The sequence below is a fragment of the Stenotrophomonas sp. STEN030 genome, from assembly GCF_056759995.1.
The window spans coordinates 1-89,874 of the sequence record NZ_JBRREB010000012.1 but is presented as its reverse complement, the minus strand read 5'-3'; the positions used below and the strand labels follow the sequence as shown (position 1 = coordinate 89,874).

Here is an 89,874-nt window from a genome sequence, read left to right as displayed (position 1 = left end):
GGCTCGTCTGTCGGCTGGTACCCGCAGATATCATGTTGACGGTCCCTCCACCCTAGCTCTTACATACCTCGTAGGAGCCGGGAGGAACATACAAGCCATGCTCGGCTGGGGGCATTACCGGTAAAGCCTCTGCCGAGCATGGCTCGGCGCTACGCGTTGCTCCCTCCCTTGCGCCGAAGGCGGAGGGGAGGGGTGGGGAGGGGTAAGCTCTTCGCAGGCTGCAGCGATATCAGCTTCGCGGCTTACGCCGCTCCTACAACAGCAGTATCAAACCGGCCCTGTTACTTCTTGTTCGGGACTTCAAAGCCCAGCTTGTCCACCTGCTGCGGGTGCTGCGGTACGCGCTTGAGCTTGTCGGTGTTGACGTCGTACTTGTCACGCAGGCGCGTTGCCAGCTGGCGGTAGGTGGCGTTGTCCATGTCCGGTTCGCGGGCGAAGATCCATGCCATCTCGCGGCCTGGGTAGCCGATCAGCGCCCACGAATAATCCGGGGCAACCTCAAGAATGCGCGAGCGAGTGGGCACTACACGGTAGAACCAGGTGCGCCAGCGACGGTTGCCACTGTCTTCGTCGACCTTGGCGCGGATTTCGATTTCATCTTCGGGCTCGGCAAAGCCATCGCGGAACTGATACTTGATCGAAACCTTGTTGTCGTCGCGCAGGGTATAGGTGTTGACGCTGGCTACATGGCCGCGCTCGATGAAGTTGGGCACCCGGCCGATCACATACCAGCGGCCCATGAAGCGCTGCAGGTCAATCGGGCCCTCGGCGATTCCCTCCACCGTCGTCGTTGCCGCCGGAGCAGCCTCCTGTGCAAAAGCCGGGCTCAGAGGCAGGGCGAGACTCAACAACATGGCGGACACAAAGACGGGAATCGGTCGCATTACGGGTTTGGCACCTATGAAGGTCAGGGTTGCATGTTCGACGGGCAGCGATACGCCCGTCAATGGCAGGTCGCAGTCTGTGAGATGGCGGCCGCCGAGGATGCACTCCAACACAGCCATGTTGCCGGAGAACGTCATGACCAAGCCGCTCGCATCGTCATCCCGCCGTAACGCGCCCGAAGCGCCCGACCCGCAGGTGTTGCGCTGCGTCAGACAGGTAGCCTTGGCTGGCCTGGCGCTGGTGCTGGTGTGGCCAGCGGCGCGCGGCCACAGTGACTGGATCGGCTGGCTGCCATTGTGGCTGCTGGGCATGCCACTGAGCGCCTGGTGGGCCTTGTACCGCTTTCGCCTACCCGCAGCATGGCGGAATCGCCACACCAAGCCGCGTAAGCGCGGCCCGCAGGCCACCCGTGGTCGTCGCCCGGCCCGGCGCCGCCTGCCACAGGCGGCCTGACCTTCGACACGTGGGGGTGGGCAGGGGGCTGTGTTAGCGTTCGCGGCTTATGACTGCATGGAGCCAACATGTCTCGACTCACTTCTGCCTGCCTTGTGGCGGGTCTGCTTTCTTCCGGCTTGGCCGGGGCCGCCATGGCGGCTGACGACTCCCAGGATAAGTACGCCTGGCTGGAAGACGTCACCGGCGACAAACAGCTGGGCTGGGTGAAGGAGCAGAACGCCAAATCCGAAGGCCGCCTGGCCGTGACCCCGCAGTTCAAGGCGATGGAGGCTGGTATCCGCGAAGTGCTGGATTCGGACGCCAAGATCCCGGGTGTCCAGAAGATCGGCGATTACTACTACAACTTCTGGAAGGACAAGCAGCATGAGCGCGGCGTCTGGCGCCGTACGACGCTGGTCGAGTACCGCAAGGCCGAGCCGTTGTGGGAAACCGTGCTGGACCTGGACGCACTGAACAAGGCCGAGGGTGAGAACTGGGTATGGCACGGCGCCAACTGCCTGCGCCCGGAATACACCCGCTGCCTGATCGCGCTGTCGCGCGGTGGCGCTGACGCCGATGTCACCCGCGAGTTCGACATCTCCACGAAGGATTGGATCAAGGACGGCTTCTTCCGTGCCGAGGCCAAGGGCGGCCTGGGCTGGATCGACCAGAACAACGTGTTCGTCTACACCGACTTCGGCCCGGGCTCGATGACCACCTCTGGCTACCCGCGCGTGGTCAAGCGCTGGCAGCGCGGCACCCCGATCACCGCGGCAACCACGGTGTACGAGGGCAAGCCGGAGGACATGTATATCTCGGCGATGCACGACGATACGCCGGGTTTCGAGCGTAATTTCGTCAGCCGCACTGTTGCTTTCTACAACAATGAGCTGTTCCTGATCGGCGCAGACGGCAAGTTGACCAAGGTGGACGCACCGAACTCGGCCGAAAAGGGTATTCGTCGCGAATGGCTGACCCTGGAGCTGCGTGAGCCGTGGACCGTGGGTGGCAAGACCTATACCGCCGGTTCGCTGCTGGCGACCAAGTTTGATGATTTCATGGCCGGCAAGCGCGAGTTCGACGTACTGTTCGCGCCAACCGATACGACCTCGCTGGCTGGCACCACCTGGACCAAGTCGCACGTGGTGTTGAACGTGCTGGACGACGTCAAGAACCGCCTGAAAGTGCTGACCCACGGCAAGGATGGCTGGGTGAGCAGCGATTTCACCGGCGCACCGGCCTTCGGCACCATTGGTGTTGGCGCGGTGGACGCGGATGAAAGCGACGCGGTGTGGATGACCGTCACCGACTACCTGACCCCGACCACGCTGGCCCTTGCCGAGATCGGTAAGCAGCCGGAAGTGCTGAAGACCATGCCGGCGTTCTTCGACGCCAGCGACAAGGTGATCGAACAGCACTTCGCCACCAGCAAGGATGGCACCCGCGTGCCGTACTTCGTGGTGCACGACAAGGCGATGAAGCTGGACGGTTCCAATCCGACCCTGCTGTACGGCTACGGTGGTTTTGAAATCTCGCTGACCCCGGGCTATTCCGGCGGCATGGGCCGCGCCTGGTTGGACAAGGGCGGCGTGTATGTCGTGGCCAACATCCGTGGCGGTGGTGAGTACGGCCCGCGCTGGCACCAAGCCGCGCTGAAGCAGAATCGTCACAAGGCATATGAGGACATGGCGGCGGTTGCGCAGGATCTGGTCACCCGCAACATCACCTCGGCCAAGCACCTGGGCGTACAGGGCGGCAGCAATGGCGGTCTGCTGACCGGCAACATGCTTACCCAGTACCCGGAGCTGTTCGGTGCGGTGGTGGTGCAGGTTCCGCTGCTGGATATGAAGCGCTACAGCCACCTGTTGGCCGGTGCCTCGTGGATGGCCGAGTACGGCAACCCGGACACGGCCGATTGGGACTACATCAAGACCTTCTCGCCGTATCACCTGTTCGACCCGGCCAAGAGCTACCCGCCGGTGCTGTTCACTACTTCGACCCGCGATGACCGCGTCCACCCGGGCCACGCCCGCAAGATGGCGGCCAAGATGATCGACGCAGGCAAGGATGTGACCTACTACGAGAACATCGAAGGCGGTCATGGTGGTGCGGCGAACAATGCGCAGGCTGCGCATATGTCGGCACTGGCTTACAGCTTCCTGTGGGAACAGCTGAGCAAGAAGTGATGCTTGGTTTGAAGTGAAGTTTTGTTTGAAGTGATGCAAAACAAACGCCACCGAAAGGTGGCGTTTGTTTTTGCTCTGCTCTGCTCTGCTCTGCTTTGCTTTGCTTTGCTCCGCTTTGAGTGCTTCGGCTTAAGCCCCTCTCCCGCTTGCGGGAGAGGGGTTGGGGTGAGGGTAGAGCGGAGTACTGACGGTGAACTGAGGCAGCTCCCTCCAAGGCTCAAAAGCTCAAAGGCTCAACGGCTCAAAGGCTCAAAGGCTCAAAGGCTCAAAGGCCTCCCCCCATCCGCCCTTCGGGCACCTTCCCCCGCAAGCGGGAGAAGGGAACAAGCCAAAGCCAAAGCCAAAGCAGAAGCCAAAGCAGAAGCCAAAGCCAAAGCCAAAGCCAAAGCCAAAGCCAAAGCCAAAGCCAAAGCCCCTCTCACCCCTTGGTTCTGCGCCCCAAACTCTCCAACCCCCGCCCAATCCGCTCCACCGCCTCCTGCAAGCGCCCAACATCCTGCGTATACGCAATCCGCACATGCTGGTTGGCCCGGTAGTTGCCAAAATCCAGGCCAGGCGTAAACGCCACATGCTCGGTCTCCAGGAAATGTGCACAGAACGCCTGCGCATCATCGGTAAACGCACTCACATCGCAATACAGATAGAACGCCCCCTGCGGCTCCACATCAATCCGGAACCCAAGCGCACGCAACGCCGGCAACAGATAATCCCGCCGCTGCCGGAACTGCTCCCGCCGCTGCTCGAAATTCGCAATCGTCTCCGGCTCGAAACACGCAAGCGCCGCATGCTGCGCCATCGACGGTGCGCTGATGTACAGGTTCTGCGCAAGCTTCTCCAGCTCTGGCACCGCACGCGGCGGAGCCACCAGCCAGCCAAGGCGCCAGCCAGTCATGCCGAAGTATTTGGAGAAGCTGTTCAACACGAACGCCTCGTCATCCACTTCCAACACGCTGGGCGCATCAAAGCCATAAGTCAGCCCGTGGTAGATCTCATCCACCACCAGATGCCCACCGCGTTCCTTCAGCGCAGACGACAAGCCAGCCAACTGCCCAGCATCCAAGGTAGTGCCGGTCGGATTGGCAGGCGAGGCCACCAACGCCCCAACACTGCCAGCATTCCAGTTGGCCGCAATCGACTCCGGGGTCAGCTGATAGCCACTTTCCGGCCCCACCGGCACCAGCTGCGCCGCACCTTCCACCAGTCGCAGGAAATGCCGGTTGCAGGGGTAGCCAGGGTCGGCCAGCAGCCAGTGCTTGTCCGGGTCCACCAGCAGGCTGGAGGCCAGCAGCAGTGCGCCCGAGCCGCCCGGGGTAACCAGAATCCGCTCGGGGTCGATATCCAGCCCGTAGCGCTGGCCGTAGAAGCCAGCAATGGCTTGGCGCAGGGCAGGCAGGCCGCGCGCTGCGGTATAGCGGGTATGGCCAGCGGCCAATGCGGCCTGGCCGGCACGTACCACCGGCTCGGCAGTGGTGAAATCGGGCTCGCCGATTTCCAGGTGGATCACGTCATGGCCTTGCTGCTCCAGCGCATTGGCGCGGGCCAGCAGCGACATGACATGGAAGGGCGCGATCTCCTGACTGCGGCGGCTGTATGGGGCGTGTGGGGTGTGGGGCGTGTTCATCGCTGCATGATAGGCGCCGTTGATGGCAGCGGGGCAAGCGCCGGGCGTGGCACACTGTGGCCTGCTGCACTGGATGCACCACCGCTGTTCCGGAGCGAACCTGATGAAACCCCTTCTTTGCCTGTTGGTTGCAAGCCTGATGATCAATACCGCCGCCGCTTCCCAGCCCACCCCGCCTGATGTTGAAAAGCGTCCGCATACGGTGACCGCACCGTTCGGTGCGCAGCGCGAGGATGCGTATTACTGGCTGCGCGACGACGAGCGCAAGGAGCCGGCGATGCTGGCCTACCTCAACGCCGAGAACGCCTATACCGACGCCCTGATGGCGCCGCTCAAGCCGCTGCAGGACAAGCTCTACGCCGAGATCGTCGGCCGCATCAAGCAGGACGACGCCAGCGTGCCCTACCGCGAGCGCGGCTACTGGTATTACACCCGCTACGAGACCGGCAAGGATTACCCCATCCACGCGCGTCGCAAGGGCGATATGCAGGCGCCGGAAGAAGTGCTGCTGGATCTCAATGTGCTGGCCGAAGGCAAGGGTTACTTCGGCATCGACGACATGGACATCAGCCGTGACAACCAGCTGCTGGCCTTCGCCGAAGACGCCGTTGGCCGCCGCCAGTACACCATCCGCATCAAGGACCTGAGCACCGGCAAGATGCTGGACGACGTGATCGAAGGCGTGTCGGCCAATGTGATCTGGGCCGATGACAACCGCACCCTGTTCTACGTCGAGAACGACCCGGAAACCCTGCTCACCGTGCGCGTCAAGAAGCACGTGCTCGGCACCCCGGCCAGCGCCGACGTGCTGGTCTACGAGGAGAAGGACGACAGCTTCTACATGGGCATCGGCCGCACCCGCGACGACCGTTTCATCACCATCGGCGTGGACAGCACCGTGTCCTCCGAGCTGCGTTACACCTCTGCCGCCAATCCCGGCGAGTTCACCGTGCTGGCCAAGCGCGAGCGCGACGTGGAATACGACGCTGACCATTACAACGGCCAGTGGGTGATCCGCACCAATGCCGATGGCGCCACCAACTTCAAGCTGGTCACCGCGCCGGAAGGTGCCACTGACCGCAAGCAGTGGAAGGATTGGGTCAAGCACGATCCGCAGGTGCTGATCGAAGGCTTCGAGCTGTTCGACGGCTATACCGCCATCGCTGAACGCGCCGAAGCGCTGGAACGCGTGCGCCTGCTGTTCGCCGATGGCCGCAGCGAGTTCGTCAAGGCCGATGAGCCGGCCTACTCGATGGGTCTGTCGGTCAACGCAGAGCCCGATACCGAGTGGCTGCGCTACACCTACACCTCGCTCACCACGCCGGCCACCACCTACGAACTCAACGTCAAGACCGGCGAGCGCCGCCTGCTCAAGCAGCAGCCGGTGATCGGCTATGACCCGAGCAAGTATGAAACCGAGCGCGTCTGGGTGACCGCCCGCGATGGCGCGCGCATCCCGGTGTCGCTGGTCTACAAGAAGGGCTTCAAGAAGGACGGCACTGCCGCCCTGTACCAGTACGCCTACGGCAGCTACGGCATGTCGATGGACCCCAACTTCAACCAGAGCGTGATCAGCCTGCTTGATCGTGGCGTGGTCTATGCCATCGCCCACATCCGCGGCGGCCAGGAAATGGGCCGCAGCTGGTATGACGACGGCAAGCTGCTGCACAAGCAGAACACCTTCAATGACTTCGTCGATGTGACCCGCGCGCTGGTCGCACAGGGCTATGCCGCCAAGGACCGCGTTGCAGCCTCGGGCGGCAGCGCCGGTGGCCTGCTGATGGGCGCGGTGGCCAACCAGGCCCCGGGCGATTACCGGGTGATGGTTGCGCAGGTGCCGTTCGTCGACGTGGTCACCACCATGCTCGATGCCAGCATCCCGCTGACCACCAACGAGTACGACGAGTGGGGCAACCCGGAGCAGAAGAAGTACTACGACTACATGCTCAAGTACTCGCCGTACGACAACGTGCAGGCCCAGGCTTACCCGTCGCTGTTTGTAGGTACGGGCCTGTGGGATTCGCAGGTGCAGTACTGGGAGCCGGCCAAGTGGGTGGCCAAGCTGCGTGACGTCAATACCGGCAGCCAGCCCATCGTGTTCCGCACCAACATGGAAGCCGGCCACGGCGGCAAGTCCGGCCGCTTCCAGCGTTACAAGGAACAGGCCGAGTCCTTCGCCTTCGTGCTGGGGCAGCTGGGCCTGGCTGACTGACGCAGCCGGGTCGTAGCGATGCCTGATACACCGCCGCCACGTGATCGTCCCGATCCACGCACACGCCCACCGCGCATGCGCTGGGCGTGGTGGCTGCTGGCCTATGTGAGCCTGGGCGTGGGCATCGTCGGCATCTTCGTGCCGGGGCTGCCCACCACCGTGTTCGTGCTGATTTCGGCCTGGGCGGCCTCGCATGGCTCCGAGCGGCTGCACCGCTGGCTGCTGGATCACCCGCGCTTCGGCCCGGCCATCCGCGACTGGCAGGCGCACGGCGCAGTCAGTCGCAAGGGCAAGTGGATGGCCAGCCTGACCATGCTGGCCTGTGCCCTGATCACCCTGTGGTGCGTGCCGCTGGCCTGGGTGAAATGGACCTCGATCAGCATCATGGCCTGCGTCTGCCTGTGGCTGTGGCTGCACCCCTTGCCCCCCGGCGAACGCTGAACAGGGTGAGATCGCGGTTCGGACTTCATGGTCCAGTGGCTATACTCGGGGGATGAACAAGACGTCCCGTTTCCTGATTCTCATCCCGGCAGCCTTCCTGCTGCTCGGTCTCAGTGCCTGCGGCAACAAGGGCCCCTTGGTAATGCCGCAGAAGCCGGTGCCGATCGAGGAACAGGAAGTCACCCCGGCTGACCAGCCCGCCACTGAAAAGCCCGACCCGGCCGCCGATAAGAAGGCCGACGAAGCCATTGAAGACGGAACCGGTGGTGCTGGCGTAAATGGGTAAGTCAGCAACAGGGCACATGCGCTTCAGCAAAATGCATGGCGCCGGCAATGATTTCGTGGTGTTGGACCTGCGTGATGGCAGCGCGCCGCCGAATGCCGAGCAGGCAGCGCTGCTGGCCGACCGCCATCGCGGTGTCGGCTGCGACCAGATCCTGACCATCGAAGCTCCGCGCAGCGAAGGCGCGGTAGCGTCCTACCGCATCTGGAACTCCGATGGCTCCACCTCGCAGCAGTGCGGCAACGGCGCGCGCTGTGTGGCCGCCTGGCTGGTACGCGACGGTGCCGTGCAGGGCGACGATTTCATCATCGACAGCCCCACCCGCACCCACGCCGTGCAGCGCCTGGCCAATGGCGAATACGCCATTGCCATGGGCAAGCCCGAGTTCGAGCCGGCGCAGATTCCGCTGCTTGGCTTCCCGCGTGCGCGCGAGGAATACATGACCTCGCTGCAGGGCGAGAACGTGCGTTTCGGCGCCGTATCGATGGGCAACCCGCACGCGGTGTTGGAAGTCGGCTCGGTTGATGCCGCACCGGTCGAGCGGGTAGGGCACCTGCTGCAGCAGAACCCCTCGTTCCCGGAATCGGTGAATGTCGGTTTCGCCCAGATGATGGATGCCGGTCACGCACGCCTTCGCGTCTACGAGCGCGGCGTTGGCGAAACCCTGGCCTGCGGCAGCGGCGCTTGCGCGGCGGCGGTAGTGCTGATGCAGCGCGGTCGCCTGCAGCGTGATGCACTGATCTCCTTGCCCGGTGGCGACCTGCGTATCCAATGGCCGGCAGACGATGCCGAGATCGTGATGTCCGGCCCGGCAGCATTCGTATTCGACGGAGAGTGGATGGGATGAACGACACAGTCGAGAAAATCGGTGCCCATGAAGTCGCAGCCTGGCTGCGGCGTCATCCGACCTTCCTCAAGCAGTTCCCCGACCTGGCGCTGACCATGGTGGTGCCGCGCGACGACGGCCCCACCGCCTCGCTCGCCAGCTACCAGTTGGAAGTGCTGCGCGACAAGAACCGCGAGCTGTCACGGCGTCTGGTCGATCTCGGCGCCAACGCGCAAATCAACGAACGGCTGGCCGTGCGTACCCACCAGCTGACCCTGGCGCTGATGCGCCAGACCAGCGCCGCCGACACCCTGCGCGCGATGGCTGCCTCGCTGGAAGAAGATTTCGCTGGCGACCTGGTGCGCATCGTCTCCTTCGACGACGTGCCGGAACTGGCCGAAGCACCGTGGCTGCAGGTCATCGCCAAGGACGACGCCAAGCTGGCCCCGTTCCACGACTGTCTGCAGGACGGCGAGCCCATCTGCGGCCGCCTGCAGCAGGAGAAGAACGACGTGCTGTACGGCGAGCGGGTAAACGAAGTGTCGTCCACCGCATTGTTGCCGCTGCCGGGCGTTGGCCTGATCGCGGTAGGCAGCTACGACCCCAACCGCTTCTATCCCGGCATGGGCACGCTGTTCCTGCGCATGATGGGCGAATCGCTGGTGACGGGTTTGCAGCGCTTCCGCAGCGCTTGAGTGGAGTAACACGGCGATGAGTGCCGTCCAGGCGTTCCTGTCCTATCTGCAGGTCGAGCGCCGCATGTCGGCGCACACGCTGGACGCCTACCAGCGCGACCTCACCGCGCTCACGCAATGGTGCGAAGCGCATGAAGTCGCCGACCCGCAAACCCTGCAAGGCGACCAGCTGCGCGAGTTCATCGCCAGCGAGCATCGCCGCGGGCTGTCGGCAAAAAGCCTGCAACGCCGCCTATCTGCCTGCCGCAGCTTCTACGCCTGGTTGCTGAAGAACAACGTCATCGACAACAGCCCCGCCGCCGGCCTGCGCGCGCCCAAGGCGCCGCGCAAACTGCCGCAGGTGCTGGACGCCGACGAAGCCGTGCAGCTGGTCGAACTACCCACCGACGCACCGCTGGGCCTACGCGACCGCGCGCTGCTCGAACTGTTCTATTCATCAGGCCTACGTCTGAGCGAACTCTGTGCCATGCGCTGGCGCGACCTCGATACCGCAAGTGGTATCGTGCTGGTGCACGGCAAGGGCAACCGCGAACGCACCGTGCCGGTCGGCTCGCATGCAATGAACGCATTGCAGGAGTGGCGCAAGGAAAGCGGCGGCACCGGCGAGAAACCAGTGTTCCCGGGACGCAGCGGCGGCCCCATCAGCCAACGCGCCGTGCAGATCCGCATCAAGCAGCTGGCGCAACGCCAGGGCCTGTTCAAAAACGTGCACCCGCATATGCTGCGGCATAGTTTCGCCAGCCATATTCTGGAATCCTCAGGCGATCTGCGTGGCGTGCAGGAGCTGCTGGGGCATGCTGATATTGCGACCACGCAGATCTATACGCATTTGGATTTCCAGCATCTTGCGAAGGTTTATGATGCTGCGCATCCTAGGGCGAAGCGGAAGAGTTGACGTTGGTCGCTATCTTTCATAGACGGCTGCTTTCGACCCATAGCGGCCATTCGTGCCGCCGCCGATCCTACCGCTGGGTCCGGTTATACGCTGGCTTGTTAGCTGGACCCAAGCGCCCTAAGATCGAGCCGTATTAAGGGGAAAGTCAACCAAATGGTGCTTTGAGGGCAAGTCGTATCGCCGGACCCACGGGGCCGGCTATTAGGTAGCTAGATGGCCTTGGAAACCTTAGGGGTGCGTGGCAAATGCTAGAGAAATTCCTCTATGCCGTTCTCGGAGCGCTGATAGCGGGATTGGGATTTTTAGCGCGGCGCCGCATCGAGCAGAAGCCCATGTTCGAACAGATCGATAAGCAGCAAAAGCTGCTCGATCTGAAGAAGAACTTAGAGGCGTCAGGTACTACCCTTGATGATCTGAAGGTGCTTGAAGACACGATTATGGGAAAGGCCAACTCAGCGAAGACACTGGCCGCCGCCTACCAAGAGCAGGCCGTCCAGATCTACGCCACTGATCACTCGGAACACATGACTCAAGCGGACATGAATCGACATGCTGCAGCGTCGTTTCACAGAGCCGAAGAAAGGCTTGCCGCTCTGGTTGAAGATTTGCGACAGCATCTTTCTGGTGGCCGCCTAGACGCATTCGAGAATTCTCAGCAGATGTGGCTTCGATATCGCGAGGCTAGCGCTGAGTTCCAGTCCAGCCAGTACCACGGCGGGAGCATCCAGCCTCTCATCCACGCCAGCGCGCTAGAGAGCGTTACCATCTCGCGGATCGTCGAGCTCGAGCCTCTGCTTAAGGAAATGCAGACAATATAGAGTTGAACGTCCGCTCCTGGCCGGCTGCAGACATTCGCTGAGTAGGGTGCGTGGTTTATTCATCCGAACTGAGGAGTGCTGGCTTGCTCCTTGTGGCGCGCGTCCGCTGGAAAGTTATCCGAGCTACCGAGACTTAGCTGCGCTGATGCTTGAATCAACCTAGGCGCTAGGCTCACTGGCTGGCGCACCGGCTTCTATCAGGAATGGATTCCGAAAAGCTCGCGTACTGAGCAAAAAACATCGCCCCGCTCTGCTGCATGGCGTAACTTCCGGTCCAAGACCTCCGGCAACGGGATTCGTCTATCAAGCATGGTCCAGAGGTCTAGGCCGTCCATACAGACAATGCTCTTAGCGCGGCCAAAAGCCTGAAGTCCATCAGTGGTAAAGCCGCTGTTGCTGATGAACAGACCTCTCGCCCACACCGCTTTCTCTAAAACCTTACCGTGGAAGTTACGCAGGTCCGATGCGGGCGTCTGCGGGCCTTGCCATTTGGCTTCCAGCAAGTAGAACTCACCGTCGAACTTGAAGCTTCCGTCAATCTGCTCACCTACAAGTCGGAAGGGGCTGTTGGGCTGAAGTCCGTACGCTTGGAACATTCGAATAAGGAACGCCTCGAACGCGTACCCGCGCGGGTGCGGTGCCATATCGTGGAGTGCCATGAGCTCAGACTTCAGAACCTCAACTGGCACGGGCACGTGGGTAGGCCGAGGTGCCACGCCGCGATCAGCTTGATCCGTAGTCTTGCCCTCCAATCGACCAATGATCTCTAGAAGGATACCCTCGGCGTTTGGCACTTGGTCCGCCTGCTTAGATTCTTTATAGAACTCGACACGATATTTGAACAATTCCCGAAGCGCCTTCGCAGCGGTCGACCTATCCACTATCTGCAGGAAGGTGCGAAGGCGCTTTGCTTTTGAGGTGCCGTTTATTTGGAACTGCGGATCATTGAAGTCGATGTTGAGTTCGTCCAGAAAGAACTCAGCAATCGTACGATCAGAGAAATTGAGAACATAGCCCCCTTCCATGGCAAGAACCCGATCAATCGCGCGCATCTCAGAAGACTTAATGTTAGACATTTCTTTCTCGACTATTATCTCGTAGTCCCTCTGAGGAAGCGGACGGGGAGCCCGAGTGTCTCAGGATTTCCAGTGCCAGCCAAGGTCAGTCGGCGACCATAGCGTATCGAGAACTATCTTGGTCGTTCGTATGGCGGCGCAGTGATTCATTAGTTTAGTCATCAGCTGTTGGCCCAGAGCAACCTCTGCCGCCAGCTATAAAAGCGCATGCAAGTCACACGCCTGTCATGCCTGTCTATCCGTCGCAAGGCATGACGGGTAGATCGATGGGTCAGCCCAAAGCCCCCACCACCGCGGCACCGCGCGTTTGGTGGATACCAGGCGCAATCGAGCCTCCTTGAAGTCACCCGACTACGTAACAGAATCGCAGCTACGACCAATATGGTGCGAGCTGGACTGATCACGCTTCCGGTTCTTCTGCTTCGTTTGTCCCAAGGCCCAGCGTCTCTATCATCTCGTCTACAAGATCACTATCAGCATCAACGAAGTGCATGTTGAGCAACTTCACGAAGAAACTGTGAACATCCGTATCAGAGATGATCCAGCTAATTTGCTGATTCGTTGTTGCTGCCTCAAAGAGCTTATCCGCATCAGTCGCCGTAAGCAGGGGCATCATCTTGTCTAAGACGTCGATTGCATGATGCGTCTGAGCGAAGCTTTGGCTGTTGAGAAGCAGTTCAATGGCTTTCTCCTTGGCCTCGTTAACCACAGGGTGTGGCAAAGGATGCGCAGCATTGATTTCGAGGGGGGGGGCGGCTGGAAGGACTGCCACTGGCAGTACGGCCTCTTCTGGCTGGAGCGGCTCCTCGTCGGGCTGCGCTTCGAGCTTCTTGTAATGGTCTAAAAGAGCGCGGATAGAGGAATAGACGTAAACGCTTCGCCCTTCGGCCTTAGCCGCCCACTCTTTGGCGAGGAAGGGCATGGGGCGGATAGCCTTCTCCAAGCTGCTTAGCACTGAAGTAAAGTCGCCATCCTTGGTGACGATGTACAGATCCTCGTTGGGTGCCTTGGCAAGAAGGGTCTCCCAGTTGTAGCGATCTCCGATGTTTCCCGCTTTCCCTGGAGGATTGCCCTTGTGCATCCTGAAAACGGCACGCGCCAATATATCTTCGCAATCGTCATACTTGACTGCTTTGCCGAAGACGGCCTCTACTTGTACGTCTACGTCGAGCTGTTGCAGTACAGCCAAACCTATAACATTAGCAACTAACTTTTTTCGAGCGCTCCCGGCACTTTCAATTGCCTCATGGTACTGCTTGGCCGTCTCTGTTCCCCGCATATGATTCGGTACGCCAGTCGGCAGATTTGCGTTCTTGAACTCGACGATGGCAGCAGATAGCTTGGACTCGCGATTGCGCCAGAACTCATCTTCAACCTGCTGGGGTAGGTGAAGATTGATCTTGTCCGGCCCGAGCAACTCTATAAGCTCTTTAAGCACGGAAGAATTGTCGTCCGGGAACGAATAGAAATTCAGGAATATGTTTGTGTCGATGAAGATGTGGAGAGAGGGCATCGCTTTTTAGTGCCTTATAGTCCATTAAGGCACTTGGGCGCATCAGTGCCGGGGTAATTAGTCATACAAGGGCGAGATTCATCATCGATAGCCATTCGTGGTTGCAGCCCTAGTATGAAAACAAGATCGTACGAAGCAACCCCAAGCGCTATCTTATCAATTGGCGGAATGTCGGTCACCGATAAGAGTGTCAGGTTCACTTCGCTCCCATGACGCCACAACCCGAAGCAGACATACTTCTGGGCGCTGAATCCAACCAGACCCATCCGCTTTCTCCCGGGCACCCATCAACCCATGCTCACGTCTTACTTGCTGTTCTTCTTCGCCGGCCTGGGCGTCTTCAACGGTGCGGCGTTGTCGGTCTATCTGCTATGCCGAAAGCCCGTCAGGCCTGCCCAGCGTTGGCTGGCGGCTTTGGTGCTGATGTTGAGCCTGCGCACCGGCAAGTCCGTGCTGGTCTACTTCTGGCACGACATCTCCAAGCTGGTTCTGCAGGTCGGTTTGACCGCTTGTTTCTTCATCGGCGTCTGCCTGATCGGTTTCGTGCGCGCCTGGCTCGATCCCGATGGCCGGCAAACCCGGAACGATGCGGCAATCGCCTTGGGCTTGCTGGTGCTGGCGGCTGCCTTTGGTATCGCTTGGCCCTATACCGACAACGTCTGGCTGTGGGCTGGGCCGGTGTGGGCCTCCATCCAGGTGATCTGGCTGGTATGTCTGCTGGTGGCAGCGGGGCTGTTCCTGCGCGGCGGCAAGCAAAGTCGCGCTGATGTGGCGCCTGGCGCGTTGAGCCGCAGCCATGTGGTCTCGGTGATCGTGGGCGTGGGCGTGATCTGGTTGGCCTATGCCACCTCCGGCTTGACGTCGTACATCGTCGGCGCGCTGTCGTTCTCCCTGGTGTTGTACCTGAGCATCAGCGTTGCGCTTGCCCGGCGTAAGCCTGCTCCGGCGGCCGAGCCTTACCGCGACCGCAAGATCGCGCCCAGCGAAGCCGAGGCGACGCTGCGCGCCTTGCATACGCTGATGGCCGACGAAGGTCTGTACAAGGACGCGGGTCTGACCCTGGCCAAGCTGGCCAAGCGGCTCAACATACCCACGGCTCGGCTGTCGCAGCTGCTCAACGACAATCTCAAGACCGCCTTCAAGCCCTACCTGGCGCAGGTCAGGATCGAGGCGGCCAAGCAGTTGCTGCGCGCGCAGGCGTCGGCATCGATGGACGATGTGGCGGAGGCGTCCGGCTTCCTGTCCACCTCCACCTTCTACAGCAGCTTCAAGAAGGCGGAAGGGACCACGCCTGCGGCGTGGCGGCAGGCCCAGTCGCGCGTGGTGGCTGGCTCTTGAAACGTGTTTGGTGAGTCCGTAAACACGCTTCAGTAGATTGATTCGTAAAGGAATTCCGCAGACTTCGGGGCACCCATCCTGCGGAGTCTCCTTCATGTCAGTAACGCGTTCCAAGCCGGCCACTGCCGGCGTGATTTCGCTGCCAGCACGTCTTATCCGATGGTTCGCCTTGGCCAGCTTGGCGCTGTGGTTCGGCGGGCTTGCACATGCCGATCCGGTGTCGGACCAGCGTGAGATCTCCGCGGTCATCCAGGACTATCTGCGCGGCAGTTCGTACAACCAGCGCGATCGGCTCAGTCGCGCCTTCCATCCCGATGCGCGGCTATACCTGAGCCAGGGCACGGACGGCATGCGCGAGGTGGGCATCGCCGAATACACCAGCTGGTTCGGCAAGGAGCCGGGGCTGTTCAACGGCCGTGTCGGTCGCCTGCTCGGCATCGAGGTCGAAGGCAACATCGCCACCGCCAAGGCGGAGATTCTGATCAGCAAGGATCAGGCGCGCTTCGTCGACCTGTTCCTGCTGAAGAAGCTGGAAGGGCGCTGGCTGATCATCAGCAAGACCGCCACCCGCGAAACCGCACCCGCGCATGGCCGCCAGGTGCTGCTGGCGGTATCCAACGTGGACACCATGCCTGGCACCCGCCTGAGCGCCGGCAACAGCTTCTTGGAGCTGATCCACGCCTATGCCGGCTTCCGTGAGGCCGGCTACGGCGTGCAGTTCGTCAGCCCCGAAGGCGGCGCCGTGCCGCTGGCCTACATCGACACCCGCAACCCAGAGCACAAGGCCGGCATCTATGACGCAGACATGATGTGGGCGCTGGCCAACACGCGCCGGCCCGACGAGGTAACTGCCAGCGACTACGCCGCGCTGATGTATATCGGCGGCAGTGCCGCGATGTATGGCGTTGCCGAGCACCCTGGCATGCAGTGGTTGGCGGTGCGCATCTATGAGCAGCGGGGCGGCATCGTCTCGGCGGTCTGCCACGGCAGCGCCGGGCTGGTGAACCTGACCCTGTCCGATGGCACCGCGCTGGTCAGCGGGAAGCGTGTCACCGGCTATCCAGACGCCTACGAGGACATGAGCGCGGCGTACTACAAGACCTTCCCGTTCTCGATCGAGCAGCGCCTGCGTGGAAGCAAAGGTCAGTTCAGCCATGGCGCGCGCGGTGCATCGCATGTGGAGGTTGATGGCCGGCTCATCACCGGTATGAACTGGGAGTCCACGCGTGGCGTGGTGGCTGCGATCATCCAGCGCTTGGAGGCTGATAGTGCAGCACTACAAAATGCAGCCCAAGCAGGTGGTTGAGTAACAGCAGCGAAGCCAAGCTGCCCGCTGCTGGATGGCGGCGGGCATGATCGACGACCATTCCGGATGAAGTTGGTTCCAGCCCATCACTTGCTGCACTTCCGGTTTCCATGGCCTGCTTGCGGGTCTTGTGGTGAATGCGAGACGTCTGAACTAGGATTGCGCTTCAAGTCGAACAAGGCAGTTGACTATGCATCGCTTGGCCTTTTTGCTTTCTGCTGTGTTCTTCAGTGGCTGTGCCCAGGCGGATACGGCTTGGCGGGGCACCAGCACCCAGTCGCTGGTCAGCGGCTCCGGCGATATTTCGAAAGCCGGTGGCGCGGCAGTTGCCTTGTCCGCCGAGTCGACAGGGGAAAAACAGTTCGTCGGCGCCATTACCACGATTGACGCAGCGGCCTTTCAGGGACGGGAAGTAGTTCTCACCGGCACGCTTCTGGTCAAAAGCGGCACCGGCAACGCTGCGCTCTGGGTCCGTGCGGACGGCCCCGAAGAGCCGTTGGCCTTCGCAAGCACGGGTGACCAGCCTGTGCGCCTCAATGAGGGTTCCCAGCCGAGAGAGGCCCGGCTCTACATTCCGTCTGGGGCGACCAGTCTCAAGCTTGGGGTGACACTTGGAAGTGCAGGGCGTGTAGATGTGGAGCACCTCACGCTCAAAGCCGAGAGTGCAGCCCAGAGCAGCGTGTCTGCTTATGACATGCTCGATAACGCCATTTCCATCATCCGCGCGAACGCGCTGAACGCAAACCGTGTGGATTGGGCCGCCGAGCGGAAGTCACTTCTTACCCCTGACTTGAAGAAGCTTCCTGCACAGGAGGCGTACAGCAGGATCCAGACGGTTTTGACTGCGCTTGCAGACCAGCATAGCTCCGTGCAGGCGCCCAGTGCCGTTTCGACCTATCGCGCAGGTGCAGTCGCGACGCAGGCCGTAGAAGCCAAGCCAATGCAGGACATCGGCTATCTGTTGGTGCCGGGTCTGCGCGGCTCTGATCCCAAGGCCGGGAATATATTCAGCGCCCAACTTTGTGAGCACATCGCAGGCTTGGCGAAGACTGCAAGCAAGGGCTGGATCCTCGACCTTCGCGATAACACCGGGGGCAATATGTGGCCGATGATCAAGGGGCTGAGGCCATTGTTGGGTGACCCCGATCTTGGTGCATTCCGGGACCGCAATGGTGTGGCAACGGCGTGGCGCGCCGAGCCATCCAAGGCGTGCGACGTCGATCTTTCCCACAGCCGCGTCGCGGTGCTTCTGGGTCCCAGGACGGCAAGCTCAGGCGAGGCGGTGGCGGTTGCGTTCCAAGGCCGCCCTGGTACCAGCTTCTTCGGGCAGCCGACGGCGGGACTCTCGACGGCCAACCAGTCGTTTGCGCTTCCTGACGGCGGCGCTCTTGCATTGACTACGGCGGTATTTCTCGACCGTACGGGAGTTGCGTATCTGCAAGGTATACAGCCGGAAAATCCCGTGCCCCGCGAACAAGATGTAGTTGCAGCAGCGGCAGCATGGTTGCGCTCGCAGCCTTGATGGTGTGCTGCCGGCCGGAGCACGAAACCGGGGTCAGAGTCGAATTGTTTGAACTCGGTTTCCGATGCTCCCCTCGCAGGGCCATGGCCTGACGTCGTGAGCAAGCAGAAACCCCGAGCCTTCAGTTGACAGCTGGAGGTGACGCCGTGCTGCTCATTGGCGCATAGAGGCCGTCATAGCCGGGTATCACTCCAACTGCTGGCAGGTAACCCCTCTTGTCGCCAACGTGCCGATTGCCCGCGATCGAGGTGACACCGCATTCCGGCACACAGACCCAGGCTGTGCCGGCCGGCCCGCGCACATAGAGGCTGTGTGGGTTCAGGTCGGACAGCAGGTATCCGGCTGGCTCGTAGTCGGGTGCCGACTGTCTGCCTTTCTCGCGACTGGCATGGACGTTCCCCAGCAGCGCAATCACTGCGGGCACGGCGTTGTGTGCTGCCCTGATGCGCGCGGCCATGCCGGCGTCTCGCGATCCTGGCATGCCATCGTCGATGGCCAGCACGCTGATTCGTGCGCCTTCCGCACGCAGTGTTCGCAGCCGGTGCAACAGTTTCAGCATGGCCGCGCTGGATCGCCCATCCTGGGGCTGGCGCGTCCAGAATTGGCTGGCTAGAAGTACCGCCTGATCTGCATCGGAGCCTTCGCTCATCAGGAACTGATCGAGCCTTTTCTGCTCTTCTATTGGAACCTCCAGAGCCACTACCACGGGATTTCCGGGCTTTGCGCTGGCGCATGCCAAGTCGCCAATCAGTGCTGGTGCCTCGTTGGTGCCATGGACTTCACCCACCAGCAGCAGGCCTGCAGAGGGCATGTTCAGAGGCCAGCTGCACGCGGCGTCCTTGTTAGCGATGGCGACGTCATAAGCGATCCCAGTAAAGACAAAGAGCAGCAGCGAGAGGAGTGACTTCATGTCATGGCCTTTTGCATTGGAGTACCTGCGATCAGCTCGTCACTGTACATGCAAGCCGCCAATGACCGCCCTTGTTCGAAAGCAAGAAATGCGGTGTTGTCGGCAGTTGAATCAGGCTCGCTGAGTTGCCGCGTTAACGGCGGCTGTCAACGCCCAATGCTTGCGCCGGCCTTCTTTCGTGAGCGAGGTGAATTGCTGACAGCGGTACTGACAGGTTTCACGAGAAAGTTCTCAAAAATGCGGTGCGAAGGTCATATCAGTTCTGGGCTATGGCTAAATCGTTCCGCGTTCGCGACGACTGGAGCATCGCGTGCATCTCACCCCAGCTATGAGTCAGTCGATATGGATATCCGACACTCGGCAATGCTCGCCTCATTGGCGTCCTTGTCGCACCACAATCGCTTGGTTCAACTGCAAGGCCCGCATGACAGCCTGGTGGTGGAACGGTTTGAAGGACAGGAGAGCGTCTGCGGCGAACACCGCCTGCAGATTGATTGCCTCTCCACCGATGCCTTTCTGGATATCGGTCCTTGGCTGGAGCAGCCGCTGACCCTGCAACTGCGTACAGCCGATGGGTCGCTGCGGCAATGGCATGGCCTGTGTACCGAAGTTGCGGAGCTGGGCAGCGATGGCGGATTGGCTCGTTACCGGCTTGTGCTTGAGCCCTGGACCGCCTTGCTACGTCTGCGCCGCAACGCGGTGATCTTCCAGGACGTTGATGTGCGTAGTGTCTGCGAGCGGATATTTGCCGACTACCCGCAAGCGTCCTATCGCTTTGACATTGAAGCGGCGTTGCCACAGCGGCCCATTATCACCCAGTACCGCGAGGCGGATTGGGAATTCGTCACCCGTCTGCTTGCCGAGGCAGGCTTGGCTTGGCGCATCGAGCAGACGCAAGGCGGCGAGGGCGCGCACACGCTGGTGGTGTTCGGGCCGCAGGCGGAACTTCCTGACATAGGTTCGGTGCGCTTTCATCGTATTGCCGCAAGCGAATCCGCCGATGGCATCAGCGCATTTTCCGAACATCAACAGCTGGTGGCCAACAGCAGCACGGTTGCTAGCTGGCACAGCGAGAAGGTCAAAGCCGTCTCAGCGCAGGCCACTGCCACAACCGGCGATCTGCCTGCGCTTGAGGTCCATGTGCAGCCACGCGCTGGCCGCTTCGCCGAATCGAGCTGGGCGCAAAGTGAAGCGCAGGCACGGCTGGACGCGTTGCGGGTGTCGCAGGTGCTGTACAGCGGTAGCGGCAGTGAGCGCCGATTGGCAGCTGGCAGTCGCTTCAGCCTTGTCCAGCATCCACAGCATGAAGCGCAGGCCTTCCAGCTGCTGGTGGTGCACCACGCGGCCGTCAACAATCTGGAAAGCGGTATTGCCGAGCTGCTGGGTCACAGTGAGCTGGAGCGCGGCAGCTACCGCAACCAGTTCCTCGCCACAGATGCTTCGGTTGCGGTGCGAGCACTGCCGCAAGACAAGCCCAGCCTGCACGGCCCACAGACCGCACGGGTGGTTGGCGTTGCCGACGCTGCGCTCAGCCCCAATCGCGACCATCAGGTGCGCATCCAGTTCAACTGGCAGCGCGGCAGTGCGCCAAATCCGGGCGGCCTGAGTGACACCGGCAGCAGCCAGCCCGGGCACGCGCCCGGCGACCAGACCAGCGGCAGCTGGGTGCCGGTTGTCGAATGGGTAGCCGGACCAAACTGGGGCACTGCATTTCTGCCGCGCATCGGCAGCGAAGTGCTGGTGGAATTCCTGCACGGCGATATCGACCAGCCACGCATCACCGGCCAGCTGTACAACGGTGAAGTCGAACCGCCGTTTGGCGGCGGTATTGATGCGCAGGCGCAGCACCCCGGCGTGCTCAGCGGCCTGCACACCGAAGCACACGACGGCAGCGGCACCCAGCATTGGGTGATCGATGACACGCCGGGCCAGCTGCGCACGCGTCTGCACAGCTCATTGGCGGATAGCCGTCTGGAGCTTGGCTATCTGATCCAGCACCAGAACAAAGCACGCGGCGCCCTGCGTGGCGAAGGCTTCGAGCTGGCAACGCAGGGCTGGAGCAATGTGCATGCCGGCGAAGGCTTGCTGCTGTCAGCCAGCGCCCAGCAACACGCCGCATCCACGGTGATGGACAACGCCGAAGTCGTCGCCCAACTCAAAGGCGCCGAGCGCAGCCTGCAGCAGATGCAGCAGACGTTGCAGCAACAGGAAGTTCCCGGACTATCCGCATGGCAGAGCACCGGCATGCTGCGCGAACTGGCCGACCCGCGCGCCGACGGAAGATTTGCAGGCGAGGTCAACAGGCAGTCGCAGTTCAAACCCAGCGATGGCCGCAACCCCGGCGATGAGCCTGTTGAGCGCTTCGCCAGGCCAATGCTGCTGGTCGAAGCCCCCAATCACATCGCATGGACCACGCCAGCGAGCGCAATTGCCTACGCCGGTCAGAACCTGCAACTCACCGTGCAACAAGACCTGCACACCAGCAGCGGCGAAACCATCGCCACCGTCTCCGGCGGACAGGTTTCACTGTTCGCGCAAAGCGGCCCGGTGCGCGTGATTGCCGCCAATGGCCCGGTCAGCCTGCAGGCGCACGACGGCGGGCTGGAGCTGCTATCCGATCAGGCAATCACCATCACTGCCACCGATGCTCGCATTGATGTGCTCGCGCAGAGCAAGGTGGTGCTGCAGGCAGGGAGCAGTGCGATCACTTTGGAAGGTGGCGATATCACCTTCAGTTGCCCGGGGGAGTTCACGGTCAAGGCTGGGGATCATCCCTTTATGGGGGGAGAGAACGCAGAGCCGTTCATTCCCTCACTACCAAACGGCGCGGCGAAGGTAGCGCGCTGGATTGGTCTTCATCTTCAAGATGCCGAGACCCTGCAAGCCATGGAAGGTACCCCATATGAGATCCACTTCAAGGGTGGGTCCGTGATCAATGGGAAGCTCAATGAAGAGGGGCAAGCCCACCATGAGCCGATTCCTGCACGGGATGTTGAGAAGATTGTCTACGAACCGCGCGAGCCCAGTGCAGAAGATACTTGGCCTGCGCTGGAGCTGATCGGGAACATCGGGCAAGGAGCGGATCATGGGTGATCCGCAGCAAGATCGCCCCAATGAAGCCGCACCTGTAAGTGTGCAGCAACTGCGCGAAGCGCTCGGGTTCATTACCGAGCAGTACAACAACGTTGTAGACGGCGGGAAAAATGTCTTTGTGTGGCTGTGGGAGGCGCTGCAGGGAGACTTCAATCAGCAGCGCAGTACCGGCCAAGTCGTATTTGATACGGTTGTATCGATGATTCCTGGTGTTGATCAGGTTTGCGATGTGCGCGACATAATCGCCAACTGCAAGCAGATCGACGAAGACAAAAGCAACACATGGGCCTGGGTTGGCCTCGTGCTTACCTTGATTGGCTTGTTCCCAACGCTGGGATCGCTGGTCAAGGGCGTGCTGAAGATATTTTTCTTGTTCGTACGTCGATTTGGCCTGAATCACGTTACCCGTGCTGTTGACGAGGCGATGAGCTGGGTTATCACATTGTTGCGCAGAAGGGAGGTCGCCCAGTACTGGAAGCATCTGCGCTGGGACCGCGTATTTCATGAACTGGCGCGTCAGGTGCGCATCGTTCGCGGGTTGGTGACCTCGGCCAATTTGCTGAAGGCTTTTGACCGCGGCATCTTGTTGATGCGCAATCTGCTTGGAAAGGTTGAGGACATTCCGATCATAGGAACCAGCGCCAAGACAACGATGGCGCTCGTTGGGCGTGTGCGTGAGGAGATCAATAGCTACATTGGCGCTGCGTTGCGGCCTGTTCACGAGATCATGGAAACGATCATCCGACGTTTGGAGATCGAAGACATCCTGCAGCGTGGCGGCATCCTCGATGCGCGCAATGTGCATTTTACAGGGACGTTGCCGGAAGCCCATGCTGTCACGCTCATGCAGCGGACGAGTCCGCCGCCGGCTTGGTTGAGCAAGGGGAAGCCGACTAAGTTCGAGGCGTTGGATCCGGTACAAGAATCGGCTCGCGTTAAGAGGGCCGTTGCCAATGGTTACCCGAGCTTATCGGACCTTCAGATTCAGAGCTTCGCAAAAGGTATGAAGGCACAGCTATTGGAGGGGCCGTTGAAGCTTTATCGCGTTGTTTCCCCTTCAAACAGCGGTGCAGGATCGGACTGGATGACCGAAGATGTATTCATGGCTATACAGGCGTCTGCTTCCCCACGTACCAGTTGGAGAAAGAATCTGGCTGTTTGGCCCGATTGGAATCCGAATGGTCAATTCGTCGTTTATGAATTGAAAGCTGGGCAGAAGCTAAAGGTATGGCAGGGTCCTGCGTCTGCGCAGACAAAGGATGACAATCTACTGCCGGGACACTATCTGGAAGGTGGTTACGAACAGATAAAATTCGATGCTAGCGTTCCCTATCACTCAGACGGATCCTTCCCGAGAGGAACGGACAACAAGCCTGTGAACAGCCATGCCGACACCATGAAGTTCTATGACGTAGATCAGATCACGGGTGAGCTGACGCCGAACAGTATCCTGACATATAGCAACTGGAGCGCGTTGTCAGCTGCCGACAAGGTTAAGCATGTCAGTGTCCGCGAAGCTATAACCAATCCAAGGATATCGGGCCCATTCGACACGGGCTGGGGATCATTGGATTTTGGTTCGCAATCCAATCAGGTGAAGTTGGGTCTTCCAAATATTCCGGGCCAGAAGACGAAGCAATAGCTTATGGAAAATTCTCAAGTTTCTCTCAATCAGTGGCACAAGCGACAGGCTACCCTGCTGTATCACTTCACCTCCATGAAGTACCTGCAGGGTTTGCTGCCTCGAATTGACAAATTGATTGCTATGGCGAACGGCTTTCTCGACGATCGCGCATCCTTGGATGTGTTGGGTATGGCAGTTGGCGGTTGGCAGCCGCTGCATACAGCGGCACATTTCTCGACACATGCGTTCCCAGCCTTGGTTGATTTCAGGGAGGGCGCTTTGAGAAGCATTGCCATGCGATCGAGTCAACGCTACGGGACTTTGGGCGAGATGCAATGTGGTCGCATGCTCGATGAGTACGGAAACCACATGCTCTGGTCCACACCTGATCAAGAACGTGTTTTACGCGATTACGCAGAGTCAACATTTAGATATGCGGCGAAAGTCAGCTCAGTTGCGGGGCCGCTCAGAAGCCCCAACGATTTTTGGTTCTGGCTCATATGGAACGAAAGTCATGTGGATCGCCACAAGATTCCCCGCTTCCGTGTTCGCACGGACATCGTTGCGACGAGCGATCAGGTACCGCCATGCACCGGGGTGTATGTTGCCAAGGACGACCCTTATGCAGCTTTGCAGTTCGCTTGGACAGGCGGCTATGGTGAGCTTTATGAAGCTCGCACGCTTAACGAGTTTGGGCGCAAACTGGCTGCGAAAGTTGGTCGGGGCGGCCTATGGGGGGATGAGGCCGGATTGCATGAAGCGCTTGGTGAGAATCAATCGATAAACCCAGAGGAGTGGTCTAGCGTTACCCCGTTGCCCCCTGGTGTTGCCGCCTCATTGCTCGCATCTGAAGCTTTTGAGAAGCGAAGTTGCGAATGGTATTTCGTAGAGATGATCGAAGGCGAGTTTGAAGAGATAGATGGAACGTACTCCGGCTCCTCGAACGTTGATCTTCGCCCGGAGCGGGTGCCTGCCGGGAGGGCGGTGCCCGTCAGCGGGTGGTGGTATACGCCTGCGCAAGGCTCGCGTCGCTATTTCAAACAGGGAGAGGTGTTTCCTGAAATCGCGGGCAGCGATTGGGGAAGCACCTTCTGGCTGTGGGCCAGTGACCAGGCCGCTCCACGGATCGGCTGATGGCCACTCGTGGCTTCGGGGCAACAGTGGAAGCTGCAGCCCTTAGCTGCTGCCTCTGCACTTTGGGTATTGGCTGCATCCAAGGAAGCCCTCGCCGGTGCGCCTGTTGGTCCGTTGTACGAGCGCACTTCCACAACGTGGGCAGGTTTGGCGTTGCGGGGAGGTGTCGGCTGGCGGCTGCGTCCATGTCGGTTCGCTACGTTGATCTGGCTGACGCCGTGGTGCATCCATCTGCCGCGCGGCCTGGATCATCTCCAGCAGCTGCTCTCCACGGATCAGTTCAATGGGCTTTCCTCTGGCGAATGCCTCCGCGTCCGAGGTATAGCTGCCGATGCAGACGATCTTCACTGCCTGCGCTTGATGGTGGGCGAGGAGCCCGGCCATCTCGCGCACCACGCTGACGCCTACCTGTTGGCGCTTCCACTGTTTGCATTGCACCAGCGTGCGTCGGCCGTCCTTGCGTAGGATGAGATCGATGCCACCATCGGGGCCACCCAGCCCGGTTTCTTCCACCGCATAGCCCTGGCGGCGGAATGCTTCGCCTACGAGTTGCTCGAAATGGCGCCAGCCGCCGGCCGCAAGGCTTTCGAGCGTGGTGCGGGTGTCCAGGAAGCGGCGGCGCTTGTGGGCATTGAGGTAGGAGGTCAGGGCGGCGATCCAGCAGATGCCGAGCAGCATCCATGCCAGCGGCGCGAAGACAGGACTGGATTGTTGGGCAAAGGCTTGCGCCAGCATGCCGCCTTGAAGGGACAGGAACCACTGGATGCCGTAGCGCACCAGGATGAAGCCGATGATCCCAGCGAGGAAGCCTACTGGCCACGGCATGGTTGCCAATGCGCCGATTGCGGATTGTTTTGTTCTGCGTCCCATGCGAACCCCCCGTTCCAGAGTGCAACGTAGCGCTTGAGCAGGGTGTTGTCAGCATCTTCGGGTTTTGGGGAGAAAACCGGGGTCAGAGTCGAGTTCTTGCATCCGGCATCAAGCGGAAAATATCGATCTGCGTCCTTTTCAGCGGTGTTCTGGCGGTGGCTGTGCAGCCTTGATAGCGTTGTCTTCAGCACAGGCAGCTGAAGACAACTGCGCGCATTCGAATTCCGTTCTCAAGGTCGTTGCGTCCTAGGGTGTAGGCTCGCGCCACACCGCCGCCTAAGCTCTGCATATCGCGGCCTAACTCAGGTGCCAGGCACCGAAGGGCATTCATGACAGTCAAGCGCATGGACAACGTAGGTATCGTTGTTGAAGACTTGGACGCAGCCATCGATTTCTTCAGCGAACTGGGGCTCGAACTTGAAGGTCGAATGCCCATCGAAGGTGAGTGGGCTGGGCGCGTCACCGGCCTGCGTGATCAGCGCGTCGAGATCGCCATGATGCGTACTCCTGATGGTCACAGCCGAATCGAGCTATCGCGCTTCGACGCTCCCGCCATTGCCTCGGACCACCGCACAGCGCCTGTGAACTCCTTGGGCTACCTGCGCGTCATGTTTGCGGTTGAGGACATCGAGAGCACGCTTGCTCGACTCAAGAAACTCGGGGCTTCCGTGGTTGACGGAGTGGTCAACTACGAGGATACCTATCGGCTGTGCTACCTCCGTGGCGTGGAAGGAATCCTCATCGGGTTGGCGCAGGAACTTGGGCAACAGAGTCCGCAGTAAGCGTCGATGTGCTGGCAGGCCGAACTTCGAGGTTGGGCTGGTTCGGCAAGGCGGTTTGAGTCCGGGCCAGCAGCAGCCCGAAGTCAGTCGTCAGAGGGTTGCATGGAGATGGTCGTGCGCCTCGCTTGACTGGTGCTGGGTCCGCTGTGACCATCCGCGTATTCATCATGATCAACAGGGTTGCACGATGTCTGGCTTGCTTGGCGGGTTGATTGAGGGTGTTGTGGATTTCGTCACGGATATCTGGCTGCTTCGCAGGCAACGCTCAGGCAGGAATCTGCCAAGAAAATCCCTTGGGAGAGATGCCGCAGATATAGCATTGTTCAACGTATGGGCCATGCTCCTGTCATTCCTGGCCTTTGCCTGTTTTGCTGCGATGTTCTTCGTGGTCAAGCTGCCGCTATGGATCAGCTTGCTACCGGTGGCAGCAGCTGTTGCATACCTCGTCTATCGCTGGTTCGCGTTGGTGCGAGCGGAGTAGCCGCTGGTGCAGATAACGGGTTGCTGAAATGAAGCGTCCGATCATGGCGAGCATCGGACTGCTGGGGCTGCGATGTTGCAGACCTTCGGTCATCGAGATGCAGCATGGCGTCCTTTCTACTGGAAGGGTTGAATCCCGAGCCTTTCACTGAACTATTTCAATTCGATGATGCGGAGCTCGCCGCACGGCAGATTGCGCGTGTCATCGCGACGGCCGTGTCGGGTTTCCATGCCGGGTGAGCCTTGCAGATGCCCAGGTGGGCGAAGAGCTGCTGTTGCTGTCGTATCAGCATCAGCCGGCTGCTTCGCCGTATAGGGCCAGCGGACCGGTCTTCGTTCGCCGCGGTGTGGCGCGTGCGGAGTTGCTGGTCGATGAGGTTACGCCGCAGGTACAGCGTCGCTTGATGTCTTTGCGAGCCTACGGCGCCGGAGATCGGATCATATTTGTCGAGGTCTGCGATGGGCTCAACGTTGCCGAGTGGTTGCAGCAGGGATTTGATGACGCTGCTGTGGCCTATGTGCATCTGCACTTTGCCCGCTATGGCTGTTTCTGCTGTCGGGCGGATCGGGTTTGAAGGGGATGCCGAGCATGGCTCGGCACTACCTGCTTCGCCCCCTTCCTTTCGCGTAGCGAAGGGGAGGGCTGGGGAGGGGTAAGCTCTTTGCCGGGCGATGCAGCCGCGAAATAATCCGGATCTTTCAATGCTTCGCCCGCATCCGAGTCAACGACTCAACCATCCCATCATTGCGCACCATGCACAGGAAGCGTCCATCGGGGTAATCGATGATTAGCTCGGTAACGTCGTCGTTGACTGGAACTCGAACCACCACCGCACCCTGTGCGTTCGCCCGTATATTGCAAGCGCCAAGCAATTCGCTTCCAGCGGCGGCGCTTGCGGCGTGTTGCGCTGGATGTCCGTTGCCAGCGTTGCTGAAAACCGCGCGGCAACCATCCTTGACCCAGACCGAATGGTGATAAAGCCCCCAGTTCTGGTTCTGCACGCATTCGGTATGACTGAGTTGACGGACCAGGCGAACATCACCGTGGGTGTCCATATCGCATTCGGCTTGCGCCTTGCCTGTTGATTCACAGGTAACTTCATGCGGCAAGGCTTTGTCGCGGGCCGGTGCGGCTTCGGCTGGCGCTGAATTGAGGCTGCAGATTCCATTGCGGCGGCCAGCGCCGGTATAGGAAACCTGCGTGCCGCCATCGGCCGAGCGGGAGATGGACAAGGTCACGCCACTGCTGGGATCGCGGGCTTCGTAGTAGCTGTCGTTGAAGCGCTTGAGCGTGGTTTCCTTGCCGTTGACGTAGACGGGGCCACCATCGTCAGCGTGGATTTCCAGGCCACCCGGGCAGCTGCCGTTGAATAACGGGATGGATGCGTTGGCGGGGGTTGCGAGTGACAGCCAGGCAAGAGGGATTGCCGCGATCAACAGGAGGGGTGATCTGCTCATGACTGTGTCCTTGGGCTGATTCTGCGCAGCCTAGCAGCTGTCAGATGGTGCGGGTGGAGTGGTTGGCCCAGACGGGCGTTGGGGTGACCTTGTGCGGTAGGGCGGCGCCAGGCGCTGCTGCAGCGTTACCGGTGAAGCCTCTGCCGAGCATGGCTCGGCACTACGGCTGGGTTTGCTGGGAAGGCCTCTGCCGAGCATGGATCGGCACTACATGGGTTTGCTTGATTTTGGTCAGTGCGGCGGTTGTTCGTGCGGCGCATGTTGGCCGTTCAAGCGTGGAGGGCATCGTTGTGGCCAAACCTTTTCCGTTGAATCCCAAGCATCCCGAGCGGATCTGTTGGGGTTGTGACAAGTACTGCGCTACCGATGCGTTGGCCTGTGGCAATGGTTCCGGGCGCACGCAGCACCCGGCGGAGTTGCAGGGTGAGGATTGGTATCTGGCTTGGGGGATAGCGCCGGAGCCGGGTAAACCGGGGCGGGCAGCGCTGAAGCCGTTGTAGGAGCGGCGTGAGCCGCGAAGCTGGGAATCAATCAGGTTGCCGGCTTGTTTGTCACTTCAGTGGTGTCGGCTTCGCGGCTCACGCCGCTCCTATAAGGTGATCGGTGGGATTGTTGGGAAGGCTTCTGCCGTGCATGGCTCGGCATTACATGTTGGCTTTTTCTGAATGGCGGCTGTCGGTTGCGGGGGGAGGCTTGATCGCGGTGCTGACCGGCCCCATTACCGGTGAACAGTATTCCGGAGGCCGTATGGACCCCAGTCAGAACCCGAACGTGTTTCATGCCACCACCATCTGCTGCGTACGTCGCGGCGAGCATGTGGCGATTGCTGGCGATGGTCAGGTCACCCTGGGTCATACGGTGATGAAGGGCAATGCGCGCAAGGTGCGCCGGCTTGGCCGCGATGGTGACGTGCTGGCCGGCTTTGCTGGTGCGGCGGCAGATGCCTTTACCCTGTTCGAATTGTTTGAAGCCAAACTTGAGAAGCACGGCCAGTTGACCCGCGCGGCAGTGGAGCTGGCCAAGGATTGGCGTACCGATCGCCGCTACGGCAAGCTCGAAGCGCTGTTGGCTGTGGCTGATAAAGAGACTTCGCTGATCATCAGCGGTACCGGTGATGTGATCGAGCCGGAAGACGGCATCATCGCGATTGGTTCTGGCGGTTCCTACGCGCTCAGCGCGGCGCGGGCGCTGCTCAAGCACACCGATCTGGATGCACGTGGCGTGGCCACCGAGGCGATCAACATCGCCGGCGGTATCTGCATCTACACCAATACCAACGTCGTGGTGGAAGAGCTCTGAGCTCTCCGGCCACCAATCGCGAGTACCCCATGAGCCACAAGATCGAAGTTTCCTCCGCCACCATGACCCCGCGCGAAATCGTGCAGGAGCTGGACCGTCACATCGTTGGCCAGCACGACGCCAAGCGTGCGGTCGCCATTGCGCTGCGTAACCGCTGGCGCCGCATGCAGCTGCCCACCGAGCTGCGCAACGAGGTGATGCCCAAGAACATCCTGATGATCGGCCCGACCGGCGTCGGCAAGACCGAGATCGCCCGCCGCTTGGCCACGCTGGCAAACGCACCGTTCGTCAAGGTTGAAGCTACCCGCTTCACCGAGGTTGGCTACGTCGGCAAGGACGTGGAGCAGATCATCCGCGACCTGGCCGATACCGCGGTGAAGTTGTACCGCGAGCAGGCCAAGGTGCGCGTGCGCACCCAGGCGGAAGAGAAGGCTGAAGACCGCATCCTCGATGCGCTGCTGCCGCGTCGCAGCGTCGGCATCGGCTTCGATCCGGAAGCGGCACGTAACGAACCGTCGGCTGCCGATAACGAAACCCGCATCAAGTTCCGCCGCATGCTGCGCGCTGGCGAGCTGGACGAGCGCGAGATCGAGCTGGATGTTGCTGCCAACGTCAGCATGGACATCATGACCCCGCCGGGCATGGAGGAAATGGGCCAGCAGCTGAAGTCGATGTTCGCCAATCTGGGCAGCGCCAAGTCGAACAAGCGCACGCTGAGCATCAAGGCCGCTCGCCCGCTGCTGATCGAGGAAGAGGCCGGCAAGCTGGTCAACGAAGACGATATCCGCACGGCTGCGGTTGAGGCCTGCGAGCAGCATGGCATTGTCTTCATCGACGAGATCGACAAGGTGGCCAAGCGCAGCGATGCCGGTTCCTCCGGTGGCGATGTGTCACGCGAAGGCGTGCAGCGTGATCTGCTGCCGCTGGTGGAAGGTTCCAATGTGTCGACCAAGTACGGCACCGTGAAGACCGACCACATCCTGTTCATTGCTTCCGGTGCGTTCCATCTGGCCAAGCCGAGCGATCTGATTCCCGAGCTGCAGGGTCGTTTCCCGATCCGCGTGGAGCTGGGTGCGCTGAGCAAGAATGATTTCGTGCGGATTCTGACCGAGCCGAAGGCTGCGTTGACCAAGCAGTACGAAGCGCTGTTGGCGACGGAAGGCGTCAAGGTCAACTTCACTGCCGAGGCGGTGGACCGTTTGGCGGAGATTGCCTTCCAGGTCAACGAGCGTCAGGAGAATATTGGTGCGCGTAGGTTACACACCGTGTTGGAGCGCTTGCTGGATACCTTGAGCTATGAGGCGCCGGACCGTGATGGCGACAGCATTGCGATCGACCCTGCGTATGTGGACAAGCACCTGGGTGAGTTGGTGAAGGACCCGGATCTGAGTCGCTATATCTTGTGATTGTTGGTTTGGGTTGGTGAGAGGCGGCGGCACTTTGGTGTCGCCGTTTTTTTTTGTGTGCGGGCGAAGGCGAAGGCGATGGCTTTGGCTGTTGGCATTGCGAGTAAGGCCCCTGCCGAGCATGGCTCGGCACTACGAAAGGCAGGCGGCGCTGCGGCTTTAGCCCTCCCTTTGCCGCAGGCAAGGGGAGGGTTGGGAGGGGTGCTCTGCTTCTGCGTTTGCGTTCGCTTGCTTCGCGGCTTACGCCGCTCCTACAAGACTGTTGCGGCTCTGCAAGGTTGTTCGGCAAAGCCCCTGCCGAGCATGGCTCGGCGCTACAGGGCTTGCTTAGTCTTCGTCTGGCGCTGGCAGTGGCGAAGGATCTGAGCCGGGCTCGAATACACCTGGATTTACGTAGTGCGCCATCAATGCGTCCAGCATCTCGCGGCTGTCACGCTCCAGGTCGAACTGGGTGGGCTCCAGCATGGCGCTGTACAGCACGCCGGTCAGACCTGCGTGCAGGATGCGTGCGCTGGTGGCGGTGTTCACGCCATCGCGCAGCTGGCCCAGGTCACGCGCGCGCTCCAGGGCGCGGCGGAAAATCGCCATCTCTTCTTCGACGCTGTCGTGCTGCAGTTGCTGCATCGCCACGCTTTCGGTGGACAGGTCGTTGCGCAGCATGATTTCCATCATCTCGCGCAATCGTGGATCGTTGGCCAGTTCGCTCAGGGACACCAGCATGGCCGAGCGCAGGTCCAGGATCGGCGTGTTGCGCAGGGGCGAGTAGGTCTGGCGCAGGCGCTTGATGAACGGCACGCGCTCGCGGTTGATCATCGCTTCCAGCACTTCGGTCTTGTTCTTGAAGTGCCAGTACACCGCGCCACGGGAGACGCCCGCGCGCTCGCCTATCGCCGCCAGCGAGCTGCCGGCGACGCCGTGTTCATGGAAATAGGCCAGCGCGGCATCCAGGATGCTTTCGCGGGTGACTGCTGCCTCTTCTTTGGTCTTTCTGGCCATTGCTCTGTGCAAATGCTGGATGAAACCGACCTGAATTGTACCCGTTTACAAACATCCGTGTATGTATGTATATTTCCGCAGCTTGCTTTGCAGGATGGCCGTGATGTGTGTGGTGGTGGCGGTTGCCACGGCTGTACCCGTAACGTATGCGGTACGGAAGGATATGCCTCGGCATACCTCATGTTCCGCCCGATCCTCGAGCGCCACTTTTCCCCATTGAGCTCCTCTCCCATGCCTGCTATCAGTCGCTACCGTCTCGTCGCGCTTTCCCTCGCACTATCCGTCGCGCTCGTTGCCTGCAAGGGCGGCGGGGAGCAGCCGCAGCAGGGTGGGCCGGGTCAGGTCACCGTGGTCACGCTGAAGCCGGAAACGGTCACCTTGACCCGCGAACTGGCCGGCCGTGCCAATGGCTACCAGGTCGCCGAAGTGCGCCCGCAGGTCAGCGGCATTGTCGCCAAGCGCCTGTTCACCGAAGGCAGCGTGGTCAAGGCTGGTGATCCGCTGTATCAGCTGGATGACGCCGCTTACCGTGCGCAGGCCAACAGCGCACGCGCGCAGCTGGCACGTGCCGAAGCCAGCGCCAACGCCGCGCGTCTGGCCGCGCGCCGCAGCAGCGAGCTGGTCAAGTCGCGGGTGATCAGCGTGCAGGACGACGAGAATGCGCAGGCCTCCTGGAAGCAGGCCGAGGCCGACGTGCTTGCCGCCCGTGCTTCGCTGGATGCGGCCAATGTGACGCTGGGCTATGCCCGCATCACCGCGCCGATCAGCGGCCAGATCGGCAAGTCCTCGGTTACCCAGGGCGCGCTGGTCAGCGCCGGTCAGGCTGAGCCGCTGGCCACCATCAACCAGCTCGACCCGATCTATATCGACGTCACCCAGTCCTCGGCCGAGCTGTTGCAGCTGCGCCGCGAACTGGCCGCTGGTCGCCTTGAAGGCGCCTCGGAACTGCCGGTCGATATCGTGCTGGAAGACGGCAGCACCTTTGGCCACAAGGGCAAGCTTGAGTTCTCCGAAGTCAGCGTCGACCCAGCTACCGGTAGCTACCTGATGCGCGTGCGTGTGGACAACCCGGATCAGGTACTGATGCCGGGCATGTTCGTGCGTGCGGTGCTGGGCAGTGGTGTGCGCCCGAACGCGCTGCTGGTGCCGATGCAGGGCATCGCACGTGATCCCAAGGGCGATACCTCCGCGATGGTGGTCGATGCCGAAGGCAAGGTTGCCGTTCGCCCGGTCAAGGTCAGCCGCACCATTGGTGACAAGTGGCTGGTCGAGGATGGTCTGAAGGCAGGCGACAAGGTCATTGTCGAAGGTCTGCAGAAGATCGGCCCGGGGATGCCGGTGCAGGCCACCGAGAAGGGTGCCGAAGCCGCCAAGCCAGCCGCCGCGCCTGCCGCGGCGCCGGCTGACAAGCAGTAAGCGGAGAACTACATGGCACGCTTCTTTATCGACAGGCCCATCTTTGCGTGGGTCATCGCCATCATCATCATGCTTGCCGGCGCGCTGGCAATGCTCAAGCTGCCGATCTCGATGTATCCCGAGGTCGCGCCGCCTGCGGTGTCCATTTCCGCCAGCTACCCGGGCGCTTCGGCCAAGGTGGTCGAGGACTCGGTGACGCAGATCATCGAGCAGAACATGAAGGGCCTGGATGGCCTGATGTACTTCTCCTCCAACAGCTCCTCCAACGGCCAGGCCAGCATCACCCTGACCTTCGAGAGCGGCACCAACTCCGACATCGCCCAGGTGCAGGTGCAGAACAAGCTGCAGCTGGCGATGCCGCTGTTGCCGCAGGAAGTGCAGCGCCAGGGCATCAACGTCGCCAAGTCGAGTTCGGGCTTCCTCAACGTGCTGGGCTTCGTCTCCGAAGACGGCAGCATGGATGAGAACGACATCTCCGACTACGTGGGTTCCAACATTGTTGATCCGCTGAGCCGCGTACCGGGCGTGGGTTCGATCCAGGTGTTCGGTGGCAAGTACGCCATGCGCATCTGGCTGGACCCGACCAAGCTGCAGACCTACAAGGTATCGGTTGATGAGGTCACCGCTGCGGTCAAGGCACAGAACGCGCAGGTCGCCGTGGGCCAGCTGGGCGGTGCACCGGCCATCAAGGGCCAGCAGCTCAATGCCACCATCAATGCCCAGGACCGTCTGCAGACGCCGGAACAGTTCCGCAACATCGTCGTGCGTACCGAGAGTGACGGCTCCACCCTGAAGCTGGGCGACGTTGCCCGCGTCGAGTTGGGCGCGGAAACCTACGACTTCGTTACCCGTTACAACGGCAAGCCGGCCTCCGGCCTGGCCATCACCCTGGCTACCGGTGCCAACGCGCTGGAAACCGCCGAGGGCGTGAGCAAGACCCTGGACGAGCTGAAGGCGAACTTCCCGGCCGGCATGAAGGCGGTGATCCCGTACGACACCACCCCGTTCGTGCGCGTGTCGATCAAGGGCGTGGTCAAGACGCTGCTTGAGGCCATCGTGCTGGTGTTCGTGGTGATGTACCTGTTCCTGCAGAACTTCCGCGCCACCCTGATCCCGACCATCGCCGTGCCGGTGGTGTTGCTGGGTACCTTCGGCATCCTCGCGGTGCTGGGTTTCTCCATCAACATGCTGACCATGTTCGCGATGGTGTTGGCGATCGGCCTATTGGTCGATGACGCCATCGTGGTGGTGGAGAACGTCGAGCGCATCATGTCCGAGGAAGGACTGTCGCCGCTGGAAGCCACCCGCAAGTCGATGAGCCAGATCACCGGCGCGCTGGTCGGCATCGGCCTGGTGCTGTCGGCGGTGTTCGTGCCGATGGCCTTCATGAGCGGCTCCACCGGCGTCATCTACCGGCAGTTCTCGGCGACCATTGTTTCGGCGATGGCCTTGTCGGTGCTGGTCGCCATCGTGCTGACCCCGGCGCTGTGCGCCACCATGCTCAAGCCGCTGAAGAAGGGCGAGCACCACGTTGCCCACAAGGGTATCTCGGGCCGCTTCTTCAACTGGTTCAACAACGGCTTCGACCGCACCAGCGGCACCTACCAGCGTGGCGTGCGCGGCATCCTCAATCGTCCGGGCCGCTTCATGGCGGTGTTCCTGGCGTTGGCGGTAGTGATGGGCCTGTTGTTCGTCCGCCTGCCCAGCTCGTTCCTGCCCAATGAAGACCAGGGCATCCTGATGGCGCTGGTCAATGCACCGGTTGGCGCTACCCAGGAACGTACCCTGGACTCGATCTACAAGCTGGAAGACCACTTCCTGAAGAACGAGAAGGACGCGGTTGAGTCGGTGTTCTCGGTGCAGGGCTTCAGCTTCTCGGGCATGGGCCAGAACTCGGGCATGGCCTTCGTCAAGCTCAAGGACTGGAGTGAGCGCACCCCTGATCAAGGTGTTGGCCCGATCACCGGGCGCGCGATGGCCGCCCTTGGCCAGATCAAGGATGCCTTCATCTTCGCCTTCCCGCCGCCGGCCATGCCGGAGCTGGGTATCGCCTCGGGTTACACCTTCTTCCTGAAGGACAACTCCGGGCAGGGTCATGATGCGCTGGTCAATGCGCGTAACCAGTTGTTGGGCATGGCCGGCGAAAGCAAGCTGCTGGCCAACGTGCGCCCGAACGGCCTGGACGACACCCCGCAGCTGCGTCTGGACATCGACGTGGCCAAGGCCGGTGCGCATGGTCTGTCGCTGGACACCATCAACAGCACGCTGGCCACCGCCTGGGGTTCGAGTTACGTCGATGACTTCATCGACCGTGGCCGCGTCAAGCGCGTCTACGTGCAGGCCGATGATGCCTTCCGCATGAACCCGGAAGACTTCAACCTGTGGACGGTGAAGAACACCTCCGGCGAGATGGTGCCGTTCTCGGCCTTCGCCAGCCAGCGTTGGGACTACGGCTCGCCGCGTCTGGAGCGCTACAACGGCGTCTCCGCACTGGAAATCCAGGGCGAAGCCGCACCGGGCGTAGCCTCGGGTGATGCAATGCTGGAAGTGGAGAAGCTGGCCAAGCAGTTGCCGGCAGGTTTCAGCATCGAGTGGACCGCCGTGTCGTACCAGGAGCGCGAGGCCGGTTCGCAGACGCCGCTGCTGTACACGCTGTCGCTGCTGATCGTGTTCCTGTGCCTGGCTGCGCTGTATGAAAGCTGGAGCGTGCCGACCGCGGTGCTGATGGTTGCCCCGCTGGGTATTCTCGGTGCGGTGCTGGCCAACACCATGCGCGGCATGGAGCGCGACGTGTACTTCCAGGTGGCGATGTTGACCACCGTGGGTTTGACCTCGAAGAACGCGATCCTGATCGTCGAGTTCGCCAAGGAGCATCTGGAGAAGGGTTCGGGCGTGATCGAAGCGACGATGCATGCGGTCCGTGACCGTCTGCGTCCGATCATCATGACCTCGCTGGCCTTCGGCTTGGGCGTGTTGCCGCTGGCAATCGCTTCCGGTGCGGGTTCGGGTGCACAGCGCGCCATTGGTACCGGCGTGTTGGGCGGCATGGTGGTGGGCACCTTGCTCGGCCTGTTCTTCATCCCGCTGTTCTTCGTGGTGGTGCAGCGCTTGTTCAACCGCAAGCAGCTGGCCAAGAACGGTGACCTGCCGCAGCAGTAAGCGGGCAGGGTAGTTGCAAACAAAAGGCGCCGAAAGGCGCCTTTTGTTTTTGTTTTTGTTTTTTGTTTTTGTGGGAGCGGCGTAAGCCGCGAAGCTGGCGATTTATCAGGTGACCCATATCCAGGTGACTTCAGCGATGCGAGCTTCGCGGCTTACGCCGCTCCCACAGTGCTGATGGGCTACCGGTGAAGTCTCTGCCGAGCATGGCTCGGCACTACAGGAAACAGGGCAAAAAAAACCGGGCTGGGCCCGGTTTTCTTATGCTTCGTTGTCCGCCAGCTCCAGTAACTGAGCCTTCTCAACCGCGCCCAGACCTTGGGCAAATACCGCCAAGCGGTTGCATAGCTCGGCCTGGTGTTCCGGATGTGCCGCTACCAGTTCACGTTGAACCTGTTGGTAGGCATCCCAGAACGGGGCCGAGCAGCGATGTCGTGCGTACTGCTGTCGCAATTGCTCCCCAGCACGCTGGAGGGATTGGCGACTGCTGTGTTGGATGGGCGTTGTATACATCGCTTCACCTCGATGGCAGTGCCCCTGTACCCCGAGCATACCGCTGTTTATCTTACGAGCTGGCTACAACGTCTAATTTCCCTATGAGATTAATGGGGGTTTGTTCAGATTACGTCACGTTATTCGCCGATATCTTCATTCCAGACGTCCGGGTTCTCCGCGATGTAGCGGCCCATCATCTCGATGCAGCTGGCGTCATTCAGGTCGATGACATTCACGCCGTTCTCGCGTAGCCAGTCGATTCCACCCGGGAAGCTGACCGATTCACCCACCACCACGGTGCCGATGTTGAACTGGCGTACCAGGCCGCTGCAGTACCAGCACGGGGCCAGGGTGGTGACCATGATGGTGTTGCGGTAGCCGCGCTGGCGGCCGGCCTTGCGGAAGGCGTCGGTTTCGCCGTGGATGGACGGGTCGCCTTCCTGGATGCGGCGGTTGTGGCCGCAGCCGAGCAGGCGGCCATCGTTGTGGTACAGCGCCGCGCCAATCGGGATGCCGCCTTCGGCCAGGCCTTGGCGGGCCTCGGCGATGGCGGTTTCAAGCAGGGCGCGGTAGTCCGGGGTGGTGATCATGCAAGGTCCTTGTGGTGCTGTGGCGATCATCATAGCGGCCGGATTCAGCCTGCTGGCGCCGCAATCGGGCTGTCGGTGCGATAATCGGAGGCATGAGCGAATCCCCCTACAAGACCGGCACCACCCACTTCGGCTTCCGCGATGTACCGGCCAAGGACAAGCAGAAGCTTGTCGGCCAGGTGTTCACTTCCGTGGCCGACAACTACGACGTGATGAACGACCTGATGAGCTTGGGTATTCATCGGCTGTGGAAGCGCTACTTCGTAGCCACCGCGCAGGTGAAGCCGGGTGACCGCGTACTGGATCTGGCCGGCGGTACCGGCGATATCGCGGTGCTGCTGAAAGAGCGCATCGGCGCCGAAGGCAGCGTGGTGTTGGGTGATATCAACGCCGGCATGCTGTCGGTGGGTCGCGACCGTCTGACCAACCGTGGCCAGGTTTCGGGTTTCGAGTGGGTGCAGCTCAATGCAGAGGCACTGCCGTTCCCGGACCAGAGCTTTGATCTGGTGACCATTTCCTTCGGTCTGCGCAACGTGACCGACAAGGAAGCAGCGCTGCGCGAGATGTACCGCGTGCTGAAGGTGGGTGGTCAGGCGCGCGTGCTGGAGTTCTCGGAAGTGACCGTGGACTGGTTCAAGCCGATCTACGATTTCCACTCGTTCAAGGTGCTGCCGAAGCTGGGCAAGCTGTTTGCGCGCGGTGATGCCGACAGCTATCAGTATCTGGCCGAGAGCATCCGCAAGCACCCGCCGCAGGAGGAGCTGAAGGCGATGATGAGCGAGGCCGGGTTTGGCCGCTGCCATTACAAGAACCTGAGCGCTGGGATTGTTTCGATTCACTCGGGTTACAAACTCTGAGGCTTGCTTGCTGGATGTGTTGAGGAAAAGGCGGCCATTGGCCGCCTTTTTTGTATCTGGGGAGGTAGTGCTGTTTTTTTCCTTTGCCTTTGTCCGTGCCGGTAAGGCCCCTGCCGAGCATGGCTCGGCACTACATGGGTCGATCGGGCTTGCTTTTGCCTTAGCCTTTCTCCCGCTTGCGGGAGGAGGGGCGCTCTTGCTTTGCTCCCGGTCGGGGCGATGAACCAATGTGAAGAGCGATCCCCGCCTGCACCGGGATGGCGACTTCACGCATCCGGGCAGCTTCCGCAAAGCCTGCGGGGAGTCGCTTGCCGCACTGCCGCATCCGCCACGGCCTTTCGGGTTTAAAATCAGCGGTTGTTCCCTGAACCGGTTCCAGATCAATGCGTTCTTCGTTCCTGATGCTGCCCCTGGCCGTGGCGCTCGTCGCCGGCTGTGCCAAAGAACCCGCAGCCCCCACCGTCGACCCTGTCGCCCAGAAGCCCGCCGCCGCCGTGAATACCGTCAGCCGCAGCCACGATGAAAGCTCCTACGCTGAACCCGAAAAGGTCGTCATCAAGGACGTGGCGCTGGATCTGAAGGTCGATTTCGACGCCAAGCAGATCGGTGGCACCGCCACCTACACGCTGGAGTGGAAGGACAAGGCTGCCAAGCAGCTGCTGCTCGACACCCGCGAGTTGAGCGTGGAGAAGGTCGAGGCCCTCGCCGCCGACGGCGCTGCCACCCCGCTGCAGTTCGTGCTGGCACCGGCCGACAAGGTATTCGGCAGCAAGCTGAGCATCGAAACCCCGGCCCAGCCGACCTCGGTGCGCATCACCTACCACACCGCGCCGACCGCCTCCGGTCTGCAGTGGCTGGAGCCGTCCATGACCGAGGGCAAGAAGCTGCCCTTCATGTTCAGCCAGTCGCAGGCGATCCATGCCCGTTCCTGGGTGCCGTTGCAGGACACCCCGAGCGTCCGCTTCACCTATAGCGCGCATGTCACCAGCCGCCCGGACGTGATGGTGCTGATGAGCGCCGACAACGATCCCAAGGCTGCACGCGATGGCGATTACGCCTTCAAGATGCCGCAGCCGATTCCGTCCTACCTGCTGGCCATCGCTGCCGGTGACCTGGTGTTCGAGCCGATCTCCGAGCGCTCCGGCGTGTGGGCCGAGCCGACCATGGTCAACAAGGCCGTCAAGGAATTCGAAGACACCGAGAAAATGATCGGTGCCGCCGAGAACCTGTACGGCGAATACCGTTGGGGCCGTTACGACATGCTGGTGCTGCCGCCGTCGTTCCCGTTCGGTGGCATGGAAAACCCGCGCCTGACCTTCGCTACCCCGACCGTCATCGTTGGCGACAAGTCGCTGGTGTCGCTGGTCGCGCACGAACTGGCGCATAGCTGGTCCGGCAACCTGGTGACCAACGCCAGCTGGAAGGACATCTGGCTCAACGAAGGTTTCACCACCTACGTGCAGGGCCGCATCACCGAGGCGCTGTATGGCGCCGAGATGGCAGAGATGGAGCGCGAGATCGACCAGACCGATCTGCTCAACGAAGTGAAGGACATGAGCCCGGCCGACCAGGCGCTGGCACTGCCGCCGCTCAACGAGCGTGACCCGGACGATGCGCTGAGCCAGGTGGCTTACGTCAAGGGCGCGTGGTTCCTGCAGTTCCTGGAGCAGCGTTTTGGTCGTGCGGTGTTTGATCCGTTCCTGCGTGGCTGGTTCGACGACCATGCCTTCCAGAGCGCCAACACCGACCAGTTCGTCGAGTACATGAAGAAGAACCTGCTGCCGAAGAACCCGACGGCGGTAACCGATGCCGAGTTGAAGGCATGGCTGGAAGAGCCGGGCATCCCGACGTTCGCCACCAAGGCCCGCTCGCGTAACTTCGCCGTGGTCGACACCGCCCGCATTGCCTTCCTGGGTAGCGACTCGCTGCCGAACAACCAGGTAACCCGCGAGTGGAACACCCAGGAATGGGTGCGCTTCATCGATGGCATGGGCGAGAAGCTGCCGGTCGAAAAGCTGGCGCAGCTGGACAAGGGTTACCATTTCACCGGTACCCCGAACGGCGAAATCGCGATGCGTTGGTACCCGCTGGCAATCCGCAGCGGCTACACCGAAGCACAGGCTGCTGCTGGCGAGTTCATCCAGAAGGTCGGCCGCCGCAAGCTGGTGCTGCCGATCTACGCTGAACTGTTGAAGACGCCGGAAGGTCTGGCCTTCGCCAAGGAAGTATTCGCCAAGGCCAAGCCGGGCTACCACCCAATCACCACCGCCTCGGTGGAGGCGATGATCGCCAAGGCTGAAGCTGCACCGAAGCAGTAATCGGCGCAGTTGGACCCAATGCAAACGGCGAGCTTCGGCTCGCCGTTTGTTTTTGCGTGGTCCCATATCTGCAGGTCTTTGCAGCCAGGGTAGGCGCAGCGCACCCTGCGCCCTTCGCGCGGAGCTTTTTTGTAGAGCCGAGCCATGCTCGGCTGGGCGTTACCGGTAAGGTCTCTGCCGAGCATGGCTCGGCACTACATTGGGGCGGCGTTTTTGGGGCGGCGGTGTTGAGCAGGTTGTACGACGATGCCGGGCGCGTCGGTTTCCTGCACCGTAGCCGCAATCAGACTTCGACCGCAGCCCTCAATTGCTGCTCTTTGCCGCCGCAAGCGGCAGGTCCTTCAATACCGACTTGTCGATCTTCGCCGCCACACCAACACTGCGACCTGCAAGATTGACCACGTTGTACTGCACCGCCACGCCCAACACCTGCGTAGCCTGCGACATATCCAGCCCATAGGACTGGCGCAGCCACTGCAGCATTCCCGACGTCGCCAGCCGCAGTGCATCATCACTGGAACCGGCCTGCCCCAGGGTCATGATTTGAGTAGGCGATTCCACGCGCGGCGTGGCGATGGAGTGCTTCTTGATCAGTTCAACTTTCAGCACCACATCCAGTGATGTCTCCAGCGCCCATTGGCTGGTTTCACCATCACCCTGCAGGGCATGGCCATCACCGACATACAGCAATGCGCCGGGCTGCTGCACCTCCAGGTAAACCGTATTGCCCTGGACCACGGCGTTGAAATCCATGTTGCCGCCGAAGTCGCTGGTGTCGCCGGTCGAGAAGGGCGGGTAACCAAAGCCGGGTGCAACGGCGAGGCCGCCGAGCATCGGCTTGACCGGGATTTCAAAATTCTTCAATGCGCCGCTGGCGCCCTGTGGCCGCGCCATGCCGCGCGCACGATCCAGTTCCCAGCGCACCGGCTTGCCCAGCGTCGCGGTTTCGGTGGCGATGCGCGGTGTCTTCAAACGGCCTACGATGCCGTCGAGGCTGTCAGCGTAGTCGCGGTTGAGTTTGAGCGAGCTGATGGTGATCGCCAGCGTATCGCCGGGCTCGGCACCGGCGACAAAGAACGGCCCGACCTGTGGATTGCCGAACAAGGCGCGGGTGATGCCGTGCTCGTCGACACCACCGGAATCCAGGGTCTTGGTCTGCACCGAATCGCCGGGCCAGATCACCAGCGCAGGGGCGCGGTCGGCGCTGAAGGTGTTGGAGTAGTCGCTTGGGGTGAAGTCGTGCAGGCGCGGTGCGTTGTCCGGCCGTACCGGCACCCGCCATGCGCTGAAATCATGCGCTGCACGCGCGCTGCGATTGTTGGTGTCTGGCTCGTCGCTGCGGCCCTGCATGCGGCTGCCATCGATGCGGCCGTCGTAGTGATAGACCTGACCGTCACTGCTGGTTGCGGTGAACTTAAGCTGCTTGCCGTTCAAGCTGCCAGTAATCGGGTCACCGCCCAATGTTCCGCTGACCCGCGTGCCTTGCACGTCCAGATTCAAGGTCTGCTGGGCGCTGTTGCCCCATAGATCGGTGGCCAGGATCCATTGATCGGCGGCGAGGGCATGGAGCGGGAGTACGGACAACAACAGCGAAGACCATTTCAGTGAAGTGCGCACGTTGCGTGTGTCTGCGAAGGGCCCGGTGGGCGTGTTCACTGAGTGTACGAACAGCCAGGTCAGCGCCGCAGTGTCAAAGGTAACTACACCTGTAGTCATTCCGGCCGTTCGTACGACCGAGCGATGATTCCTGCGGCAGGCCGCAGGCTACCGGAGCGGGCGCGCGCTGCGCTCAGGGCGTGGCGCGCACCGCCAGGAACATATCCACGCAGTCGTGCATCACCCGTTGCTGTGCAACAGCGTCCAGTGGCGCGGCACCCATTGCGATCTGCGGCCAGAACGCGAACGCCTTGACCATGCCCTGCAGCTGGTGGGCGGCGTCAGCCGGGGCGATGTCCTCGCGCAGGCGGCCATCGGCCTGTGCCGCGCGGATCCAGGTGGTCAATCCCTCTTCCTTTTCGGCCAGCTTGTCCATCATCGCTCGCGCCCGTTCCGGTGCATGCACCAGTTCGGCCATGGCCACCCGCGACAGGTCGATGAAGCTGGCGTCGCTGAGCAGGCGCAGCTTCTGCGCGACGAAGGCCAGCAACTGCTCGCGCAGTGGCCGTGCCGGATCGTAGGCGAGGGCGTCCAGCGATTGGCTGGCTTCCCACAGCTGCCAGAGGATGGCGGTGAACAGCTCGTCCTTGCTGGCGAAGTGGTTGTAGACGGTGCGCTTGGACACCTCGGCGGTGGCGGCGATGCGGTCCATGCTGGTGCCGGCAAAGCCCAGTTCGCGGAACTCGGCCACCGCCGCACGCAGGATGGCCTCGCGTTTGCGGTCGGTCAGGCGGAGTGGGCGCTTGGAGTCGGTCATTCATCCATTTTACACCGTTCAGTTTACTTTCCTTGAAATGGAAGTAGACTCGACAGTGTACTTTTAACGGCAAGCCCAGCCATGAAGCGTCGCCTGCCTCGTTTCCTCATCCTCATTACGGTGTTGATCGCCATGTCCATTGGCCTGCTGACCTGCGGTGCGCATCCTGCCGCCTCCTACGACCAGTCGCCGCAATACGGCGAGGGGCGTTTCCACAATGTGGCCAAGCAGGTTCCGCTTGGCTTCGTGCGCGGGGCCAAGGTGTGGTGGCGGTTCCTGTTCGACAAGCCGGCCGATGCGACTCCGCAGGTGGCGATCCCGGTGCATGTCTTGACCCGGCAGGCGCTGCTGGACGCGCCCGACGACAGCCTGTGGCGGCTAGGCCACTCGACCATGCTGATGAAGCTGGATGGTCACTTCTGGCTGACCGATCCGGTGTTCTCCGAGCGCGTGTCGCCGTTCTCGTTCATGGGGCCCAAGCGCTTCCATGCGCCGCCGCTGTCGATCGACGAGTTGCCCGAGATTACCGGCGTCATCATTTCGCACGACCACTACGATCACCTCGATCACGACGCGGTGTTGGCGCTTGCACCGAAGGTGCGGCACTTCGTCACCGCGCTGGGCGTGGGTGATCGCCTGCTGGCCTGGGGTGTGCCGAAGGAGAAGATCACCCAGCTCGACTGGTGGCAGGAAACGCGGGTGGAAGGGCTGAAGATCGCCGCCACGCCTGCGCAGCATTTCTCCGGTCGCGGGCTGTCTGATGGCAATCGCACCTTGTGGGCGTCGTGGGTGATCGATACCGGTCGCACGCGGATCTTCTTCAGTGGCGACAGTGGTTATTTCGATGGCTTTGCGAAGATCGGTGAGCGCTACGGCCCGTTCGATCTGGCGATGGTCGAGACCGGTGCCTACGACGCCGATTGGCCGGGCGTGCACATGCAACCGGAGCAGAGCCTGCAGGCGCATCTGGATGTACGCGGCAAGGTGATGATGCCGATCCATAACGGCACGTTTGATCTGGCCTTGCATCCCTGGACCGAGCCGTTCGAGCGGATCACGACGTTGGCGGCGGAGCAGGGGGTTGTGTTGACTGCGCCGCAGATGGGCGAGCGTCTGGATATCCGTGCACCTGCGCCTGCCACGCCTTGGTGGCGGGTTGGCGAGGGGTGATGGTTGCCGTTGATGCCGTCATTCCCGCGTAGGCGGGAATGACGGCATAAGGCGTAACGCCAAAGCCAAAGCCAAAGCCAAAGCCAACGTCAAAGCCAAAGCCAAAGCCAAAGCCAAAGCCAAAGCGACTCCCGATTCCCCGACATGCTCTAAAGTGAACCCCATCGCGCGCCCATTCCGCGCCACGTTCACCGGAGCTGATTGATGAAACCCCTGATCCTTGGCGCTCTCTGCGTCTTCGCTCTGGCCGCCTGCAGCAACCCGGAGGCCGAGCGCCAGCAACAAGAAGCTGCAGCTGCACAGGAGCGCGCCAAGCGCGAAGCCGACGCCGAAGGTATCGGCAAGCTCTATGACACTGCAGTTACCGCCGCCGATTGGGAAAAAGCGCGCATCCACGGCGCCGCCTTGCTCGATCAGTTCCCCGATTCGGAAACCGCCAAGCGTATCGAGCCGGGCTTTGCCGAGGTTCGGGAGAAGGCCGTTGTCGCCAGCGAGCTGCGCCGCATGCAGGCCTTGTGGAGCTACAACCAGGTGCCGGTCAAGGGCGGTACCCAGCGCTCGGCAGCGATCCTCAGCAAGGACCGCGTGGAAGTGGACAGCACTGGCCCCAAGCAGGTGAACCTGGTGTTCCGCGATCACCCGGAGTGGAAGCGTCACGCCTATCTGGTGCTGCAGTCCAGCGACTTCGCCAAGGTTTGCTACCGCGCTTGCCAGGTCAAGGTCAGCGTCGATGGGGCGCCGGCACGGAACATGGCCGCGTATCGCCCGGATACCGATGAGGCCATCGCCATGTTCATCGATGACAACCGCGGTCTATGGCGGCAGACACGCAAGGCCAAGGTCATCGAGATCGAGTTCCCGGTGCTGGCTGGTGGCACCCGCAAGGCGGTGTTCGAGGTCGGTGGCTTGGACGGCAGCCAGATGCCGAACTGGGATTGATGTCGGTGCTCGTTGATGTGGCGGGGCGTTGCGACGTCGCCGCCAGCCGTCATTGGGTGTTCGACATGGACGGTACCCTGACCGAGCCTGTGCATGACTTTGAATTGATCCGGCGCGAGCTGCGGATTCCAACCGGTGTGGACATTCTTGAGCATCTGGACAGCCTGCCGGCACAGCAGGCGGCGGACAGCCACGCTTGGTTGATGCAGCACGAGCGTGAATTGGCCGAGGCGTCGATAGCGGCCCCGGGTGCGGTGGCCTTGATCCGCGCGCTGCATGCCGATGGTTGCCGGCTGGGCATCCTTACCCGCAATGCGCGTGAGCTGGCTGAAGTGACGCTGGCGGCGATTGGTGTGGCGGAGTGTTTTGCCGCCGAGGAAATCATCGGCCGCTGGGAAGTGGAGCCCAAGCCGTCACCGGCTGGATTGCAGTTCTTTGCCGAGCGCTGGCAGGTGTTGCCGGCGCAGATGCGGATGGTGGGTGATCATTACTACGACCTGGCCACCGCGAAGGCCGCTGGCGTGCCGGGGATTCTGATCAATGTGCCGGATGACCCGTGGCCGGGCATGGCGCAATGGCAGCTGCGTGATTGCGCGCAGTTGCTACAGCGCTGGGAGTCCGCGGAATCCCGGTAGAACCGAGCCATGCTCGGCTGGGGCGTTACCCGTAAAGCTTCTTGTGGGAGCGGCGTAAGCCGCGAAGCTGGCAATGCTGGGTAGCAGGCGTGGTCTGCAATCTGACGGTATGTGAGCTTCGCGGCTTACGCCGCTCCCACAAATGCCATGCGGCCTACGTATGGCCGGTAAGGCCTCTGCCGAGCATGGCTCGGCACTACGGTGGCGGGGGCAAAAAAACGGCGCCGAAGCGCCGTTTTTCTTAGAGGCCGTAGCCGAATTGCTGCTTGAACTGGTCGTTGAACTCGGCGAAGTCGAAGCGCTGGTTCTGCGTGCCTGGGTGTTCCACCTTCAGCGCGCCCATCAGGTTGCTCATGCGGCCGACGGTCAGCCAATCCATGCCCTTCTCGATGCCAAAGATCAGGCCGGCGCGGAAGGCGTCGCCACAACCGGTAGGGTCGACCACGCGACGCTCGTGCGCCGGCGGGATGTCGAAGGTCTTTTCCGGGGTGTGGATGATCGCGCCGCGCGGGCCCTGGGTGGTGATGTAGGCCTTAGTCCGGGCGACGATGTCGGTCTCGCTCCAGCCGGTGCGCTGCTGCAGCAGGTTGGACTCGTAATCGTTGACCACGACGTAGTCGGCCTGCTCGATGAACTCGCGCAGTTCCGGGCCGTTGAACAGCGGCAGCGCCTGGCCCGGATCGAAGATGAAGGGAATGCCGCATTCGACGAACTCGGCGGCGTTCTGGATCATGCCTTCACGGCCGTCCGGTGCAACGATGCCGAAGGTGACGCCCGGCACGTCGCGCACGTGGTTGTCGTGCGAACGCATCATCGCGCCCGGGTGGAAGGCGGTGATCTGGTTGTTGTCGTGGTCGGTGGTGATGAAGCACTGCGGGGTGAACATGTCTTCCAGCACCCGCACCTGGCTCAGGTCGATGCCCATGCGCTCGAAGTGCTCGCGGTACGGACCGAAGTCCTGGCCCACGGTACCCATCGGGATCGGGCTGCCGCCCAGCAGCTTCAGGTTGTAGGCGATGTTGCCGGCGCAGCCACCCAGCTCGCGACGCATGCGCGGCACCAGGAACGACACATTCAGGATGTGCACCTTGTCCGGCAGGATGTGGTTCTTGAACTGGTCCGGGAACACCATGATGGTGTCAAAGGCAAGGGAACCACAGATCAAAGCGGACATTGCGAACAGGCCTATACGTAAAAGGAAAAAGCCGCCGCGCACGCGCAGTCGACCCGGCGCGACTGCGCGCCAAAGTGCGTAAGGTTACCGGCTGCGGCGGTCCACGGCCACAAGCAAGGATGTACCGCAGCTGCCCGGAGTGGTCGAAAGCCCAGAATTCCCTAGGATTTTCCTTGCTCGGGCGGGGGTGGGTTGATAGGCTAACTGCCCTCATTTTCTGCCCATTTTTTCGCCAACCGGCGTGGGCGCGACACCCCTCAGGATCACTTCCCAGATGTTCAAGAAGCTGCGTGGCATGTTCTCCAATGACCTGTCCATTGACCTGGGCACGGCCAACACCCTTATCTATGTGCGCGGCCAGGGCATTGTGCTGAACGAGCCGTCGGTCGTGGCCGTGCGTCAGGACCGTGCCATCGGTGGCACCCGCTCGGTGGCTGCCGTCGGCGCCGAAGCCAAGCAGATGCTCGGCCGTACCCCGGGCCATATCACCACCATCCGCCCGATGAAGGACGGCGTCATCGCCGACTTCACCTACACCGAGGCGATGCTCAAGCACTTCATCAAGAAGGTGCACAAGTCGCGCGTGCTGCGCCCGAGCCCGCGCGTGCTGGTCTGCGTGCCGGCCGGTTCCACCCAGGTCGAGCGCCGCGCCATCAAGGAATCGGCCGAGGAAGCCGGTGCGCGTGATGTGTTCCTGATCGAAGAGCCGATGGCGGCTGCGATCGGTGCCGGCATGCCGGTCACCGAGGCGCGTGGTTCGATGGTCATCGATATCGGCGGCGGCACCACCGAAGTCGCGGTCATCTCGCTGAACGGCATTGTCTATTCGGCCTCGGTGCGTATCGGCGGCGACCGTTTCGACGAGTCCATCACCAATTACGTGCGCCGCAACCACGGCATGCTGATCGGTGAAGCCACCGCCGAGCGCATCAAGGTGGAGCTGGGCTGCGCCTACCCGCAGGCGGAAGTGATCGAGATGGAAATCTCCGGCCGTAACCTCGCCGAGGGCGTGCCGAAGATGATCAAGATCAGCTCCAACGAGGTGCTCGAAGCCCTGCACGAGCCGCTGTCGGGCATCGTCTCGGCAGTCAAGCTGGCCCTGGAACAGACCCCGCCGGAACTGTGCGCCGACGTCGCCGAGCGCGGCATCGTGCTGACCGGTGGTGGCGCCCTGTTGCGTGACCTGGACCGCCTGATCTCCGAAGAAACCGGCCTGCACGTACAGGTGGCCGACGATCCGTTGACCTGCGTGGCCCGCGGTGGCGGTCGTGCGCTGGAACTGGTGGACATGCACGGCAACGAGTTCTTTGCGCCGGAGTGATCCGCAGGGAATGGGGGCTGGGGAATCGGGAATTGGGGGCAGGGTGTCCTGCAGCTCGTTCCACTCTCCAGCATCCGCTTCCCCGAACCAACGGCGTGACAGCAGTCGCGCCGTTTCCATACCCGATTCTTCATTCCCAATTCCCAGCCTTCTGTCGTGCCCCCTTACGCCGGTCCTCCCGTAGCCTCCCGTCAAGGGGATGCCAGCAGCACGCTGCGTCTGCTGGCGTACCTGGCCTTGGCCATCACCTTGATCGTGCTCGACGACCAGGGCGGCTGGATGTCGCGTCTGCGCGCCCAGGCCAATGTGCTGGTGCAGCCGATCTGGGCCTTGGCCGGTGTGCCGGGCCGGGTAGGAGCATCGGTCAAGGACAACGCCGCCAGCCATAACCAGCTGGTCAGCGAAAACCGCGAGCTGCGCAACCAGCTGCTGGTCGCCAACGCACGCTTGACCCGCCTGCAGACCGCGGCGCTGGACAACGCGCAGCTGCGCGAACTGCTCAACGTGGCCGAGCGAAATGGCCTGGACGTGCAGCTGGCGCCCATCCTCGATATCGACCTGGACCCGGTCAAGCAGCGTCTGGTACTGGATTCAGGCAGCCGCGCTGGCGTGCATGTGGGCCAGGCGGTCATCGATGCCGGTGGTTTGATGGGCCAGGTGATCGCGGTAACGCCTGCGCATTCAACCGTGCTGTTGCTGACCGATCCTGACCATGCGGTGCCGGTGGCGGTGGCGCGCAATGGCGTGCGGCTGATTGTCTACGGCCGTGGCGACCGTTTGGAACTGCGTGATATTCCGCTCAGCGCGGGCGTGGAAGTGGGCGATGAGATCGTCACCTCCGGTCTGGGCGGGCGCTTCCCGGCCGGCTTCCCGGTCGGCAAGATCCTGAAGTTGCGCCCAGACGACACCCACGCCTTCCTGGTCGGCGAGCTGGAGCCGGCAGCCAAGCTGGACCGTGGCCGCAACGTGTTATTGCTGCGCTCGGTGCCGCCGCTGCCGCAGTTGCCGGACAGCAGTGCAATCGAATCGGTGTCGGAAGCCGCTGCGGCGGGCGGTCCATCCACCGCCCCGGTAAACCGCATGGGCGTGGCCGCCGCCGTTGTTCCTGCCACCGGCAACGCCAGCAACCCTCCGGCTGCGGCGGCCACCCCGGCCAGCACGCCAGCGACCGAGCCGGCAGCTGCGGGCCAGGCGCCCGTCCCGGCGACAACGCCAGCCAACGAATCCGCAAGCCCGGCAACACCAGTGACCACCGATAACCCGACCCCGCCGCAGGTGCGCCCATGAGTCGTCTGCGCACCAAGGGTTGGGTGATGCCGGTCAGTTTCGTGCTGGCCTTGCTGCTGGCGCTGATTCCGCTGCCCGAGCTGCTGTTGCCGGCGCGCCCGTATTGGCTGGCGCTGGTACTGGCTTACTGGGTGATTGAAACCCCGGACAAGGTTGGGCTGGGTTTCGCCTTCAGCATCGGCCTGCTGGCCGACGTGATGTTTGGCGGCATTCTGGGCGAGCAGGCACTGCGGCTGGTGGTGATGGCCTTCATCCTGCAGCGCTTCCGTGCGCGCATCCGCTTCTTCCCGCTGTCGCAGCAGGCTTTGGCGATGGGCGGGCTGCTGTTCAATGACCGCGTGATCGATGCTGCCATCCACCTGCTGGTGGGTGAGCCGATGCTGCCGTGGAGCTACTGGGTGGCGCCGTTGCTGGGCATGGGCTTGTGGTTGCCGCTGTATGTGCTGCTGGATGCGGTGCGGCTGGGCAAGCGCGGGCGCTGACGATGGCGTCGCGCCGCCAGCACAAGAACACGCACGCAGAGGCCGAGCAGTTCCGGCGCCGTGCCGCGATCGGCTTCCTTGGTGTGCTGCTGACCCTGGGTTTCCTCGCCGGCTGGTATTTCAAGCTGCAGGTGCTGGACCACGACATCTACGCCACCCGTTCCGAGGCCAACCGTATCAAGGCGCGGCCGGTGGTGCCGGGACGCGGGCTGATCTACGACCGTAACGGCCGCCTGCTGGCCGAGAACGTGCCGGCTTTCCGTCTGGACGTTACCGCCGACAAGGTCACGGACATGGACGCCACCCTGGCCGGGCTGCAGAAGATCTTCTCGCTCAGCGAAGAAGACATCGAGCGCTTCAAGCAATCGCGCAAGGCACGCCGCGGCTTCATGCCGGTGACGCTGAAGCTGCGGGTCAGCGACGACGAGATGGCACGCTTCGCGGTGGACCGCTGGCGCTACCCGGGCGTCGAGCTCGAGCCCTATCTGACCCGGCGCTATCCCTACGGCGATCTGTTCGGCCACATCATCGGCTACGTTGGCCGGGTCGATGACAAGGATCTGGAGGAGCTGGGCGAGGGCAATGCAGCGCTGACCCACATCGGCAAGTCCGGGTTGGAGCGTTTCTACGAAACCCAGCTGCGCGGCAAGATCGGCTACGAGCAGGTCGAGACCAATGTGCAGGGCCGTGCGATCCGCACGGTTGGGCGGGTGCCGGCGCAGTCGGGCACCGATCTGCGCCTATCGATCGATGCCGACCTGCAACGCGCCATGGTGGCGGCGTTCGGCGAGCAGGAAGGTTCGGCGGTGGCGATTGATCCGCGCACCGGCGAGATCCTGGCCATGGTCAGCCTGCCGTCGTTCGATCCCAATCTGTTCGTCAACGGCATCTCCCACGCCGACTTCAAGGCACTCAACGAGAACCCGTCGCGGCCGCAGTTCAACCGGCTGGTGCTGGGTGGCGTGGCGCCGGGCTCGACGGTGAAGCCCTTCCTTGGCCTGGCTGGCTTGGACAGCGGCCTGCGCCGGCCCGAAGACAAGATCCTGTCGCGCGGCATGTTCTACCTGCCCGGCGTCAGCCGTGGCTGGGGTGACGCCAACCGTGGTGGCCATGGCTGGACCGACCTGCGCAAATCGATCACCCAGTCGGTCAATACCTATTACTACCAGCTCGGTATCGACATGGGCATCGAGCGCTATGACGACTACATGGGCAACCGCTACGGCTTTGGCCAGCCCACCGGCATCGATCTGGCAGGCGAGATCGGCGGTATCCTGCCGTCACCCGCAGCCAAGCTCAAAGCCAACAAGGAACGCTGGTATCCCGGTGACACGGTCAATGCCAGTATCGGCCAGGGCTTGTGGAAAGTAACGCCGCTGCAGCTGGTGCGCGGTGTTGGTGGCCTGGCCACCGGCCAGCTGCGCACGCCGCACCTGGTGATGGAGCAACGCGCCGGCTTCGACCACGACTGGGCGCCGACGCAGCTGCAGGCAAGCAGGCCGATCAGCCCCAATCCGGCCAACGTGCAGGCGGTGCGCGAGGGCATGATGGGCACCATGCAGCCCGGCGGCAGTGGCTGGCGGTCCGCCGCCGGTGCGCAATACCGCATGGCTGGCAAGACCGGTACCGCGCAGGTCATCAGCCGCAAGGGCACGGCCGCGTTGAATCCGCGCAGCCTGCCGATGCACCTGCGCCACCGCGCGCTGTTCGTGGGTTTTGCGCCTGCCGAGGAGCCCGTGATCGCAATTGCCATCGCGGTGGAAGGCGGCGGCTACGGTGGTTCTGCTGCCGCGCCGATCGCACGCAAGGTGTTTGATGCCTGGTTGCTCGGGGTGATGCCCGAAGGCCTGCAACCGCTGGATGCCGAGCGCGGCACGGTGGCGGTGGGCGTGACGACGTTTGATACCGAAGATGCCAGCTGGCGTGCCCGCGGCGAGCAGGTTGCGCCGCAGTTCGCCGATCTGCCGATCATGGTCGGCGCTCCCGCACCGCAGCCAGGTGTGCCGCCGCAGCCTGCGCCCGATGCGCTGCCGGGCGTTGCGCCGGCAGTTGCGCGTCCAGCTGTGCCGGCGGCAACGACTGCGGAGGTGCGCCGATGAGGGATTTCCTGCGCTGGGCGTTGGAGATGGGTCAGCGCCTGACCCGTGGCCTGGACTGGCCGCTGCTGTTTGCCTTGCTCGCCTTGATGGTCATTGGCCTGTCAGTGCTGGACAGCGCCGGCGGCAGTGGCCTGGTGATGGCCCAGGGTGCACGTTTCGCGGTGGGCCTGGTGGCGATGTGGGCGATCTCGCGCGTGTCGATCCTGCGCATCCGCGCGTGGACGCCGATGATCTACGCCTTGTCGATGCTGCCGCTGCTGGCGGTGTTCGTGCTGGGCACCGGCAAGTACGGGCGGCAATGGTTGAACCTGGGCTTGTTCTATCTGCAGCCGGCCGAATTGTTGAAAGTCAGTCTGCCGATGATGGTGGCCTGGTACCTCAATCGCATGCCCTTGCCGCCACGTATTCCGGTGGTGCTGGTGGCAGCGGTGATCATTGGTGTGCCGACCGGTCTGGTGATGTTGCAGCCGGACTTCGGTACCGGTGTGCTGATCGCCGCCAGCGGTGCCTTCGTGTTGTTGCTGGCTGGCCTGCCCTGGTGGTGGGTGGGCGTGGGCGTGGGCGGTGTTGCCGCCGCTGCGCCGGTAGCCTGGTTCTGGCTGCTGCGGCCGTACCAGAAGGACCGCATCATGATGTTCCTCGACCCGGAGAGTGATGCGCTGGGTGCGGGCTGGAACATCATCCAGTCCAAGATCGCCATTGGTTCCGGTGGGTTGACCGGCAAGGGCTGGGGGCTGGGCTCGCAGTCGCACCTGAACTTCATTCCCGAACAGACCACCGACTTTGCGTTCTCGGTGCTCAGCGAGGAGTACGGCTGGATCGGCGTGGCAATCGTGCTTGCCTTGTACCTGTTCGTGATCGGCCGTTGCCTGTGGATCGCGGTGGATTCGCGCGATACCTATTCGCGGCTGCTAGCGGGCGCGACCGGTTTGGCGTTCTTTGTCTACATTCTGGTCAACGGCGGCATGATCTCCGGTTTGCTGCCGGTGGTAGGCGTGCCGATGCCGCTGATCAGTTATGGCGGCACCTCGGCGGTGTCGTTGTTGGCCGGCTTCGGGTTGGTGATGGCGGTGCGTGCGCATCGACCAGTGCACGGCGGCTAGCGCAACGCTGTTGCGCGGATCATCTATTTATCCGCGCCAACATTGCGAGTTTTGATCCAGATCAAACACCTGGCTTTACTAAACCTTCACACTACGCCCCGTCACCGGCGCGTAGTCCGCGCTGTGACTGCCGGCTCGCCGTATGGGGCAGCTGGCAGGTTGGCATCTGGCGGGATGACGGGGGGAGCCGTCGTCCCGGGTCCTCCGGACGCTGACGCGAGTGTCGGTCATCTCAGCGGGATGGGGAGATGACCGACATTCCTTTTTTGCCTGGCCCAGGTGGTCACGATCCTTGCCGAGCCAGATTGCCAGTCCAAGGTAGGCGCCAACACGACGCCTATTCATCGGATGGTGTGAATCCGAAGGGGCTGGGGTGCTGGCGGATGAAGCGTATTTTTCGCTTCAATCTTGTTGTGTTTCATGGTGTTATTGCGGGAAATTCATCTTTGACCTGCTAATCTCGCCCGATGATTAGACGCGCCCTGGTTTGCTGCCTCACCCTCGGCATGGTTGCCTGCGCAACCCAGCCGAAGTCTCCTACACCTCTGCCGGCCCCGGCGGAAACTCCGGTCAAGCCGAGCACAGGCCCGGCCGAAGCCGTACCCGAGGCCAAGGCCGCGTTGCCGCCGGTCGACCTGACTCCCGTTCCGTTCGAAACCGCCCGCGCCAATTTCGTGCGCGATACGGCGGCCAAGTACCGCATCGACCCGGCCTATATCGAAAGCACGCTGGCCCAAGCGCAGATCCGCGAGCCGATCATCGCCGCGATGTCGCGACCGGCCGAGCGGGTCAAACCGTGGAACGAATATCGTCCGATGTTCATCACCCAGGCGCGTATCGACGGTGGCCGTGCCTTCCTGGCGCAGCACCGCGATGAGCTGATGCGCGTGCAGGAACGCACCGGCGTGCCGGCCGAAGTGATCGTGTCGATCATTGGTGTGGAAACCAGCTACGGCCGCAATGCCGGCAACCACCGCGTGCTGGATGCGCTGTACACGCTGGCCTTCAAATACCCGCGCACCGGCGACCCGGCCAAGCTCGAGCGCGAAGTGCGCCGCGAGCTGTTCTTCCGTGACGAACTGGCCAAGCTGTTTGAACTGAGCGCGCTGGAAAAGCTCGACATCACCACGCTCAAGGGCAGCTATGCCGGGGCGATGGGCATGGGCCAGTTCATGCCGTCCAGCTATCTGGACTTCGCGGTGGACGGCAATGGCGACGGCCGCCGTGACCTGTTCAACAGCTACGACGATGTGTTCTCGTCCATTGCCAATTACTTCGTCAAGAAGGGTGGCTGGATCCGTGGCGGCACCGTTGCGGTACCGGCGACGCTGCAGGCCGGCTTCGAGGAGTTCAATCCCACCGATTGGACCCCGACCTATACCGTCAGCGAGCTGGCCGCGCGCGGCTACCAGCCGGTCACACCCGTGCGTGCGGTCAACGCCAAGGCCACCCCGGTGACGCTGGAAGGCAGCGACGGCAAGCAGTACTGGCTGGGCTTCCAGAACTACTACGCAATCACCCGTTACAACATCTCCAAAATGTACGCGATGGCCGTGTTCCAGCTGTCCCAGGCCATCGCCGGCAAGGAGCTTCCCCCGGCATGAACATCAAGTGGCTGGTCCCTGCGTTGATCGTGCTCGGGCTGGCCGCCTGCAGCAGCGCCCCCAAGAAGTCGTCATCCAGCACAGCGGGCGCAAGCTCTGCATCGCGTCCGGCGACGGTGGTGCACGGGCGTGGCAGCGCACGCGGTGAGTGCCCTAAGGGCTCGCCTTATGCCAAGGCGCAGGAAGACCTGTCCACCCGCGGTAATTACACCGCTGGCGGTCTGTACAAGCCCGGTGTAAGCGACACCACCCCGAGCTACATACCCAACGTGAACTGCATTCCCGAGCCGCTGGTGACCAACGAGGCGCGCTCGGCGGTCGGCAACAGGTCGCCGTATACGGTGCTGGGCAAGCAATACCAGATCATGGACCGGGTCGATAACTACGTGGAGCAGGGCACCGCCTCGTATTACGGGCAGAAATTCCACGGGCGGCTCACCTCCAACCGTGAGGTGTACGACATGTACGCCTTCACCGCCGCGCACAAGACCTTGCCGCTGCCGAGCTTCGCGCGGGTGACCAACCTGGACAACGGCGAATCGGTGATCGTGCGGGTCAACGATCGTGGCCCCTTCCACGAAGGTCGCGTCATCGATCTCAGCTATGCCGCCGCAGTGCGGCTGGGCATCACCCAGCGCGGCACCGGCCGGGTCGAAGTGCACGGCCTGACCCCCGGCAGCGAGAACCTTCAGGCCTCCGACGACAGCCGTCGTGCCCGCCGCGAGCGTGCAGCCGCTACTGTCGCCAGCGCAGCACGCACCGCGCGCGTGGCCCCCAGTCGCATGGATCAGCTGGTCGAAAAGCTGCCCGCTCCGCCGGTGGTGCCGGCGCGCCCGGTGGCTGGCAATGCCGACCATTTTGAGGCCTGGATGAAGGACAACGGCGTGCGCGTCGCTACCGGTCGCCCGGCAACCACCAGTGCTGCCAGCACCGTGGCGGCGCCGGTAAGTGTCCAGGCACTGCCTGCTGCCTCGGAGCTGCTACAGTTCACCCCGCCTACGGCCTCGGCTGCGGCCGCAGCGGCGAGGGCTGCTGCGGGGCCGCCACCGAAGACCGTGCCGGCCGACCCTGCTGCACGCGCGTTGGGCTCGATCCTGCTGCAGGTCGCCAGCTTCTCCAGTCGCGACAACGCCGCGCGGGCCTTGGGTCAGCTGGCTTCTGCGGGTATTGTCGGTGCCAGCCTCAGTGACATCGTCAGTGGCGGCCGTACCCTGTGGCGCCTGCGCGTGCCGGCCAGCGACAACAGCAGTGCCACGGAACTTGCCGGGCGTATTGCCGGTCTTGGATTTGGCCTGCCGCAAGTGGTCCGCGATTAACCCCAGCACACCGGGGTGCCGCCAGCTGGCTGGTGTCGCCCTACAATGACTCCCCGCATTTTTCTTCCTCGTCCATCAGGAACCGCTGTCCGATGAAATTCCGTTTTGCCGCCGCTGCACTGGCCACCACGCTCGTCGTGGGTCTGGCCTCCGCCCAGACGCCCACCCCGACGCCGACGCCCGCGCCGGCCGCAGCTGCCGCTCCGGCGCAGGTGGCCACGCCGCCGGCCCCGGTTCCGACCACCGCTACGGCGTGGGTATTGATGGACTACGCCACCGGCCAGGTACTGGCGGGTGAAAACATCCATTCGCCGCTGCCGCCGGCCAGCATCACCAAGGTGATGACGTCCTACGTGCTGGCTGCGGAAATGAAGACCGGCAAGATCAAGCCTGACGACCAGGTGATGATGAGCGAGCGCGCCTGGCGCGAAGGCGGCGCAGGCACCGACGGCAGCTATAGCGGTTTCCCGGTCAACCAGACCGCGCGTCTGGAAGACATGGAAAAGGGCATGGCGATCCAGTCCGGCAACGATGCGGCCATCGCCCTGGCCGAGCATGCGGCTGGCAGCCAGGAAGCCTTCGCGGCGCTGATGAACAGCTACGCGGCCAAGATCGGCATGAAGGACTCGCATTTCGTCAACGCACACGGTTTGAACGCCGAGGGCCACCAGTCCAGCGCCTACGATCTGGCACTGCTGGGCCGCGCCTTCGTGCGTGATTACCCGGAGACCTATGCCTACAACAAGATCAAGGAATTCACGGTAGGCAAGATCACCCAGCCGAACCGCAACCTGTTGTTGTGGCGTGACCAGAGCGTGGACGGCATCAAGACCGGCCACACCTCGGCTGCCGGTTACTGCCTGCTGAGCTCGGCCCAGCGCGGTGATCAGCGTCTGGTGGCGGTGTTGATGGGCGGTGCATCGGAGAAGCAACGCGCTGATGACAGCTTGGCGTTGTTGAACTGGGGTTTCCGTTTCTTCGAAACCCATCGCATGTATGAGCCGGGCAAGGCCGTGACCACGCAGCATGTGTGGAAGGGCGCGGCCGATGAGGTGCAGTTGGGCGTGGCGCAACCGATGTTGGTGAGCGTGCCGCGCGGCCGTTACAACGATCTGAAGCCGTCGATGGACGTGCCGAAGGAGTTGGTGGCTCCGATCGCTGCAGGCCAGCAGATTGGTACGGTCAAGGTGTCGCTGGATGGCAAGGTGGTTGCCGAGGCGCCGTTGGTGGCTGTGCAGGCGGTGGAAGAGGGTGGTTTCTTCAAGCGTCTGTGGGATGCCTTCATGATGTGGTGGAAGTCCGAGTAAGGGCTTTCACAGGCTGAAAAGCCGAGCGGCGTTGCGGTGTTCTGTCGACTGGAATTCAGGTCGATGGGACGCAGCAACGCCGCTTTTGTTTTGTCTGCAGAGTGGCGCAGCTCCGCTCAGCCCGTTTCTTTGCCAAGCCCCGCTGAGCGTCCTTTCTTTGCCAAGTGCAGCTCTGCTCCCTCCCTTTGCCGCAGGCAAGGGGAGGGTTGGGGAGGGGTAGCTTTTGCCGTTGCCGTTGCCGTTGCCGTTGCAGTAGCTGTTGCTGTTGCTTTGGACTTTGACTTACCGGGCCCCTTCCGCAGCGACGGAGCCAGTGGGAAGAACCCGAAGGGCGACGTGCATGGATGCACGTCGTTTTTCGCCACGACAGGGATGTCGTGTCGAAAAATCCCGCTGGCGGAGTGGACCCGCGTCGCGTAGCGGCGTGGGCGCGTAGGCAGGGTGTGCTTTCTTTGGGCCACCTTTCTTTGCACAAGCAAAGAAAGGTGCGCTCGCGCGCCGAAGGCGGGCGAAAGCTCTGCTCTAGCTCTAGCTCTAGCTTTGGCTTTGGCTTTGGCTGTGGCAACGGCAACGGCCAAAGCTTTCACTCCCCTTCGGGGAGCGAGTTACTTTTCTTTGCTTGTGCAAAGAAAAGATAACCAAAAGAAAGCACACCCTGCCTCCGCGCCCACGTCGCGACGCGACGCGGGTCCACTCCGCTGGCAGGATTTTTCGACGAGACATCCTTGTCTCGTCGAAAAACGACGCACATCCATGTGCGCCGCCCCGTTCGGGGTCTTGTCTGCCAGCTCCGTCGCTGCGGAAGGGGCCCGGTAAGTCAAAAGCTGAAGAGCCGAAGCCAAAGCCAAAGCCGGAGCCAAAGCCGGAGCCAAAGCTGCGGAGCAGAAGCGCCCTCACCCCAACCCCTCTCCCGCACGCGGGAGAGGGGCTCGGAATGCGTCGGCTGCTAGTGCACTAGCCCCTCTCCCGCTTGCGGGAGAGGGACTCGGGTGAGGGCGCTTTTTGCTTTGTCGCTTTTACAGCGCGAGTGGCTGCAATTGTTCACCGCTGCAGTTAAAGCGTGCGGCTGATGGTGAAGCTGCCAAATACAGGTGTCTCTTTCTGACCGTCAAATTCGCGGGTGCGGTGGTAGCGGGCCAGGGCGAATTTCCACTTGCCGCGCATTACCGCAACGCCATAACCGATGTCTCCCACAAACGGTCGCTTGTCCACACTGTGACTATTGCGGAAGGTATTGCCATCCAAGGTGATGTCGCGCACTACCCAACGCGCGTCACTGGTGAAAAACAGATGACTGGACCAGCCTTCGGCGCGGCCGCGACGGGTGGGCGCGGTGTTCTCGCCGGCAGGGCGCATCGGTGAGCTGCCGAAGTCATCAGGCAGCTTCCAGCCGAAACGTACTTCGCCACCAACGTTGGCATACGTAGCCAGGTTGCCGAGGGCGCCACCCCAATGGCTGATCGCGTCCCAGCCCCAACCGCCCGCGTTGCCGTCAGCCGGCCAGCGTTGCATACGCTCATGCAGAAGCTTGAACACCGGCTCGTCATGCAGCTGGTTGTCCCAACCCATGAACTTCTCGTCGCCAAGAACACTGTGCACAGCGTCCTGCACCTGCTTTCCCTGCGCGGATGGGCCAATCATTCCCAGCGCCAACTGGGTGGTGCGAAGGTGGTTGCCGTTGCGTGCGTTGTAGCCGAAGTTGACCATCAACACCGCTGCATACGGACGGTCACCTTCGATCAGGTCGCTACGGGTGTTGTCGGTCGGTGTGTACAAGCCCTGGCCGAAACTGAAGATCATGTTCTGCTGCTGGAACTCACCCGGATGCAACTGCTCCAGATGGCGGTTCATCCAGCGCGCAAGGCGCGGCAGGCAGGGGTCGTCGGTGTAGTCCTGCAGGTTTGGCGACACCAGCGTGAACATCGCACCATTGGTGTATCCCTGATCCTGCTGTGCACCGCCGAGCAAGTCATTGTCGACGCGGAAGTTGATCGCAGGCGGGTGATCGCTCAAGGCACTTTGTGCGCATTGTTGCGCTGCCAAGGCGGGGGTGATTGCAAGACTGCCTGCCATCAGCAATAGCAGTCGGGTGCCTCTTTTCATGTACGGACTCCTCGCCGGCAGAGTGACATGCAGCTTAGTGATCCGTTGTGGGTCGGCATATCGCTATCGAGCGGACAGATTGTTGTGGGTGTGACGGTGGATTTCCGCGCGTGGATGCGCGCACCAGACGAGGCGGCTGGTCTTGGCTGGAGGACGCTTCGTATGCATGCGCGCAGCGCGGTTCAATTGCGCAGGCCATTGTCGTTGCTTTCCTTGCTCGGCTTTCGTCGGTCTGGCGGGATGGAGGTTCTCCCAGGTGAGACAGTCATCGTGTGGATGACGCGTTGTTGCTGAGCGCTCGGCGCAGTGGCGCAGTTCGCGAGTGCAGGCAGACCGCATCGTGGTTGTCATTCATGCCGCCAGCCCAGTCTTCAGTTGATACCCCTCGCCGCTTCCCGCGTACCTCCGGGTTCAGCGGTTCAGACGGCAGTGTCCGCTCTGGGCTGAATGGGGGATTGGTGCGCAATCTCTGTGCTGGAGGCTGCTCTGATGGCAGCTGATGCGGGATGGCCTCCGCATTGGAAAGTAGAGTGGAGCGGAGGTGGTTGATGGCGTCTGGCCGTCTTTTTGCGTGGAGATGAGGCGATACAGATGCAGTTTCGGTGCATATAAAGGGAGCTGCCTCACAAAAACGTCATGCATCCTGACGTCGGTCTGGGTTAGCATTCCGGCGGACCGGACCGTGCTCGTCTGCTACGTGACATCAGGGACAGAGTCTCACCGCAAGGTCTCTAAGCCAAAGGAACGCACCTCGTAAGGTGCAGGTTAATGGGGAAGTATCAGATGCGTAACGTTTTTTCGCCGCTCACCGCAGCGGTCATCACTCTGGGCATCGCCGCGGCTGTCAGCAGCCAGCCGGCCCAGGCAGCATTCAAGACCAAGGGCACCCAGGCGCAGGAACAGCGCCAACAGGCTGCCGCACAGATTCCAACCTGCCAGCGCCCGATCGGCACCTTGTCGGTGATCGAGCCGGAAGACTCCACCCATTGGTGGACCGGTCAGCAGTTGCCGGCGCCGTCGCGACTGATCAAGGCCTTCGTCAACCGCTCGCGCTGTTTCACCCTGGTGGACCGTGGTGCCGGTATGGCCGCCGGTCAGTTCGAGCGTGAACTGGCAGCCAGTGGCGATCTGCGTGGTCGCTCCAACGTCGGCAAGGGCCAGATCAAGGCCGCCGACTACGTGATGATTCCGGACCTTATCTCGCAGAACAGCAACGCCGGTGGCAGTGGCATCGGTGGCCTGCTGGGTGGCCTGATCGGTGGCCGTGCCGGTGCGGTGGTGGGTGGTTTGAACTTCACCAGCAAGACCGCCGACGTGGTGCTGACCGTAACCGACGTGCGTTCGTCGGAGCAGGTCGCCATCTCTGAAGGCTCGGCCCGCAAGAGCGACATGGGCTTTGGTGCCAGCGGCGGCCTGTTTGGCGGCAGCGGCCTGGGCGCGGCTGGCGTTGGCGGTTATGCCAATACCGAAATCGGCCAGGTGATCACCATGGCCTACCTGCAGGCCTATACCGACATCATCGCCCAGCTGGGTGGTTTGCCGGACAACGCTTCTGCCGCCAACGCGCAGCAGGCGGTGACGGTGACCCGCGCTGGCCGTCTGCTGGCCAACGCCCGCGGTACCGGCGCGCCGGTACGCACCCTGGAAGCCGGGATGATGCTGTACCCGACCGGCACCAAGGAAGGCGTGATGTGGGAAGTCGAGGATGAGCTGGGCAACCGCGGTTGGGTGTCGTCCACCCTGCTGCAGCTGTCCAAGTAAGCCTGGGTTTACCCCGCAGAAAGGCCGCGCAAGCGGCCTTTCTGGTTTCTAGGGTGTAGTGCCGAGCCATGCTCGGCAGGGGGCCTTCCCGGCGGCCAATGTAGGAGCGGCGTCAGCCGCGAAGCTGGCCATCTGCATCAATGGCAATGCCGGCAACCTGAACATCCATGAGCTTCGCGGCTGACGCCGCTCCTACAGCGAGCGTTGCCGGTAATGCCCCCTGCCGAGCATGGATCGGTACTACAGGTGGATTTTGCTGGTAAGGCCTCTGCCGAGCATGGCTCGGCACTACAGGTGGGTTTTGCCGGTAAGGCCCCTGCCGAGCATGGCTCGGCACTACAGGTGGCTGGCATGGAAGGCTGTAATCCGGGTATGGCCTTGGGTTTGTGGGCGTTCGCCCCGATAATGGCGGCATGGAAATCAAGTCCGACAACCCTGAACACGGCTTCCAGTTCCCCGGTACCTTTGAGCTCAGCGCCATGGGCGCAGCCAATATCGGTCTGGAAGCTGAACTGCCCAAGTTGCTGCAAAGCGCCGGTATCGAGGTACTGGAAGAGCGCATCAGCTGGAAAGAGTCCTCCAACGGCAAGTACGTCTCAGTGCGCATCGCCTTCAAGGCGGAGAGCCGCGAGCAGTACGACGCCGCCCACGCAGTGATGCGTGACCATCCGGAAGTGAAGTGGACGCTGTAACCGCCTGCGCGGTGGAGGCGCCGCGCAAGGCGCTGCGTCCGGCAGTGCTGCGCGACCTCGGCCGGCAGGGCTATGAGCCTGTCTGGCACGCGATGCAGCAGTTCACCGATACCCGTACCGACGACTCCGCCGACGAGCTGTGGGTGGTCGAGCATGACCCGGTGTTCACCCTGGGCCAGGCCGGCAAGCCCGAGCACGTGCTGGCGGCCGGCGATATCCCGGTGCTGCATGTGGACCGCGGCGGCCAGGTGACCTATCACGGGCCGGGCCAGATCGTGGTCTACCCGCTGCTGGACCTGCGCCGGCTCGGTATTGGTGTGCGCGATTACGTATGCCGCATCGAGCAGGCCATCATCGACACCTTGGACGAATGGAACATCGGTGCCGAACGCATGGACGGTGCGCCCGGTGTCTACGTGGGTGGCGCCAAGATCGCCGCACTCGGCATCCGAGTGCGCCGTGGCTGCAGTTTCCACGGGCTGGCGTTCAATGTGTCGCTGGATCTTGAACCCTTCCACCGCATCAACCCCTGCGGCTACGCCGGGATGCAGGTGACCTCGGTGCTAGACTTGGGCGGTCCTTCGGGCATCGAAGCGGTCAAGTCGGTGCTGCTGTCCCATCTGGCCCAGCAGTTCGGCCTGGCCTTGCAGCCGACACCCGAACTGCCCGATCTGACTACGCGGCTCTGAGACCGCTGATAACGCCATGACTGAAACCACCACGCGCTCCATTCCCCTGCAGGTCGTGCAGGGCGACATTCCGTCCGCGCCATTGCAGGCCGGTGTCAAACAGCTTGGCGGTGACAAGATCAACCGCTCGCCGGTGCAGTTCGCCGACGCGCCGGTGCTGCGCAAGCCTTCGTGGATCCGCGTGCGCATTCCTTCGGGCAATGCCGTGGCCAACCTCAAGGCCAAGCTGCGCGAGAACCGTCTGGTGACGGTGTGCGAAGAAGCCAGCTGCCCGAACATCCACGAATGCTTCGGCCATGGCACCGCCACCTTCATGATCCTGGGTGAAGTCTGTACCCGTCGCTGCTCGTTCTGCGACGTGGCCCACGGCCGGCCCAAGCCGCCGGACGCCAACGAGCCGGCCAGCCTCGGCCAGACCGTGGCCGATATGGGCCTGAAGTACGTGGTGGTGACCAGCGTCGACCGCGATGACCTGCGCGACGGCGGTGCCCAGCACTTCGTCGATTGCATCACTGCCATCCGCGAAAAGTCGCCCAAGACCCGCATCGAAGTGCTGACCCCGGACTTCCGTGGCAAGGGCCGCATGGAGCGCGCGCTGGAAATCCTCGCGCAGAACCCGCCGGACGTGTTCAACCACAACATCGAAACCGTGCCGGACCTGTACCGCAACGTACGCCCGGGCGCGGACTACCAGTGGTCGCTGACCCTGTTGAAGAACTTCAAGGCACAGCATCCGAACGTGCCGACCAAGTCCGGCATCATGCTCGGCCTGGGCGAAACCTTCGAGCAGGTGCAGGCCACCCTGCGCGACCTGCGCGCGCACGACGTGGAAATGGTGACCATCGGCCAGTACCTGCAGCCGACCGCCCACCACCACCCGGTGCTGCGTTACTGGACGCCGGAGGAATACAAGGCGTTCGAGGAGTACGGCTACGAACTGGGCTTCACCCACGTTGCCTCCGGCCCGATGGTGCGTTCGTCCTACCACGCCGACCAGCAGGCGGCCGGTGCCGGCGTCGCTGTCTGAACCAGACCCCCGCATCCCGCTGCGGCGCATTGCCGCAGCCGGGATCGCGTCGATTCGAGTGGCGCCACGGCAGCGATTCACAAACTGCTACGGGACGGCAGCTACTCTGCAGCTGAGCAAGGTGACAAGTGCCGAAACTTTCGGCACTGTCGGCATGTCGTACTTGTCCGCAGTCTCCCCACAACATTCGGTGCCACGAGTACTTTGATGAACTACCGAGTTCCCGTTTTCCTGCTGGCCCTCGCGCTGACCGCTCCCGCCGCTTTGTCGGCGCGTGCTGATTCGGCCTTGCCCTCGGCAGCGACAATCGATCAGGCCACCACCTCCAAGCTGGTCTACGGCTTGTTGTCGGACAGCCGTTACGCCTACCGCCCACGTCAGCTGGACGCGGCGACCTCGCAGGACGTGTTCAAGCGTTACCTGGAGTCGCTGGACAGCGGCAAGCAGTTCTTCACCAAGGAGGACGTGGATCGCTTTGCTCCGCTCGCGGCGCAGACCGGTGAAGCCATTCGTTCCGGCGAGCTGGACCCTGCCTACCAGGTGTTCTCGGTGTACCGCCAGCGGGTAGGTGAGCGCGTGGCCTATGCCCGTCGCCTGCTCCGGCAGGAGCCGGATTTCACCGTTGAAGAACGTTTCAACTACGACCGCAAGGACGTGCCTTGGGCGACCAATGCCGAACTGGATGATCTGTGGCGCAAGTCGGTCAAGAACGACTGGCTGCGGCTGAAGCTGGCCGGCAAGCCGGCCGCTGACATCCGCAAGACCTTGGACAAGCGTTACGACACCCTGCTCAAAACCATCAACGAGCTCAAGGGCGATGACGTGTTTTCGTTCTACATGAACGCCTACACTAGCGCCGTTGACCCGCATACCGATTACTTCACTCCGCGCACGGCCGAGAACTTCAACCAGGCCATGTCGCTGTCGCTGGAGGGCATTGGTGCCCAACTGCAGCGCCAGGACGACATGGTGGTGATCCGTGAAGTGGTGCCGGGTGGCCCGGTGGCGATGGACGGCACGCTCAAAGCCGGTGACCGCATCGTCGGCGTTGGCCAGGGCCGCTCCGGCCCGGTTGAAGACGTGATCGGCTGGCGCATCGATGATGTGGTCGGCAAGATCCGCGGCGCCAAGGACACCCAGGTGCGTCTGGAATACATCCCGGCCGCCGAAGGTGTGGACGGCAAGCACCGCATGCTGACCCTGACCCGGCAGAAGATCCGTCTGTCCGAGCAGGCTGCCAAGGGCGAGACCATCACCATTCCGGCTGCCGCTGGCGAAGCACAGCGCCGCATCGGCGTGGTCAAGCTGCCGACTTTCTACCAGGACTTTGAAGGCCGTCGCCGCAATGCCGCCGACTATGCCTCCGCTACCCGCGACGTGGCCAAGCTGCTGGCTGGCTTCAAGGCCGACAAGCTCGACGGCGTGGTGCTGGATCTGCGCAACAACGGCGGCGGTTCGCTGGACGAAGCCATTGAGCTGACCGGCCTGTTCATCGAGCAGGGCCCGGTGGTGCAGGTGCGTGAGTCCGGTGGCCGCGTCACCGTCAACAGCGACCGCAACCCGGCAGTTGCCTGGGACGGCCCGCTGGCGGTGCTGATCAACCGTGGTTCGGCCTCGGCCTCGGAGATTTTCGCCGGCGCCATCCAGGACTACGGTCGTGGCCTGGTGATCGGTGAAACCACCTTCGGTAAGGGCACCGTGCAGAATGTGGTTCCGCTGGACCGTTGGCCGGCCAGCGAGAAGGAACGCTTTGGCCAGGTCAAGCTGACCATCGCCCAGTTCTTCCGCGTCAGCGGTTCCAGCACCCAGCACAAGGGTGTGGTGCCGGACCTGGCCTTCCCGGCCAGCGTCGATGCCAGCGAGTTCGGTGAGAGCACCTACGACAATGCACTGCCGTGGACCCGCATCGCCGCCGTGCCGCACACCCAGTACGGCAACTTCGCGCCGATCGTGCCGCGTCTGGAAACCCTGCATGCCACGCGTATCCGTGCTGACCGCGAGTTCCAGTGGTGGGAAGAAGACGTGCAGCAGTTCCGCACCGAGGCCGCCAAGAAGTACGTCTCGCTCAATGAGGCCGAGCGTCGTGCCGAGCGCGACAAGCAGGAAGCACAGCGCAAGCAGCGCCAGCAGATCCGCAAGGAGCTGGGCCTGCCGCTGGATCCGCTTGCCGAGGACAGTACCGACGACGGCCTGACCGGCAACGAGCGCGACATCGTCAAGGATGCCGCCCGCGAGAAGGCTGCCGAGAAGCGTCCGGACCCGCTGTTGAAGGAATCGGCCTCGATCCTCGCCGATGCCTTGAATGTGCTGGAAAAGGACCGTCCGCTGTCGGCACAGGTGTTGCCGCAGTCCACTGGTCCGGGCCGCTGGGCCGACTGAAGGAATAGAGCGCTGCGCACAGCCGAGCTGAGCGCAGCGACAACAGCTTCTGCAGGCTTTAAACGCCGTCAACGTAGCCCTACGTTGACGGCGTTATGCTGTGGGTCTTCGCTGACTGTGGAGTTGCCCATGCGCCGACATCTGCTGCCTGCGCTGGCCGCTGTGAGTCTGTCGCTCACCGCTTGCGGCGGCAAGGCCGTCAACAGTACCTTGCTGCGCGAATCCTTCGATTCTGGCGATACCTATACGCGCAGCATCGATGCCGAACCGGCACAGGCCTGCGAGGCCGCCCGCCGTGCCTTGCTTGGCCAGGGCTATGCGATCACCCGCGCCGATGCCAGCAATGTGGAAGGCAACAAGAACTTCCAGCCCAAGGACGAGGTGCACGAGCAACTGGTGTTGCGGGTGTCCTGCGCCGCGCAGGGCGTAGGCAAGGCACAGGTATTTGTAAGTGCGGTGCAGGACCGCTATGCCTTGAAGAAGTCGCCGACCTCGGCCAGCGTTGGCGTCGGTGCCCTGGGCTCGGTATCGCTGCCGTTTGGCAGCAATGATGACTCGCTGGTGCGGGTCGCCAGCAGCACCGTGCAGGACGCGCAGTTCTACCGCAATTTCTTTGGACGCCTGCAGTACTACGTGGATCAGGCAACGGTAGTGGTTCCGGCGGAACCGGCGCGATGAGGTTTGGCTTGCGCGCCGTCCATCGGTGCCTTGCCGAGCCTGCGCGACTTCCACAGCAGCCTGCGCGGAACACGCAGTTTGTCATCGAACAGGTGCACACCACGATTTTTCAGCGCTGGTTGCAGGCTCTTCCGTGGGCCTGCCCGGCAGCATCTTTACTACCGTAGGAGGAGCTTCAACATGGAATTGGGAATGATCGGCTTGGGCCGCATGGGCGCCAACATGGCGCAACGTCTGCAGCGTGCGGGGATTGCTGTCACTGGCTTTGACCCGGGCGAGCAGGCGCGGGCGCAGGTAGCCGGGCACGGTATCGCCACGGTGGATGCGTTGCAGGCGCTGGTGCAGGCCTTGCCGGCGCCGCGCGCGCTGTGGTTGATGGTGCCGTCCAAGGTGGTCGACGCCACCCTCGACAGTCTGCTGCCGCTGCTGTCCGCAGGTGATGTGGTGATCGACGGCGGCAACTCCTGGTACAAGGAATCGCAGCAGCGCGCCGCACGTTGTACTGCAGCCGGGGTCGCGTTTGTCGATTGCGGCACCAGTGGCGGTGTGTGGGGGCTGCAGGAAGGTTATTGCCTGATGATCGGCGGTGAAACCCAGGTGGTCGCACGCTTGTCGCCGCTGTTCATGGCGCTGGCGCCAGCAGCGGACCGCGGCTGGGCCCATGTTGGTCCGGTGGGTGCGGGGCACTTCAGCAAGATGGTCCACAACGGCATCGAGTACGGAATGATGCAGGCCTATGCCGAGGGCTTCGCGCTGATGGAGAAGAAGGCCGAGTTCGGGCTGGATGTGGGCAAGGTGGCCGAAGTCTGGCGGCATGGCAGCGTGGTGCGTTCGTGGTTGCTGGACCTCAGTGCTGACGCGCTGCAGAAAAACCCTGCGCTGGATGGCATCGCTCCCTACGTTGAGGACTCCGGCGAGGGCCGTTGGACCGTGGCCGAGGCCATCGAACTGGATGTGCCTGCACCGGTGATCACTTTGTCACTGCTGGAGCGGCTGCGCTCGAGGCAGGCAAATTCGTTCAGCGACCGCATGCTGGCGGCGATGCGCAACGAGTTCGGCGGGCATGCGATCAAGCCCGCTGGCGAGACCGGCTGAGTCTTTTGGCCTTCGTTCACAGGTCCTGTTAATAGGGAGTGCACGGGTACACGTATTCGTGCAATCCTTGGCCGACAGTCAGCGATGCTGTCGTGCTGGTCACGCCGCCATCGATTGACTCCGGATCGACACTGTCGATGAACTCCGGGCCGTCGCGACCCGCGCCGGTCCGTCAGCACGCAGGGGAAGCGATGGAGGCACGATTGACCGACGATGACTGGAGCCGCTGGCGCCTGTTCGGGCTGGGGCTGGCTGCGTTGTTGATCATCGTGGTGCCTGCCTTGACCCTGCAACGGCTGACCGCCGACAGCGTCAACGCGGCCAATTGGGTTGCCCATACCCAGGCTGTGGGTGCGCGTCTGTACAACCTGCAGGCCGATATCCGCGACGTGGAGTCGGCGGCGCTGACCCTGTCCAAAGGCATCGATTCAACGGCACTGCAGGAGCGCCTGCATACCGCCGACCGCATTGGCGTCAATCTCAGCGAGCTGGCGCAGCTGGTCCGCGACAGCCCTGAGCAGCTGGTGCGTATCGGCAAGATGGAGTCGATGCTGGAGCGGCGCATGGCCTTGGCCAAGGAGATTGCCGCCAGTAGCGACTCACCCCGGCAGCGTGAGCTGATCGAGGAAATGACTTTCCAATACCCGATCCGGCAACTGGTGCAGGAACTGCAGCAGCACGAGGATGCGTTGTTGGTCGAGCGTGCCGCGCTGGCACAGCGCCAGCAGCGGCTGGCATCGATGGTGACTTGGACTGCGTTGGCGGTGCAGCTGTTGTTGCTGGGTCTGGTGCTGTGGCTGCTGCAGCGGCAGATTGGCCGTCGCGCCGATATCGAGCGGCGCCTCAGCAAGGCCAGCGCCCGTGCCAATGCCGTGCTGCAGACGGTGCGCGAGCCCATCGTGCTGCTCGACCACAAGCTGCGCGTGGTGCTGCACAACACTGCATTCACTGAACTGTACGGCGTTGATGATGCCGATATCAGCCTGCGCCAGTTGCAGGATATCGGTGACGGTGCCTGGGAGGACCCGCTGGTGCGCCAACGCTTGGCCGATGTATTACTGCGCGGGCGCGAGTTGTGGGATTTTGAACACCAGCAACGCAGCGTGGATGGCATGCATCGCACCATGCTGATCAACGCCCGGCGCATGGCTTTGCCGGATGCCGAAGATGATGTGGTGTTGATGACGATCAGCGATGTCACCGTGCAGCGCGCCGTGCAACAACACGTGGAGGAGCTCAATCACCAGCTTGAGGGCAAGGTCGAGCAGATGGCCGACGTCAACCGTGAGCTGGAAGCCTTCAGCTATTCGGTCTCGCACGATCTGCGTGCGCCGCTGCGGCACGTGGCTGGCTTCTCCGACAAGTTGAAGCGGCACCTGGGCGAGGAGATCGACGGCAAGACCCAGCATTACCTCGATGTGATCAGCGGCTCGGCGCAGCTGATGGCGGCCTTGATCGATGATCTGCTGGTCTACTCGCGGCTGGGACGTGGCGCCATGCGCCTGCAGCGGGTGGACATGCAGTCGTTGGTGGCCGATACCCGCGCCCTGCTGGATTCCAATCTGAAAAACGAAGCTGGCGCCGACGGCAAGCCGCGCGAAGTGGAATGGAAGATCGGCAGGCTGCCGGTGTTGATCGGTGACGAGAACATGCTGCGCCAAGTCTGGCTGAATCTGCTCGGCAACGCGGTCAAGTACACAGCGGCGCGCGACAAGGCGGTAATCGAGGTCAGCGCCAAGCAACTGCCGGACGGCAGCCACCAGTTCAGCGTCAGCGACAACGGCGCTGGTTTCGACATGCAATACGCCAGCAAGTTGTTCGGTGTGTTCCAGCGCCTGCACAAGGCCTCGGAGTATCCCGGCACCGGTATTGGTCTGGCCAGCGTACGCCGCGTGCTGACCCGCCACGGCGGCCGCATCTGGGCCGACGCCCAGGTGGATCAAGGCGCCACTTTCAGTTTCGTTCTTCCCCAGGCAACCGAAGCATCCAACAAGGACACCGTGGAATGAGTCCCCTGCGCACCATCCTGATTGCCGAAGACAGCGGAGCCGATGCCGAAATGGCGATCGACGCGCTGCGTGATGCCTCCCTGGCCAACCCCATCGTGCATGTCGAAGACGGGGTTGAAGCAATGGACTTCCTGCTCAGGCGCGGCGCCTTCGCGCAGCGCGAGGAAGGCTTGCCGGCCGTGCTGCTGCTGGATATCAAGATGCCGCGCATGGATGGCCTGGAAGTGCTGCGGCTGATCCGCGCCGATGAGGATCTCAAACGCCTGCCGGTGGTGATTCTGTCTTCTTCGCGCGAAGAAAGCGATCTGGCCCGCAGCTGGGATCTTGGCGTCAACGCCTATGTGGTCAAGCCGGTGGACATCGACCAGTTCTTCCAGGCAGTGCGGACGATCGGGACCTTTTGGGCCTTGATCAACCAGGCACCGGAGCACGAGTAAATACAGATGCCGAACCAGGGAGCGCCATTGGGGCCGTTGCGAATCCTGCTGGTGGAGGATTCGCCCGAAGATGCCGAGCTGGTCGTCGACCAGTTGCTCGAGGCCGGTCTGCAGATCGAGTTCGAGCGTGTCGACAACGAGCCGGCGATGCGCGACGCCTTGGCCGAGGGCGTACCGGATGTTGTGCTGTCAGACCTGAGCATGCCGGGTTTCTCCGGCTACCAGGCGCTGCAGATCCTGCGTGAGTTGCACCCCAGGGTTCCCTTCATTTTCGTCTCCGGCACCATGGGTGAAGAGACCGCGGTGGAAGCGCTGCAGCAAGGCGCCAACGACTACATCATCAAACACCAGCCGGCCCGGTTGCCGTCGGCGGTGGCACGACTGGTGCGCGAGACCCGCAGCGAGCGCGAGCGGCTGCGGGTGGAAGATGAGCTGATGCGCGCGCAGCGACTGGAGAGCCTGGCCCTGCTCGCCGCCGGGCTCAGCCATGACCTGCGCAATATCCTGCAGCCGCTGCTGATCATTCCCGACCTGATCCGTGACCGTAGCGATGATCCCAAGATCGTCCGCTTGGCCGATGTCATCGCCGAATGCGGACGTCGTGGTCATGAGATGGTCGAGTCGATGCTGTCCTTCGTGCGCGGCTCACGCCAACCCAGCGAGCGGATCGTGTTGCAGCGCCTGTTCCAGGCAGTAGGCATGCTGCTCAAGAGCAGCCTGCCGCGCAATGCCGAGCTGCATCTGGAGGTCTCCGATGATCGAATGGCGATCGAGGCGAACTACACCGAGCTGCAGCAGGTACTGCTGAATCTTGCGCTCAATGCCATCCAGGCGATGCCCGATGGTGGCAGCTTGAGTCTGGTCGCCGAGCGTGTCGCTGGCGAAGAGGGCATGGTGCGCATCCGCGTCAGCGATGACGGCATTGGCATGGATGCAGCCACGGTGCAGCGCTTGTTCACCCCATTTTTCACCACCAAGGCAGACGGCACCGGCCTGGGTCTGGTGTCCTGCCACCGCATCGTCGAAAGCATAGGCGGGCAGATCCAGGTGCAGAGCGAGCTGGGCGCGGGCACCACCTTCGAGCTGCTGTTGCCGATGTGCGAAAGCGCCGGCAGTGAAGATGCCGAGCCGCTGGAGAGAACCCGCGTCGGCCATGGTGAGCGCCTGCTGGTGGTTGATGACGAGGCCACGCGTTTGTCGCTGTTGGGCAATGCGCTGTCCAGCCAGGGCTATCGCATGCGCCTGGCCAGCGATGGCGCGGTAGCGATGCGGCATCTGCAGGAGGCAGGGCTGCCGGATGTGGTGCTGGTAGACAGCGGCATTCCGCTGCTTTCGGCCGGTCAGTTGTTGGCGGAGATGCAGGCAATGGGCTACCGCGGCCCGGCGATCGTGCTGGAAGACGCCAACGCGCCGGCCTTCGCCGATGGTGAGGCGCCGTCGGGTATCAGCGTGCACGTGCTGCCCAAGCCGCTGGAGATGCAGCGGGTATTCCGGGCGGTAGCCGACGCGCTGGGCGTGGGCTGATACAACCCGGTTGGCATATGCGGGCTGGCGATAGCTGGCCTATCATGTGCGCCCCTCCTACGATGCGGTGCTCAAGCTCGTCCATCGTGGCGCGGGCGGGCCCGCAGGCAAACCAACTCATGACCACCGTGCTCCTCAGCCTGGGCAGCAACCTGCAACCGCAGCATTACCTGCAAGCGGCCGTTGCCGTATTGCGCGAACGTTTTGGCACGATCAGTGTCTCCCCGGCGTACCGCACCCCGGCAGTGGGTTTTGAAGGCCCGGATTTCCTCAACAACGCGGTGATGCTGGATACCGAGCTGCCGCTGGGCGAGTTGGACGATTGGCTGCACGCGGTGGAAGACGCGCATGGTCGCGACCGTTCCGGCCCGCGTTTCAGCGACCGTACCCTGGATATCGACGTGGTGTATTACGGCGACCTGGTGGTCGAAGGCCCGGGTCATCTGCGCATCCCGCGCCCGGAATTGAAGCACGCCTTCGTGCTCAAGCCGCTGGCCGACATCGCCCCGGATTTCATCGACCCGGTACGCGGCCTGAGCCTGCAGCAGATGTGGCAGCAGCACCCGCAGTACGGGCAGGCGTTCGATACGGTGGAGTTGTAAGGCGGCACGGGTAGTGCCGAGCCATGCTCGGCATTGACCTTACCGGTAGAGCGCTTGCCGAGCATGGCTCGGCACTACAGGTGTTGCGCCCCTTTTTGCTCTTGAGCCCCTCTCCCGCATGCGGGAGAGGGGTTGGGGTGAGGGCAGCTGTTCGCTGCTAAAGCCCCTGCCGAGCGTGGCTCGGCACTACAGGTGCGCGGCACTAGGTCAGCAGGCGGCCGCCGTCCAGACGCAGGGTCTGGCCGGTGATGTAGCCGGCATCGTCCAGCAGCCAACGTACCGCCGAGGCGATCTCGTGCGGGGTGCCGAGGCGGTCGAGCGGGGTGCGCTCCATCAGCTTCTGCTTGGCCGCTTCGCTCTTGCCCTGCTCGGGCCAGAGGATGGCGCCGGGGGCAATGGCGTTCACACGTACGTGCGGGGCCATCTCCAGCGCCAGGGAACGGGTCACCATCTCCAGCGCGGCCTTGGCCGAGCTGTAGGCCGGGTGCTCGCGCAGCGGCTGGGTGGCGTGCAGGTCGGTCAGGTTGACGATGGCGCCGCGCTGCTTGATCAGATGCGGTGCGGCGGCCTGCGCCAGGAAGAACGGTGCGCGCGTATTCACTGCGAACAATTCATCCCATTGCTCCGGCTGTACCTGCCCGAACGGGGTAGGGAAGAAATTGGAGGCGTTGTTGACCAGCGCGTCCAGTCGGCCGAACTGGCCGACGGTCTGTTCCACCAGGTCGGGCAGGGCGGCGACGTCGCGCAGATCTGCCTCCAGCGCCAATACGCTGCCCGCGCGCTCGCTCTCCAGATCGAAGGCCAGTGACTGCAGCTCCTCGCTGGATTGGTGCGCATGCAGGGCGATGCGGTAGCCATGGGCATGCAGGTGACGGGCAATGCCGGCGCCAATGCGGCGCGCGCTGCCGGTGACCAGGGCCACCCGTTGGGATTCTGTCATCTGGGATTTCCTTACTCAGCTATCCTGTGCATTGTCCTCGCAAACCGCCGCATCATGCATTCCGACCTGCCAACCCCCGATTCAGACGCGCTTGCCCACAGCGAGCAGCTGGCCGCGCACCTGCGTGCGGACATCCTTGCCCAAGGCGGTGCGGTGCCGTTCTCACGCTTCATGGAGTTGGCACTGTATGCGCCGGGCTGGGGCTATTACAGCGCCGGTGCCAGCAAGTTTGGTGCGGCCGGTGATTTCGTCACCTCGCCGGAGATCGGCTCGCTGTTTGCTGCCACCACCGCCAATGCGGTGGCGCCGGTGCTGAATCAGCTGGGCCCGCAGGCGCGCATGCTGGAACTGGGCGGCGGCAGCGGTGCATTCGCCGAGATCATGCTCAAGCGCCTGCTGGAGCTGGATGCGCTGCCCGAGCGCTACGCCATCCTCGAGCCCAGCGCCGACCTGCGCGAGCGCCAGCGCGAACGTCTTGAGCGCGCGCTGATTCCGCCGGTGTTCGCGCTGGTCGAGTGGTTGGACCGTCCCTTCGATGACGATTGGGACGGCGTGCTGTTCGCCAATGAGGTGATCGATGCGTTGCCGACGCCGCGTTTCCTCGCCGACGAAGGCGAGATTTACGAAGAGACCGTGGAGCTCGACGGCGAAGGCCGTTTCGTGCGCGGTGCACAACCAGCCGACCAGCTGATGCTGGGCGCGGTGCGGCATGTGGAACGTTATCTGGAACGTCCGTTCGCGCACGGTTACCGTTCCGAAGTGCTGCCGCAGCTGCCGTACTGGATCCAGGCCGTGGCCGGCGGCATGCAGCGTGGTGCGATGCTGTTCGTTGACTACGGTTATTCGCGCAGCGAGTTCTACCAGTACGATCGCACTGATGGCACGATGCGCGCGTTCTACCGTCATCGTGTGCACAACGACGTGTTCCTGTGGCCGGGTCTACAGGACATCACTGCCTCGGTGGATTTCACCGCGCTGGCTGAAGCCGGTACCAATGCCGGTTTCGACCTGGCCGGTTACAGCAACCAGGCCAACTTCCTGCTCGGCAACGGCATTACCGATCTGCTGCTGCAGGCCGAAGAACGTACCGATGAAGTTGGACAGCTGCGCCTGCGCGATCAGCTCAAGCGGCTGACTTTGCCGACCGAAATGGGCGAGCGCTTCCAGGTGATGGGCTTCAGTCGCGACGTCGACATGTCGGCTGCCTTCCTGCTTGGTGACCTGACGTGGCGGCTGTAAGCACCACGCTGAAACCGTTGCGTCGTGCAGGATTCTGGTTGGGCCTGTGGTGTGCGGCGGTATTGGCGGTGATCGTGGTGTGCCTGATCCCGCCTCCAGAATTGAACCTGCCGCAGAACAGCGACAAGGTCGAGCATCTGTTGGCCTACTTCATCCTGTCTGCCAGTGCAGTGCAGCTGTTCGGCAGCCGCCGCGCGCTGTGTTGGGTGGCGGCAGGTTTGGTGGCGATGGGCGTGGGTATCGAGTGGGCACAGGGTGCGCTGACTGCCACGCGCATGGCCGATCCGATGGACGCCCTGGCCAATGCCAGCGGTGTACTGATCGGCATGCTGACTGTGCTGACGCCGCTGCGGGATTTACTGCTCAGGCTGCAAGGGCGCTGAGTCGATAGTGCCTCGTCCGCGTTGTTCGGCAAGCTGCTCTGGTTGCGGCTGCAACTTAATTCTTTAGGTAAATCAGCAATTTCCGCTGTTTTGGCACTTACGCAGGCGGCCCGTGGCTGCTACGTTGCGCCATCACAGGCACCGTCGAGGTGCCGGTGATTTTGCAAAGTCGGTGCGGTGCGGGACGTGGGTGGAGAGGACTCACGTACCGCACCGCGCCTTCCCGGCGATTTCTCCCCGGGCCTTACTGCTTCGGCTGCAGCTGCACCTGATCCAGCACCCACATCTGCGGACGGGTATCGCCGCTGAAGGTCATGCATAGATCGGTGATCTGCCCGGCCCCGGCTTGCAGCGGAGCCTCCAGTTCAATGAAGCCATCCTTGCCCGGTTGCTGCGGCAGCGGCACCGTGGCCAGCACGCGGCCCTCGCAGCCGGCACGCACTTCAAATTCGCCGTACTGGCTTACCGGCTTGCGGAAGCCGCGCTTGGCTTCCTCCGGGCGCAGCAGGCCGAAGTTGTAGGGAATGCGACCAGCGCGCACCTTCACCGAGCCGATGTCCTGCAGCTGCGCGTCTTCCCACAACCAGCACGGGTTGAAGATGGTGACGTCGAAGTTGTCACGCTCGCCGTGCAGCGGGTTGTCGTCGACCAGGCGCAGCAACAGGCGGCCGCCCTGCGGGCATTGCGCCAGGGTCTTGTCGGTGCGGGTCAGCAGCGACTGCGCATCGAAGTTCCATTGGCTGGGCTTGTCGGCCACCGGCTTGCCGTTGAAGAAGGTCAGCGCGGTCAGCACGGTCGGCACCGGCAAGGTCAGTGCGCCGGGATAGGCCGCTGACTGCGCGGTCGGCGTGCTGCCATCGGTGGTGTAGCGGATGTCGCGGTAGCTGAGTGGGTTGGACAACTCCACCGTCACCTTGCCGGCGGCGCGGTCATCCTGGCGCTTCATCGCCACCGACAAGGCGGTCTGGCCGTAGCCAATGCCCTGCGCCTTGTAGCGCTGCAGCTGTGCTGGCAGGCGCGCGAGGAAGTCGTCGTAGCTCTTGTTCTGCAGCGGCGTCCAGGCGATCTCGGACAGCGCAGCCAGACGCGGGAACACATTGTGCTTGAGGTCCTTGCCGTTGCGGGTGTGCTCGGTCCACATATTGGCCTGCACGCCGATCACGTGCTTGCGCTGCGCCGGGGTCAGCTCGGCCGGCACCGGATCAAACGCGTACACGCGCTGCATCGAGGTGAACTTGGGGCGGCCTGTCGGTTCTTCCGGCAGATTGGTCTGCAGGAAATCCAGGTACAAGGTGTTACCCGGCGTCATCACCACGTCGTGGCCATGCGTGGCCGCTTCGATGCCGCCTTCGATACCACGCCACGACATCACCGTGGCCTGCGGCGGCAAGCCGCCTTCGATGATTTCGTCCCAACCGATCAGCTTGCGGTCGTGGTCTTCAAGATACTTTTCCAGCCGCTTGAGCATATGCGACTGCAGTGCTTCCTCGTCCTTCAGGCCCAGCTCGCGGATATAGGCCTGCACCTGCGGCGAATCCTGCCACTGGTACTTCACCGCCTCGTCGCCACCGATATGGATGTACTGGCCGGGGAACATTTCCAGCACTTCGGCCAGGATGTTTTCCAGGAACTGCAGGGTTTCCTCGCGCGGGTTGAACAGATAGGGGTTCACACCCCAGTTGGCCGACGGTTTGGTCGGGCCATCGACAACGCCGTGCTCCGGATAGGCGGCAACTGCGGCCTGCGCATGACCAGGTACGTCGATCTCGGGCACAACCGTAATGTGGCGTGCGGCGGCATAGGCCACCACATCGCGGATCTGATCCTGGGTGTAGAAGCCGCAATACAGATGCGGCTTGCCGTCAGCACCAACGCCGGCTTCGCCAGCGGCAGCACGGCAGCTGCCCACTTCGGTCAGCTTCGGGTAGCGCTTGATTTCCATGCGCCAGCCCTGGTCATCGGTGAGATGCCAGTGGAAGGTATTGAGCTTGTGCGTGGCCATCGCATCGAGGATCAGCTTGATGTCGTCGATGCTTTGGAAGTGTCGCGCCGAGTCGAGCATGAAGCCGCGCCAGCTGAAGCGCGGTGCATCTTCGACCTGCATCGCCGCCAGGCTGATGCTGTTCGCAGGCGCACCAGCAAGCAGCTGCCACAGTGACATCGCGCCATAGAACAGGCCGCGTGCATCCCCGGCTTCGACCAGCACGCCATCGTTGTTGATGCGCAGCGTGTAGCCCTCCGGTGAAGCTGCATTGGAGGCAGGCTTGTTGATGCGGAACTGGATTGCGCCCTTGGCTTGGCCAGTGCTGCTGGGCGTGAGCCGCAGCGGTGTGGTGCGCGCCAGCAGCTGGGTGAACTGTGTGGCGACTTCGCTGGCGCCGTCGGCAGCGATCACGCGGGTGGAGGCATCGACGCTGAAGCGGCCGTTGCCTGGCAGCACCGATACCGGGCGCGGAATGATGCTGGCACCTGTGACTTCCACCGGTAGTTGCGACGCAGCCGGCGCGGTATTGGTGGCGGCTAGTGCTTGACCGCTGGTGGCGGCGAGCGCAAGCAGCAGTGCGGCGTGCAGTGCATGGGTGGAGAGTCGGTGTCCGGTCATCGTGAATCCTCTTTGAAATGTCGGCTGGCATGCAGCCGCACGGTGTTGCGTTTGCGGTTGAAGTTACGGTTGCTGCGATCCACGGGGGGAGGAAGGCAAAGCGAAACTGGCCTGCAGTGCGGCAGGTGATGGCAGGGAAGAAGTGATCGTGTGCGCTGGGATCATCGCATCCAGCGCGAAACCCATCAGCACACCTTCGATGTCGGCTGCAGCGAGCGTCGTACCATCCGTGGCGACGCTGCCTGCGATACCCCATTGGAAACCATGGCCGGCCGGCATCGGATAGCGCGCCAACAGACGCCCATCTCGGCGATCAATCAGCCCGATGCCGGCGCTGTGCTCGAGGAAATACGGTTTGCCCGCGGCCATGCCGACAATCAGGAAATCGCCGGTCGGCAGTGGTGTGCCCCAACTCCATCCACCTACGTCGGTGCGCCAGCGAACGTGGCCGTTACGGGTATCGATCGCGCTGATCTTGCGCAGATCGGAAGAGCCGATGTACAGCGTGTCGCCGTCGAAGGCGGGCTCCGATTCGATCCACGATGTCCAGAACTGGGTGCGCCAAAGTGGGCTTCCATTGCCGGCATGCATCGCGTGCAGCACACCACTGCGGTCGTTGGCGAATACGCGGCCGGCATGCACCATCGGCGCCGCGCCGGGCCGCGAGCTCATGCGGTACTGCCACGCAGGCTTGCCATCGTGCAGCGCCAGCGCCTGTACGATGCCGGCTTCGGTGACGACGAATAGCTGCCCACCATCGCTGGCTGGACTGTGCTGAATGCGATCACGCAGCTGGGTCTTCCAGCGCATTGCACCAGTGCCGGCATCCAGTGCCTGCACGCTGCCGTCGGCGCCGCCGACATACAGCTGGCCATCTATCAGCAAAGGGCGCGGCGCCTGCCACTCCCAGGCGGCAAGTTGTGGTTGTGGCGGTTCGCGACTGGTTTGGCTGCCCTGGATGGAAGAGCGCCATTGCTCGTGCCCGGTTCTGCGGTCGAGGCGATGCAGGTAGCCGCCGTCGCTGGTTACGAAAACCGCATCGGCGGTGAGCAGGGCACTGGCATACACCGGGTAGCCGGTGGTGGTGGTCCACAGTACCGCGCCATCGTCGAGCTTTACCGCCGAGACCGCGCCTGCGGTTGTACCGATATAGGCGATGCCGTCGCGGGTCACTGGCGAAGCGAATATCTGCCCGCCCAGGCGCGTGCTCCAGCGCGGCGCCGGCAATGTTTTCAAATCCGTGGGGGGCGACGTTGCGGCGGGCAGCTGGTCGCGGGTGCTGCGGCGCAGGCTGACCTGCTCGCCGTCAGCGAACAGGCTGCCGGAGAGGCGGTCGCCGTGTTGCCGCAGTGTCATGTGCATGGCGCGCTGCGCCAGCACGTTGTTGTCGAAATCCGCCTTGCCATGCAGTGGCAGGCTCTGCAGATGAGCCATCGGCAGGTCGATCCGCATGTCGTAGCGACCATTGGCATCGGCCTTGAGTTCCAGCCCGATCGCAACTTTCTCGCGCGCGCTGCCGATCTCACCGAGCCAATAGCCAGAGAGGTCGGTTACCTGGGCGTGGGCAAGGTTACTGATTGCAAACAAGCAGGCAAGCAGCAGGAGTGACCAGCCGTGGTGCTGGCGCTGTACAGGAGCACTGCTGCGAAGGGATGTGCGTGTCATGGTGGCCCGGCAAGGGTCGTAGGACGTTCAGTACGAAGGATGGGTGCGGGCCCGGTGAACCGGGCCCGCGGTACGGCATCAGCGGCAACGCGGCTTAGAAATCAAAGCGCAGCGAGGCCATGTAGCGACGGCCGGTGGTGTACAGGCCATTGGTGAGCAGCTTGCTGCCGAAGTAGCTGTGATAGTTCTCGTTGAGCAGGTTCATGGCATTGATCTGGATCGCCAGGTTCTCGTTGACACGATAGCCGACGGACGCATCCAGCGAGCCGTAGTCATCGGTCCATACCTGGGTATTGGCCGCGGCCATGCGGGTGAAGTACTTGTCGCGCCAGCCGTAGGTGACCCGTGCGCTCCAATTGCCCTGTTCGAAGTAGGGGCTGATGTTGAACTGGTGCTCGGAGTTGAACGGCAGCGGGCGACCATCATCGGCTTCGCCATCGGAGAAGGTGTAGTTGGCGACGATGCCGAAGCCAGCGCCCAAGCCCTGCTGCCATGCCAGCGAGTAACCGCGGACCTTGGCATTGCCGGCGTTCTGCGGACGGGTTACGTCATACAGATCGTCACGGTTCTGGTTGATGTTGTAGTGGCTCTCTTTCTGCGACTGATTGAGGATGTAATCCTTGACGTCACGGTAGAACAGCGACGCGGCAAGGATCGCGTTCTCCGACAGGTACCACTCGGCGGAGAAGTCGAAGTTGGTGGACTGGTAAGGATCCAGGTCGGGGTTGCCGCCGGCGCCGGACAGGTTCAGGTCGGTCAGCCAGATGTAGCTGGACATGTCCGCATAGTTCGGACGGGCGATGACCTTGGCCGAAGAGAAGCGCAGCACCACATCATCGTTGAGGTCGTAGATCAGGTTGAGGTTGGGCAGTACGTTGTTGTACTTCTTGCCAGCAACGACGGTCTCCCATTGCGGGCAGGGATTCACGTTGTTGGCGCAGGTGTAGCCCTCGTTGGTGGTTTCGGTGCGCACGTAGCGAACACCGATGTTGCCGCGCAGGCGATCAAAGCTGAAATCAGCCTGGGCGTAGAGCGCCTTGCTGTCTTCCTCGATCGACCAGGTGTTGCGGGCGAACTCGCCGGAGTTGAACGGTGACAGTGCCGGCATCGATGCGCCAGGGGCCAGCCACTTGCCGCTCATGATCCACTCGTACAGCTTGGCGGGGTCGACGGTGAAACGATCGCCGAGCGCGCCGCCGTTGCCGAGCCCGGAAAGGTAATCGCCCGGCATCGGGCGCGGGCCGAACTCGCCGGCACTGTTGGTGGCGGCAGTGTTGAGGCCGAAACCGCGCTGTACCTGGCCGACGAAGTGATCGCGCTGCTTGTAGCCGACACGCAGCAGGTAGACCGGCGAGTCGAGCTTCAGGCCGAAGTCGATCTGCCCATACTTTTCCTTGTCCACGGTCGGCTTCTCGACCACGTTGCCGGCCCAGCCTTCGAAGCGGAACAGCGACGGATCGGTGAACGGATTGCCGTTCGGGAAGCTGACTTCAAATGGATTGGTGTCGGAGTTCTGGACCTTCCATTCATAGTCGGTGTGGGCAAGGAACTCGCTGTAGAACTGGCGCGGGCCAGCATCGGCGCGGGTGCTGCCGAGCTGCGTGCTGAGCGACCAGCGCTCGTCGTTCCATGCAGCCTTCAGGTCGTAGGTACGCGACTTGGTCTCGGCCCAGCGGCTCTGCAGGTCGAAGATCGACAGCGCGTTCTTCATCTTGCCGCCAGTGACGATGCCATCCTTGATGGTGATGTCGGTCAGCCTGCCGCCGCTGTGGAAGTTGTTGCCCTGGTTGATGAACATCGGGTGGGTTTGATGGTCATAGCTGGCATCGATGGCGAAGGCGTTGAACTCGATGTCGAGCTTTTCAACCGGCTTGGCCTGCAGGCTCAGGGTATAGGTGTCGCGCTTGCGGTCCTGCTCGAAGAACGCCGCGCCGGCGGAGTTGACGCCGATCGCGTTCGGGTTGGCGCGGATTGCGTCGGCGCAGGCGCCAGCACAATTGCCGTTGGCGATGGACGCATTGAACGCGCTGGCGGTGATGACGTTGAATGCCTCGTAGCCTTCGCGGCGGATGTTTTCCTCGTCACGCTGTGCCGAGAACACCACGCCGAAGTTCTCGGCCTGGTTCTTCCAACCCAGCAGCAGTGCGGCGTTCGGGTCGTTGGAGCTGGCTACTTCGTTGCGGGTCATGCCGACCTGGCCGGAGATGGTCAGTGACTTCTCCATGTCCAGGGGCTTGCGCGTGCTGATCATCACGGTGCCGCCGATCGAGCCTTCGTCCAGGCGCGCTTCGGGTGACTTGAATACCTCGATCTTGCCGACCAGCTGCGGTGCCAGCAGCGAGTAGTTGAAGGTACGGGTCGGGAAGTCGGACATGTTCCAGTCGCCCGAGGCGATGGTCTGGCCGTTGAGCAGGGTGCGGTTGAGCGAAGGATCGGTGCCGAGGATGCTGACGCGCTCGCCCTGACCGAAGGCGCGGTCGATGGCGACGCCGGGGATTATGGTCATCGCTTCGGCGACGTTGGTGGCCGGGAACTTACCCACGTCTTCGGCGGTGATGACGTCGACGATGGCGTCGGCATTGCGCTTGGTCTCCAGCGACTGCTGCAGGCTGGCGCGGATGCCGGTGACAACGACACGGTCAAGCTCGGTTGCTTCTTTCTGCGCGTCCTGGGCGGCAGCGGAGAAGCTGATTGCCAGACAACTGATGATGGCGGCGGTGAGTGGCGACTTGCGGTGGTTCAAAGGTCTCTCTCCCTTTGCTGATGGATGGCCGGCAAATGCGTGCCGGTCAGTGATTGCCGTAGCCCGGCGGGCGTGCGGATAGTTGATCGCGGTCACCGAGCTGGCCGACCGCGTGGAACCTGGCGTCAGTCAGTGGCGGTAATGGAGATGAAGTCGCGCGCGGCCGCCCTGCGATACAGGCCGACGACGTGGAAAAAGCGAAGGTGTAGCTGGCGATGCTTGTCCACGTCATGCCTCGATGCGTTGGGTGGAGCGCGGGACTACCGGTGTTCAGCCAGGACTGGAGTTTGCTCGGCTTTTTGGTGTTTTGCAAAAATAATTTTCATGAAAAAAATAAGGCCAAAGAGATCTTTTTCAGGCATTTATTGCTTGTTTTGCGCGGTAATTGCGTTGAAATTGTTTTTTATTTCAAGTCCTCTTGAGAGATATTGAAGATATTATTTTCATCTATGAAAATTATATTCAGCTTCAATTCATTGGTAATTTGGGTTCCGCTTCGCCGCCGTCGGGCTGTTGCGGGCACAAAAAAAGCGGGCCTGGAAAACCCAGGCCCGCTGGAGGAGAAAGAACAGCGGAAACGGTAGTGCGTTGGTGCTGGCTTAGAAGGCGAAGCGCAGCGAAGCGTTGTAACGACGGCCGCTCAGGTAGGCGCCGCGCAGTAGCTGCTCGGTGCCGGAGTACGAGTGGTACTCCTCATCGAGCAGGTTCATGCCTTCCAGGGCAACGGTCAGGTTGTCGGTGATCTTGTAGGAGATGGAGGCATCGACCGATGTGTAGTCCATGGTCCACAGGTCACGACCACCGCTGACGTTGGTGAAGTACTTGTCGCGCCAGTTGTAGGTGATGCGGGCTGCCAACTTGTCGTTTTCGAAGAACGGGGCAATGTTGAACTGGTTCTTCGAGTTGTACGGCAGCGGACGGCCATTGGTGGCCTCGCCATTGGAGTACGTGTAGTTGGCGACGATGCCGAAGCCCATGCCGAAGTTCTGCTGCCACGCCAGGGACGCGCCCTTGATCTTGGCGTCGCCGGCATTCTGCGGACGATCAACCCGATAGATGGTTTCCTTGCCCTGGTTGATGTTCCAGTGCGATTCCTCGCGGGTTGCCATCAGGATGTAGTCGGAAATGTCGCGGTAGAACAGCGAGCCGGCCAGGATTGCGTTCTGCGAGAAATACCACTCGGCCGAGAAGTCCAGGTTGGTGGACAGGTAGGGCTTCAGGTCCGGGTTGCCGCCGCCGCCGGTCTGCTGCTGATCGGACAGCCACAGGTAGCTGGACACGTCGGCGTAGCTCGGACGGGCCATGGTCTTGGCCGCGGAGAAGCGCAGCACCAGCTCGTCGGTGGCGTCGTAGACCAGGTTCAGGTTGGGCAGTGCGTTGTTGTACTTGCTCGGCTTGACCCGCCACTCGTACTTGTCTGCAGTGCAATCCTTCGGGTTGTTGACGGTGCAGATCCACGCGCCGCTGCCCACTTCGGTCTGTACATAGCGCATGCCGATGTTGCCGCGCAGGCGGTCGAAGCTGAAGTCGGCCTGCACGTAGGCGGCCTTGATGTCTTCTTCGATGGTCCAGGTGTTGCGGGCGAACTCCGCATTGCCCAGCGTGGTCGGGACCGGCGCAGTCTGCCACGGTGCCAGCCACTTGTTGCTGGAGATGTAGTCGGCCAATGCCCAGCCATCGATGGTGAAGCGGTCGGCGAGGTCGCCATAGCCGCCGAAGCCGCTCAGATAGTTGCCCGGCAGCGGACGCGGGTTGAACATCGAGGCGGTGGCATCGCCATAGCCTTGGATCGATGCCAGCGTCACGCCGCGCTGGATCTGGCCGGTTTCATGCGAACGCTGCTTGTAGCCCGCGCGGATCAGGTAGACCGGCGAATCCAGCTTCAGGCCGAAGTCCAGCTGGCCGTAGGTTTCCTTGTCCAGGGTCGGCTTTTCCACCAGGTTGCCGCCCCAGCCCGATGCCCAGTTGCCTTGGGCTGGCGGGTTGGTGTGCCACGGATCGGCATAGCCGCCATCCATGCGGAAGGCTTCCGGATCGGTGAACGGGTTCTTGCCGTGGAAGGTGACGCTGCCCGGCTTGTTCGGGCCATTTTCGATCGACCAGGTGTAGTCGGCGTTGGCCAGGAAGCTGCCATAGACCTGCTTCGGGCCACCTTCGGCCTTGGTGCGGCCGATATGGGTGGAGGCGAACCAGCGCTCATCGTTCCAGTCGGCCTTGATGTCGTAGGTTTCCGACTCGACCTTGGCCCGGCGGTTCTGCAGATCGAACGCCACGCGGCCGTTCTTGTGCGTACCACTGGTAATCAAGCCGTCCTTGATGGTGACATCGGTCATCGTCATCAGGCCGCCATAGGTATTGCCCGGCCAGACGAACATGGACTGCGCCATGTGGTCGAAGTTCGCGTCGACCTTCAAGGCGTTGAACTCGATGTTCAGCTGCTCGACCGGCTTGAATTGCAGCGATGCCGAATAGGTGTTGCGCTTGCGCTTCTGTTCAAAGAAGTGCGCGCTCATCGAGCTCGGGCCCACTGCGTTCGGGTTGGCGTTCAAGGCGTCGGCACAGGCGCCCTGGCAGGTGCCGGGCTTCTGCGGCTGCTGGCCATTGGGCAGCGGCGGAACCGACCAGTCGACACCGGTGTTGTTGACCGAGCCCGCTGCGCCATCGACGCCATCGCGGTAGTTCTTGGCGGTGACGGTGCCGTAGGACTCGATGCCGTCACGGCGGATGCTTTCGTTGCTGGCCTGTGCCGAGAGGATGAAGCCGAAGTTTTCGGCCTGGTTCTTCCAGCCGAAGGCAGCAGAGGCGCTGGGGTCGGTCTTGTCGACGCGATCGTTGCGGCCGTAGCTGACGCGACCGCTGACGCTGACCTTCTCCGGCATGTCCAGGGGCTTGCGCGTGGAGATGTTGACGGTGCCGCCGATCGAGCCTTCATCCAGGCGTGCTTCCGGCGACTTGAATACTTCGACCTTACCGACCAGTTCCGGCGCCAACAGTGAGTAGTTGAAGGTGCGGGTCGGGAAGTCGGACATGTTCCAGTCGCCCGAAGCGATGGACTGGCCGTTGAGCAGGGTGCGGTTCAAGGCCGGGTCGGTGCCGAGGATCGACACCTTCTCGCCCTGGCCATACGCGCGGTCGATGGTGACGCCCGGGATCAGGGTCATCGCTTCGGCGACGTTGGTGGCCGGGAACTTGCCCACGTCCTCGGCGGTGATCACGTCGACGATGGCATCGGCGTTGCGCTTGGTTTCCAGCGACTGCTGCAGGCTGGCGCGGATGCCGGTGACGACAACGCGGTCAAGCTCGGTAGCTTCCTTGCTGGCTTCCTGCGCGTGCGCGGAAAAGCTCAGACAGGTGACGATGGCGGCGGATAGTACGGACTTGCGGTACCTCATGATGTCTCTCCTCATCATTGATGGATGCCGGCGAACTGGCCGGAAGTTGTGTCGCTGGAAGCGGCGCATGGGCTGGCTGCCGCATGCGCCTGCGTTACTGCCGAGTGCGGTGCGCTGGGATCGATTTCCCTGCGTCCCAGATACCAACTGGCGGCGCCGATGACGCCCAGTTGCCCGTGCTCTACCAACTTCACGGGGATGCGTTGCAGCGCTTCGCGCATCGGTCCCTTGTTGAGGAATCGCTCGGCGAAGCTGCTGTTGATGAGGAACTGGCTGATCTTGGGCAGGATGCCGCCAGCCAGGTAGATGCCGCCTTGGGCGCCGTACAGCAGCGCCATGTCGCCGATGGTCGAGCCGAGAATCGCGCAGAACAGCTGCAGCGTTTGTTGGGCAACCGGATCGCTGCCATCGCAGGCAGCAGCGCTGATTGCGTCGGGGGTGGCGTGCACGGGCGCGGTATCGCACACGGCGCACAGTGCGTTGTACAGGTTGAGCAGGCCCGGGCCAGACAAGGCGTGCTCGATGGCGACATGGTTGCGCCCGCGCAGCATCTGCTGCAGCACGGCGACTTCCAGTGCGGTGCTGGCGCTCAGCGAGGCTTGTCCGGCTTCAGTGGCCAGCACCATCGAGCGGCTGCCATTGGGAATCCACAGTGCCGCGCCCAGGCCGGTGCCGGGGCCCACGATCAGTACCGGTCCCTCGGCGGCGACGGCAGGGCCGCTCAGCAGTAGTGCGTCGCTGGCATCGATATGTGCGGCGGCATGGGCGACGGCTTCGAAATCATTGACCAGATGCACCGCGGCGAAGCCGAGGTCATCGCGGATGCGGTTGCACGACAGCGGCCACGGCAGGTTGGCTGAGATCACCGTGCCATCGGGCAGGGCGTAACCGGCACTGGCGATGGCGCATTCGCGCACGGTGGCGCGGTCAACCGGGAACTGGGCAAGGATGCTGCTCAGGTCCGGGTAGTCGGCGCAGCGGTACTGGCGGTAGGCCAGCAGCTGCATCGGTGCGCTGGGGTTGCTGCCTGGCTGCACCAGGCCTACGCGGACGTGGGTGCCACCCACATCGGCGGCCAGCAGCGGCGCGGCAGATGTAGGAGTGGTCAGCTTGGCTGTTGGATTCCGGCTGGCAACCACGCACGTCCCCTGGAAGTTGGCGCGACACCTGTTGGCGTTGCGGCATGCGGAGTGTCCGTGCTTCGTGACAACGATGTCAAGGCGCAGTGCAAAAAATTTTCAGAGCTCGGGCTCAGTCGGTAGTGCTTATATATCAATGATTTCAGTGACTATTTTTGTTTCATGTGAAATCCATGAGCGATTTTGCGTTTGGCCCCACGGGGCTGATGAAGTCCTGTGAAATTTTTTGGCACGCCCAGACCCACTGTAGGAGCGGCGTAAGCCGCGAAGCCGGAGGCAACGAAATGGAGGGCTTTTCTGTATCCCGATCGGTTACGGGCATCGGTGAGTTGATGTACAGGGCTTCTGCCGGCTGTTGGATCCGTTGCTTCGCGGCTTACACCGCTCCTACAGCCCCGCACAAATTCGGGAATTTCCGACGGGCTGACGGCAGACAGCACAAGGCCACCGCATGCGGTGGCCTTGTGCTTACAACAAACCGCTGTGTGGATTACTTGGCCGGTTCGAGCTTGATCCAGTCCAGCGTCCACATGTTCGGGCGGGTGTCGCCGGTGAAGCGTACGCACAGGTCGCCGCGTGTTGCCGGTGCGGTGATGCTGGCGTCCAGTTCGAGGAAGCCGTCGGCATTCGGCTCGGCCGGCAACGGCACCGAGGCCAGCGGCTTGCCTTCGCAGTTGGCGAGGATTTCCAGTTCGCCATGGGCAGTACGTGCCGGCGCGAACTTGCGCGACGGCTCGTCGTGGGCCAGCTGGAAGTTGTACGGAATACGACCGGCACGCACCTTGATGCGGGTCACGTCCGACAGATCAACATCGCTCCACAACCAGCACGGGTTGAAGATGTTGACGTTGAACACTTCGCGCTCGCCCTCGGCCGGGCCGTCGTCTTCCAGCCGCAGCAGCAACTTGCCACCATTCGGGCACAGGCCGAGCTGGGTGTCTTCGCGGACCAGCAGCGAGGCGGCATCCAGCTTGAAGGTATTGGCTGCTGCCAGCGGCTTGCCGTTGAAGAACGCAGCGGCCTGTACCTGCACCGGCACCTTCAACTGCAGCGGCTGCGCGTACAGTGGCGAGCTGGCGGTGACTGCGCTGCCATCCAGCGTGTAATGCAGCGGGTAGCCGAGCGGATTGTTCAAGCTCACCTGCACCGCGCCAGTACGGTGTTCGCCCTTGTCCAGCATGTCGACCTGGAACGGCGTCTTCGCATAGGCGATGTTCATCGCCTGATAGCGTTGCAGCTGCTGCGGCAGGCGCTGCAGGAAATTGCCGAAGTTGCGCTTTTCCTGCGGGCTCCAACCGGTTTCGGCGACCGCGGCCAGGCGCGGGAACAGGTTGTGCTCCAGGTTCTGGTCGTTGCGGGTGTGCTCGTTGAACATATTGGCCTGCAGGCCAAGGATGTGTGCGCGCTTGTCGGCAGCAAGTTCGGCCGGCACCGGCTCGAACTCGTAGGCTTTCTGCAGGGTGATGGTGGTCGGACGGCCCGCCGGCTCGTTCGGTGATTCGGTCTGCAGGTAATCCATGTACATGTGGGTGACCGGCGACATCACCACATCGTGGCCTTCGCTGGCAGCCTTGAGCCCGCCTTCGGTACCACGCCAGGACATTACCGTTGCTTCCGGCGGCAGGCCGCCTTCGAGGATTTCATCCCAGCCGATCAGGCGGCGGTCGTGCTGCTCCAGGAACTTCTCCAGACGCTTGATGATATGGCTCTGCATCTCCATTTCATCCTTGGCGCCGAGCTCACGCATGCGTTCCTGCACGCGCTTGGAAGCGATCCACTGATCCTTGACGGCCTCGTCGCCACCGACGTGCACGTACTTGGACGGGAACATTTCAATCACTTCTTCCAGCACGTTTTCCAGGAACTGGAAGGTGCTTTCCTCGGTGTTGAACAGGTTCGGGAAAACGCCCCACTGGTTGTCGATGACCAGCTTCTGGTCGGTGGTGCCCAGCTCCGGATAGGCAACGATGGCGGCGGTGGCATGGCCGGGAACGTCGATTTCCGGGATTACCTGGATGTGGCGTTCGGCGGCGTAGGCGATGATTTCGCGGATCTGCTCCTGCGTGTAGTAACCGCAGTACTGGCGCGGTTCGCCGGTAGCGGCGTTGCGGCCGGCATCACCCAGCGGCACACGGCAGCTGCCAACTTCGGTGAGCTTGGGGTAGCGCTTGATCTCCATGCGCCAGCCCTGGTCATCGGTCAGATGCCAGTGGAAGGTATTGAGCTTGTGCTGCGCCATCGCATCGAGCAGCTTCTTGATCTCGTCCATGCTCTGGAAGTGGCGCGCCGAGTCGAGCATGAAGCCACGCCACGGGAAGCGCGGGGTGTCAGCGATGGTGGCGGCGGCGACGTGGCCGGGCGTGTTGCCGGTCAGCAGCTGGGCGGCGGTGACCGCGCCATAGAACAGGCCGACATCATCACCGGCGCTGACATCAATGCCGGTGTTGGAGACTTTCAGTGCGTAGCCTTCAGCCGTGTTGGTTGCCGAAGGATCGAGGCGGAAGCGGATCTGCGCGCTGCCAGCATTGTCGGCAATGGCCAGGGTCGGGCCGCCGTTCTGCTTGAGCAGGGTCACGAATTGCGCGGCGGCGCGGCGTGCTGCTTCGTCGTTGCCGCCGACGCGGGCGGAACTCTTCAACACGAAGTCCTTGCCGCCGTCAGCCTGGTAGCTGGCGGGCAGGGGGACAAGCGAAGGGGCGGAGGTGGTGTCAGCAGCCTGCACCTGCAGGGCGGACATGCCCAGCAATACGCAGCTGCTGAGCCACGGCGCGCGGCTGCGCTTGTGGAAGGACTTCGTCATGGGCGGAGCTCCTGTCTGTGCTTGGGCGGCAGTGTGTAGTGCCGCATCGATCTTGTGTAGTGCCGAGCCATGCTCGGCAACGCTGTTGCCCCTGTAGTGGGGGGGCCCACCAGACCGAGCCGCGGAAAGGGTAGGGCCCACCACCCCACACCTGACCGCCCCCCCCAAACAAAGGCCGCACCCCACACC

General features: G+C 62.5%; 71 protein-coding genes. 49 read left to right on the top strand and 22 right to left on the bottom strand.

The window, feature by feature from the left end; genetic code table 11:
* Window positions 1–281 precede the first annotated feature (281 nt).
* Window positions 282–884: a lipocalin family protein gene (locus ACVOLR_RS06395; protein ID WP_481535697.1), complete on the bottom strand. Its 603-nt coding sequence runs from the start codon at window positions 882–884 to the stop codon at window positions 282–284.
* Window positions 885–1,020: 136 nt separating this feature from the next.
* Between ACVOLR_RS06395 and ACVOLR_RS06390 the strand changes: the two genes are divergently transcribed.
* Both ACVOLR_RS06390 and ACVOLR_RS06385 read left to right on the top strand, forming a co-directional pair.
* Complete coding sequence (locus ACVOLR_RS06390; RefSeq protein WP_481535695.1) at window positions 1,021–1,338, top strand: hypothetical protein; 318 nt, start codon at window positions 1,021–1,023, stop codon at window positions 1,336–1,338.
* A 68-nt stretch (window positions 1,339–1,406) separates the two neighbouring features.
* On the top strand, window positions 1,407–3,506 hold the full coding sequence (locus ACVOLR_RS06385) for a prolyl oligopeptidase family serine peptidase (RefSeq protein WP_481535694.1): 2,100 nt from the start codon (window positions 1,407–1,409) through the stop codon (window positions 3,504–3,506).
* 418 nt (window positions 3,507–3,924) lie between these two features.
* On the opposite strand, the gene ACVOLR_RS06380 is transcribed toward ACVOLR_RS06385, so the two are convergent.
* Window positions 3,925–5,127 (bottom strand): pyridoxal phosphate-dependent aminotransferase, encoded by a 1,203-nt coding sequence (locus ACVOLR_RS06380; protein WP_481535693.1) that lies wholly within the window; start codon window positions 5,125–5,127, stop codon window positions 3,925–3,927.
* A gap of 103 nt (window positions 5,128–5,230) precedes the next feature.
* Between ACVOLR_RS06380 and ACVOLR_RS06375 the strand changes: the two genes are divergently transcribed.
* The 7 genes from ACVOLR_RS06375 (at window position 5,231) to ACVOLR_RS06345 (ending at window position 11,297) form a co-directional block, all read left to right on the top strand.
* On the top strand, window positions 5,231–7,339 hold the full coding sequence (locus ACVOLR_RS06375) for a S9 family peptidase (protein WP_481535692.1): 2,109 nt from the start codon (window positions 5,231–5,233) through the stop codon (window positions 7,337–7,339).
* 18 nt (window positions 7,340–7,357) lie between these two features.
* On the top strand, window positions 7,358–7,780 hold the full coding sequence (locus tag ACVOLR_RS06370; protein ID WP_481535691.1) for a YbaN family protein: 423 nt from the start codon (window positions 7,358–7,360) through the stop codon (window positions 7,778–7,780).
* Between the two features lie 52 nt (window positions 7,781–7,832).
* Entirely contained in the window at window positions 7,833–8,066 is a 234-nt protein-coding gene (lptM, locus tag ACVOLR_RS06365) for an LPS translocon maturation chaperone LptM (protein ID WP_282269555.1), read from the top strand.
* On the top strand, window positions 8,059–8,910 hold the full coding sequence (dapF, locus tag ACVOLR_RS06360) for a diaminopimelate epimerase (protein WP_481535690.1): 852 nt from the start codon (window positions 8,059–8,061) through the stop codon (window positions 8,908–8,910). Before lptM ends, dapF begins: the two co-directional genes overlap by 8 nt.
* Complete coding sequence (locus ACVOLR_RS06355; RefSeq protein ID WP_481535689.1) at window positions 8,907–9,584, top strand: DUF484 family protein; 678 nt, start codon at window positions 8,907–8,909, stop codon at window positions 9,582–9,584. Before dapF ends, ACVOLR_RS06355 begins: the two co-directional genes overlap by 4 nt.
* A 16-nt stretch (window positions 9,585–9,600) precedes the next feature.
* A complete protein-coding gene (gene xerC, locus ACVOLR_RS06350) occupies window positions 9,601–10,479 on the top strand; it encodes a tyrosine recombinase XerC (RefSeq protein WP_481535688.1) in 879 nt (292 codons plus the stop codon).
* 245 nt (window positions 10,480–10,724) lie between these two features.
* Window positions 10,725–11,297 carry a lysozyme inhibitor LprI family protein gene (locus ACVOLR_RS06345; protein WP_481535687.1) on the top strand — a complete coding sequence of 191 codons (573 nt, stop codon included), beginning with the start codon at window positions 10,725–10,727 and terminating at the stop codon, window positions 11,295–11,297.
* Between the two features lie 197 nt (window positions 11,298–11,494).
* On the opposite strand, the gene ACVOLR_RS06340 is transcribed toward ACVOLR_RS06345, so the two are convergent.
* Complete coding sequence (locus ACVOLR_RS06340; protein ID WP_481535686.1) at window positions 11,495–12,373, bottom strand: restriction endonuclease; 879 nt, start codon at window positions 12,371–12,373, stop codon at window positions 11,495–11,497.
* Between the two features lie 400 nt (window positions 12,374–12,773).
* On the bottom strand, window positions 12,774–13,886 hold the full coding sequence (locus ACVOLR_RS06335) for a PIN domain-containing protein (RefSeq protein WP_481535685.1): 1,113 nt from the start codon (window positions 13,884–13,886) through the stop codon (window positions 12,774–12,776).
* A gap of 294 nt (window positions 13,887–14,180) precedes the next feature.
* On the opposite strand from ACVOLR_RS06335, the gene ACVOLR_RS06330 reads away from it, so the two are divergent.
* From ACVOLR_RS06330 to ACVOLR_RS06320, 3 genes are all read left to right on the top strand, one after another.
* Window positions 14,181–15,224, top strand: coding sequence for a helix-turn-helix domain-containing protein (locus ACVOLR_RS06330; protein WP_481535684.1), 1,044 nt, complete (start codon window positions 14,181–14,183; stop codon window positions 15,222–15,224).
* Between the two features lie 94 nt (window positions 15,225–15,318).
* The gene (locus tag ACVOLR_RS06325) at window positions 15,319–16,530 is read left to right on the top strand and encodes a nuclear transport factor 2 family protein (protein WP_481535683.1); all 1,212 of its coding nucleotides are present in this window, start codon (window positions 15,319–15,321) and stop codon (window positions 16,528–16,530) included.
* Window positions 16,531–16,720: 190 nt separating this feature from the next.
* A complete protein-coding gene (locus ACVOLR_RS06320; protein ID WP_481535682.1) occupies window positions 16,721–18,052 on the top strand; it encodes a S41 family peptidase in 1,332 nt (443 codons plus the stop codon).
* 121 nt (window positions 18,053–18,173) lie between these two features.
* On the opposite strand, the gene ACVOLR_RS06315 is transcribed toward ACVOLR_RS06320, so the two are convergent.
* Window positions 18,174–18,962 (bottom strand): hypothetical protein, encoded by a 789-nt coding sequence (locus ACVOLR_RS06315; RefSeq protein WP_481535681.1) that lies wholly within the window; start codon window positions 18,960–18,962, stop codon window positions 18,174–18,176.
* A gap of 342 nt (window positions 18,963–19,304) precedes the next feature.
* On the opposite strand from ACVOLR_RS06315, the gene ACVOLR_RS06310 reads away from it, so the two are divergent.
* From ACVOLR_RS06310 to ACVOLR_RS06300, 3 genes are read left to right on the top strand one after another with little or no spacing between them, the layout of a single operon-like run.
* The gene (locus ACVOLR_RS06310; RefSeq protein ID WP_481535680.1) at window positions 19,305–22,055 is read left to right on the top strand and encodes a type VI secretion system Vgr family protein; all 2,751 of its coding nucleotides are present in this window, start codon (window positions 19,305–19,307) and stop codon (window positions 22,053–22,055) included.
* Entirely contained in the window at window positions 22,048–23,697 is a 1,650-nt protein-coding gene (locus ACVOLR_RS06305) for a hypothetical protein (RefSeq protein ID WP_481535679.1), read from the top strand. The genes ACVOLR_RS06310 and ACVOLR_RS06305 overlap by 8 nt, the downstream gene beginning before the upstream one ends.
* 3 nt (window positions 23,698–23,700) lie before the next feature.
* Window positions 23,701–24,813, top strand: a complete 1,113-nt coding sequence (locus tag ACVOLR_RS06300; protein ID WP_481535678.1) for a hypothetical protein — start codon at window positions 23,701–23,703, stop codon at window positions 24,811–24,813.
* A 42-nt stretch (window positions 24,814–24,855) separates the two neighbouring features.
* On the opposite strand, the gene ACVOLR_RS06295 is transcribed toward ACVOLR_RS06300, so the two are convergent.
* Window positions 24,856–25,683 (bottom strand): restriction endonuclease, encoded by an 828-nt coding sequence (locus tag ACVOLR_RS06295; protein ID WP_481535677.1) that lies wholly within the window; start codon window positions 25,681–25,683, stop codon window positions 24,856–24,858.
* Between the two features lie 329 nt (window positions 25,684–26,012).
* Between ACVOLR_RS06295 and ACVOLR_RS06290 the strand changes: the two genes are divergently transcribed.
* The 3 genes from ACVOLR_RS06290 (at window position 26,013) to ACVOLR_RS06280 (ending at window position 27,520) form a co-directional block, all read left to right on the top strand.
* Window positions 26,013–26,465 (top strand): VOC family protein, encoded by a 453-nt coding sequence (locus ACVOLR_RS06290; RefSeq protein ID WP_481535676.1) that lies wholly within the window; start codon window positions 26,013–26,015, stop codon window positions 26,463–26,465.
* A 187-nt stretch (window positions 26,466–26,652) separates the two neighbouring features.
* Window positions 26,653–26,946, top strand: coding sequence for a hypothetical protein (locus tag ACVOLR_RS06285; RefSeq protein WP_481535675.1), 294 nt, complete (start codon window positions 26,653–26,655; stop codon window positions 26,944–26,946).
* 235 nt (window positions 26,947–27,181) lie between these two features.
* Entirely contained in the window at window positions 27,182–27,520 is a 339-nt protein-coding gene (locus ACVOLR_RS06280; RefSeq protein ID WP_481535674.1) for a DUF1203 domain-containing protein, read from the top strand.
* Between the two features lie 124 nt (window positions 27,521–27,644).
* On the opposite strand, the gene ACVOLR_RS06275 is transcribed toward ACVOLR_RS06280, so the two are convergent.
* Window positions 27,645–28,403, bottom strand: coding sequence for a DUF3011 domain-containing protein (locus ACVOLR_RS06275; protein ID WP_481535673.1), 759 nt, complete (start codon window positions 28,401–28,403; stop codon window positions 27,645–27,647).
* A 44-nt stretch (window positions 28,404–28,447) separates the two neighbouring features.
* Here ACVOLR_RS06275 and ACVOLR_RS06270 point away from each other — a divergent pair, with 44 nt between their 5' ends.
* The 3 genes from ACVOLR_RS06270 (at window position 28,448) to hslU (ending at window position 31,108) form a co-directional block, all read left to right on the top strand.
* On the top strand, window positions 28,448–28,903 hold the full coding sequence (locus ACVOLR_RS06270) for a DUF3079 domain-containing protein (RefSeq protein WP_481535672.1): 456 nt from the start codon (window positions 28,448–28,450) through the stop codon (window positions 28,901–28,903).
* Window positions 28,904–29,150: 247 nt separating this feature from the next.
* Window positions 29,151–29,702: an ATP-dependent protease subunit HslV gene (hslV, locus tag ACVOLR_RS06265; RefSeq protein ID WP_481535671.1), complete on the top strand. Its 552-nt coding sequence runs from the start codon at window positions 29,151–29,153 to the stop codon at window positions 29,700–29,702.
* Between the two features lie 29 nt (window positions 29,703–29,731).
* Window positions 29,732–31,108, top strand: coding sequence for an ATP-dependent protease ATPase subunit HslU (gene hslU, locus ACVOLR_RS06260; protein ID WP_481535670.1), 1,377 nt, complete (start codon window positions 29,732–29,734; stop codon window positions 31,106–31,108).
* Window positions 31,109–31,435: 327 nt separating this feature from the next.
* Here hslU and ACVOLR_RS06255 read toward each other — a convergent pair whose 3' ends face one another.
* Window positions 31,436–32,104 (bottom strand): TetR family transcriptional regulator, encoded by a 669-nt coding sequence (locus tag ACVOLR_RS06255; RefSeq protein ID WP_481535669.1) that lies wholly within the window; start codon window positions 32,102–32,104, stop codon window positions 31,436–31,438.
* A 231-nt stretch (window positions 32,105–32,335) separates the two neighbouring features.
* On the opposite strand from ACVOLR_RS06255, the gene ACVOLR_RS06250 reads away from it, so the two are divergent.
* Together ACVOLR_RS06250 and smeE are read left to right on the top strand one after the other, a co-directional pair.
* Complete coding sequence (locus ACVOLR_RS06250) at window positions 32,336–33,520, top strand: efflux RND transporter periplasmic adaptor subunit (RefSeq protein ID WP_481535668.1); 1,185 nt, start codon at window positions 32,336–32,338, stop codon at window positions 33,518–33,520.
* A 12-nt stretch (window positions 33,521–33,532) separates the two neighbouring features.
* Window positions 33,533–36,679: a multidrug efflux RND transporter permease subunit SmeE gene (gene smeE / locus ACVOLR_RS06245; RefSeq protein ID WP_481535667.1), complete on the top strand. Its 3,147-nt coding sequence runs from the start codon at window positions 33,533–33,535 to the stop codon at window positions 36,677–36,679.
* A gap of 258 nt (window positions 36,680–36,937) precedes the next feature.
* Here smeE and ACVOLR_RS06240 read toward each other — a convergent pair whose 3' ends face one another.
* Complete coding sequence (locus ACVOLR_RS06240; RefSeq protein ID WP_481516798.1) at window positions 36,938–37,189, bottom strand: hypothetical protein; 252 nt, start codon at window positions 37,187–37,189, stop codon at window positions 36,938–36,940.
* 119 nt (window positions 37,190–37,308) lie between these two features.
* Window positions 37,309–37,761 (bottom strand): nucleoside deaminase, encoded by a 453-nt coding sequence (locus ACVOLR_RS06235; RefSeq protein WP_303747502.1) that lies wholly within the window; start codon window positions 37,759–37,761, stop codon window positions 37,309–37,311.
* Between the two features lie 92 nt (window positions 37,762–37,853).
* Between ACVOLR_RS06235 and ubiE the strand changes: the two genes are divergently transcribed.
* Both ubiE and ACVOLR_RS06225 read left to right on the top strand, forming a co-directional pair.
* A complete protein-coding gene (gene ubiE, locus ACVOLR_RS06230; protein ID WP_481532532.1) occupies window positions 37,854–38,618 on the top strand; it encodes a bifunctional demethylmenaquinone methyltransferase/2-methoxy-6-polyprenyl-1,4-benzoquinol methylase UbiE in 765 nt (254 codons plus the stop codon).
* 383 nt (window positions 38,619–39,001) lie between these two features.
* Window positions 39,002–40,936 (top strand): M1 family metallopeptidase, encoded by a 1,935-nt coding sequence (locus ACVOLR_RS06225; protein WP_481535666.1) that lies wholly within the window; start codon window positions 39,002–39,004, stop codon window positions 40,934–40,936.
* A 303-nt stretch (window positions 40,937–41,239) separates the two neighbouring features.
* Here the strand turns inward: ACVOLR_RS06225 and ACVOLR_RS06220 are convergent, their stop codons facing one another.
* Together ACVOLR_RS06220 and ACVOLR_RS06215 are read right to left on the bottom strand one after the other, a co-directional pair.
* Complete coding sequence (locus ACVOLR_RS06220) at window positions 41,240–42,553, bottom strand: acetamidase/formamidase family protein (protein ID WP_481535665.1); 1,314 nt, start codon at window positions 42,551–42,553, stop codon at window positions 41,240–41,242.
* A 172-nt stretch (window positions 42,554–42,725) separates the two neighbouring features.
* Window positions 42,726–43,349, bottom strand: coding sequence for a TetR/AcrR family transcriptional regulator (locus tag ACVOLR_RS06215; RefSeq protein WP_481535664.1), 624 nt, complete (start codon window positions 43,347–43,349; stop codon window positions 42,726–42,728).
* Window positions 43,350–43,430: 81 nt separating this feature from the next.
* On the opposite strand from ACVOLR_RS06215, the gene ACVOLR_RS06210 reads away from it, so the two are divergent.
* The 3 genes from ACVOLR_RS06210 (at window position 43,431) to ACVOLR_RS06200 (ending at window position 46,093) form a co-directional block, all read left to right on the top strand.
* Window positions 43,431–44,519: an MBL fold metallo-hydrolase gene (locus ACVOLR_RS06210; RefSeq protein ID WP_481535663.1), complete on the top strand. Its 1,089-nt coding sequence runs from the start codon at window positions 43,431–43,433 to the stop codon at window positions 44,517–44,519.
* A 204-nt stretch (window positions 44,520–44,723) separates the two neighbouring features.
* Window positions 44,724–45,458 (top strand): hypothetical protein, encoded by a 735-nt coding sequence (locus ACVOLR_RS06205; protein ID WP_481535662.1) that lies wholly within the window; start codon window positions 44,724–44,726, stop codon window positions 45,456–45,458.
* Window positions 45,458–46,093: an HAD family hydrolase gene (locus ACVOLR_RS06200; protein ID WP_481535661.1), complete on the top strand. Its 636-nt coding sequence runs from the start codon at window positions 45,458–45,460 to the stop codon at window positions 46,091–46,093. The genes ACVOLR_RS06205 and ACVOLR_RS06200 overlap by 1 nt, the downstream gene beginning before the upstream one ends.
* Window positions 46,094–46,334: 241 nt before the next feature.
* On the opposite strand, the gene ACVOLR_RS06195 is transcribed toward ACVOLR_RS06200, so the two are convergent.
* Window positions 46,335–47,267, bottom strand: a complete 933-nt coding sequence (locus tag ACVOLR_RS06195) for a carbohydrate kinase family protein (RefSeq protein ID WP_481510531.1) — start codon at window positions 47,265–47,267, stop codon at window positions 46,335–46,337.
* 274 nt (window positions 47,268–47,541) lie between these two features.
* On the opposite strand from ACVOLR_RS06195, the gene ACVOLR_RS06190 reads away from it, so the two are divergent.
* The 8 genes from ACVOLR_RS06190 (at window position 47,542) to ACVOLR_RS06155 (ending at window position 57,786) form a co-directional block, all read left to right on the top strand.
* On the top strand, window positions 47,542–48,588 hold the full coding sequence (locus ACVOLR_RS06190; RefSeq protein WP_005419402.1) for a rod shape-determining protein: 1,047 nt from the start codon (window positions 47,542–47,544) through the stop codon (window positions 48,586–48,588).
* A gap of 156 nt (window positions 48,589–48,744) precedes the next feature.
* Window positions 48,745–49,875 (top strand): rod shape-determining protein MreC, encoded by a 1,131-nt coding sequence (mreC, locus tag ACVOLR_RS06185; RefSeq protein ID WP_481535660.1) that lies wholly within the window; start codon window positions 48,745–48,747, stop codon window positions 49,873–49,875.
* Window positions 49,872–50,357, top strand: a complete 486-nt coding sequence (mreD, locus tag ACVOLR_RS06180) for a rod shape-determining protein MreD (protein WP_481535659.1) — start codon at window positions 49,872–49,874, stop codon at window positions 50,355–50,357. The genes mreC and mreD overlap by 4 nt, the downstream gene beginning before the upstream one ends.
* A 2-nt stretch (window positions 50,358–50,359) precedes the next feature.
* Window positions 50,360–52,456, top strand: coding sequence for a penicillin-binding protein 2 (mrdA, locus tag ACVOLR_RS06175; RefSeq protein ID WP_481535658.1), 2,097 nt, complete (start codon window positions 50,360–50,362; stop codon window positions 52,454–52,456).
* Window positions 52,453–53,559 (top strand): rod shape-determining protein RodA, encoded by a 1,107-nt coding sequence (gene rodA, locus ACVOLR_RS06170; RefSeq protein WP_481516789.1) that lies wholly within the window; start codon window positions 52,453–52,455, stop codon window positions 53,557–53,559. The genes mrdA and rodA overlap by 4 nt, the downstream gene beginning before the upstream one ends.
* A gap of 467 nt (window positions 53,560–54,026) precedes the next feature.
* Window positions 54,027–55,163: a lytic murein transglycosylase B gene (gene mltB / locus ACVOLR_RS06165; protein WP_481535657.1), complete on the top strand. Its 1,137-nt coding sequence runs from the start codon at window positions 54,027–54,029 to the stop codon at window positions 55,161–55,163.
* Window positions 55,164–55,528: 365 nt separating this feature from the next.
* Window positions 55,529–56,479, top strand: coding sequence for a septal ring lytic transglycosylase RlpA family protein (locus ACVOLR_RS06160; RefSeq protein ID WP_481535696.1), 951 nt, complete (start codon window positions 55,529–55,531; stop codon window positions 56,477–56,479).
* Between the two features lie 92 nt (window positions 56,480–56,571).
* The gene (locus ACVOLR_RS06155; protein ID WP_481535656.1) at window positions 56,572–57,786 is read left to right on the top strand and encodes a D-alanyl-D-alanine carboxypeptidase family protein; all 1,215 of its coding nucleotides are present in this window, start codon (window positions 56,572–56,574) and stop codon (window positions 57,784–57,786) included.
* Window positions 57,787–58,839: 1,053 nt separating this feature from the next.
* Here ACVOLR_RS06155 and ACVOLR_RS06150 read toward each other — a convergent pair.
* Window positions 58,840–59,889 carry a lipid A deacylase LpxR family protein gene (locus ACVOLR_RS06150; RefSeq protein WP_481535655.1) on the bottom strand — a complete coding sequence of 350 codons (1,050 nt, stop codon included), beginning with the start codon at window positions 59,887–59,889 and terminating at the stop codon, window positions 58,840–58,842.
* Between the two features lie 783 nt (window positions 59,890–60,672).
* Here ACVOLR_RS06150 and ACVOLR_RS06145 point away from each other — a divergent pair.
* From ACVOLR_RS06145 to folK, 11 genes are all read left to right on the top strand, one after another.
* On the top strand, window positions 60,673–61,650 hold the full coding sequence (locus ACVOLR_RS06145; protein WP_481535654.1) for a CsgG/HfaB family protein: 978 nt from the start codon (window positions 60,673–60,675) through the stop codon (window positions 61,648–61,650).
* Between the two features lie 413 nt (window positions 61,651–62,063).
* A complete protein-coding gene (locus ACVOLR_RS06140; protein WP_481513797.1) occupies window positions 62,064–62,342 on the top strand; it encodes a DUF493 family protein in 279 nt (92 codons plus the stop codon).
* On the top strand, window positions 62,330–63,031 hold the full coding sequence (lipB, locus tag ACVOLR_RS06135; protein ID WP_481535653.1) for a lipoyl(octanoyl) transferase LipB: 702 nt from the start codon (window positions 62,330–62,332) through the stop codon (window positions 63,029–63,031). The genes ACVOLR_RS06140 and lipB overlap by 13 nt, the downstream gene beginning before the upstream one ends.
* Before the next feature lie 16 nt (window positions 63,032–63,047).
* On the top strand, window positions 63,048–64,058 hold the full coding sequence (lipA, locus tag ACVOLR_RS06130) for a lipoyl synthase (protein ID WP_481535652.1): 1,011 nt from the start codon (window positions 63,048–63,050) through the stop codon (window positions 64,056–64,058).
* A gap of 207 nt (window positions 64,059–64,265) precedes the next feature.
* Window positions 64,266–66,437, top strand: coding sequence for a carboxy terminal-processing peptidase (locus ACVOLR_RS06125; RefSeq protein WP_481535651.1), 2,172 nt, complete (start codon window positions 64,266–64,268; stop codon window positions 66,435–66,437).
* Window positions 66,438–66,566: 129 nt separating this feature from the next.
* The gene (locus ACVOLR_RS06120) at window positions 66,567–67,115 is read left to right on the top strand and encodes a DUF2242 domain-containing protein (protein WP_481535650.1); all 549 of its coding nucleotides are present in this window, start codon (window positions 66,567–66,569) and stop codon (window positions 67,113–67,115) included.
* A gap of 3 nt (window positions 67,116–67,118) precedes the next feature.
* Entirely contained in the window at window positions 67,119–68,210 is a 1,092-nt protein-coding gene (gnd, locus tag ACVOLR_RS06115; RefSeq protein ID WP_481535649.1) for a phosphogluconate dehydrogenase (NAD(+)-dependent, decarboxylating), read from the top strand.
* A gap of 191 nt (window positions 68,211–68,401) precedes the next feature.
* Window positions 68,402–70,219, top strand: coding sequence for a sensor histidine kinase (locus ACVOLR_RS06110; RefSeq protein WP_481535648.1), 1,818 nt, complete (start codon window positions 68,402–68,404; stop codon window positions 70,217–70,219).
* A complete protein-coding gene (locus ACVOLR_RS06105) occupies window positions 70,216–70,656 on the top strand; it encodes a response regulator (RefSeq protein WP_481508709.1) in 441 nt (146 codons plus the stop codon). Before ACVOLR_RS06110 ends, ACVOLR_RS06105 begins: the two co-directional genes overlap by 4 nt.
* A 6-nt stretch (window positions 70,657–70,662) precedes the next feature.
* On the top strand, window positions 70,663–72,180 hold the full coding sequence (locus ACVOLR_RS06100; protein ID WP_481535647.1) for an ATP-binding response regulator: 1,518 nt from the start codon (window positions 70,663–70,665) through the stop codon (window positions 72,178–72,180).
* 119 nt (window positions 72,181–72,299) lie between these two features.
* Entirely contained in the window at window positions 72,300–72,782 is a 483-nt protein-coding gene (gene folK, locus ACVOLR_RS06095; RefSeq protein ID WP_481535646.1) for a 2-amino-4-hydroxy-6-hydroxymethyldihydropteridine diphosphokinase, read from the top strand.
* A gap of 202 nt (window positions 72,783–72,984) precedes the next feature.
* Here folK and ACVOLR_RS06090 read toward each other — a convergent pair whose 3' ends face one another.
* Complete coding sequence (locus ACVOLR_RS06090) at window positions 72,985–73,722, bottom strand: pteridine reductase (protein ID WP_481535645.1); 738 nt, start codon at window positions 73,720–73,722, stop codon at window positions 72,985–72,987.
* Between the two features lie 54 nt (window positions 73,723–73,776).
* On the opposite strand from ACVOLR_RS06090, the gene ACVOLR_RS06085 reads away from it, so the two are divergent.
* Together ACVOLR_RS06085 and ACVOLR_RS06080 are read left to right on the top strand one after the other, a co-directional pair.
* Window positions 73,777–74,961 (top strand): class I SAM-dependent methyltransferase, encoded by a 1,185-nt coding sequence (locus ACVOLR_RS06085; RefSeq protein WP_481535644.1) that lies wholly within the window; start codon window positions 73,777–73,779, stop codon window positions 74,959–74,961.
* A complete protein-coding gene (locus ACVOLR_RS06080) occupies window positions 74,949–75,344 on the top strand; it encodes a VanZ family protein (protein WP_481535643.1) in 396 nt (131 codons plus the stop codon). Before ACVOLR_RS06085 ends, ACVOLR_RS06080 begins: the two co-directional genes overlap by 13 nt.
* Window positions 75,345–75,588: 244 nt before the next feature.
* Here ACVOLR_RS06080 and ACVOLR_RS06075 read toward each other — a convergent pair whose 3' ends face one another.
* The 7 genes from ACVOLR_RS06075 to ACVOLR_RS06045 form a co-directional block, all read right to left on the bottom strand.
* Window positions 75,589–77,946 (bottom strand): beta-N-acetylhexosaminidase, encoded by a 2,358-nt coding sequence (locus ACVOLR_RS06075; protein ID WP_481535642.1) that lies wholly within the window; start codon window positions 77,944–77,946, stop codon window positions 75,589–75,591.
* Window positions 77,947–78,009: 63 nt separating this feature from the next.
* A complete protein-coding gene (locus ACVOLR_RS06070) occupies window positions 78,010–79,611 on the bottom strand; it encodes an outer membrane protein assembly factor BamB family protein (RefSeq protein ID WP_481535641.1) in 1,602 nt (533 codons plus the stop codon).
* A gap of 94 nt (window positions 79,612–79,705) precedes the next feature.
* Complete coding sequence (locus ACVOLR_RS06065; RefSeq protein ID WP_481535640.1) at window positions 79,706–82,354, bottom strand: TonB-dependent receptor; 2,649 nt, start codon at window positions 82,352–82,354, stop codon at window positions 79,706–79,708.
* A 46-nt stretch (window positions 82,355–82,400) separates the two neighbouring features.
* Window positions 82,401–82,586: a hypothetical protein gene (locus ACVOLR_RS06060; RefSeq protein ID WP_481535639.1), complete on the bottom strand. Its 186-nt coding sequence runs from the start codon at window positions 82,584–82,586 to the stop codon at window positions 82,401–82,403.
* Between the two features lie 367 nt (window positions 82,587–82,953).
* On the bottom strand, window positions 82,954–85,746 hold the full coding sequence (locus ACVOLR_RS06055) for a TonB-dependent receptor (RefSeq protein ID WP_481535638.1): 2,793 nt from the start codon (window positions 85,744–85,746) through the stop codon (window positions 82,954–82,956).
* A gap of 14 nt (window positions 85,747–85,760) precedes the next feature.
* On the bottom strand, window positions 85,761–86,885 hold the full coding sequence (locus ACVOLR_RS06050) for a glucokinase family protein (RefSeq protein WP_481535637.1): 1,125 nt from the start codon (window positions 86,883–86,885) through the stop codon (window positions 85,761–85,763).
* A gap of 490 nt (window positions 86,886–87,375) precedes the next feature.
* Window positions 87,376–89,685 (bottom strand): beta-N-acetylhexosaminidase, encoded by a 2,310-nt coding sequence (locus ACVOLR_RS06045; RefSeq protein ID WP_481535636.1) that lies wholly within the window; start codon window positions 89,683–89,685, stop codon window positions 87,376–87,378.
* Window positions 89,686–89,874: the final 189 nt, after the last annotated feature.

Excerpts from the sequence above, each read along its gene's own strand:
- ACVOLR_RS06395 (WP_481535697.1), bottom strand. The coding sequence starts at position 884 with ATGCGACCGATTCCCGTCTTTGTGTCCGCCATGTTGTTGAGTCTCGCC.
- ACVOLR_RS06390 (WP_481535695.1), top strand. The coding sequence starts at position 1,021 with ATGACCAAGCCGCTCGCATCGTCATCCCGCCGTAACGCGCCCGAAGCG.
- ACVOLR_RS06385 (WP_481535694.1), top strand. The coding sequence starts at position 1,407 with ATGTCTCGACTCACTTCTGCCTGCCTTGTGGCGGGTCTGCTTTCTTCC.
- ACVOLR_RS06380 (WP_481535693.1), bottom strand. The coding sequence starts at position 5,127 with ATGAACACGCCCCACACCCCACACGCCCCATACAGCCGCCGCAGTCAG.
- ACVOLR_RS06375 (WP_481535692.1), top strand. The coding sequence starts at position 5,231 with ATGAAACCCCTTCTTTGCCTGTTGGTTGCAAGCCTGATGATCAATACC.
- ACVOLR_RS06370 (WP_481535691.1), top strand. The coding sequence starts at position 7,358 with ATGCCTGATACACCGCCGCCACGTGATCGTCCCGATCCACGCACACGC.
- lptM (WP_282269555.1), top strand. The coding sequence starts at position 7,833 with ATGAACAAGACGTCCCGTTTCCTGATTCTCATCCCGGCAGCCTTCCTG.
- dapF (WP_481535690.1), top strand. The coding sequence starts at position 8,059 with ATGGGTAAGTCAGCAACAGGGCACATGCGCTTCAGCAAAATGCATGGC.
- ACVOLR_RS06355 (WP_481535689.1), top strand. The coding sequence starts at position 8,907 with ATGAACGACACAGTCGAGAAAATCGGTGCCCATGAAGTCGCAGCCTGG.
- xerC (WP_481535688.1), top strand. The coding sequence starts at position 9,601 with ATGAGTGCCGTCCAGGCGTTCCTGTCCTATCTGCAGGTCGAGCGCCGC.
- ACVOLR_RS06345 (WP_481535687.1), top strand. The coding sequence starts at position 10,725 with ATGCTAGAGAAATTCCTCTATGCCGTTCTCGGAGCGCTGATAGCGGGA.
- ACVOLR_RS06340 (WP_481535686.1), bottom strand. The coding sequence starts at position 12,373 with ATGTCTAACATTAAGTCTTCTGAGATGCGCGCGATTGATCGGGTTCTT.
- ACVOLR_RS06335 (WP_481535685.1), bottom strand. The coding sequence starts at position 13,886 with ATGCCCTCTCTCCACATCTTCATCGACACAAACATATTCCTGAATTTC.
- ACVOLR_RS06330 (WP_481535684.1), top strand. The coding sequence starts at position 14,181 with ATGCTCACGTCTTACTTGCTGTTCTTCTTCGCCGGCCTGGGCGTCTTC.
- ACVOLR_RS06325 (WP_481535683.1), top strand. The coding sequence starts at position 15,319 with ATGTCAGTAACGCGTTCCAAGCCGGCCACTGCCGGCGTGATTTCGCTG.
- ACVOLR_RS06320 (WP_481535682.1), top strand. The coding sequence starts at position 16,721 with ATGCATCGCTTGGCCTTTTTGCTTTCTGCTGTGTTCTTCAGTGGCTGT.
- ACVOLR_RS06315 (WP_481535681.1), bottom strand. The coding sequence starts at position 18,962 with ATGAAGTCACTCCTCTCGCTGCTGCTCTTTGTCTTTACTGGGATCGCT.
- ACVOLR_RS06310 (WP_481535680.1), top strand. The coding sequence starts at position 19,305 with ATGGATATCCGACACTCGGCAATGCTCGCCTCATTGGCGTCCTTGTCG.
- ACVOLR_RS06305 (WP_481535679.1), top strand. The coding sequence starts at position 22,048 with ATGGGTGATCCGCAGCAAGATCGCCCCAATGAAGCCGCACCTGTAAGT.
- ACVOLR_RS06300 (WP_481535678.1), top strand. The coding sequence starts at position 23,701 with ATGGAAAATTCTCAAGTTTCTCTCAATCAGTGGCACAAGCGACAGGCT.
- ACVOLR_RS06295 (WP_481535677.1), bottom strand. The coding sequence starts at position 25,683 with ATGGGACGCAGAACAAAACAATCCGCAATCGGCGCATTGGCAACCATG.
- ACVOLR_RS06290 (WP_481535676.1), top strand. The coding sequence starts at position 26,013 with ATGACAGTCAAGCGCATGGACAACGTAGGTATCGTTGTTGAAGACTTG.
- ACVOLR_RS06285 (WP_481535675.1), top strand. The coding sequence starts at position 26,653 with ATGTCTGGCTTGCTTGGCGGGTTGATTGAGGGTGTTGTGGATTTCGTC.
- ACVOLR_RS06275 (WP_481535673.1), bottom strand. The coding sequence starts at position 28,403 with ATGAGCAGATCACCCCTCCTGTTGATCGCGGCAATCCCTCTTGCCTGG.
- ACVOLR_RS06270 (WP_481535672.1), top strand. The coding sequence starts at position 28,448 with ATGGTGCGGGTGGAGTGGTTGGCCCAGACGGGCGTTGGGGTGACCTTG.
- hslV (WP_481535671.1), top strand. The coding sequence starts at position 29,151 with ATGGACCCCAGTCAGAACCCGAACGTGTTTCATGCCACCACCATCTGC.
- hslU (WP_481535670.1), top strand. The coding sequence starts at position 29,732 with ATGAGCCACAAGATCGAAGTTTCCTCCGCCACCATGACCCCGCGCGAA.
- ACVOLR_RS06255 (WP_481535669.1), bottom strand. The coding sequence starts at position 32,104 with ATGGCCAGAAAGACCAAAGAAGAGGCAGCAGTCACCCGCGAAAGCATC.
- ACVOLR_RS06250 (WP_481535668.1), top strand. The coding sequence starts at position 32,336 with ATGCCTGCTATCAGTCGCTACCGTCTCGTCGCGCTTTCCCTCGCACTA.
- smeE (WP_481535667.1), top strand. The coding sequence starts at position 33,533 with ATGGCACGCTTCTTTATCGACAGGCCCATCTTTGCGTGGGTCATCGCC.
- ACVOLR_RS06240 (WP_481516798.1), bottom strand. The coding sequence starts at position 37,189 with ATGTATACAACGCCCATCCAACACAGCAGTCGCCAATCCCTCCAGCGT.
- ACVOLR_RS06235 (WP_303747502.1), bottom strand. The coding sequence starts at position 37,761 with ATGATCACCACCCCGGACTACCGCGCCCTGCTTGAAACCGCCATCGCC.
- ubiE (WP_481532532.1), top strand. The coding sequence starts at position 37,854 with ATGAGCGAATCCCCCTACAAGACCGGCACCACCCACTTCGGCTTCCGC.
- ACVOLR_RS06225 (WP_481535666.1), top strand. The coding sequence starts at position 39,002 with ATGCGTTCTTCGTTCCTGATGCTGCCCCTGGCCGTGGCGCTCGTCGCC.
- ACVOLR_RS06215 (WP_481535664.1), bottom strand. The coding sequence starts at position 43,349 with ATGACCGACTCCAAGCGCCCACTCCGCCTGACCGACCGCAAACGCGAG.
- ACVOLR_RS06210 (WP_481535663.1), top strand. The coding sequence starts at position 43,431 with ATGAAGCGTCGCCTGCCTCGTTTCCTCATCCTCATTACGGTGTTGATC.
- ACVOLR_RS06205 (WP_481535662.1), top strand. The coding sequence starts at position 44,724 with ATGAAACCCCTGATCCTTGGCGCTCTCTGCGTCTTCGCTCTGGCCGCC.
- ACVOLR_RS06200 (WP_481535661.1), top strand. The coding sequence starts at position 45,458 with ATGTCGGTGCTCGTTGATGTGGCGGGGCGTTGCGACGTCGCCGCCAGC.
- ACVOLR_RS06195 (WP_481510531.1), bottom strand. The coding sequence starts at position 47,267 with ATGTCCGCTTTGATCTGTGGTTCCCTTGCCTTTGACACCATCATGGTG.
- ACVOLR_RS06190 (WP_005419402.1), top strand. The coding sequence starts at position 47,542 with ATGTTCAAGAAGCTGCGTGGCATGTTCTCCAATGACCTGTCCATTGAC.
- mreD (WP_481535659.1), top strand. The coding sequence starts at position 49,872 with ATGAGTCGTCTGCGCACCAAGGGTTGGGTGATGCCGGTCAGTTTCGTG.
- mrdA (WP_481535658.1), top strand. The coding sequence starts at position 50,360 with ATGGCGTCGCGCCGCCAGCACAAGAACACGCACGCAGAGGCCGAGCAG.
- rodA (WP_481516789.1), top strand. The coding sequence starts at position 52,453 with ATGAGGGATTTCCTGCGCTGGGCGTTGGAGATGGGTCAGCGCCTGACC.
- mltB (WP_481535657.1), top strand. The coding sequence starts at position 54,027 with ATGATTAGACGCGCCCTGGTTTGCTGCCTCACCCTCGGCATGGTTGCC.
- ACVOLR_RS06160 (WP_481535696.1), top strand. The coding sequence starts at position 55,529 with ATGGACCGGGTCGATAACTACGTGGAGCAGGGCACCGCCTCGTATTAC.
- ACVOLR_RS06155 (WP_481535656.1), top strand. The coding sequence starts at position 56,572 with ATGAAATTCCGTTTTGCCGCCGCTGCACTGGCCACCACGCTCGTCGTG.
- ACVOLR_RS06150 (WP_481535655.1), bottom strand. The coding sequence starts at position 59,889 with ATGAAAAGAGGCACCCGACTGCTATTGCTGATGGCAGGCAGTCTTGCA.
- ACVOLR_RS06145 (WP_481535654.1), top strand. The coding sequence starts at position 60,673 with ATGCGTAACGTTTTTTCGCCGCTCACCGCAGCGGTCATCACTCTGGGC.
- ACVOLR_RS06140 (WP_481513797.1), top strand. The coding sequence starts at position 62,064 with ATGGAAATCAAGTCCGACAACCCTGAACACGGCTTCCAGTTCCCCGGT.
- lipA (WP_481535652.1), top strand. The coding sequence starts at position 63,048 with ATGACTGAAACCACCACGCGCTCCATTCCCCTGCAGGTCGTGCAGGGC.
- ACVOLR_RS06125 (WP_481535651.1), top strand. The coding sequence starts at position 64,266 with ATGAACTACCGAGTTCCCGTTTTCCTGCTGGCCCTCGCGCTGACCGCT.
- ACVOLR_RS06120 (WP_481535650.1), top strand. The coding sequence starts at position 66,567 with ATGCGCCGACATCTGCTGCCTGCGCTGGCCGCTGTGAGTCTGTCGCTC.
- ACVOLR_RS06110 (WP_481535648.1), top strand. The coding sequence starts at position 68,402 with ATGGAGGCACGATTGACCGACGATGACTGGAGCCGCTGGCGCCTGTTC.
- ACVOLR_RS06105 (WP_481508709.1), top strand. The coding sequence starts at position 70,216 with ATGAGTCCCCTGCGCACCATCCTGATTGCCGAAGACAGCGGAGCCGAT.
- ACVOLR_RS06100 (WP_481535647.1), top strand. The coding sequence starts at position 70,663 with ATGCCGAACCAGGGAGCGCCATTGGGGCCGTTGCGAATCCTGCTGGTG.
- folK (WP_481535646.1), top strand. The coding sequence starts at position 72,300 with ATGACCACCGTGCTCCTCAGCCTGGGCAGCAACCTGCAACCGCAGCAT.
- ACVOLR_RS06090 (WP_481535645.1), bottom strand. The coding sequence starts at position 73,722 with ATGACAGAATCCCAACGGGTGGCCCTGGTCACCGGCAGCGCGCGCCGC.
- ACVOLR_RS06085 (WP_481535644.1), top strand. The coding sequence starts at position 73,777 with ATGCATTCCGACCTGCCAACCCCCGATTCAGACGCGCTTGCCCACAGC.
- ACVOLR_RS06075 (WP_481535642.1), bottom strand. The coding sequence starts at position 77,946 with ATGACCGGACACCGACTCTCCACCCATGCACTGCACGCCGCACTGCTG.
- ACVOLR_RS06070 (WP_481535641.1), bottom strand. The coding sequence starts at position 79,611 with ATGACACGCACATCCCTTCGCAGCAGTGCTCCTGTACAGCGCCAGCAC.
- ACVOLR_RS06060 (WP_481535639.1), bottom strand. The coding sequence starts at position 82,586 with ATGACGTGGACAAGCATCGCCAGCTACACCTTCGCTTTTTCCACGTCG.
- ACVOLR_RS06055 (WP_481535638.1), bottom strand. The coding sequence starts at position 85,746 with ATGAGGTACCGCAAGTCCGTACTATCCGCCGCCATCGTCACCTGTCTG.
- ACVOLR_RS06045 (WP_481535636.1), bottom strand. The coding sequence starts at position 89,685 with ATGACGAAGTCCTTCCACAAGCGCAGCCGCGCGCCGTGGCTCAGCAGC.